The organism is Sphingobacterium micropteri (assembly GCF_014692515.1).
Classification (GTDB): Bacteria; Bacteroidota; Bacteroidia; order Sphingobacteriales; family Sphingobacteriaceae; genus Sphingobacterium; species Sphingobacterium micropteri.
Window position 1 is genome coordinate 1 of record NZ_JACOIK010000009.1, and the last position, 115343, is coordinate 115343.

Here is a 115343-nt window from a genome sequence, read left to right on the forward strand (position 1 = left end):
TCGCAGGACTATCCCGAGATCGGTTACAAGCGTGTACTGGGTGTTATCCAACTGCACCGTGCCTACGGTTCCCAGCGGCTCAACGATGCCTGTAAAAGGGCGCTGGATACGGATGCCTGCTCATACGGGCACATAAAGAATATCTTAAAGAACAATATGGATAAGGTTCCTCAGCCGGAACAGCATGCGCCCCACATCCCTTTCCATGACAATATACGAGGGGCCTCCACTTACAACTGATAACATATAAAGAGTATAGAAATGAACAATCAGACAATTGAAAAATTACGGAGCCTTCGCCTGGGTGCGATGGCCAGCTTACATCTACAGCACGTCCAGCAGAACAGCTTTGCGGAGATGACATGTGACGAATACCTATCCCTACTGACTGACCACCAATGGGAAGATAGGGAGAACGCCAAGATTGAGCGCCTGCTGAAACAGGCTGCTTTCAGGCAGCAGGCCAGTCTTGCCGACATTAGCTACTCGGGTGATCGGAACCTGGACAGAAATATGTTCGCCAGACTTGCCACACTGGACTTTATCTCCCGAAAGGAAAATATCATCATATGCGGAGCTTCCGGTACGGGAAAAAGCTACCTCTGTCAGGCATTAGGGCATCAGGCATGCATGATGGGAACAAGGACACTGTATACCGTTACTGCAAGGATATTCAAAAAGCTGAGATTGAGCAAAGTGGACGGCACATACATCAAGGAACTGGAGAAACTGACAAAAGTCGAACTGTTGATACTTGATGACTTTGGGCTACAGGCTTTTGATAATCAGGATAGGGAAACTTTGATGGATATTATAGACGACCGGCATGCCAATAGATCAACGATAATATCCTCTCAGATACCCGTATCGGCATGGTACGAGGTTATAGGTGGTGAAGGAACAATTGCAGATGCAATACTGGACAGGATTGTAAACTCCTCACACCGTATAGATCTGAAGGGACAATCGCTCAGAAAAGGCATATTGAAACAGGAATAATAACAACTTTTTTATATAATTGTATGATCTTTTATAGTGGCACGGTTTGACCGAAATCACTGGCATGGTCCCTCCGAAATATCCAAGAAATACCCGGTTGCACAACATAAATATTGAATTCAAGTTCACAATATCCTGATGTTATCATATTTAATAAGGTGTTCATTTCTTCATCCCCGCCAATTTCGTATCTACTTGTTTTTCCTTGGTTGATCCGTGAATTTTGACGTCTAACCATATGTTGCAGAAGCTCATAAGTGGTATGTCTCCAATGAAAGCTTCTTTGTGCTTGACCACAAACCTCATATAGATCCTTTAAGCGACCTCCACTTTGTGATTTTGATGAAAACTTACAATGGTACAAGTCTATTTTTATTCTGCTGTCGCCACCATCCCAAAATTTTATCGCTATAATATCACTCGCTTCATTGGCATCATCGTCGTCAAATATTATTTTATAATCAGGATTAGATTTTAGCTTTTCAATAATATGATATTGAATTGAGTCTGCTCTCTTTTCCTGTTTTTGTGATTCTTTTCGAATGTCTGTACCTGTCCATTCTAAAGTAAGTATTTTGGAGGTATCAAAAAGGTTGATTTTCCCTTTAAAAGGAAAGAAGATATTATTATACATTTTGGAATTGTCATGAAACCAAGTCACCGGAGGGAAATCATAAAATAATTCTGCTATATCTATTTCGTTTCCTTTGTAAGTAATTACAAAAGGCATAGTTCCAACCAATTCATATCTATAACCACGTCCAATCTTGGTATCTAATACCAGTTTATAGTCAATGGCATTCTGATTCGACTCAATCGAGAATTCAACATAATCACGGCCATAAGAGTTCAATTTGATATTAAAATCAACCACGGGAATGCCTCTGTGCAAGGTCATAGAGGTATAAGCATATAATTCTTCGTTCCATTTCATGGCTACAGGAACTTTATTTGCAGGGAGTTCTGTAATCAATTCTGGTTTCTGAATGAATTTAAAAATGTCTTGTGTATCGATAGAATCATCTAAGAGCTTGTTACCAAGACTATCACACCATTGGCAGAAATCGGGAATACTTTTCACCAATTTAGTCCAAACTCTACCTTTGGAGGAGCAACCAATTGTGACCTTATCTCCGTTCTCATAGCCGACTCCGAAAAGATTTGAACTGGATTTAGTATCCTTGTCCAATTCATCCAGACCACTCACTATAGAATTCCCTGCATACATAGTGAAACTGATGGGACCATCTAAAGTAGACTTTAAACCTAAATTAAATAGCTCTAATTGAAATACTCCATCCAGGCACTTATAAATATCAGCCTCATTAAACAAACTTTTATTGGGTCCTACAATGGCTTCGGCAAGTTTATCATGTGTTGTTCCATTGTTTGTGCTGTTTATATAGAGTAGTTTCTGTTCTTCGTTCAAGTATATTATATAGAGATCATATTGACAGTTTAGCAAATCTTCTATTTTCCCCCATTTTACAGGATCGCTTTTTTTGCAACAATAACGAGTAGATTTTTTTCTTCATGTTCTACTGATACTGTTTCATATTTTTCATCATTGAAACAAGATGTATAATTCTGTGGCTCCCATTCGATCTCATCATCAAATAACCTGAAGATAACTGTACTCATTGCAGGCGTTATATTTCGCAATGGAATTTTTGCGGGGATCTCAGCATCTGAAAAATTCTGAAAAAAGTCTTGTTCTTCTTTCACTGAGCCTATTATATCCTCATTCGCCATACTAATGATTTTATCCCAGTCTGAATCTTTTTGATATAATTTTTTCAAAGTCCCCTTTAGTTCAGGATCTGCGATATTGGCTACTATAGATGCATTGCCCAATTTTAATATTGATTCGCGCGTAAACCTTCCAAAGAACTGAAATGAGGTTGTGATGTTTTTATGCAAATCGTGCAATGCACAAATTTTTAACTGAGGAAGGTCAAATCCTTCTCCAAGCATATCTACACATACAATTATTTTATGTTTTCCCGCAATAATGTCTTCCAATATTTTCTTGCGGATTGTCTGTTTAATACCACTATGAATAAATATCGGATTGTACTTCTGATATGGTTTGTAGATTTTTTCAAACACCTCTTCAGCTTTAGACATTGTATCCACCCTTGCCATCAGTATATGGTTGTATTTTTCCTCTATATCTTTTTCCAAAATGGAAATTGCTTTCTCTGCAATAAGTTGATCAGATTTCAGAGGGTTAAATTCTAGAATAGGATGAAAAACAATTTGTTTGTAATAATTGTCTCTTTGGGCGAGTGAGAGGGGATAATCATAAATCACCTTACCTTGTAAACGTTTCTTGTCATTTCTAAATGGAGTCGCCGTGAATAACAAAATAGGTTTATTAAAAGTTTCAAATTGTACTTTAATGTTATTCCACTCTTTTGCCTGACTATGGTGTGCTTCATCCATAATTAAAAGATTGCACCAATTAAGGAACGCCCCCTTTATTTTCGTATCACCACTCAGTATCCCTGTAATTATTTGCGGAGTGGAAATAATTACATTTGATTCAAACAAAGTATTTGCATCGTCTATGCTTTTTATACCCGTTTTTAGGAAACCTACAATAGGGTTTTTGGCAGAAGAGGAAACAATCTGAAACCTTTTATCTTTGAGAACACCCAGAGATTTGAATTTATTGAAAATTTGGGTTCTCAATGAGGCCGAGGGAACGATTACCAATAAGCCCTGACACTTTTCTGCTATAGTTAAACATAGCATTGTTTCAGTCTTACCTGTTCCAGTAGGCATTACAACTACAGCAGGTTTGGTTGAAATACTCCAATGTGAGAGGATGGAATGTAATGCGCCGATTTGTGGAGGTCTAAGTCCAAATTGAGTAATATTACCAGTTTCATCTTTGACTTCCTTTTTGTAATTAAATTTCCCTTCCCAAGTCTGAAGGATATTTTTGTAATCAGGAAGTTTTATATACTCTGCTTTCTTTTTACATTTCGAAAGAATTGCAATGGTCAGTTTTTCATACTCTTCAAGCAATGTGAATACAGCATCATAATTTTGTGGGATCTGGCTTTTAATTGTTGAGATAAAATACTTTGAACCATTTTCGGAAAGAAATTCATATCCTGAAAACGTACTTCCATTAAATTTCCTTATAATGCCTTGTTCAACTCCAATATAATATTCTTTTTTATTGCCGTTGATACTTTTTATATATGTACAATTGAAAGTAATTTCAATTTTTTCCTCCGGAAATAGGCTGTTCATCATGACTTAAATTTAACATATTTACAAGTCAGATATCAACTATTATATTTTTCCTATGACCTTATGGGTTTATATTCTTCAATCGATCTAAATATACAGACTTTCAACAACTTGTATTACCTACAAATATATTAAAAAAAGAAATTGAGTAATTACGGAAAACCGTATTTACTCAATAATTTCAAGAGTTTAATTGCATAATTAATTTTCCATTAATACGCTCACGTTATTATTAGAAAATTATGTCAACAGCAATTATTTACATCCGTGTCAGCACAGACGAACAAGCACAAAAAGGATACTCTCAGCGTAGCCAAGAAGAAAAATTAAATAAATATTGTAGAGACAATCATATTGAAATTGTCCAGACCGTATTTGAAGACCATTCAGCTAAAAACTTCGAACGACCGGCTTGGATTACCATGATAAAACAATTTAATATTGACAGGACTGCAAGACCAAACCTTATTCTATTTACACGTTGGGATCGATTTAGCAGGAATACAGCAAATGCATATTATACAATAACCCAACTTCAAAAGCTTGGAATTGAACCCCAAGCTACAGATCAACCTTTGGATATGTCGGTACCTGAAAACAAAGTATTATTAGCAATGTATATCGTCACAGCAGAAGTAGAGAATGACCGAAGATCTTTAAACATTAAGCAAGGCATACACAAAGCCAAAAAGGAAGGAAGATATATGGGGCGAGCACCTATAGGTTATCTCAATATATCGTTACCAGACGGAACAAAAACAATAATTCCCCATGAGCCAGAGGCAACATTGATCAAAAAGGCATTTCGAGACTTCGATGAAAATATATCAGTTCGTTCTTACCACAAAACCGTTCTTAAAAGTGGGTTAAAATGTAGTTTAAATGCATTCTTCAATATACTTCAAAATCCAGTCTACTGTGGTAAAATAAGAGTTCCATCTTTAAATGGAAAAACTATAGTAGAGGTTCAAGGAATCCATAAGCCTTTAATTTCGATAGAACTTTTTGATGAAGTACAATCAAGAATTAAACGACGTAACAAAAAATACATTAAACAAAGTGCGAATAGTGAGCTTATGTTTAGAGGAATACTCAGTTGTCCTCTTTGTTCAAAAAAAATATCAGGAAGTGGTTCAAAGGGAAGGTCTAAAACGTACTTTTATTATCATTGCTCTTCTTCTTGTGGTTATCGAGTAAGGGCAGATCAAGTAAATGAAAACTTATTATCAGGGATTCGTTTGCTAAAACCAAATTTGGAATATACTCCAATTTTCGAAGATCTTATCAGAAAGATTTATAGCAAATTGTATGAACAAAAATCTATTGATAAAACCAATATCAATAGATCATTACATAAAATGATAGAACGAGTTGCTAATGCAAGGGAACTTTTAGTAAAAGGTACAATTGACGAAGAAGATTACCATTCAATAAAATCAGACTGCGAAAATAGAATTGGCATCTTAGGCACACAACTCAATGATGCTTATAAACTTGATGTACAGCAGAAGCAGAGTTTAAAAAAGCTTACGAAATGTTTCTTAAAACCCGCTCTTATTTTTCGTGGTACAGACAATTCCATAGAATTAAAAGTTGCTTCGTTGTTCTTGAATAAAGATTTTGTATATAGCGATGCCGACTTTACAAGTCACTTGAAAGATGAGGTTCGGATCGTTTATGTATCTCAGTACTCTAATACAAAAGAGAATTTTGAAGAAGCAGAGGTCATTAAAAACATTAGCAAAGAACAACAAGAGATAATCTCGAATATTATAGAAATTGAACTGATCAAAGGGAATAAAATATCAACTCAAAATGCCACCAAGGTTTTATCCTTCCTGTTAAAACTTGCAGAAATTTGTATTTCTATCAAAATCAAGATCGGTTGAAAAAAAGAAAATATTTAAAAATGTGGACATGGTTCGAATCCTTTCAACATATTCCCATATTCTTGCCTTTTGACTCAAAATAAGCTCAAAAATACTGATATGGTGATTCTTTAATTAAAGGGAATTTTTACAGGAAGCCTTGCTATAGTAATAAAAAAGGGATTAAAATGAAAAATGGCACCATTTGTCTTCCAATGGCACCATTTGTCGTTTCAGTCGGGGTGGCAGGATTCGAACCTACGACCTCCACATCCCAAATGTGGCGCGATACCGGGCTACGCTACACCCCGAAAGGCATCACCTTTTTTTCTGTGGCACAAATATACGGCATATTTTGTTACTGTCAAGACTTTTCTAACATTATTTTCTAACCCCCTCATTAATTGCACAATAATATCTTACATGATTTTATATCCTCAGGAACACTGCAGTTCATGTTGTCCACGCCAAAACACACATCAGCTTCTGACGCTAACCCAATATCTTCAAAAACATTACACATAATAGTGTTAATCATAATAATGATATTTTTTTCTTATCTTTGCATCCGCTTATCAAAAAGCGTTTATTAGGTTTTTAAAAAAGTATTTTTTTATTCAAAATAAAAGCTGTAATATTGCATTCCGATTTTTACAGGATATAAAATCGTTTAATAATTACTCGAAATCATGGATTTAGTAAAATTTGTAGAAGAACAAGCGGTAGTGAAAAATGAAATCCCCGCTTTCAAAGCCGGAGATACCATCAGCGTTCATTATAAAATTCGCGAGGGAAATAAAGAGCGTATTCAGGTGTACCAAGGTGTAGTTATCCAGTTAAACAGCGAAGGCGCTAACGCTACTTTTACCGTACGTAAAATCTCTAACGGCGTAGGTGTTGAACGTATCTTCCCTGTAAATTCACCTAACATTCAAAAAATAGAAGTGAATAGTGTTGGTAAAGTCCGTCGCGCGAAATTATTCTATTTACGTGGCCTTACTGGTAAAGCTGCACGTATCAAAGCAAAACGTGTATAATCACCACTTCAAAACATAGAAAAGCCTCATCAATGTGAGGCTTTTTTTATGCTTTAATTTCGGTTCGTATCGAAAAAAAACTTATCTTTGTATCCCGTACATAAAGCAGATTTAACGCCATATTTAGGTCTTAAAATAGCTGAAATTTCATTATTGCTATGAGTAAATATATCTTCGTTACGGGCGGCGTAACTTCGTCGTTAGGAAAAGGCATTATCGCTGCTTCCCTAGCTAAACTTCTACAGGCTCGGGGGCTTAAAGTCACCATCCAGAAATTCGACCCTTACATCAACATCGATCCAGGAACATTGAACCCTTATGAACATGGCGAATGTTATGTAACTGAAGATGGAGCAGAAACTGACCTGGACCTAGGCCATTACGAAAGGTTCTTAAATGTTTCCACCTCGCAAGCAAACAACGTTACAACGGGAAGAATATATCAACATGTTATTGACCAAGAACGTGCGGGTGCTTATTTAGGCAAAACGGTTCAAGTCGTACCCCATATTACCGATGAAATTAAGCGCCGGATGCAACTCTTGGGGCAAACAGGAGAATATGATATCGTTATCACAGAATTAGGCGGCACCGTGGGTGATATAGAATCACTTCCGTTTATTGAAGCAGTAAGACAATTACGTTGGGAACTGGGCAACAGTGATTCTTTAGTCATACACCTCACACTGGTACCTTATTTAGCTGCTGCGGGGGAATTAAAAACCAAACCCACCCAACATTCCGTAAAAACGCTTTTGGAATACGGTATACAACCCGATATTCTCGTGTGTCGTACAGAGCATAAGCTTACACACGATATTAGAAAAAAACTCGCCCAGTTTTGTAACGTCAACATCAATGCCGTAGTCGAATCCATCGATGCACCGACCATATACGATGTGCCGTTGAATATGCTTAAAGAACAATTGGATAAAACAGCTTTAGCAAAATTGAAATTATCCAACAAGAACGAACCGGATTTAGAAAATTGGAAAACATTTCTGGGCAAGCTCAAAAATCCAACCAATGAAGTATGTATAGGGTTAGTTGGAAAATACGTGGAACTTCCCGATGCCTATAAATCAATTACGGAGGCTTTTATCCACGCAGGCGCTATCAATGAGACCAAGGTAAAAGTAAAGTATATCGCAGCAGAAAGCATAAACGAAGAAAACGTAACCGAAAAATTAAAAGATCTTGACGGTGTTTTAGTTGCCCCAGGTTTCGGCGAACGTGGATTAGACGGAAAACTGGTTGCTATTAAATTCGTACGGGAGAATAAGATTCCGTTCTTTGGTATTTGTTTGGGTATGCAATGCTCTGTTATTGAATTCGGGAGAAATGTACTTGGATTAAAAAAGGCAAACAGCTTTGAGATGGACGAAAAAACACCTGATCCTGTCATTAACTTGATGGAAGAACAAAAATCCATTACCAATATGGGAGGTACCATGCGTTTGGGAGCCTACGCCTGCGAGATCAAAAAAGGGACAAAAGCCCATTCGATTTATGGCAAAACCAAAATATCGGAACGCCATAGACACCGCTACGAATTTAACAACGCATATCTAAAACAATATGAAGAAGCGGGTATGGTTGCCTCGGGAAAAAATCCAGAAACAGGATTGGTAGAGATTGTCGAATTAAAAAATCATCCATTCTTTGTTGCAGGCCAATTCCATCCCGAATTGAAATCGACCGTAGCAAATCCTCACCCACTTTTTGTTAGCTTTGTAGCCGCTGCCATCGCCCATAAAAAAGGTTAAGGAATAGATGTAATATATCACTAAAAAATTAAAAAATTAAAAATGGATAGAAATACCCTCATTGGATTGGTGCTGATTTTCGGAATCCTAGCAGGCTCTTTTTATTTAATGAAACCCACGGAGCAAGAGCTTAAACAAGAACAAAGACTCCAAGATTCGTTGAAAAGAGTTAGAGATGGCCTACCTCCTATTGCAGATACATTAAGCGCTAATTCGCAAACCACCGTAGACACTGCTGAAATATCCAATAAACCATTTGGTCTTGCTCGCCTAGGGGATGAGCAGATTGTCACATTGGAAAACGAATTAATTATCGCCAAAATAAGCTCTAAGGGTGGACAAGTCAGATCTGTTCAATTAAAGAACGAAACAAATTATGATGGCAAACCACTTATGATTATTGATGAAGGCCAAAACCAGTTTGGTTTCGTTTTCAAAGCAAACGGCGAGAACATCAATACCAGTGACTTGAACTTTACGCCACAAAGTGGGAACATTTCAGTTACAGATGAATCCACGCAATCAATAGCCTTCAGATTGGACTATAGTGAAACCCAATATTTGGAGTATACCTATACTATTAAAGGCAACGATTATAACGTAGGTCTTGAGGTAAAAGCCGTAGGCATCCAAAACCTCATGGACATTAAGACCAGCTCCATTGGATTGAACTGGGAGACAACCTTGCTAAGAAAAGAAAGGAATGCAAAATCCGAACGCGAACGGTCCACGATATTTTATAAAGAACTTGCTGGAAATGTAGACAACCTTTCCGAAACGAGTGACGACAAAGAGAAAATCGAGGACAAACTAAGCTGGATTGCGTTCAAACAGCACTTCTTTTCTGCCGCGATAACGTCAATTCAACCGCTAAACAACACAGAGCTTACTGTAGCTTTTGACTCAAACGACGGTATTATAAAACACTACAAAGCATCGGCAGATTTAGACTTCTCTGCACAAAAAGACAACCATTACACCTTCAATTTCTTTTTCGGCCCTAACCAATATAAAATACTAAAAGCACATGGAGATGATTTCGAAAAAATCATCAAGATGGGTTGGGGGCCTATGGGTTGGATAAATAAGTTCATCACTGTACCTATTTTTGATGTTCTCGACGGTCTTCATCTGAGTTACGGTATTATTATATTAATATTGACACTTATTTTAAAAGGTGTATTGTTCCCATTGACCTACAAATCATACCAGTCCATGGCGAAGATGCGTGTATTGAAACCACAAATCGACGAAATTAAGGAGAAAGTAGGTGATGACAATCCAATGCTTCTCCAACAAGAGACGATGAAACTATATAAGCAGGCGGGTGTAAATCCGTTAGGCGGATGTCTGCCACTTGTATTGCAGATGCCTTTCACACTCGCTTTCTTCTTCTTCTTCCCCAATTTATTTGAGTTACGGGGCGAAAGTTTCCTTTGGGTAAAAGATTTGTCCACATATGATGCGCCTATTACTTTTTCTCCGATTTTCGGAATTGGACACATCTCTTTTATGTGTGTGCTCATGACGTTGACAACACTATTGACTACGTGGTATAACAATGCTACATCGGGAGCTGCTGCCAACAACCAGATGAAATACATCGGTTACTTTATGCCTTTGATTTTCTTCTTCGTGCTGAACAGCTTCCCTGCGGGATTAAACTACTACTATTTCTTGTCAGCAGTCTTGACACTCCTAACACAGTTTATTATCCGTCAGTTTATCGACGATGATAAAATATTAGCTAAAATTGAGGAGCACAAGAAAAATCCGAAAGCGGCGAAAAAATCATCGTTCCAACAAAAAATGGAAGAAATGATGCGCCAACAAAAAGCACAACAACAGCAAAATAAAAAGAAATAAATCATAGAGCCCGAGCAAATACTCGGGCTTTATTTATATATCAGTATTTGTGTATCCGTATTTGTACTTTACACAAATGCACTTATTCCCGTAATGCTGCGTCCAACAATAAGGGAATTAATTTCCTTTGTACCTTCATATGAATAAATAGCTTCCGCATCAGCCAAAAAGCGAGCAACATTGTATTCTAATAAAATTCCATTCCCTCCCATTACTTCACGTGCTCTTGACACAATATCTCGTGTACGCAATGTACAAAAGACTTTAGCTAAGGAAGCATGCTCATCTTTCAATTTCCCTTCATCTTGCAACTCTGACAATCGGAAAACAAGCGTCTGCATAGCCGTTAAATTAGAAAGCATTTCTACTAAATGATTTTGGATCAACTGAAAGGAAGCGATGGGTTTCCCGAATTGCTTACGTTTTAACGTATAATCCAGTGCGTTTTCATAAGCGCCACGAGCACAGCCAACGGCCATCCAAGCCACGCCGGCACGCGTCATCTGCAACACTTTGGCCGTGTCTTTAAAACTATTCGCGAGGGGTAAGCGGTCAGATTCCTGCACCAAACAATCTGTTAACGTTATCAATCCGTTTTGTACAATGCGCAATGCCATTTTACCTTTGATCTTCTCTACCATAAAACCTGGGTTATCTTTCCGGACGATAAATCCTTTCACTTGATTGTCATCCAGATCCCGCGCCCAAATGATCGTGATATCGGAGAACGTAGAATTGCCAATCCACTTCTTTTGTCCGTTCAACACCCAGCCTTCCGCTGTCTTCCGACAAGTAGTGGTCAAACCTCCTGCCGTTCCCGATCCTACATCCGGTTCTGTCAATCCAAATGCACCAATTTTTTCCAGTCGCTGCATTTTAGGTAACCATTCCTGTTTTTGCGCTTCAGAACCACACATATAAATGGAGCCCATCGCCAGTCCACTTTGAACGCCCAGAAATGTCGCAATTGAAGGATCTATTCGTCCAAATTCTGCCGCTATGATACCATCCATCAACGACGTCCCCCCTGCACAACCATATCCCTCATAAACATATCCGCATACGTTCAATTCAGCTAATTTGGGAATAATTTCAAAAGGGAATTCGTCGTGTAGCCAATACTTATTTACTATCGGCTTAATCTCCCGTTCTAAAAAATCCCTCACTTTCAACTGTAAGGTTTGGTCATCAGTAGATAGCTTAGCCTCTATACCATAAAAATCTGCATCAATCGCCGGTGCTTCCCGTTTTTTTGCGTTACCCGTTAATAGCTTAGCCATACCTTTCAACTGCTCCTCACTCATTTTGGACATTCCCGTCATAAGCGTTGGAATATCGACTTTCTTAGACAGTGCATCCAGCTGCTCTAAATCTACATGCTTCAGTAGTTGAAGTATATTTTTCAGTTTTTTTATCATGTTCAGTTATTTGGATTATCCCCCTCAATTGTAACACTTTTTTTATGAAAAATGTTTTTTATTGTTGTTTTTCAGTAAAACACTATTATCTTTGCGCCTGCTTTATAAAAGTTCTTTATTTCGATAGGATTAATTTTTATTTATTCTTTTGTAAAAAAATGGGTTACCTTTTATAATCGCTGGTATTAAAATGTAATAAACAAATTTGTTTCAATTAAAAATAGAAAATTAAAAATGAAAAATTTATTCAAATTCGGATTTTTAGGTTTAGCTTTAACAATTGCATTCGCTTCTTGTGGCGGTCAGCAAACTCAAACTGAAGAAACTGCTGATTCTTTAGCGGAAGGTATCGAAAACCAAACTGAGCAAGTTGCTGATTCATTGGAAAACGTAGCTGATTCAGTTAGAGCTGAAGGTGATTCTATCGCTGATTCTTTAGAGAACGTACAGTAATCCGAGCAGTATTAAAAAAATACATCAAAACCCACACAGTTGTGTGGGTTTTCTTGTTTCTGAAAGTGCTTCTTTTCGAGTTTTTCTTATTTTTGTCCTGTAGTCTCAGCCTGCCTCAAAAGGCAGCTGTTTAATTTTAACTTTTATTTTTCGTGATCATGAGCTTATCATCTTTAACTGCTGTCTCTCCTATCGACGGACGTTACCATAACAACACTAAAGAACTCGCTAATTATTTCTCCGAATTTGCTTTAATTAAATACCGTGTTCTAGTGGAAGTAGAATATTTCATCGCTTTGTGTGGATCGGGGATTCCACAATTAGCTCATTTTGATGGTTCTCTGAACGAACGCCTTCGTCAGATCTACGAAAACTTTTCGTTAGAAAACGCGCAGTGGGTTAAAGACACCGAGAAAGTCACTAACCACGACGTTAAGGCTGTGGAATACTTCTTAAAGAACGAATTTGAAAAACTAGGGTTGCACGACTCACTCGAATTCATCCATTTCGGATTGACCTCACAAGACATAAACAATACCGCTATCCCTTATTCTTGGAAGGAAGCGCTAGGCCAAACCTACCTTCCGAACATCCAGGAATTAGTAGGAGAATTGAAATCACTTGCTGACGAATGGCAAGACGTACCCATGTTGGCCAGAACACATGGACAACCTGCTTCTCCTACTCGTTTAGGAAAAGAAGTTAAGGTTTTCATTGAACGGATAGAAAAACAACTCGAGTTACTACAACAGATACCCCTATCGGCAAAATTCGGCGGCGCCACAGGTAATTTTAACGCTCACCACGTCGCCTATCCGAAGAAGGATTGGGTAGCCTTCGGCAATAAATTTGTGAATGAAAACCTTGGTCTGTCCCGTTCACAAACGACGACCCAAATTGAACATTATGACAATTTTGCAGCAAGTTGTGATGCCTTCAAACGCGTTAACAATATCCTCATCGACTTATGCCGGGATATGTGGACTTATATCTCCATGGAATATTTCAAACAGAAAATAACCGCAGGACAAATCGGGTCATCGGCTATGCCACACAAAGTAAATCCCATAGATTTTGAAAATGCAGAAGGCAATTTGGGTATCGCCAATGCGCTGTTTGAACATCTGGCGGCAAAGCTCCCTATTTCACGCTTACAGCGTGATTTGACCGATTCGACAGTTCTACGCAATATAGGCGTGCCTTTTGCACATACCCTTATCGCCATTAAGTCTACCCTAAAGGGGTTGCGAAAACTCATTCTTAATAAATCTGCCCTCCAAGCAGATTTAGAAAACAATTGGGCTGTGGTAGCGGAAGCTATTCAAACAATATTACGAAGAGAGGGATATCCAAAACCTTATGAGGCACTGAAAGACTTAACCCGTACCAACACACATGTAACCCAGGAAACAATCGCAACTTTCGTTGACGGATTAAATGTAAGTGAGGAAATTAAAGAAGAAATCAAAGCTATTTCTCCCAACAATTATACCGGCATCATACGATAAGCTTTGACGTCAAAATGACCTGTATTGGTACATTTTTGACGTATATTTGTCCAATATCATAGATTACACGAAATATGGCAACTATTAACGTATATACAGAAACGACGCCCAATCCTTCCACGATGAAGTTTTTGGTCAATAAGTTATTAATCAACGGTAGTTTGGATTACCCCGACCGGGAAAAGGCCCAAGCATCCGAATTTGCCAGGGAACTGTTTAAGTTCAACTTTGTAGAAGGTGTTTTTTTTGCGAGTAATTTCGTTACCATCACAAAAACTGACGGAGTAGAATGGCCTGATATCGAGCCTTTATTAAAAGATTTTGTAAAAGGGGCCGTCGAATCGGAATTAGCGGTTAAACCTATCGAACACTCCGAGGAGATAAATTTTGAGGGAACAGAGGTAGAAGTAAAAATCCAACAGGTTTTACACGATTACGTTCGCCCAGCCGTAGAACAAGATGGCGGTGCTATCGCTTATAGATCATTTGACAACGGCGTGGTCACCGTGGAACTACGTGGCTCTTGTAGCGGTTGTCCGTCTTCTACCATTACTTTGAAAGCTGGTATAGAGGGCTTATTGAAAAGAATGGTTCCAGAAGTTGAAGAAGTCGTTGCGGAAGCACTATAACCCCAAATAAAACACAGAAAAGGGAAGATTGTACGATCTTCCCTTTTTTAGTTACGCTTTTTAGCGGCTACTCTGCTAAAAATCATTAACTTTACAGCCAAAATAACCGAAACATTATATTTCAAAAATGAGTGCAGATATCAACAAACTAGAACAGATCGCTTCACAAGTAAGACGTGACATCGTTCGTATGGTGCATGCTTGCCAATCGGGTCACCCGGGCGGTTCGCTTGGTTGTACGGACTATTTTGTAGCGTTGTACTTCTATGCGATGAAACATGACCCTTCTTTTAATATGGACGGCGTCGGAGAAGATTTATTTTTCTTATCAAACGGACACATTTCTCCCGTTTTCTATAGTACTTTAGCGCATGCGGGATATTTCCCTCCGAGTGAACTTAGTACGTTTAGAAAAATCGACTCCCGTATACAAGGCCACCCAACCACACACGAAGGATTACCGGGTATCCGCATCGCCTCAGGTTCGTTGGGACAAGGACTATCCGTGGCTATCGGTGCTGCACAAGCTAAAAAATTAAACAAAGACAACAGTTTGGTATATGTGTTGATGGGCGATGGAGAACTCCAGGAAGGACAGGTATGGGAAGCGGCGATGTACGCTCCACACAACAAAATGGATAATATTATTGCCGCAGTAGATTATAACGGTGCGCAGATCGACGGCTCTACCGAACAGGTGCTATCGCTCGGAAATCTTCGTGCAAAATGGGAAGCTTTCGGCTGGGATGTGCTGGAAATAGAAAGAGGAAATGATATGGCGTCGGTCATCCAAGGTTTGGACGAAGCTAAATCGCGCGCTGGAAAAGGCAGACCTGTTATGATACTACTACACACAGAAATGGGGAATGGGGTTGATTTTATGATGGGATCGCACAAATGGCACGGTATTGCCCCTAACGACGAACAGCTGGCTGCTGCATTGGCACAGAATGCGGAAACTTTGGGAGACTATTAATAGATAGGAAGATACTAAGAAATGAAGAAATACACCTATACAGAATCAAAAGATACCCGTTCCGGCTTCGGTGCGGGCCTACTGGAAGCAGGAAGACAGAATGAGAACGTGGTGGCACTTTGTGCCGATTTGATCGGATCGCTAAAGATGAACGATTTCATCAAAGAGTTTCCGGAACGCTTCTTCCAGATCGGAATCGCAGAAGCAAATATGATGGGGATTGCAGCAGGCCTGACCATCGGCGGTAAAATACCTTTTACCGGTACGTTTGCCAACTTTTCAACAGGCCGTGTATACGACCAGATTAGGCAGTCCATCGCCTACTCAGACAAAAATGTAAAAATATGTGCTTCACATGCCGGGTTAACGTTAGGAGAAGACGGTGCCACACACCAAATTCTGGAGGATATCGGATTGATGAAGATGCTCCCGGGAATGACGGTAATCAACCCCTGTGATTTTAACCAGACCAAAGCGGCAACCCTCGCATTGGTTAACCATGAAGGCCCGGCTTATTTACGTTTTGGACGTCCGGTTGTACCGAACTTTACGCCATCCGACCAGGTATTTGAAATCGGTAAAGCCGTCATGTTAAACGAAGGTGCCGACGTAACCATTATCGCTACCGGACATTTGGTCTGGGAAGCTATCCAAGCAGGTGAGGAATTAGAAAAGCTGGGCATCGACGCCGAGATTATTAATATCCACACGATTAAACCACTGGATGAGGAAGCGGTCTTGAAATCCGTGACCAAAACAGGCTGTGTCGTTACGGCGGAAGAACATAATCGTCTAGGAGGACTTGGAGACAGCGTTGCACAGCTTTTGGCAACCAAGAGGCCTACTCCACAAGAATTTGTTGCGGTAAATGATAGCTTTGGTGAATCGGGAAAACCGGCACAATTGATGGAGAAATACGGCCTTAATGCCGATTCTATCGTAGCAGCAGCAAGAAAAGTGATTACCAGAAAATAGTGACGAAGAACAAATGGAAGACGCCTTAATTATATCAAAATTTGCTGATGAACGCACACGCGAAGAGGCGTTTGGCTATTTGCTCCAAAAATACCAACAAAAAATATATTGGCACGTTCGCCGGATGGTCATTGACCATGACGATGCAGATGATGTCGTACAAGATATATTCATCAAAGTATGGCGAAACCTTGAAAAATTCCGGGAAGACTCCCAGCTTTATACTTGGTTATATCGTATAGCCACGAATGAATGTATCACTTTTCTAAATAGAAAAAAACAAAAGCAGAGCATGTCGTTAGACGACGACAGCTCTGCTTATCTCGCAGAAACATTAGCGGAGGGAAGTTATTTTAATGGTGATCAGGCACAAATGAAATTACAACAGGCGCTATTGACTCTTCCCGACAAACAACGGTTGGTATTTAACATGAAATATTTTGAGGATCTCAAATACGACGAAATATCGGAGATTCTAGGTACCAGCGTTGGCGCATTAAAAGCTTCTTATCATTTGGCCGTAAAAAAAATAGAGCACTTTTTCACATCACACGATTAAACCCTAGGGGATTTTTCGACTCTAAACAAGTGACTATGAAGGAAGACAATACATATTACGATGGAATGGATGGTTTAAACCTACCGGGATCATTACGTATAAATCCCTTTGTAGTGCCTGAAAATTACTTTGACCAACTCTCTTCTTCAGTCTTGTCTCAAGCACGTTTAGATCGTTTGCCAATTGCCGAAAGAATAGGCTTCACCATACCAGAATCCTACTTTTCTCAATTAACAAGCAACATACAACTCCACATAAAGGTGGAGCAGTATAAAGATGCTGCACATAGAGAATGGGATGTCCCTAAAGGTTACTTTGAAGATCTATCAGACAAGATTCTTTCGCAAACGAAAATAGAAGCTGTAGCAAAACAAGAAGAGTTCGAAGTCCCGGCAGGTTACTTTGAAAGCCTGTCAGCACACATTCAAACAAAAATAGTTGAAGATAAGCTAAAAACGCACGTAGCTGATGATGGCTTTACAATTCCAGAAGACTATACTGGAATACTGAAAGATAAAATTGTTGCCCAAACTATAGGGAAAGAAAAACAGAAAACGATTGTACGAAAGCTAAATTTCAACAAATGGGTTTCCTATGTGGCTGCAGCTTGCGTTGCTGTTGTAATTGGAGTTGTTTCCTATAACAGCATAAACAATCGAACACAAGGAAGTATCAGCGAATCACATCTGGCGTCCATTCCCGATGACGAAATTATTAATTATCTGAGTGCGCTGAATGATAGTCATGACATTCTTTATATCATGGAATGTATTGACCATTCTCATGATTCTGAAGGGATTTGTACGCATGTAAAGGAAAATGATATTGAAGACTATTTAAATTACGCGTTATAATGTTACGTTTTAAACATTTGTTTGTTACGATAGGTGTAGTCATACTCTGTATATTATCTGCGAGTGCACAGCCACGGGATTCCAAACGATTTGCAGCGATTGAGAACGAAAAAATTGCCTATATTACGAAAGAGCTGAGCTTAACACCTGCTGAAGCCCAGCGTTTCTTCCCGATATACAATCAATATAGCCAAGAAATATGGGCTATTCGATCGAAGAAGAAAGAAAGTACCTCAACGACCCCTTCTCCAAGGGGAGTAAATGCTTTCAATAGATCGAATAAATCTGAAAAACAGGATGTACTCTCTTATGATGCAAAAGAATTGGAAATTAAGAGAGACTATCGAAAAAAGTTCACGGAAGTGATTGGTTCAGCTAGGGCGTCTCAGTTTTTCGAGGTTGAACAGAGCTTCCGGGAATTGCTCTACAAAGAATTACAAAGAAGAAATCGTTAAATAAAGTGACGACGTAATCAGTGACGAAGTAACAAAAAACCATTACTGATTACTCATCGCTGTTTACGGATTACTTGTCACTAAAAAATGATTAGCAACAGAGAACTTTTCCTTAAAAATACTGCTCAAACATCTTCGTCTCCTCGTCTATTCGAAATCGTAAAAGCCGAGGGAGTCTATCTATATGGACCTAACGGTGAACGTTATTTAGATTTGGTATCGGGTTTCAACGTTAGCAATATCGGACATCGACACCCCAACGTCATAGAGGCTATCCAACAACAATTGGAGAAATACCTCCATGTTACCGTATATGGGGAGTTCGTACAAGCACCGCAAGTAAAGTTTGCAACCGAATTACTCGCGAATCTTCCTTCTTCATTCGGATCTGTTTATCTCACGAACAGTGGAGCAGAGGCTGTCGAAGGGTCTATGAAAATCGCAAAGAAGTACACTGGACGTCGGCAGATTATTGCTGCTGAAAAAGCATACCATGGTAGCACACAGGGGGCTTTAAGTTTAATCGGCAACCCAGCTTATCAAGAAGCTTATGCTCCCCTACTTCCCGAAATAGAATTTATCCAATTCAATAACACAAGCAGTTTAGACATCATCACAAACCAAACCGCAGCGGTTATTGTGGAAGCTATTCAAGGTGAAGCGGGTGTACGTGTTCCGTCCTCGGAATTTATGCAAGCACTTCGGCAAAAATGTGACGAAACGGGCGCCATTCTGATTTTTGATGAAATACAAACAGGTTTCGGAAGAACAGGGAAGATGTTTGCCTTTGAACATTTTGGGATTGTACCGGATGTTTTGATGTTAGCAAAAGGTATTGGAGGCGGTATGCCACTCGGCGCATTTGTTGCACGAAAAGAAGTTATGGATGTCATCAAAGACAACCCTATGCTCGGTCATATCACTACTTTTGGCGGCCACCCGGTAAGTTGTGCGGCTGCCCTAGCTTCTTTGCAGGTGATTCAAAACGAAAAACTGCTAGATACAGTAGAAACAAAAGCAGCTTTGTTCCGAAAAGAGCTGAACCATCCTGCAATAAAAGAGATCAGGGGAATGGGACTAATGATGTGTCTACAATTAGAAACTTTTGAGCAAGTATATCAAGTAAGTAACTTTTGTGCAGAACACGGTGTGATGATTGATTGGTATTTGCATTGCGAAACAGCCCTACGCGTAGCCCCTCCACTGACGATATCAGAAACCGAAATAAAACATGCCTGCGAAATAATAAGACAAGGTATTGAAAAGTTCGTTTGAAAAAGCTAACTTGGTTTTCTTAAACCTTCATTTTATATGGAAACAAGAAGAAAATTCTTAGCGAAAAGTCTCCTCACTTTGGGAGCGGCCTCGATAGGCACAAAAACGTTATTTGCAACCGAAAACAACCGAGCAAAAAGTGGTAAGTTAGTTATACAACAGAACGATGTCATTCTATTTCAAGGTGATTCGATTACCGATGCAGGACGTAATCGGGATAATTTAAAACCAAACGACACCGGCGCTTTTGGTCATGGATATGCGCTGATGGCCGCAGCCACGCTACTAAATAAATATGCGGATAAAAACATACAGGTTTATAATCGGGGGATCAGCGGAAATAGAGTACCAGACCTTATCAGCAGATGGGATACCGATGCGCTTCAACTTCGTCCGACGATATTAAGCATTCTTATCGGCGTAAACGATTTTTGGCGCACGATCGATCGAGGTGCTCAAAACACGCCACAACAATATAAACAGCAATATCAACAATTGTTGGACACGACTTTAAAACAACTTCCACAAGTTAAATTGATTATCGGCGAACCATTCGGCGTGAAAGATGTAAAACATGTCACAGATGCTTGGTATCCCGACTTTCTGGGTTATCAACAAGTCGCGAAGGAAATAGCAAAAGAATATAATGCAACGTTTCTCCCTTATCAATCGGTATTCGATAAAGCGGCAAGCCGGGGTGGAGGCGATTATTGGACAACAGACGGTGTACATACTTCCTTAGCGGGTGCAAACCTCATGGCGGAAGCTTGGTTGGGACTAATCAAATAATTTTAGAGCAGGTTTCCCTGCTCTAAAAATCGCTATTCCAGCGATACATACCGTCTCGCAAGAGAATCTGCTCTCGATCCAGAAGCAATCGAATTACGTGCAACTTTATATCATCATCCCCGAGTGTTAGCTCGTCAACGAGCTCCTTCACATCTTTTTCGCCTGCCAGTAATACGTTTTTTATTTCTTCATGTAGTTTTTCCTGGATATCTGCACGATGCTGGCGCACCAGACACAAATCACAAACCCCACAAAATGTTTTCTCTTTTTCCCCAAAATAAGTCTGCAACGCGATACTTCGGCAGTCCTTCGTATCAAGATAAGTATAGATAGCTTTTATTTGTTGTTCTTTAATATTCTTTCTTTCCTCTATAAAGGAAGTATCGATAAAGAGATGTTTGTAATCCACACGTGCCTGACGAAATTCCAGTTGAGGGGCATCCGTTTTAGGAAGATAAGAAGCCACATCCAATTGTTGCAGTCCGCGCAACATATCCACTACCACGTCATGCGAAACGTTAAGCTTTTTTGCCAGTTCATACTCGTTCAATACGATATAAAAATCAAATGCGCCGCCTGTCGTCCGCAAAATCAATTTGATGAGCATATCATACTTCGCCGACTGTACCTGAAATTTATACAATTCCTGGTAATCGATTTCAAACTTAAATCGCGAGGGGATAAAAACAGCTTCGGATAAGGCAATCCACCCATCTTTTTCCAAAAACTTCAAAGCACTTAATGTGGGAAGAATATCAATCTTATAACGTCTACAGAAATCGACTACATCAAAATCAAAAAAAAGCCCTTTTCCAGCGCCATAAGCGATTTGAAAGTAGTTTCCTAAATGATGATAGATCTGTTGAATAAACGGTATCGGCGGAAAACCGGCTATAAAATTCTCCCACAATTTTTCACGATCCGCTTGTTGAAACATCAATACCGGGAATGCTTTTTTCCCATCGCGTCCCGCGCGACCTGCTTCTTGATAATAAGCTTCTAATGAATCAGGAATATCCAGATGTAGTACAAATCGCACGTCCGATTTATCAATCCCCATCCCAAATGCATTCGTCGCCACAATGACACGCACCCGATTTTCCATCCACCTATCTTGTTTTTGCGAACGGGTTTGTGGATCAAGCCCGGCATGGTAAAAATCCGCAGGTATACCGTGGTTAATTAAATACTGTGCCACTTCTTGTGTCTCCCGGCGATTACGGACGTATATCACCCCCGATCCGCCAATCTTATGGATCATCCGCAACATACGGCCCATTTTATCCTCCTCAGCCAATACCATATAGGCTAAGTTCTCCCTTCGGAAGCTTTTCTGAAACACTTGTCTTCCTACAAAACCTAACTTATCTTGGATATCTTCCACTACACGTGGCGTTGCCGTGGCCGTCAACGCCAAAAAAGGCGTGCTTGGATGAATCTCCCGCAACTTCGCCAGTTCTAAATAAGCGGGACGAAAATCATACCCCCATTGTGAAATACAATGTGCTTCGTCAATGGCAAAAAGACTCACTTTCATGTAGCGTATCCGTTCTTTTACCAAATCATTATAAAGACGTTCCGGGGCAAGATAAAGAAATTTAATTTTCCCGTACACACAATTATCCAATGCAATATCCACCTCCCTATGGGACATACCAGAAAAAATGGCCACCGCTTCGATACCTTTTTTTCGTAAGTTTTGGACCTGATCTTTCATCAATGCAATAAGTGGACTCACGACAATACATATACCCGCCAACTGAAGTGCCGGCACTTGAAAACAGATAGATTTCCCTCCACCTGTGGGCATTAACGCCAGGGTGTCACGTCCCTGCAGCACAGCATTGATAATGTCTTCCTGCAATGGACGAAAGGCCTCATGCCCCCAATATTGTTTTAATATATCCAGGTTTTTATTTTCCATCACTTCCTCTCCCAAACATAAGCAAAATTATTTTTCAAGACGTAATAGCGTAGATCTAAAGAATCTGCCATTTTTATCATCGCTGGCAATCTCTCCGTTTTATTCGACCCATCAAATATCGCGAGAGCAACATGGCGGAAATCTTTATCATTTACCTTATCATAAGATGATATGTTGCGCCACAACAAAATATCACATACCATAGGTCCCATTTCTCCCTTACCGCCTTCTATAATACCCAACGTACCTATAGAAGTTTGAATTTTCACCCGATCTCCTCTTTTTAACTGCAGTGGGTAAAAAGCGATATCCGTCATCCGTATATAATGGTTAAGGTCTGGCAGCACCTGCCTCATTATATACGGATGTGCCACGCTATCTAACGTAGAAATAAGAGAAACCTTACCCTGATTAATTACGGCAATGGCAACCTCATGCCCCACATTATATATTTTTATGCCTTGATAAGAAGTATATTTTATAGAGGAGATGACAGCAGAGAACAACAATATTCCTGTAGCGATAAAGGTATACCATAAGAATTGTTTGCGCAGACTATACCAGGTAATAAGCAGAAAGATGATGACGAGCAGGAACAAAGCAAGTTGTACTCCCGAAAAATCAACACCTTGCACGGTAGCAAATGGTAATCCTTCGATAGCTTGCAAGCCCCATAAGAGGAAACGACACAAATAGGTTAATCCCAATGCCAAATACACGTTGACAAGCGGAAAAGGACATGTGGCTAGTGCTATACCCATATACATTAATGCCGTCGCAGGCAGTGATACAAATAAATTTCCAAGCAGAAAGTAATTGGGAAACTGCTGAAAGTAATACAAGGCTAGCGGTGTGGTAAAGAGCTGAGCACTGACAGAAACTAATACGGCTTGCCATGTCATACGTAGCCCCTTATTATTTATCAGCAATACCTTATTAAGCAATGGATAGAGCGTAAATAAACCCAAAACAGCCAAATAGGACAATTGGAAGCCCATGTCGAAGATCATAAACGGATCCAACAAAAGTAAACTGCATGCTGATGCAAAAAGCGAATTTAGATTTTGATTAGCTCGTTGGCTCCATCTGGCTACCAACAAAAAAGAAATCATCACGCCTGCCCGCAGGATAGAGGGAGCCATTCCCGTCAACAAAACATAGCCCCATATGGCTACTAGGATAAGCACGAAGCGAATAGGCCTACCATAGGGGAACCGGTCTAGAAAACCCAGTAAAAAATTCAGCAGGAAGAACACCATACCGACATGCAAACCTGACACACTCAAAACATGCACCGTACCTGTATTAATAAAAGCCGTTAATGTTTCCATCGGAAAATGGGCACGGTATCCTAAAATGAGAGCTGCGCAAATATCCAACGCATCCTTATTCGATATGAACCGGCTGAACTTATGCACAAAATAACGGCGTATCGCCAACGCATGTGCTATAACGGTATTTCCGTAGTTATTTCCGAGCAGCCGAATATCCGCAGGCTTTATATAGGCTTGATGATAAATATTTTTATGAGCCAGATATCGTTTATAATCAAATTGTTTAGGATTATACGGTTCACGGACGTCCATTACCTCATTACGGAACAACAACTTGTCCCCATAAGACAACGATAAATCAGATTCCTTGTTTTTACGCACAATACGCAGCATGATCTGCCCTGTTGCCGGGCTTACTTTTTCATCGCAGACAATATGACGAATTTCTAAAGGAAAGTGTATACTAGCCTCGCCATATACAGGTTCGTCCGTAACCACCCCTATCAAATAGTCCGCTTTTTCACCAACAAAATATTGTGATTGCTGTGCAGGAAGTTCTCGTCCTATCCATACCATACCCAACAAGAACAACCAACCATAAAAAATTGGTGGAAAGAAAATGCGGCGCCATTGTCGACCGTAAGCCTCCATTCCCACCAAAAACAGGAATATAATTATCATACATCCTACTATAATTCGAAACAGCAATATCGATAATGGTAAATAATAACCGCTCACTATACCTGTTCCAAAAAACAAGAAAACGCTGGCAAACGGTACTTTCCGCAAAGCCAGATAGAATGCCTGCCCTACCATCGGTATCGGAATTGAATTTTAATATCGGACCGACGTGGCCCCTCGCTTTGATCCAACCCAGAACCTACCGTTTTTACATCCAAATAGTGATTTACGCTATAACGAAGCCAAAAATCTGTTTTTCGACCTATACGATAACGCAGGTTAATATAGGAACGACCGCCTTTTCCATTATACATAGGGAAGGCACTCGCATATAACACATCATTTTCGTATGCATACAGCCTCGCATCATACGAATCAGTAGCAAATACAGCTAAACGTACATTTGCTTGTAATGGTAGACGAGCAGGTTTCCAGAATACATCCTGATAAGCCAACCAGCCAAAATCGATTCTCCCATCCTTTTCATACCGCACCCCCTCGGTTCTTGTCCGGATTTCCCACTGGTTAGAAAGTTTATACTGAAAGACGAAGCGCAACTGATCTTTCAACACATCCACCACAGATCTGTCTGGCGGTTGCGCACTATTGTTTTCTTGCTTTAGTCGATGGCGGTAACGCAACGAAATACGCCCTATCTTGTACCAAAGATACGTAAATTGGGATAGAACGTCCATTCCCGCACTAGGCTCGTCAACACGATAGCGTAACCAAGGGAAACGAAACACGTCAACATAATTCATCCATTCTATCTTTCTATTGGGATGGAACATCCATCCCGCATAGATTCCCTCTTCATTGACAACCGCACTCCCCTCCCCCAACGCTTGTGCAAAAACAGCATGGTAGTTAGGTTGGTAATTTCTATAGTTAACAAACGTTGATACTTTCGGATGCAAACTGGCGATCAGGCCATGGAGTGTAGCCCAACCTCGTCGATACTCGTGTGCCGTTTCACCAAAAAGATATACATTCTTATAGGTGTATTGGTAATTAACGCCGATATTGAGCAATCGCCCCCCTTCAAAAGAATAGGTCTGACGAGGCGAACCATCGTGTACAATTGTGCCATTATATTGCGTATAAACGCCCACAGCACCTAGCTTCAAACGCTTATATCGGTAAGTTATGTCTATTCCGATCGCATTTTGTTTGATCGTTCGACGATTACGGAGTTCATTAGGCGTTCGATGTAGTCCAGATGCTGAAATAGAACTGATCGTATAATTACCGTCTTCGGCGCCCGAACGATTACCGGATAGCTTTCGCCAAGAAACAAATGGTGTAATTTCCCAATTATCAAAAGATAACCGCGTAGCAAAACCGGAGAGATAATTGTGTTCATTCATGGATGTGTAGCTCCTCAACCCACCCCCTTGCCTAGCACTACTCGTCATCATCGCTCCTTTGCCAAAACTCAAACCATTCCACATCACCAATCCTTGTCCAGCTTGCAAAGCATAATTCCCCAATATCAATTCCTTAAATATACCGAGGTCTTTTGCATATAGACTAACGCCATAATGATCAAAACCATAGCGTTGCCTTTCCCGAAAGAAGGGCTCCCCGGCATCTTTTTCCATATTAATCGCCAAACGCAACCGATTACGAAAATTGAAACGGTAACGCAGCATATAACGGTTTGCATCTCCAAGATAACGAGAACGGGCACTATCGGTAATCAAATAACCTCGTTGTTTCTGAAAGATAGTACCATAACGTAACATAAGCTGCTGCTCGCTATCATCATAAAGCTTCCGCCAAGTTAATCCTTCCAAGCTCGATACGGATGAGACCGTAACAAAAGGGTTCAATCGTTCAATAGTCGGCAGATCAAAATGAGCAATTCCTTGCAGTTCCAGAACGGAGATAAACTTTCCAGTCTGTTCGCGATGTGCTAAAAGGCTAGCAATTTGCAAAGGTGATAGAAATGAAAGGTTGGCCAACTCCTGCTCATTCGTCTTATTTAAATCAATAGGTCGTGTACGGTAGTGACGAAGAAGTTCTAGAACTTCATCAACATCGACTTCCTCCTCTAATTCTTCGACAAGTTGTTCTACAATTTGCTCCGCTACCGAGCTTTCGCCCCATGTTTGGCTTTTTACCAGCGTACTATACCCCAGTAAGAACACAGCTGTCATAATTCGTACACTGGCAAAACGCATAGACTGTGAGCATTTGAAATAAACAGATAGGATTTGCTGGTACAGGTAGTGTTGTCTGCCAGACTATCTGGCAGCAAAAAGCTCCTTTTAAACGTTAACGCATCATTTTTCCTCCAATATGAAAAGGATAAATAAAAGTGCTGAACGGATAAATAGAGCGTTACAACGGTTAGTAGTAATCTTCTTTTCATCACAATTCATTATAATTGATACGTTGAAAGTACAGAATATTAGAACATTATCCAATTCTGGTGGTTAATCTTTTTAAAAAAGAAGATTTCGTTTTGGTTTAAGCACAAAAAACGCTATCTTTGTGTCACCAAAAAATTGCGGGGTGGAGCAGTTGGTAGCTCGTCGGGCTCATAACCCGAAGGTCATCAGTTCGAGTCTGATCCCCGCTACTAAATAAAAGAGCAAAGCGCGAGGCTGAGCTTAAAAAAAATAAAGAAACATTGCGGGGTGGAGCAGTTGGTAGCTCGTCGGGCTCATAACCCGAAGGTCATCAGTTCGAGTCTGATCCCCGCTACTAAACAAAAGCGCTAAGGAAACTTGGCGCTTTTTTATTTCCATCATACGAGGTCGCAAAAAAGGCGACACTTAGGCCGCCTCTACTCTTTAACTAAATGTTATCGTTATTTAATATCAAACAGATCCGAAATTGACCCGTGTTCATTCACATTCTTAATCGCGCCGGCAAATAGGTCAGCCGTAGATAATACTTTAATTTTACTACAACTTCTTTGCTTCTCCGGATTTAACTGGATAGTATCCGTGACAATCATTTCTGTTAACACCGAATTTTCGATTGTATCATAAGCCTTGCCCGATAAGACTGCATGCGTACAGACTGCCCTTACCGAACGGGCGCCGTTTTCCATAATCAGTGCCGCAGCTTTTGACAGCGTACCTGCCGTATCACAGATATCATCTATTAAAACCACATCTTGATCCTTCACTTCTCCAATGATAGACATAGATTCGATCTCATTGGCACGTTTACGACGTTTGTCACAGATGATAACCTCCGCATTGAAGAATTTAGCAAATGTACGGGCGCGGTATGATCCTCCCATATCTGGAGACGCGATGGTAAGGTTGGGCAAATTCAACGATTTGATATAGGGAACGAATATAATCGAACCATCCAAGTGATCTACTGGAATATCAAAGAATCCTTGTATCTGGGCAGCATGCAAATCCATGGTCATGATACGGTGTGCACCAGCAGCCATAATGAGGTTTGCAATTAATTTTGCACCAATCGCAACACGTGGCTTATCTTTTCTGTCTTGACGGGCATAACCAAAATAAGGAACGACCACCGTGATATAATGAGCAGAAGCGCGCTTCGCCGCATCGATCATCAATAAAAGCTCTAAAAGATTGTCGGTTGGTTGGTTTGTGGATTGGATTAAGAATATGTCGCTTCCGCGTACTGATTCATTGTAAAAAGGCTGAATTTCCCCATCGCTGAACTTGGATAAGGTCATATCGCCAAGCGGCTTTCCATAGGATGTGGAGATTTTTTCCGCTAATTCCACTGTTCCAGACCCTGCGAACAGCTTCACCGTGTTAAATTGCAAAGGCATTTCTTATGCGTGTTTTATATGTTGGATTTATTTAATATTCCAATTAGAAGAAAACAAAATTAAAAAAGTTGTCCGACCTGGATTCGAACCAAGACTAAATGAACCAAAATCACTTGTACTACCCTTATACTATCGGACAAACTCCAAGATTAACTTAGTTTTGCGACAAAGTTAGCCAAATGTTTCTTAAAACAAAAGCTAAATTACTTTCTGCTATAGCCGATAAATGGAAAACACCGGAAACCGTGTAACCATCTAAATATTAGTAAATAAAATTTGCTTAATCAAAAAAATACGGTATTTTTGCACCTCAAATTTAGATAATTAAGAAATGAAACCGACCCCAGTCTCGGGGGAGCTCTCATCAACAATTAAAAATTAAAAAACAAATTAGATGAAATCAATTGCTATTAGCGGTTCTGCTAGACAGAACGTAGGGAAAAGAGATGCAAAAGAATTGCGTTACGAAGGAAAGATTCCTGCAGTTCTTTATGGTGGTAAAGAACAAACCCACCTTGCTGTATCCGCAGCTGATTTGAAATCCGTTCTTTATACTGCTGACGTGGTATTTGTAGAACTGGATATCGACGGCAAAAAAACACGTGCTATTGTTCAAGATACACAATTCCACCCACTTACCGACTTGGTAACGCATGTGGATTTCTTAGAATTGTTTGATGACAAGCAAGTTTCTGTAAACATCCCTATCAAATTAACGGGAGATTCTCCAGGTGTTAAAATGGGGGGTAAGCTTGTTCAGAAACTACGTAACCTTCGTGTGAAAGCATTGCCAAATGATCTTCCTCAGGAAATCACAGTTCCTATGGAATCTTTAGAGGTTGGCAAATCTTACCGTGTTGGACAAGTATCCTTAGAAAATGCCAAAGTTCTTAATAATGCAGACGACACCATCGTATCGGTAGTAATGTCTCGTGCATTGCGTCAAGCAGAGCAAGAAGCAGCTAAAGCAGCTAAAGGCGGCAAGAAATAATACCGAGGTATTTAGACAAATAAAAAAGCATCGCAACATGTTGCGATGCTTTTTTATTTGTCTAACATCTAATTCCTATATTTGCGACCATGAATTATTTAATTGTCGGACTAGGCAATATTGGCAAGGAATACGCAGATACACGCCATAACATCGGCTTTATGGTGGTGGATGAAGCAGCAAACCAAGCCGGATCAACCTGGTCATTACTAAAGCTCGCCTACTACACGGAATTTAAACTTAAAGGCAGAAACGTATACATGATTAAGCCTACTACTTTTATGAATTTAAGTGGGAAGGCCGTCAACTATTGGATGCAAGAGCTAAAAGTTCCGATACAAAATGTACTGATCGTGGTAGACGATCTTGCTATTCCATTTGGTTCACTGCGAATCAAGCCGAAAGGTTCCGCTGCAGGCCATAACGGACTACGCTCCATAGAGGCTACTTGTGGCGGACAAAACTATCCTCGCCTACGCTTTGGCATCGGCGATAATTTCCCCAAAGGACGCCAAGTGGATTATGTATTGAGCCCTTTTGATCGCGATGAACAGAAAGAACTACCTGCGTTAATAGATCACTCCGTAAAAATGATACAAAGCTTTGTTCACATTGGTATCGAATTGACGATGACGAATTTGAATACGAAGTAAAGTTACCGGGTGGGGCGTCTAAACACCCCACCGATATCTATTTCGTTTCTATCAAAACCAGTCCATCATGCTCCCCTAAATCAATATTCCTATAAAACTTCAGATAATTTTTAGCATCCTCGTTTGACAATGTAGCAATACTCTTTTTCTCACTTTCCTTTATCTTGGAATATGCTTCTTTTGACATGACTTCACCATCGACCATATAAATAGGATTTCTCAAGGACACGGGCAGTTTCGTTGATGGTGTCCATTTTCGTGTAGCATCTTTTGTTTTTGTAGTAATAATAATCACCCCGTCCTTCCCATTCTCGCCATAAGCCAATCGAGCGTTATCATCTTTCAAAACAGTCATAGACTCTATTGTATTCGGATCTATGGCGTCCAATTTTCCTTTCGGTTGCACGACCCCGTCAATAACATACAGCGGATGGGTGTCACCACTTATCCCCTGACCTCTTATCCTAATCCTCGGGCGTTCTGTTGTATCCGATTCCGTCGACTTGTTGCGGGCCCCATAACCTACTACCACAACTTCATCATCCTTACCTTTTGAAAGGTCTCCTTTTACACCTACACGCCCGTCATTTTCTTTTTTTGTTGTTATCTTGATCACACCGTGTTTCGCATTTTCACCATAGATCGATTGGGCAGAAGCATCTTTTAAAACCTCGACGGATTCTATTGTGTTTGGATCTAAAACGTCCAATGCTGCTCTTCCCTCTTTCTGCACCACCCCGTCAATCACATATAAAATTTTCTTCATGTCTTCCTGTCGCCTATCATATCCTTCTTTTGACAATGCAGAAACTACCCCTTCTTTATTTGGGGAGTTGGGGAATTGCAGTTGCATCCATCTTACTGAACCAAGCCGTAGGTCATACAATTCACTATTGTCTTTTTGAAGAAACTCTGCTTTCGATATCACCTGGTTATCATACACATACAAATAGTCCTTACGTTGATCGATATCCGCTCTACTGTCCAATTTCCTTAGATGATCTTCCACATCTCCCGTTCCGCCAACAATTTGTATCCGTGGTGTTGTGTCTGTTACACGTTCTTCCTCCACTGTATCCGTCGCAACAATAGTCCTTTCCAAAATTTTTCCCCTGTCTTCCGGCTTTCCCTCTCTATTATCCGGTTTAAAAACATCCAGCTTAAAGTCCCGAGCCACTTCTACAGCTTCGGCTATCCGGCTGTCTGCCTTACTGATCGTAAATGCTCCTGCCGTGAAAATAACGATCGGCAACAGAAAAGCATATTTGCTCAATTCAAGTTTCGACGATTTTTTCTTGTTCATCATCATAATGCGCTTTTTTAAAAATTTAAAATTAAACTGATTGCTGAGGCCGATCGAAGCGCCCTGCTTCGACACCTGCAGCAACGAATACTGATAGGTTTGCCGGTCCACACCCTTATTCAGCACTTGTTGATCAGTCAAGTATTCCAAATTTTGACGTACGGCTCTGCGCATGAACCAAACGAAGGGATTATACCAACAAACTATCCGTAAAATTTCAAACATTAATATATCCATACTGTGAAGGCCTTTCACGTGGATATCCTCATGTTCAAAAATATCATAGAGTTCTGGTTCCTGATGTTGTTCTTTATGAAGGTAAATCTTGTTTAAAAAAGAAAAAGGAACAATAGGAAATAATACATCCTGATACCAGTATGTTTTCCATATAGCTTTCCTCGAGTAAAGATGAATACGCAATAAACTCAGCAGTTGTATACAGAATCGTATAGCAAACCACAATCCGACGACTGCGACACTGCTATATATTGCATTTTCTAACGTATAAACAGATTCCTCTACTTGTTGCATATAAAAATCAGGTAAATACGTCATCCATTCACCTACAGGCTCTATATGTTGCCGAACAAGGGTTTTAATATCCAAAAAAGGGTACGCAAATGCGAAAACAACTCCTACAAGAAAATACCCTCTATTCAGACGATAGAATGTCAATTTTCTTAGCAATACGTAATATCCGATGTACACAATAATCAACAGAATATTGACTTGGGCGATATAGGCAAGTAAAGAATACATAATCTAAGATTGTTTTTTCTGTATCATATCCATGATTTCTTTCAATTCCGTTGCAGAAAGCTTCTCTTCTTTCACAAAGAAAGAAACCATTTCTTTATAGGAGTTTTTAAAATAATCACCTACGAATCCATGCATAAACCTCCCTTTATATTCCTCTTCAGAAATAATAGATTCATAGCGCTTAGCATTAGCATATTTGACAGCTTTCACATAGCCTTTGCGTTCCAAGTTTCTAATAGTCGATGCTAATGTGGTATAAGGCGGCTTCTCTCCTTTTAAATTATCCAATATTTCTTTCACAAATCCGCCATCTAATTGCCAAATGGACAACATGGCTTCTTCTTCTTGAATGGTTAACTTTTCCATAATCAATACTAATCTTTCACAATACTACGAAAATTTCGTAAATACCACAAATATTTAACAGAAAAGATTACTAGATTAAAAATGAATAGTGACAGTTCTTTGTCATTTAAATTGCATCGTTATTAGATTTTATCACCGATTTTTTTACATTTGTAAAATAAGAGATTATTTATATTACTAACATATGTCGGATAAAGCAACAATAAATTTAGGCGGAAAATCATACGAATTGCCAGTTGTTATTGGTACTGAAAACGAAAAAGCAATTGACATCTCCAAATTAAGAGGTGAATCGGGATATATTACACTAGATCCGGGATTTAAAAATACAGGATCCACGGAAAGTGCCATTACTTTTCTTGATGGCGAACAAGGTATTTTACATTATAGAGGCTACCCTATCGAGCAATTAGCGGAGAAATCAACTTTTTTAGAAGTGGCCTACCTTTTGATATATGGGGAACTTCCGACAAAAGAGGTGCTAGAACAATTCCGTTCCGCGATTAGAAAACAGATGATGATCCACGAGGATATGAAGAATTTCTTCGTAGGCTTCCCGTCCAAATCCCACCCTATGGGGCAATTATCTTGTTTAGTTGGCGCATTGTCTGCATTCTACCCAGAATCGTTGAATCCCAACGCTACAGAAGAGGAAGATAATAAAACCATCATCAATCTATTAGCCAAGATGCCTACAATCGTGTCCTGGATTCAGAAAAAATCATTAGGACAGCCGGTCGTGTACCCTAAAAATAATTACGGTTATATTGAGAACTTCTTGAATATGATTTTTGGAGAAGTGACGGGCGAAACAACATTTGATCCAGTTGTCATCAGTGCTATGCATAAATTATTGATCTTACATGCAGACCACGAACAAAACTGTTCGACATCGACCGTTCGCATCGTAGGTTCATCTAATGCTAATTTATACGCTTCCATTTCGGCTGGCATCAATGCATTGTGGGGTCCACTACATGGCGGAGCCAACCAAGCCGTTATCGAAATGTTAGAAGCCATTAAAAATGATGGTGGCGACGCTGATAAATACCTTGCGAAAGCAAAAGACAAAAACGATCCATTCCGCTTGATGGGCTTTGGACACCGTGTATACAAGAATTTCGATCCCCGGGCAAAAATTATCAAAAAAGCGTGTGATGATATCTTAGAAAAATTAGGCGTAAACGATCCGGTATTGGACATTGCAAAAAAATTAGAAGAAGCAGCATTAAACGATCAGTATTTCGTTGACAGAAAATTATATCCGAACGTGGATTTCTATTCCGGCATCATTTACCGCGCTTTAGGATTTGAATCGGACATGTTTACGGTATTATTTGCATTAGGACGCCTTCCAGGATGGATTGCACAATGGAAAGAAATGCGGGACAATAAAGAGCCAATCGGCCGTCCGCGTCAAGTTTATGTCGGAGAAACAAAACGTGACTACGTTGACTTCGATAAGCGATAATAAAAAAACGCGATGAAAACTAAATTCATCGCGTTTTTTTATGGCTTATTTTTTATTCCAACGCATGACGACAATATCATCCATCATCATCGTCAACACGCTATCTTGTACATCAAAACTGGTAACGCGCTCGATATTTTTTAAAAACACTTGTTCTCCATTTCCTGGACACGCCATTTTTGTCGACATCAGTGGTCCAAATGAAATCGCATGTCCATCGATTTTTACATTCCCGGAAAAGTTGTTACAGCTACTGTTGCCATTCACCTTCTTTTCTGCCATATCAAATATAATGGTCGGCTTCCGTGAAGAATACAACGTATTAAAATCGTCTGCTTCCATGATATAATCTAATTCCCATGTACCAGCCAGTTTATCAGATTGATCCGAGACCAAGGTAAATTTAGCTAATGCCGCTCCATTTTTTCCTTTTGATAAGATCAGTGTATTTTCATCAACGGTATAGGTATCCGCCTCTTCAAATAAAGTACGTAACCCATTTTCAACACGCATATCTGCACAGGCCATCATCGTAGACATACCACGAGAAAAAGTAATGCCATTGTTCTTTTGCAACGTATATTCTCCGCCAATGCCATTACAGCCTCCACTGGCACTATAACGACCCTTTTCTTCGTCCAATTTCAAAAATGGCATTTTGCCGTTTACTTTTGCAGGTACAGCTTCACCCTGCAATTCTACCAATTGCCATTGCTTCCCCACTAAAACGCCTACATGATGGCCAGATGGTTTCCGTACCGCACAACTGGCCAACAACATCACAAAGACAGCTAAATAAATAAAATTATATTTCTTCATATCCTAAATTATTCGTTGTTTATCTATTATAACACCTTTTCAAACGAAAGGTTTAAGCGCTATGCTACAAGATTATGGCAGATGATCAAAAATAAAATCTACTATTCTAGTATATTTTCTTCAAATATTATGGCGTTTTGCTACGTTTTCCGTATGTTTGCATCCAATTAAGAACTATTCTAAAAAGACAAATTGGCCGATCTTATTGTCCATATTATTGTACCAGTCGCAATCTTCGCTTTCATCGCGGGGTTCACGCTATTTGCCGTCTACGCAGAGCGTAAGATCGCTGGTTTTGTACAAGATCGTTTAGGCCCAATGGAAACCGGAAAATATGGACTAATTCAAACATTGGCCGATATTTTAAAACTTTTACAGAAAGAGTTTATCACGCCCTCAGCGGCAGATAGAATTTTGTTCGCCGCGGCTCCTATTGTCATATTTGTAGCTGTCTTTATTGGCTTTAGTGTGGTGCCATGGGCACCTGACTTTATACCAGCAAATACAAATACGGGGCTCTTTTTTATTATGGCAGTTGTTTCCATTGACGCCATCGGTATTTTAATGGCCGGTTGGGGATCCAACAATAAATATTCCCTACTGGGCGCTATTCGCGCTATAGCGCAGATGGTTTCTTACGAACTACCTGTGGGACTTTCGCTGATTGCAGCCGTCATGATCACACAGACGTTGAACCTTAACGATATAGCTTATCTACAGGGGATTGCTTCACCCGAGCAGATCTATTTTATGGGATTTTGGGATGTAACCGATATCGGTGGGATTTTCGCTTGGCACATCTTTCAAGCCCCGCATCTTCTCATCGTTTATGCTATTTTCTTTATCGCTTCGCTTGCCGAATGTAATCGTGCCCCTTTTGATATCCCGGAAGCTGAATCGGAGCTTATCGGTGGCTTTCACACCGAATATGGCGGAATTAAATTTGCTTTTTTATTTCTCGCTGAATATGCCATGATGTTTCTGGTCGCGATATTGGGTGTGGTTATTTTCTTAGGCGGATGGAACAGTCCATTACCCAACATTGGCAGTTTACGTCTTGCCGACTGGACAACCGGATTGGGATGGGGAATTACGTGGACACTATTAAAATCACTGACAATTGTCGGTATACAGATGTGGATTCGCTGGACACTACCCCGTTTTCGGGCCGACCAACTGTTGACACTATGTTGGAAAGTTTTAATCCCATTAGCGTTTGTTTGTCTCGCTATATCGGGATTATGGAGAATATTGGTTATGTTGTAAATGTAAGATCGCATTGGTAATAAAAACAACCATACAAGGATTTATAACGGCTGTTAAAGGTTTATTTTTAACGGTCAGGCACCTGTTTGGCGCGAGGAAATCACGCAATATACGAGACATTCGTAACGAAAATTACTTCCAGCAACAACAAGGTGTTACGACGGTGCAATACCCAAAAGAAAAGATGCCTATCCCGGAAGTGGCACGTTATCAATTGCAGGTTGATATTGAGGACTGTATAGTCTGTGATCTATGTGCAAAAGCATGTCCGGTAGATTGTATAGACATCCAATCCATCAAATCCGTAGGTGTTATTGGCAAAACATCGGATGGCAGCGTAAAACGATTATATCCGGAGAAGTTTGATATCGATATGGCGAAATGTATGTATTGTGGGCTATGTACCGTGGTATGTCCTACGGAATGTATCACGATGACCGACCAATACGACCGCAGCACGACGAAACTGACAGATCTGATCTACGGCTTTTCCGATATGACAGATGAAGAAATAGTAAAACGAAAAGAAGAATGGACACGTTTTCAAGCTGATAAGGAGGCGGCAAAGAAAAAATAATGACGATGGAATCTTTATTATTCTATGCTTTTGCCGGCATGGCTATCGTTTCTGCCCTGCTATTGGTCAATATACGTAATACCGCCCGGGCGCTGTTTCTACTTTTCATAGTCCTTTTTGCAATGGCCGGACTATACCTTTTCGCACTGGCAGACTTTATCGCGATTACACAGATTTTAGTCTATGTCGGCGGGGTACTTATTCTGTTGATTTTTGCCTTCATGCTGTCCAACAAAGAATTGCTCGATGACCTGCAATCTACATCAAAGCGTTTTATTTCGTTGCCTAACTGGCAAGCTTTGGTTTTAGCGTTTGTTTTCTTGAGTATTATGATATATAGTTATATCAGTTGGTCTGAACATATCCCCCAATGGATCCAGCAAGCAGAAGCCAAAGGAAAAATGATTTTGTCAACAGACAATAACATCAAAGCGCTGGGTTTCAAATTCATGACGCAATATGTATTACCGTTCGAAATTATATCCGTCTTCCTCATGATGGCGCTTATCGGAGCTGCACATTTATCACGAAAGGAGGACAATAAATGATAACGCTCACCCATTTTTTAGTTGTTAGCGCATGTATTTTTTGTATTGGCTTGTACGCCGTGCTGGCTAAGCGGAGCGCGATCATGATCCTTGTCGGTATCGAACTCATGATTAATGCTGCGATATTGAATTTTGTAGCTTTCGGAAAGTACGACAAACTAAATTACGGAGGCCAAGTTTTTGCGCTATTTGCCATCGTTCTTGCCGCGGCGGCTGTTGCGGTAGGGCTAGCAATTATATTAAATGTATATCGGAATTTCAAAACCATTAATCCCGAAAATATCCACGAATTGAAAGACTGAGCGTGAACATCTTTCTCCACATATCGCCCGTTACTGCTAGCATTCTTGTGATGTTGTGTCCATTGTTGGCTTTCCTTGTCCAGGCCTTATTGGGTAAAAAATCAATTTCCGGCAACATCGCATTAGTTGCTATTTTAGCAAGCACCCTGATAAGTCTATTTGGTGTATTCCTACCGATATGGAACGAAACAACTATTCTGCAAAAATGGGCATGGTTCACCATTGGACAGCATACACTTCATGTAGGGATACTTATTAATAACCTAACCGCATTAATGCAATTGATCGTTTGTATTATTGCGTTGCCCGTACATATTTATTCCCGAGCCTATATGAAAGGCGATAGCGGCATACACCGCTACTGGATGTATCTAAGCCTGTTCTGCTTTGCGATGTTAGGATTAACCGTTTCCCTAAACCTGTTACAATTATATATCTTTTGGGAATTGGTAGGTTTTGCTTCTTACTTGTTAATTGGCTTTTGGTTTACCAAAGAGACTGCTGCGCAAGCCAATAAAAAAGCGTTTCTGATCAACAGAATCGGAGACATCGGTTTTCTCATTGGGATAGCCCTTGTTTATGCAAATTGTGGCACATTAGACCTGTCCACTTTGTTTGGCAAAACAAGCGTCCTATCATCTATGGATAAGAATATGTCTTGGGTTACCTTCGCAGGACTGGCGTTTTTCTTGGGCGCTATGGCAAAATCGGCTCAGTTTCCATTGCATGTATGGCTACCCGATGCGATGGAGGGACCTACTGCTGTATCATCCCTTATCCATGCTGCCACGATGGTTGCGGCAGGTGTGTTCCTACTATGCACCGTTTTTCCGCTATTTAATGAGACGGTTCTCTTCGTTATCACTATTATTGGTACACTTACTGCACTGTCCGCTGCTATTTTCGCGTTAGGGCAATATGATATTAAAAAAGTACTTGCCTTTTCGACTATCTCCCAGCTGGGTTTTATGATGGTAGGTGTGGGCATTGGTGCATGGAATGCCGCGATGTTTCACCTCACCACACATGCCTTTTTTAAATGTTTACTGTTCCTCTCAGCAGGTGCAGTTATCCACGAAATGGCACATTTGAAAGCAAAAGCACAATTAACTATTGATCCACAGGATTTACGTCATATGGGCGGCTTAAGACATTTTATGCCGAAGACCTTTGTTTGTATGGTTATCGCTTCGTTATCCCTTGCGGGGTTCCCACTCACGTCGGGTTATCTTTCTAAGGATAGTATTGTGATCACCGCATACGAATGGGCGAGTCATCTCGGTACGGCTTATATGTTAATCCCTGTATTGTTGATTATTGTTAGCTTACTTACAGCCTTCTATATCGGTCGGCTTATTTTCAAGACATTTTTCGGTTCTTTTAAATACCGTTCTCTTACCGGAGCAGGTATCTCGTTCCATGAGGCACCCAAAGCTATGCTTATTCCGATGATTTTCCTTGCTGCGGGCAGTTTATTCCCATTTTTCGGAATATCGTTAACCGATTATCATAGCGCATGGATTATGCATACATTGGAAACGGAAAGCAGCTACCCCACCCTTGCACAGGCTCATTTATTCATTCCTGCGCTTTTAACGGGGGGAGCAATCTTGGCCTGGCTTATTGGATGGAATTGGTATGTCAAACAGAAATACCCCTTATCGGAAAACAACGTATGGGTACATTTTGCCCATAAGCAAAGTTATATAAATGAGTTTAACGAACGCGTGTTCGTCAATGGAACCATAGGACTAAGCCGTATACTATATACTTTCGATCGCTATGTGGTAGATGGACTCACCAAATTTTTCTCTTGGTTTGTACGTCAGCTTTCCGTGGTTGTTTATTGGTTTGACAAGCATATTGTCGATGGATTGGTCAATTTAGTCGCTAACGCGACGTATTATATCGGTCATCTTGTTCGGCATGTTCAAAATGGACAGTTACAAACGTATTTGGGTTTTGCACTAACCATAGTTGTTTTGGGAATACTTTATCTGATAATTAAATAGAAAATGGGCTTGTTATCCATATTGATATTTTTACCACTTGTTGCTACGTTGCTGATTTTGGTCTTGCCAACATCAGCCAAAGCAACCTATAAATACATCGCATTAGGTTTCACCTTTCTGCAATTTGGGCTTTCACTTTATCTCTACGGAAATTTTGAAGCATCATTGGGCGGTATTCAACAGCTAGAGGCCTACCAATTTGTGGAACAGCTGTCGTGGATACGCATGGACTTAGGTGCCATCGGAAAACTAGAGATAGACTATCTCGTCGGTGTAGACGGGATTTCGCTACCTCTTATCGTGCTAAGCACACTGGTTATGCTGATGGGCGTAGGTGCTTCGTGGAACATAGATAAAAGTCCGAAGGGGTATTTTGCCTTATTAATGATACTGAATACGGCCGTGATGGGTATTTTCTCTGCGCTGGACTTCTTCCTGTTCTATGTGTTTTACGAAGTGATGCTGCTCCCGCTTTATTTCCTCATCGGGATATGGGGAGGAGAACGACGCGAATATGCTGCTATCAAGTTCTTTATCTATACCTTGCTGGGGTCGGTACTCATGCTTTTGATTATCGTCGGACTTTATTTCTCGGTCATCAACCCGGTAACAGGAGCGCATACATTCAATATGCTGCACATGATGAATCCCGCCAACTATGTGGACGGTTCTTTCTTTGCTTATATTGCCAACTATCATGATGTCTTCGGCATACCCGCTCGTCTGATCGGATTTATTGTCTTATTTTTTGCCTTTGCCATTAAAGTGCCGATTGTTCCATTACACACTTGGCTACCTGATGCACACGTAGAAGCCCCTACGCCGGTCTCTATTATCCTTGCCGGTATATTGTTGAAAATAGGCGGATACGGGATTATCCGGGTCTGTTACAGCATTTTTCCCGATATCGCGGCTACTACTAATTGGTGGCTCGCCTTGATCGGCGTCGTATCCATATTATATGGCGCACTCAATGCATTGGCACAAAAAGATCTAAAACGCATGATTGCGTATTCTTCGGTATCACACATGGGATTCGTACTACTGGGAATCGCGTCCTTAACCGCAGAGGGACTAGCCGGTGCTATGTTCCAAATGGTTTCCCACGGATTCCTCAGTGCAGCGCTATTTTTTCTGGTCGGCGTCCTATACGATCGCGTACACGACCGTTATATTTATAATTTCCGCGGACTCGCTTCACTTATGCCCAAATATACCGCTTATGTGGCTATCGCATTTTTTGCTTCCTTGGGGCTGCCCGGTTTCTCTGCTTTCATTGGAGAGGCCTTCGTCATTATTGGGGCGTTCAATGCAGAAAGCATGACAACAGGTGTACCTCGTTGGATGGCGATAGGTGGTTCTATTGGTATACTATTAAGTGCAGCATACTTCTTATGGACATTACAACGCATGTTTTTCGGACAGACACGCCTACAAGGTGGACAAGTATGGAAAGAAGCCCTCACTGATTTAAACACCCGCGAACAAGTAATCTTGTTTCCGGCACTTGCCCTGGCATTACTATTAGGCATTATGCCTTCCCTTGTATTTAGCAACCTCAATGCTTCGGTACTGCAACTTATTGATTTAATAAAACCCTACTTGTAAAGTTAAGCATAACGTGAACGTATCCATACCCAACATACTCGACCAGATTATCGCTTCCGTTCCACTTTTTAAACCGGAACTAGCACTAATTATCGGTTTTATTGTGTGCATCTTCATAGCCCTTTTCTTGGAGAAACGTTGGAGGAACAGTACGTTTATCGGCTGTATAGTTACACTGGGGTTTTCATTGTACTATCTCATCGGACAATTATCTACAACCGCAACAGGCTTTTCCGGCATGTGGTTGGTCGATACCTGGAGCACATACGCCCGCCTTATAGTCGTATGTAGCACCGTCATTATCGCTATATTCTTGCAACAACAGCATTCAAAAAACAATGGTGATGTGTATAGCATACTGATAGCCGCCACCTTAGGCATGCATGTATTAAGTAGCACAAGCCATTGGTTAATGGGATTCATCGGGATAGAAATGGTTTCTATTGCTTCCTATATATTGGTGGGTTATTTTTCCCACAATAAGACACAGTCCGAAGCTGCAATGAAGTATGTCCTTTTCGGATCGGTATGTGCTGCGGTGATGCTCTATGGTCTTTCACTTATATACGGATTGACGGGCAATCTAGATTTTCAGTCGGCCGAGCACCTACAAGGATTGATGGATGCCCCGGAGGCGATTATTACGTTGGCTTTACTTTTTGTGTTTGCAGGTATCGGGTTTAAACTCAGCTTTGTCCCTTTTCATGTATGGAGCCCGGACGTCTATCAAGGTGCACCTACAGCCATTACCGCTTTTCTATCCACTATCCCTAAAATAGGCGCTATCATATTATTTGCCCGTCTCTACCAATCATGGTCATCCACGGCATTTTACTTTTCCGAATTAAGCACTTGGTTTATGACCATCGTGGCCATCGTCACGATGCTTGTGGGCAATCTCGCTGCGCTTCGACAGCAGGACGTCAAACGGATGATGGCTTATTCGTCCATCGGGCATACGGGCTTGTTACTTATGGCCGTATTTGCCTATCAAGATTTGAACAGCTATCTGCTATTCTACATCGTAGCCTATGTATTGATGAATCTAGCCACTTTTATCTTTATCGATCAAATAGAACAACAGACAGGGTCTACGTCCCTTCTTTCTTACACAGGTCTGGGCAAGAAGATGCCGATATTGTTTACGGCGTTTACGTTAGTTGCGATCTCGCTTATTGGCATACCGCCAACTGTAGGGTTTGTAGCAAAACTAATGGTGTTTACCTCCACCTTTTCCGTCTTTCAATCTTCCGGCGATACCGGTGCGCTTCTTTTGCTTATCATCGGTGCACTTACATCAGCTATCTCGCTGTTTTTCTATTTCAAGATTCCATTATATGCATTTCTGCGCAGTAGTGACCAACCTGTAATACTTAAGAAACAGTTTGGTGTGCTGCTAGTGATAGCCTATATCTTAACGGCATTGGTTATTTTGTTTGGAATATTCCCGAACTGGGTGATGCAGGTACTAGCGTAAAAAGAACAAAAGAAAATCTTATCTTTGCTGTTATGATTAGCGCAATTGCCAACAAGATATTTCAACGTGCCATCGAGGATTATCATCGTCATGATGATATTGACCATCCTATAGAGAATCCATACAATAGCCTGTCGTTAGAACATTTACTGTATCTTAAATGCTGGATAGACACCGTACAGTGGCACATGGAAGATGTCGTTCGCAATCCGGATATTACTCCAGAAGAAGGATTGAACTGGAAACGGCGTATCGACAAGCAAAATCAGATACGTACGGATACGGTCGAATATATCGATAGTTATTATTTACAGGAGTACAGTGATGTCCGGGCAAAAGAGCATGCACATATCAATACCGAGAGCCCCGCCTGGGCTATCGATAGGCTGTCCATTTTGGCATTGAAGATATACCACATGAATCTGGAAGCCAATCGTATCGATGCGGATCAAGCGCATATTGCTTCCTGTAAGTCAAAATTAGACGTCTTACTAGAACAACGTAAAGACCTATCACAAAGTATCGATGAATTACTTACCGATATCGCCGCTGGAAATAAATACATGAAAGTATACAAACAGATGAAAATGTATAACGATCCATCGCTGAACCCGGTCCTTTACAAAAAAACACCATAGGGAAAATGAAGAAAGCCCGAGTCTTGGTTGTACGTTTCTCGGCAATGGGAGATGTGGCTATGGTAGCTTCTGTCTTGCGAGAGCTTAGCGCTCAACATAAGCAGATAGAACTCATCATGGTAAGCCGTCCGCAGTTTGCTGCATTTTTTGACGGTATTCCCAATCTTATCTTCCACCCGATCTTTCCCGATCAGCAACACAAAGGTCCCAAAGGGCTATGGCGACTTTTTAACGAGCTCAAAAAATACGACATTGACTATGTAGCCGATCTGCATAACAATATCCGTTCGCGCATTCTCACGCTATTTTTTAAAACGGCCGGCTATCATCTGGCGATACTCGATAAAGCACGCCATCGAAAAAAAGAGCTGACCAAAAAAAGGCATAAGATTTTCAAACCATTACGTGCTACGGTGGAGCGCTATGCTGATGTATTCCGGACACTCGGATTTTCATTGAAATTAAACCACCACCTACAGCGAGAAGAACGCCCCGTACCCGAGGATTACCATACTTCATTGACATCTGAAACCATCAAAATCGGTATCGCCCCCTTTGCCCAGCATCCTTACAAAGTATGGAAACTAAATCATTGGGATACGATTTTCAAAACGTTTTCGGCTTCTGCCTATACTTTTTTCATCTTCGGTGGTGGAAAACAGGAACTGGAGACCGCGGCAGCCTGGAGCGCCCGATATCCACATGTACACAACACCATTGGCCAATTGGGGTTAACGGGCGAGCTTGATCTCATCAGCCACTTAGACGTAATGATTAGTATGGATTCTTCCGGTATGCATATGGCCTCTTTAGTGGGCACACGCTGTATATCGATATGGGGGGCAACACATCCCTATGCAGGCTTCTTGGGTTATGGGCAATCGACAGCAGATTGCGTTCAGGTAGAACATCCCAATCGCCCTAGTTCGATATATGGAAACAAGTCCTGCATCTGTAACGGCGTAGAAGCCATTGAACTCGTAACACCCGAGATGGTTGTGGATAAGATTCGCAGCTTGTAAAGCACGGGGATCCTCAAGGTCTTTGTGCATATAAAAAGAAACTCTTCTTCTTTCCGAATGTATAAGCTAGCTGGGACACCAGGATTAATGGTGTGCGCTCTATTTTTCGGGATAACGACCGCCAATAATAAGCCAAATTCTTCTTTTTATTTCCCCAGGAATCCTCCCACCAGTGGATGGCCAGCGTATTTGGGGTGACACAACTTTCATGGAATGTTTCCATCCACGAAAAAGGATAAAAATAATCTTTCGTGAGGACAAGTACATCCGCTAATCGTTGGGTTTTATAGGTATCCACGCCATATTTATTCATCAACACTTCTGTCGAGACAACAGGGGCAGCCATAGGGTGATATTTCATACGCTGCAGTTTTTCGGTCTCTTGCAAGCAAAGTTCTATAAAGCTATTTCCTGGCTCACATCCGATAACAGCCGTATTAAACGGAAATTTCGACACGCCGATTTCTGTCTGAAACCCGATGAATGCTTTTTCGTTAAGCAAACTATCAAAGGTTTTTATCACCTCCACATCGGTATCGAAATAAATCCCCCCTCGTTTAAACAACGCATATAAACGCATATAATCAGCGATAAATGCCCATCGCTTCTGTTTGTACAAGATTTTCAGAAAAGGCATGCTGTCAAACGGTGTATTGGATTCATCCCATCTTATAATTTCATAATCCGGCAGAAGCGTTTCCCACGATTTAATGCACTTTTGAATGGTTTCACTATATGCCCCTCCCCCATACCAACAAAAATGAATTATTTTAGGAATCATCGTTTTACTTTCTAATTTATTTATCTTTGCCCACACGTAGACAAAATGCATAGCATTCACGGACCAACCGCATTGAGCTCATCCATGCTGTTAAAAACAAAGATAAATGAATACTATGAATAATGCCTAAAGAAAAAATTATCACGCGTAATTTAATAATATGGGGATAAGCGGACTGGTTATCACATTCAACGAAGAGAAGTACATCGAAAAATGTATAACAGGTTTACAGAAAGTCTGTGATGAGATCATCATTATAGATTCCAATAGTCAGGACAAAACTGTCGAAATCGCTACCTCTCTGGGAGCAACCGTTATTTCTCAGCCTTTTTTAGGAGACGGCCCACAACGAACCTTTGGACTTCAATTCTGCCAACACGATTGGATATTGAATGTGGATACAGACGAGTTTTTGGACAAGGACTGTTTTCCATTTTTTGAAAAAAAAGAATACCTCCAACTCCCTTATGATGCGTATAGTTTCAAAAGAAGGAACTTTCTAAAAGATAAAGAGATAAATTTTGCAGATTGGTATCCCGATTATGCTTGTCGTTTTTTTAATAAAAACACCGCCCATCCCTCTTCCCATCATGTACATCAGCGCGTCGTCGCCACTGATCTCTACAAATCCGACATGCATTTAATACATTATGCTTGGGATAGTTTCCATCAATTGATTGCCAAAAAAAACCAATACACCGATTGGCAAGTGGAAGAATTCATCAAAAAAGAAAAAAAAGTAAATACGTTTTCACCCGTTATACACGGTGCTACAGCGTTTTTTAAAGCCTATTTTTTAAAAAAAGGTATTTTTCATGGTATAGATGGTGTAACGTTTTCGTTAATTCAATCGTTTTTCTCTTATATGAAGTATGCGAAGATGCTGGAAGTGCAACGTCAACGCAAAATATAGGTGGCATATATTTTGTATGACACTACTTCATTTTTAAGAATTAGATTAAGATAGGGACTAAACATTACTAGATGACATATTCTTTACCTACGATTAAACAAAGTACGAAACCTGCAAAAAATAAAAGAGCTGTGGCGTTATGTGTGGATAATGCTTATTTACCTTATGCCTCTTTCGTTGCAAGCCAAATACTGAAAAAAGAGCAAGAACGTAATTTCGATATCGTGATCTGTCTACCTGACACAGAAAAAATCCCCGTATCGATCCATGAAGATATACGCTATTGTAGTGTTGACTTTTCTTCTATTAACGAACTTCCGGTTGGTCGCCTCTCGTCAGCAACCTATCACAAGATATTTTTACCCAGCCTTTTTAAAGATCAATATGAGCAGATATTGTATCTAGATGCCGATGTTTACATAAATGCACCTTGTATTTCACAAATTTTAGATGGTAATAAGGACGGAAAGGGGTTGATGATGGCCATCGATATATCGGAGATCGAACGCAAATCGGGCTTCAATTTCCACAATGCTTACCTAAATCGATATATAGCGCTAAAACATCAGTACAGAAATGCAGGCGTCATTTTATTTAATACGAAGCGTTTGCTCAAGATAGACTATTTAACGCAAATGATGGACTATGCGAAAAAGCATCGACATAAGCTTTTACGACATGACCAAACCTTGATCAACACCGTGCTTCATGACGAAATTGGGTCTCTATCTTTTTTATATAACTATCAGCTTATCGATACAACCATACCTTTATTAGAAGAATTTCAGCCTAAAATCCTGCATTTTGTTGGAGAGCTAAAACCATGGAATACAGAAGAAGGCTTTATCGGCTCATTCCATACAGAATATGAGCACTACATCGGACAACATTTCCCTGCTCACCAGATTGACTCCAAAACAGAATTTGAGTTGAAGTTTGAGAGCCGTAAGAAAAAACGTAAATACAAGAATGTTGTTCGTGAGCAGCTGTCGCTAGGCGTATTCATCGGTAAAGAAAAGCTAAAGCATGTACTTTCTTTCTTCGACGAGGAGTCTCCGGACAATGTGATGAATAACCCTAAAATACGCCGGATCCTGTCACGGTTCAGAAGTACGATTGACACCTCTATTTATGAGTGCGAAATAGGTGCTTCAAGGAGTGTTTTGTAATTGTCTGGTAGTTTGCCAAATAATATAGTATAGATGTTCAAAGATAAAACAATTATACTTGCAGTACATGAATACGCCGATTTTTCGACGACAATCAGAAAAAGTCTTGAACAGCTCGGCTTTACCGTAATAGAACTTGACACACATCAGCCTCTTTTTAAGTACAAAAATTTAACACAACGATTTCATAATTTTTTTCGTAAAACCTTTTTAAAGGATCGAAATTACAAGCATCAACTCAAACAAAAAGCTATCGAAGAACAGCTGTTGCAACAATTGGAATCCCATACACATGTGGATTACGCGTTGCTTATTCGAGCAGATATTTTACCTGAATCTGTCATTGACACGATCAGAAAAAAAACCGACCTCGTAGCAGCTTATCAGTGGGACGGATTGGATCGTTTCCCGATAATTTATGATTATATACCTAGATTTGATCGCTTTTTTGTATTTGATTCGAAAGACTTGTCTGTAGAAAAAGTGCGGCCAGCTACTAATTTTTATTTTGATTATCTCAAGGTGGAGGATAACCGTACCGAAGAGGTACACGCTTCGTTTGTAGGGAGTTATTTTGAATATAGGAACCAAATTCTGAAAGATATCGCACGGCAGCTGCTAAATATTGGAGTCAAAACTGACATTTCTATTTTTAGCCAACGCAATCATGAAATAGAGATAATACAGTCATTAGGTTTTGCTCATTTGGATACTACCATAAGTTACGAAGACAATTTAACGCGAACAATGTCTTCTGACATCCTTATAGATGTCCATGTAAATGATCATAAAGGTCTTTCCTTTAGGATATTAGAGGCTTTGGGATATGATAAGAAAATTATTACAACCAATACAGACGTCATGCGTTACGATTTTTATCAACCCGAGAACATTTTTGTTTGGACGACGGGGCATAGTACAGCAGAATTAAAAGCATTTATAGATGCTCCACCGAAAAAAATAGAACAATATATAAAACACAAATATAGCTTTACAAACTGGATTACGTATATTCTTAACAAACCACCCTACACGACAATACAATTGCCTAAATAGCCGCTTTCAAATGTTATTTTTTATCTTTGGAAAAAATTATCAGACATGCCAAAAAAGGTTTTACACTCTATTTTATATCAATACACGATACGCTTCAACAAACGCGTAGTAAAACAGCGAGAAAGCCCCAATAGCATTCCTGTTATCATTATCAACTTTAATCAACTTGATAGTCTTAAGAAGTTGATTGATTTTCTATTGGATAGAAAAATAGAGAATATAGTCATCATTGATAACCAATCGGACTATCCCCCTTTACTGGAGTATTATAAGAGCATTGAATCAAGGGTTAACATTGAGTTGATGGATAAGAATTATGGTCACATGGTTTTTTTTGAAAATAAAAGCCTCCAAAAGAAATACGGGCAGGGCTACTATATCGTTACGGATGCCGATATCCTGCCAAATCCCAATCTGCCAAAAGATTTTATCCAAACTATGATCCAAAAAATGGATAAGTACAAATGGAGAATTGTAAAGGTAGGATTTGCACTAGATACAGAAACAATACCTGATCACTATCCTTTGAAAGAAAGAGTTGTCAGCTGGGAAAGTAAGTATTGGGAAAAAGAGTTAGAAAAAGATGTATTTTCTGCTGATATAGATACCACGTTTGCTTTATATAAACCTTTTTACCCTACTAAATTCAAGGTGAGTAAGCTTAAATTTTATAGAGCTATCAGACTTGCTGGCGACTTTACGAGCAAACACATGGGCTGGTACATAAACCCTAGGAACATGACAGAGGAGCAGTCACACTATATGAAAACTTCCTCCGGTTCCAGTTCCTGGAAATTCGATGAAAACGGAAACCTACTTTCTTCGTCGTACTATTAAAAAAGGCCTATTTTATATTTAATATATGCTTTATCCAATAGGAAAAGCTGTACTTCAGCCGTATTGATTCGTCAATAGGTTTATAAGGGGTTCCAACAAATTTTAAAAGCTCTATTTCGTTCAGTGTATCGGAGCGTAGTACATAAAAATTATCCGGTGTATAAAAATCGTATTTAACAACATTTACGTTTGTAGTAATAACTTTCTTTCGGTATTTAAGTCCTTCAAAAATCCGAAATGAAAGTCCTGTATGGTCACTGATCACGAAATCTACAATAACTTTTGCTTTTTCCACTCGCTCTAAATATTCTTCAAACGGCACCAGATCTGTCAAACATTCGATTCCCCGTTGTCCATAAGCAGGCATGTGATGGAGATTTTCCGGTTGAAATCTGATCTCAAACCTCACCCTTCCCAAACACCCTTTTGCCATCTCGAAAAAGTCCAATAATAATTTCTCTCTACTTTTCGCGTAGTACCCTAAAAAGTAGATATCATACGATGTATCTATTTGTTGAACGTTGTAGTAATCAAAATAAAAATTGTGAGAAAGGTAAGTTTTAAACTTTCCGTCAGCCTGTACATCATCTTTATCGAATACAAAGAAACTATCAAATAATGGAATTCGTTCATATATGGATGGATTACGTTTTAATCCATCATAATGATAGGCAACCATATAATTTGATTTCTCTTTCGCTTTGACCAAGACATCACGATGAAAATAATCTGCCCGGAGAACTAAACAATAATCAAATTTCTCATATTCGTCAATTCTTTTTGCTAAGTTCTCCGCAACATGAGCTCGCTTTAATTCTAACTTATAGTTAGAATTACCGTCAACTACTTTTCTATATAAATTAAAAAGACGCTGAAAAATACTTTCGTATTTAAACTTAACAGAATCGCGAAGAACTGTGGTAACTTCAAAATCAAGAAATTCCAAATTCTTTTGTACTAATTTATACAAATTATAATCATCAGGAGCTATAAATAGGATTCTCTTTTTCATGGATGATATTATATACTATTGTCATTAGAAGTTAAACATACCAAAAAATATCTTGAAAACATAGCTGGAGCGAGGTTTAGCAAAGCTAAAAGGCTATCTTTATGCACGTCTAGTCCTGCTGTTTTTGATATAACTTTTTTTTAAAAAAATAATCAACAGGACTTACTTTGTTTGCAATACCGAGTTTCAATTTTTATCGGCTTGTATGTAATCGGAAAATTAAATGTAAGTTTGTATCTAGGTCGGATGTTAACATTTAAATTTGATATAACAAATATGCATTATCCTTTAGTATCTATAATAATACCGTGTTATAATCAAGCTCCTTTTTTAGAAAAAACCTTACGCTCTGTATCGAATCAATTATACAATAATTGGGAATGCTTAATAGTAAATGACGGTTCAACAGATGATTCCGCTCGTATAGCTGAAAAATTATGTGGCACAGATTTAAGATTTAAGCTACTCAGTAAAAAAAATGGTGGGTTAAGCAGTGCTCGAAACTACGGCTTAAAGCATGCTAAAGGTGATTTTATACAATTTTTGGACGGCGATGATCTTCTTTATGAAGAAAAACTAAGTGAATCATTAATCGACATCGGCCAACATGATATTGTCATAACCTCTTTTAATCATCTTAAGAAAAATCAAATAATAGCCCCTTTTTGCAGGCTTGATCCCGCATACTTTACATATCAAAATATATTGCTAGAATGGGATTCATCCTTTTCTATACCTATTCATTGTGGTCTATTCAAGTCCAGTCTGCTAAAGGACTTTCGATTTAACGAAGATATTCAAGCCGGCGAAGACTGGTTATTTTGGTTATCGATCTACAAAAGGAAGGTCTTAACGAAATATATCGATCGCGAACTAGTCTGTTATAGACTACATGACCGGAGTATGACCCAAGATGCTGAGTACATGGCGCAAAACAAACAAAAAGTTCATTTGATTATTTATAATGAACTTAACAACGAATATAAACTTTCTTTCTTTGAACGGTTCTCATTAGAGGCACTTACAAGACGTCAAGAGGTAATAAATTCATACATTAAAAGAGAAAAACGCCTAAAGAATAGGATAAAATCTTATATCAAAAGACTCACCGACAAACCTTACATTAGCCAATAGCTAAGCTAATTATTAAGTATTAACAACAAACAACATAAATTAACGTTAACATGTTGTACCCAACAATTTACATCTTTATTCTGATTTACTATTGTAATTTATTATCGTTTTATTCTTAAACAAAATTTGTAGCATCTAACAAGTAATATCATATATTTTAAAAGTGAAAAATACTGCCGACATGTTGTCATTCGAAAAAATGAGGAACAAAAAATGAAAACGATCAAAGTAGGTATATTATATATTTGTACAGGAAGATATTCCGTATTCTGGGATCGATTTTATCATTCAGCTGAAGAATTCTTACTCACGGAAAACGATATAGAGAAGCATTATTTTATATTTACCGATTCAGAACAAGCTGAAAAAGGATATAGAATTCACCGTTATTTCAAGAATTCAGAAGGGTTCCCGTCCGACTCTATCAAACGTTTTGAAATGTTTCTGTCCATTCAAGAAGATCTGAAATATATGGACTACGTTTATTTTCTGAATGCCAACATGAATTTCGTACAGAAAGTAGGAAAGGAAATACTTCCCGTAGGTTTTAAATCCGGATTAGTTGGCGTATTGCATCCTGGATATTTTCAATCAGGCAAAGAAGAACTGCCTTATGAGCGAAATCCCGATTCCAAAGCATTTATTCCAAATATAGAAGGACATAGCTACCATTATTTTATGGGCGGCTTTAACGGCGGTAAAACCGATGATTTTTTGACCATGTGTCTCACATGTAGTAACAATATTCGAGAAGATGCCAAGAACAACATAGTTGCTTGCTTCCACGACGAATCCCATATCAATGCTTATTTCCTAACAAAAAATATTTTAATCTTATCTCCGGAATATGGCTTTCCCGAAGATCTCGAAGCGCCTTTTACACCAAAAGTAATTATATTAAATAAGGCAAAACATTACGGAGGTTATTTCATCAAAGAATACGCTAATCCATTTCTGCTTCCCTCTCCTTTTAAAAAGAAAAATGGCTTTGGGAAGATCAAATCAAAAATAAAAAAGATTATATCTAAGATACGTAAATACCTAAATCCATGATCGTGACGAAATTACAGGGAGGCCTAGGAAATCAAATGTTTCAGTATGCTGCCGCTTATGCTAACTCCGATCAGATTTATCTAGACCTAGATTTTCTGCATCATCACCAGACATCAAACAAAACATTTACTCGTAGATATTATGAGCTTTCTCTTTTCCCAAATCTATTATATGAGACAGTAAGCCGCTATCAGAAAAAAATTTTTTTTTCCAAAAGTCTTTTTTACAAATTGCTACGAAAGTTAATCGGCACGGACGTAATTATACAACAAGAAAATGAGCTAGTCAGTTTCAGTGCTGAAAAACATTATGTTTATTTAGATGGTTATTTTCAGTCTGAGCATTATTTTGCACATGCCCGGGAACGCATCTTACATGCTTTTAGTTTCCCAAGACTGGATCCGATAAATCAGGTATTGATTGACGAAATATCATCGCACGAAAACAGTGTATCCTTGCATATCCGACGAGGGGATTATCTAAAACCAGAGGTTATCAAATATCATGGGCTTCTCTCCCTTTTTTATTATCATGAAGCTTTACAGTTACTTCAGCGCCAATTCCGAGATATAAAAATCTTTATTTTCTCTGATGACCCCGCTTTTGCCAGAGAAAATTTTGGGCACTTTTCTTACGTTACGATCGTCGAGGGCAATGAGAAAGATGCATGGAAAGATATGGCTTTAATGGCTGCTTGCAGACACCATATTATCGCAAATAGTTCGTTTAGCTGGTGGGGGGCCTGGCTTTCCACAAAACAAGGTGTTAAGATCGCGCCTAAAAGATGGTTTAATCCAGAGGTAGCTTCTTTTGATATTAGTGATATTATCCCAAAAAATTGGTTAACAATATAAAATGAAAAAACCTAAAATAAGCATCGTCATAGCGAATTATAATAATGGCTTTTTTTTTCCGGATTGCTATAACAGTTTGGTTAACCAGACCTCGAGGGATTGGGAAGCGATTGTTCTGGACGACTGCTCGACAGATAACTCAGAGGACATAATACTACGATTGATAAAAGATGACCCCCGGTTTCACTTTCATCGGAACGAAAAGAATATCGGTTATCAAAGAACACTTTTAAAAGGCATCGCATTGTCTCGATCATCTATATTCGCTAGGTTAGACCCCGACGATGCGCTGGCGTTACATGCGATACAGGTTTCTTTAAAGGCTCATGAAGATCATCCCGAAGCGGGCCTAGTATATTCTAATTTTGTTTTCTGCAACGAGGAATTGCATCCTAGAGAAGTGCATCAAGGTCAACAGATTACTGACCTTGATAATAAATACCTAAACTTTCTGGGAGAGATATCGCATTTTGCGAGTTTTAAGAAAAATTTTTATGACCTCACTACTGGCATTGATCCATTTATAAAAAGAGCGGAAGATAAAGACATTTACATGAAAATGTGTGAGGTGGCACCTGTCAAATACATTGATGAGGATATTTATCTTTATCGCGTGCATCAAAGAGGTGTTTCAGGCGGCGATAATCAAGAAAAAGCCTTATTCTGGCATTGGGTTGCAATAATTAAGATGGCCCAACGGCGGGGTATTGATATTGAAGATTTGTTTGTCGAAAACTACGTACCTCGCAGCGTAATGGAAAATAAACTAAATCGAATAAAAAGATCTAAATGGGCAAAACTAGGTGCCAAACTCGGATTGTTTAAGGCTTATCGCAATATATAGTAGAACGAATCGTTGACGTGCCTATACTCTTGACAAAATTAGTAGTCAAAAGGCTGTAAAATAAATGTTTCCCAGATTTGGGTTAATCTTTTTCGACTAACAAAGGTCGAGCAAGAAAACTATAAATCAAAAATATATGTGTAAATTATTCACATATACTGCTGCAGGTCTACCCTTTTTCTTAGCATCCTGCGCCGCGCTGAGACATGGCGATATGAGTTTGATCAGTTTGGGCGTGTCCAAAGAAGCCGTTATAAAATGTATCGGAAAGCCCACTATGGTAGTAGCTGCTTACCTTACCCTACCGAAGAAGGCCCGTTAGAAGTATACGAATATTTACCCGTCGAACGAAGCTCATACACGGACAGCTTTGAGAACAGGCCTGTATGGGTCTATCTCCTTAACGGAGAAGTGGTGGAATGGGATCCAGGAAAGGACTGGCAGATCGATAAAGCGCTCACCAAACGCATGCTGGAAAGATTCCGTGAACACAAAAAACAGACGCTAAATTAACTTGGAATTAAATAACAATATCGTTCACAGGTTCTGAACAGCAAAAATAGCTTTCCAAAAACTCACCACGGTAACTTTTGGAAGTCAAAGTTTGTTTTTGGAAAGTGACCACGGTCGTTCGTACAAAACAAACTTTCTTTTTTAAAAATCAAACATTCGTTTTTTAGATGACCGCGGTCATTTTGAGGAATCTGAACACAAAAAAGCCGGCATCCTAAGATACCGGCCTACCTGATTAAACTACAGAACGAAACTATTCGCTTTTCCTGAAAGTTAAATCCGTTATCGCCTTTTTGATACGCGCACCGTTATGAAACAGTATCCGTTTCTGCTGGATATTGGCAGCGGTTACTTCTTCTGCCGTCTCACTGCCGACGCTACTAGTCCCTAAACGGAAAGAGCCCAGCCCTCCCAAACGGACGATATAGCCCTGTGAGATATTGCGCGGGATTTCCCGCACTAGACTGTACAATACCGCCATCACATCCGCCTCGTTAATCGAAGATGCATGGGATATATCCGAAGCTAGATCCTCTAATGTAATCTCGCCGCTGCTTACCGGACGTGCGTAGAACTTCTTAGGGGCAGCCGCATCCTGCGGGTTGCCGATTTCCTGAACATTGAATTTAATTGCCATAATACTTAAATTTAAAAGTTTGAAAAATTTGTTTGTCGGCTTCGGTCTACTCCTTCATCGGCGAGCTCTTTCCTTTTTAGGGGTTTCCCGTTACCTTATTCTCGTTGTTCAACTCATCGCGAATGAATGAACAGCACAAACCTATAGATGGCACTCCCAAAAATTAAATTTTGATAGGATTTGATAGAAATTGATAAGATTTGATAAAAATTCTATCCCTATTTTGTGCTACTATTGATATGTACGATCTACCCCTCGCGAAATAATCGAACAACACAAACTTAGGATATCGTCAGAATTGCTTGATCAAAATGACCACAAATGGGCACAAATGGGTTCAAATGAGCACAAATGACGACGGCAATAACGTCACTTGAGTTAATTTGTATTTTATATAAACTGACTAAAACAGTATTTTTACCCTAGCAAATGTAGACCATAGGGAGAGCTCATGCAAGCTTCATGGCCATTAAAAAAACCAATTTATTCTAATGAAAATTGTCAAATTTTTAGGCGGACTTGGAAACCAAATGTTCCAATATGCATTTTATTTTGCCGTGCAGAAAAAGTTTAAAAAAGTCAAAGCCGATCTAAGCGATTTCGAAACGTATCGACTTCATAATTGATTCGAGCTGAACAACATTTTCAATATGAATCTGAATACCGTGTCCAAATTTGATTTAAATCTCTACCTTCCGTTATCGCGTTTTTGATACGCGTACCGTTGGAATTGAAAAATAACATCGTTACAATTTATAACGCAAGAAAGCCGAACAAAATAAAATGTTCGGCTTTCTTTATTATTAATCTTTTAGCAGAGGTTATTTCAGCTTCTCAACTTGTTCAACGGTAAGCCCTAAATCTTCCGCTATATCCTCTACTGAAAGCCCCCTCTTTTTTAAATTCAACGCAGATTTGAGTTTTTCCGTCTCGGCTTTGGCACGTTCTTCCAAACGACCTTTTTGCAATCCTTTTTGCATTCCCTTTTGCAATCCATCCTGTAACCCCTGATCACGAGCTTTCTCTTTTTCTAAGACAGCAGCTTGGCGGATCGATTCTGCATCCCATTTACGTTTTAAGCTAACATCGTACATTTTGCGTTCCTCCTTATTCAATTTACTGTATTCAGCGATTTCAAATAATTTCTTGAAGATAGGTTTCTTTAGATAAGTCGATAATTTGTTCATGGATGACATATTCTTCAACACGTACATCCATTGCTCCAAATCGTTCTCCAATTCTACCTCTTCTTTTTCAAAATTAATCAATTCTATGTAAATAAAACCTAAATATTCATAGAATATTTTCCCTGTATCCCTGTTACACAGGCAAATATCATGCAGAAAATCTCTACTATCATCTCCTTCAGGCATTGCAAAACCATCCATCAAGACGACGACATATACTTCCGTTATGGCATAGTTCCACTCTTTGCGGTTACCTTTTGGGGCTTGGTCGGCTATGAGTTTGCTCCCGTAGTAAAGCATCCGACGTTTAAGATTGACCTGGGAACTCCGTTGAACTTCGATAATAAATTGTTCTCCATTATCCGCTGTGCAGGTAAGGTCAAAAATAACCGTGCCGGTTTCCTCGGCTTCGCCGACGTGTTCGTTTTTGTTGTATACCAAATCCGCTATGATCTTCCTATCCCGGAACAAGTCATTTAGCAAAGCAATGAGAAAGCCCTTGTTCACCTCTGTTCCAAAAAGCCGCTTAAAGCCATAATCCGTTGTCGGGTCTATGTATTTTGAGTGTTGCATGGTATCGTTATTTTGGTCTATGACCTAAAGATAGGAAAATAATCGAAAATAAACTAATTTTTTTAGCAAAAATCACACCATAGATAGCATCAAATATTGGAAAGAAAACCACTATACTCTATTAAAGATAATATAACACGACCCAAAACCATAAATGTAGGGCGACCACTAAGCCGATAAACACAAGCAATAATGACAGGCTAATATCAATTTTTCTTTTTTAAACTGACAAAATGAATCGTTTTTATTATCTTCAAGGCGAATCATAACGAATGGAATATGGTTTGTAGAGAAAAGATAAATAGCGAAAGAATTAAAAAGAAATAAAAACTATGTATTGGATTATATTTATTGGGATTGCGGTTATCAGTTGGATTGTGCAGTCGAGGTTTAAGAACAAGTTTAAAAAATATTCAGAATTCCCATTGAGTTCGGGGCTTTCAGGGGCGGAAATTGCACAAAAAATGCTTCATGAAAATGGCATCTATGACGTAAAAGTTCTCGTTGCGAATGAGGGCGGATTGTCCGACCACTATAATCCGGCAAATAAGACCGTAAACTTAAGTAACGAAGTATACTATGGCCGTAGTGTGGCTGCTGCAGCTGTTGCGGCACACGAATGTGGCCACGCCGTACAGCATGCTACCGCTTATTCTTGGCTACAGTTCCGTTCGGCCATGGTACCTGTTGTGAGCATAGCTTCCAGATTGACATCTTGGGTATTAATAGGTGGTGTATTACTGATGGCTTTTAGCGGGAACCCCTGGGTACTCGCGGTCGGTGTCGGTGCATTGTTCTTGACAACGTTATTCGCTTTTGTGACATTACCGGTGGAATTTGATGCGTCTGGTAGAGCATTGAAATGGCTGGAAACAGCGAATGTAACACACAGCCGGGATGAACATGACGGTGCAAAAGACGCATTGAAATGGGCTGCGATGACGTACGTTGTAGCAGCATTATCAGCACTGGTAACGCTATTATATTATGCTTATATTCTTTTCGGAAGAAGAGATTAATTACCGGAGGTGTATCTTACACTTCTATAAAACAAAAAATGCGACATATCCAGTCGCATTTTTTGTTTTATCGCGGATTCGCATGGTTTGATGAAATAAAATTCGACACTATTTTGTAACTTTGGCACTTAGCACATTTTAAGACGAGAGATAAACATGTTTCAGAATTTACAGGATAAACTGGATAGGGCCTTTAAGGTATTAAAAGGGCAAGGAAGTATCACTGAAATAAACGTCGCAGAGACGATGAAAGAAATTCGCAAGGCATTATTGGATGCCGACGTGAATTATAAAACGGCCAAAACATTCACCGATGAGGTAAAGCAAAAAGCTTTGGGTCAGAATGTACTCACCAGCATTTCTCCTGGGCAATTGCTGACTAAAATCATGAACGATGAACTGACCTCCCTTATGGGCGGAACAGTCACTGATCTGGATATAACACATAACCCTACGGTCATCTTGATAGCTGGTTTGAACGGGGCAGGTAAAACTACATTCTCTGGCAAGCTGGCAAACTATCTCCGTGATAAAAAAGGCAAGAAGCCGTTATTAGTTGCTGGGGATGTTTACCGTCCTGCTGCGATAGATCAATTGCAGGTATTGGGCGAGCAGGTAAATGTACCTGTCTACGTTAACCGCGAATCAACCGATCCTATTGCTATTGCGCAAGAAGGCGTAGCCGAGGCCAAACGCAATGGAAACAATATCGTCATCATCGATACGGCTGGCCGACTTGCCATTGACGAAGCCTTGATGACCGAGATAACCGCCGTAAAAGAAGTGACACAACCGCACGAAATCCTATTTGTCGTCGATGCGATGACAGGTCAAGATGCTGTTAATACCGCTAAAGCGTTCAACGACCGTTTGGATTTCACGGGTGTAGTTCTCACAAAGTTAGATGGTGACACACGTGGTGGTGCCGCGCTTTCGATTAAATCCGTCGTTAACAAACCGATCAAGTTTATCGGTACAGGCGAGAAGATGGAAGCGCTCGATGTATTCCATCCCGACCGTATGGCATCCCGTATCTTAGGGATGGGTGATGTGGTTTCGTTGGTAGAACGTGCCCAACAACAGTTTGACGAGAAAGAAGCTGCGGAATTACAAAAGAAAATCCGTAAAAATAAATTCGACTTTAACGATTTTAAATCCCAGATTCAACAGATTAAGAAAATGGGAAATATGAAAGACTTGATGGGAATGATTCCTGGAGTAGGAAAAGCCATTAAAGATGTTGAAATAGATGATAATGCTTTTAAACCGATTGAAGCTATTATTGACTCCATGACACCTTACGAACGTGAAAATCCAGATGCGATTGACACGAAACGACGCATGCGTATCGCGAAAGGTTCTGGAACAGATATCAACGAGGTAAACAAGCTTATGAAACAATTTGCAGATATGCGTAAAGTTATGAAGCAAATGTCTAATCCAGGCATGGCCGCTAAGATGATGCGCAATATGCCTAAAATGCCCGGCAAACCTTTTTAAATAATATTTTTTGTAATTTTGTACTATGGATGACCCCGCGCAGCTGTCAGAATACGGAAAGATACTATTAATCGCAATAGTAGGTATCCTCTTGGTGTGCGTAACCATTTTGTTAGCCAGAATACTATCGCCGAAAAAACCGAATCCCGAAAAACTAAGCACATACGAATGTGGGGAGGAAGCCATTGGTAGCGCTTGGATACAGATAAATCCACGATTTTATGTCATTGCTTTGGTCTTCCTATTATTTGATGTGGAATTGATTTTTGTATTTCCTTGGGCTACGGTTTTTGGAAACAAGGAATTTATCGCCGCCGATGGGCGTTGGGGCTGGTTCACATTGGTGGAAATGGGCATGTTTTTAGGTATTCTGATCGTTGGATTGATATATGTATGGAAGCGAGGTGATATTTCATGGATCAAACCTGCACATATACGACCTCGCGTTTCGGTCGGTATCCCAGCCATGGCCTATGAACAATTGAATAGCAAAAAATATCATGTCCGTGACTACAAGGAAACAGCGTCTTCGGAAACGGACAACACCGATACAAAAGTGGCTCGCAGCAGCGGATTAGGATTTCGACCAAAATTCAAGAAGTCAAACTGATTAAAACATGGAGGCAGCACAAAATCAAGCACAAAGTGGGGGCGTAATCATTGCAAAAATGGATGATTTACTGAATTGGGCAAGGTTATCGTCTATGTGGCCCGTCAGTTTTGGAATCGCTTGCTGTGCCATTGAAATGATGGGCGCCATGGCGTCGACATACGACCTAGATCGTTTGGGCGTGTTCCCACGCCCCTCCCCCAGACAATCGGATGTGATGATCATTGCCGGCACGGTAACCTTTAAAATGGCGGATAGGATAAAAAAACTTTACGAACAGATGCCTGAACCCAAATACGTCATATCGATGGGCTCCTGCTCCAATTGTGGGGGGCCGTATTGGCAACATGGTTATCATGTGGTAAAAGGGGTCGATAGGGTTATTCCTGTAGATGTATATGTACAGGGTTGTCCACCTAGACCAGAGGCATTAATAGGCGCATTTTTAGAACTTCAAAAGAAAATAGAAACAGAGAATATATTACAAGATCAATATTTTTCTGAACAAGCTTAATATATTTTTTTAAACACTATGGCAAAAGATTTTTATGGCGAGTTGCAATTAGGTATTCTTGGCGGTGGCCAGTTAGGCCGTATGCTTATTCAAGAAGCCATCAATTACAACGTAAACGTGCATATATTAGATCCTGATAAAAATGCACCCTGCCGTAAATTATGTAACCGCTTTGAATGCGGTTCGTTAAGTGATTTCGAAACCGTCTATAACTTTGGTAAGGGTTTGGATATGATCACCATCGAAATCGAGAAAGTGAATGTAGATGCCTTAGAGAAATTAGAGAACGAAGGCGTCGTGGTATATCCGCAGTCCCGAATCATCCGGTTAATTCAAGATAAAGGTCTGCAAAAACAATTTTTTAAACAAAACGATATTCCCACAGCTGCTTTTCAACTTATCTCCACGAAGGAGAATCTATATGAGACAGCGATACCACTCCCCTATATACAAAAACTTCGCAAGGATGGATATGATGGTAAGGGCGTAAAAAAAATCAATAGTACGACAGAAATAGAGCAGGCTTTTGAAAGTCCTTCTTTAGTGGAAGAATTGGTAGATTTCGAGAAAGAAATTGCCGTGATCGTGGCCCGAAATGACAAAGGTGATGTATCTACTTTTCCGCTAGTGGAAATGGAGTTTAATCCGGAGGCCAATTTGGTGGAATTTCTGATATCACCTTCAACATTGCCTTTTGAGGTACAAACCCGGGCTGATGAAATCGCGAAGAAGATTGCGGAGGACTTACAAATTGTCGGTCTCCTGGCGGTGGAAATGTTTCTCACAAAAGAAGGTGAAATTTTGGTAAATGAACTCGCTCCCCGTCCGCACAACAGTGGTCATCATACCATCGAGGGCAATATAACATCACAATTTGCACAGCATTTGCGTGCTATTTTCAATTTGCCTTTAGGTGCTACAACAGCCCGAACAAATGCCGTAATGATAAATCTGTTGGGCGAACCGCGGTATGAGGGTCTCGCCAAATATGAAGGTGTAGAGGACGTACTTGCCGTAGAAGGCGTATTTGTCCATCTATATGGAAAAAAATACACCAAGCCTTTCCGTAAAATGGGTCATATATGTATTGTAAACGATGACCGGGAATTGGCCATAAAAAATGCACGTTGGGTACAAGAGATATTAAAGGTAAAAGCTTAGAAATGAATCAAGAAAATATTGCACAAGTAGGTATAATCATGGGAAGCAAATCTGATCTTCCCATTATGCAAGATGCCATTGAAGTATTAAAAAATTTAGGGGTGACTTTCGAAGTATCTATTGTGTCGGCACATCGCACACCAGAGCGAATGTATGAATATGCGAAATCAGCTGCAACACGTGGGTTGAAAGTCATTATTGCGGGTGCCGGCGGGGCTGCTCATCTTCCCGGTATGGTCGCTTCTATTACGCATTTACCTGTAATTGGTGTTCCGGTAAAGTCCTCTAACTCTATTGATGGTTGGGATTCCGTACTTTCTATATTACAAATGCCTAATGGAATTCCAGTAGCAACAGTCGCGCTAAATGCCGCAAAAAATGCGGGAATTTTAGCAGCTCAGATTTTAGCAACTTCTTCGGAAGAATTAGCAAAATCTGTTTTAGCTTTTAAAGCAGATTTGAAAGCCAAAGTAGAAGAAACAGCTGCTGAAGTGGAGAATATGGGATTTTAACCCATATTCAATAACATATTGTGCTCCTCAATCATTTTACGCAAATTATTGAGCGCATAACGCATACGTCCTAATGCTGTATTGATACTTACATCCGTAATTTCGGCAATTTCTTTAAAGCTCATATCACAAAAGTGGCGCATAATCAGTACCTCTTTTTGATCATCAGGTAACTTTTGAATAATCTTCCGTAGATCCACGTCACGTTGATTAGTCATTAATTTGGATTCCGCATTATCGTCCGCAAATTCCAATACACCAAAAATATCATATCCCTCACTGCTCACCACTGTCGGGCTCCGTTTTTCTTTCCGAAAATGGTCAATCACCATATTTTGAGCAATACGAACGACCCATGGAAGAAACTTTCCTTCCTCATTATATCGTCCAGATTTTAATGTTTTGATTACCTTTATAAAGGTTTCTTGAAAGATATCTTCGGCGAGATATTCATCTTTCACCTGCAGATAGATGGATGTATATATTTTTGATTTATATCTATTCAGTAATACCTCTATCCCCGTTTCATCTCCCGCCACGTAGGCCTGAATCAATTCAAGGTCACTCTTTTCTTTTAACGTTTTCATAGTAAATCCCCAGATTTATGTTTGAATTTATTTTAAAGAGTAAAGTGTTTTATAGGCGTCCTTTCGTTTGTATAAACATATTTCAAAGCAAATGAAAAATAACGAAGATTCAAATTAAACGATTATTTTTTAACATTTATTCACACATCTTTCGCATTTCTGAATATAACAAATAAGCACCTATTATGGTTTAGTATATTTATATTTTTTTACGGTAAACATGCAAAAAAGGTGAGCAAAAAATTGCCCACCTTCTTTTACTAATGCTAATGTTATGCTATTATTATTTATATAACGGAAATTGTGCCATCAAGGCTTTCACTTTTCCATGAATGGCATCCAAAGCACTTTCATTCGCTCGATTTGCCAGCGCTTCATCGATCAGTTCACCAATTTGTATAATTTCGTCCTCTTTAATACCACGGGTGGTAACAGCTGCTGTACCAAAACGCACTCCCGACGTAACGAATGGTGAGCGTGTATCAAAAGGAACCATGTTTTTATTCGTCGTAATACCAGCTTTGCCTAATACCGCTTCAGCCTCTTTTCCGGAAATATCCTTGTTACGCAAATCAACCAACATCAAATGGTTGTCTGTACCTCCGGAAATGATCTTATAATCACGGTCAACAAAGAATTGCGCTAAAGTCTGTGCATTTTTACGCACTTGTTTAGCATATTCCAAGTATTCATCGCTCAGTGCTTCACCATATGCAATTGCTTTCGCCGCAATGGTATGTTCCAAAGGTCCTCCCTGTGTACCAGGGAATACTGCCAAGTCCAATAATTGCGTTATGGTACGGGTTTCTCCTTTCGGTGTTTTAATACCCCAAGTATTTTCAAAATCCTGGCCAACCATAATCATACCGCCACGAGGACCACGCAATGTTTTGTGTGTCGTTGTGGTTACGATATGACAATGTGGAAGCGGATCGTTCAACAAACCTTTTGCAATCAATCCCGCAGGATGAGAGATATCTGCTAATACAAGTGCTCCAATTTCATCAGCTACCTTACGGATACGCGCGTAATCCCAATCGCGTGAATACGCGGAAGCACCACATATGATCATTTTAGGCTTTTCGCGCAAAGCAGTCTCTTCTAATTGCTCATAATCGATAAGCCCCGTATCTTCTTTTACTCCATAAAATAACGGTTGGTATATTTTACCAGAAAGATTCGCAGGCGAACCGTGTGTTAAATGCCCGCCATGAGATAGATCAAGTCCTAAAATTTTATCACCAGGTTGAATCGTCGCTAAGAAAACCGCAGCATTTGCTTGTGCTCCGGAGTGAGGCTGCACATTTACCCATGAAGCGCCAAATAATTTTTTTGCCCGGTCAATAGCAATCGCTTCAATTTCGTCAACCACTTCACAACCACCGTAGTAACGCTTTCCGGGTAAGCCTTCCGCATATTTGTTCGTTAAGACCGAACCGGCTGCTTCCATTACTTGTTTACTTACAAAGTTTTCTGAAGCGATCAATTCGATGCCTTCTTCTTGACGCTTTAGCTCATCGGCGATGAGGTTAAAAATGACCTGATCTCTTTCCATTATGTTATTGTTAAGGAGTATTATAAAAAACTTCTATATTTTGGCGCAAATATACGATAAATCCATAAAAAAATTAGGAATGTTTTATTATTGTCAAAAATAGACAGTTTCCAAAAGCTTCTTTAAAAGAAAGATGTAAATTTGTAACGACGGAATAAATAAAACAACGCGTAATGAGTACAGAAACAACAACAAATACTGCCCCCGTAACCCTAACTGAAGGTGCAGTTTCGGAACTGAAAAAGTTGATTGACCAACAGGAAATTAGCGCAGATTTCGGCTTACGTATTGGCGTTGAAGGAGGAGGCTGTTCGGGCATGAGCTACATACTAGGTTTCGACCAAAAGAAAGACGGTGACACGGAATATATCATAAAAGGTATCCGCGTTTTTATGAATAAGGCACACGGACTCTATTTAGCGGGTATGGAAATCGATTTCAAAAGTGGCCTAGACGCCCGTGGCTTTACGTTCAACAATCCGAACGCTACGAGCACTTGCGGCTGTGGAAGTTCGTTCTCGGCATAGCGATAACTTAATAACCAACCCAACGAGCAAGTTGATTTAGCTTAGCTTATCTTCTGTGAAAGGCCATCCTTATAACCGTCTTTGGTGCATGATTCCATTCCTCAGCTTTAATATCGACAAATCGCTTTTTATCGATACCCTCCTTCTTTGGTATGGTAATCTGGTACGGATAATTGCTCCTTTGTGCTTTTACTTCCGACAAGCACACGAAGACAAACGTACTTATTGCCATAGCGCTAAATTTTATGCATCTCTCCATAACAAGGAATCTTTGCAAACATGATGTTATGAATCATTCAATTCCATAACAAAACATGACATTTTCTGTCTTCTTTCTTAAATTTAAAATCACTAAATTAGCGACCTTTAAAAAACAATCGCAATTTCGGATGTACAAGGAATATAAGCAGTTAAACCTGCCTGAAATAGGTAGAGAAATACTAGAACGGTGGGAATCGAACAATATCTTTGAAAAAAGTATATCAAATCGTCCGGCCAACAAACCCTATACGTTTTATGAGGGGCCTCCATCCGCCAATGGTATGCCAGGCATCCACCACGTGATGGCGCGCTCGATTAAAGATATTTTCTGTCGCTATAAGACCTTGAAAGGATTTCAAGTGAAGCGCAAAGGAGGATGGGACACACACGGGTTGCCTATTGAGCTGGCTGTCGAAAAAACATTGGGTATTACGAAAGAAGATATCGGTAAAAAAATCAGTGTTGAAGCTTATAATGATGCGTGCCGAAAAGAGGTAATGAAATATACCGATGTGTGGAATGACCTTACCCAGAAAATGGGCTATTGGGTTGATCTTAGCGATCCGTATATCACCTATCAGAATGAATACATCGAAACCTTATGGTATTTGCTGAAAGAGCTTTACAAGAAAGGGCTTTTATACAAAGGTTATACCATACAACCTTATTCTCCCGCGGCTGGAACGGGTTTGAGTTCACACGAGCTGAATCAGCCGGGAACATACAAAGATGTAAAAGATACCACGATTGTTGCCGAATTCCGGTTAGACAAAACACAGGTACATCCGCTCCTGACCACTTTGGTGGAATCTGAAGATGAAGACGTGGCGTTTATCGCGTGGACAACAACCCCGTGGACATTGCCGAGCAACACCGCGTTGGTTGTTGGGAAAAACATAGACTACGTTAAGGTAAAAACATTTAACCAGTACACTGGGCTACCGGTATCTGTCATCCTAGCGAAGAACCTTATTGCGAAACATTTCAAAACAGAAGGTCAGCAAGCTTCTTTCCAGGAATATAAAACGGGAGACAAAGTGATCCCATGGGAAATTGCAGCAGAGTTTAAAGGCGAAGCATTGATAGGCTTGCGTTACCATCAACTCTTGCCTTATATCACGAGCGAAGAGTTAGTAGAAAAAGCTTTCCGTGTCGTGGCAGGTGATTTTGTGACCACAGAAGATGGTACAGGTATTGTACATGCTGCACCAACATACGGGGCAGATGACTTTCGGGTTTGTAAGGAGAATGGTGTTCCAGCCATTTTAGTGCGTGATGAGCATGGCAAAGATGTACCAACAGTAGACCGTACCGGTCGTTTTATAAAAGAAATAAGTGATTTCGCAGGCCGTTTCGTCAAAGAAGAATACTATTCGGCAGAAGAACGTGCGGATAAAGATTTTCGTCCTACCGATGTCTTGATTGCCATCAAATTAAAGGAAGAAAACAAGGCGTTTGACGTCAAAAAATATGAACACACCTACCCCCATTGCTGGCGGACGGACAAACCGGTATTATACTACCCATTAGACAGTTGGTTTATCCGTACAACAGCGGTCAAAGAAAAACTGGTGGCATTAAACCAAACGATCAACTGGAAACCGGAAGCTACGGGCTCTGGCCGTTTCGGCAACTGGCTGGAAAATCTCGTAGATTGGAACCTCTCCCGCTCCCGTTATTGGGGGACACCACTTCCCATATGGCGTTCGGCAGATGAGAATGAAGAGATATGTATAGGCTCCTTACCGGAGCTGAAAACTCGGTTGGAACAGGCAATACAGTCGGATGTGTTAAGTGCAGAAGAGAAATCTGTAAACCAGTCTTATCTGGATAAATTTGGAACAGATACATTAGACTTACATCGCCCTTATGTGGACGATATTGTTTTAGTTTCTGAAAACGGCCAAAAGATGTTCCGCGAGCCTGATCTAATCGACGTATGGTTTGATTCAGGCGCAATGCCTTACGCACAATGGGGGATCGATCATACCAAATTAGCTCGTGGAGACGAATATCCTTTCAAGGACGGATACGAAGATGCTTTTCCGGCAGATTTTATTGCAGAGGGGGTAGATCAAACCCGTGGTTGGTTTTTTACACTTCATGCGATTTCTACCATGATCCGCGGATCGGTAGCCTTTAAAAACGTGGTATCTAACGGTTTGGTATTAGATAAGAACGGCAACAAAATGTCTAAGCGTTTAGGCAACGCCGTTGATCCGTTTGTTACCATTGATAAATATAGTGCGGATGCCACCCGTTGGTATATGATCAGCAACGCAGCACCGTGGGATAACCTTAAATTTAACGAAGAGGGGCTAGACGAGATTCGCCGTAAATTCTTCGGCACCCTGTATAATACCTACGCTTTCTTTGCACTATATGCCAATATTGATAATTTCAGCTATAGCGAGCCGGATATTACCACCGAAAAGCGCCCGGAGATTGATCGTTGGATTATTTCCCTATTAAACAGCCTAACCAAAGAAGTGGATGCATATTATGCCGACTTTGAACCTACCAAAGCAGCACGAGCTATCCAGAACTTTGTAGACGAACATTTAAGCAACTGGTATGTGCGTTTATGCCGCCGCCGTTTTTGGAAAGGTGATTATACGGAAGATAAAATATCGGCATACCAAACACTTTACAGCTGTTTGGATACGATAGCTAAACTAATGGCACCTATTTCACCATTCTTCGCGGATCGTTTATATCTCGATTTGAATGCGGGCTCCAATAAAGAAAGATATGAATCCGTACACTTAGCTGATTTCCCAATCTATCATAGCGAACTCGTAGACAAAGATTTGGAAGAACGCATGGCGTTGGCACAAGAAATCTCATCGCTGACATTGTCCTTGCGGAAGAAAACAGGCATTAATGTTCGTCAACCGCTAAACAAAATTTTAGTTCCGGTATTAGACAATGCTTTCCAGGAAAAAGTGGAAAAAGTCAAAGAACTTATTTTATCGGAAACAAATATCAAGGAGGTATCATTCATTACAGATACGGCAGGAATAATCAAAAAGAAAATAAAGCCAAACTTTAAAGTTCTAGGTGCAAAAGTAGGAAAGGACATGAAAACGGTAGCTGCGGCCATCCAGTCCTTGAACGATGAACAAATTAGTTTATTAGAACACGAAGGATCGTTAAAGCTAGAAGGTACCCTATATACTATCCAACCGGAAGACGTAGAAATTATCGCAGAAGATGTTGCCGGATGGCAGGTCGCCAATCTGGGGAAATTAACCGTTGCTTTGGACATTAACATTACCGATGAACTGAAAAAAGAAGGGTTGTCCAGGGAGTTGATTAACCGTATCCAGAATCTCCGCAAAGAGAAAGGTTTTGAGGTTACAGATAGAATTAAAGTGACAATAACGCATAATACTGAAATACAAGAAGCTGTAGAGAATAATTTATCGTATATTTGCACCGAAATTCTAGCAAACGCTATTGATTTTGTAGAAGCATCGTTGGAGTCTGGAGACACTATCGAGATCGATGGTAAGGAGTTAAGAGTAATTGTTGATAAAATTTAATTATGGAAATGAGTACAGAAAAAACACGCTACAGTGATGCCGAACTTCAAGAATTTAAAGAAATTATTCTTGCAAAACTTCGCGTAGCAAAAGAGGAACTGGCGGCTTTGACATCTTCGTTAAGTAGCAGCAACGCTAATGGGACAGATGATACAGCTGGAACATATAAGACATTAGAAGATGGTTCAGCGACGTTGGAGAAGGAACAAACAAACCAGCTTGCAGCTCGCCAGAAAAAATTCATTGACAATCTAGAAGCTGCTTTGGTACGTATTGAAAACAAAACGTACGGTATCTGTCGCGAAACCGGTAAGCTGATCCAAAAGGAACGTTTAAAAGCTGTCCCACATACCACGTTAAGCATTGAAGCGAAAAACAAACAGTATTAACAATTAATAGGAGATAGAATGGAGATGTTCAAAATATAACGTTTAAGCATCTCCATTTTTTATATATTTATGAAAGGCTATAACCGACCACTCTTACTGATCGCCATTATCTTGTTCATTGACCAAGTATCAAAATTTTGGGTAAAACTCAACATGACTATTGGACAGGATTTTAATATCATAGGCAATAAGTTTCTCATCCATTTTATTGAGAACAATGGAATGGCCTATGGTATGGAATTTGGCGGAGAGTTCGGAAAACTTTTTCTCACCCTGTTTCGGATCGTTGCTGTAATCGGTATAGGATATGGATTACATTATATGGTTAAAAACAAATATCATCGTGGTTTTATACTCAATGTGGCACTAATTTTTGCAGGTGCACTGGGAAATATCATTGATTCCACTTTTTACGGTGTTATTTTTAGCGAGAGTACATTCTACAACACAGCCACCTTATTTCCGGAAGGCGGAGGCTATTCGTCGTTATTTCACGGGAAAGTCGTGGACATGCTTTATTTCCCCTTGATCGAGGGTAATTTCCCCGATTGGTTCCCAATTTGGGGAGGAGAACATTTCCTATTTTTCCGCCCCGTATTCAATATTGCTGACTCGGCCATTTCTGTAGGTGTATTCCTTATTTTGATTTTTCAGAAACGTTATTTCAAAGAGGAGCACGTGGAAAAAGAAAGCGTGAACAGCGAAGTTTTGGAAGATTAAGTATATTTCCTCTGTTAGAATGTTTTCAATGGTAGAGGAGAGCGAAATTAAACCACGCAGTGCTCATGAGTACCTTTAAGACATATGCTTACGAATAATTCATTTTATATGTATATAGATTATATTGCATATAAAAATGAATTACTCATAATAGTTTTTCTTTTAGGAATTCGTGAATGCAAAGCATTTTATTTAGGTTTGGGGCATGAAAACTAAAGCCCCATTTTCTTTTTATATAATAGCGCTACATTTTCTATTATTTATACCCTTTCAATCTGTTTTAGCACAGATTAATCAAGAAAACCTTAAAAAACACATCTATTATTTGGCTGACGACAAGATGCAAGGTCGTGGCACAGGTTCCAAACAGGTCAAAAAAGCGGCAAAATATATTGAAAAGCATTTCAAGAAGTACGGATTAGCTCCCAAAGGGGAACAAGGCTACCGCCAGTCCTTCGAAGCGCGGGTACGCCGTGTCGTCGTAAAAGACAGTATTCGCCAAGCAGACAATATTATCGGTTACATTGATAACGATGCCGCGTATACCATCGTTGTCGGTGCACATTATGACCATTTGGGAGACGGGCGTCAAGGAGGCTCAAGGGATTCTCTCGGGGTAGGCGAAATTCATAATGGTGCAGATGACAATGCATCTGGTGTTGCCGGGCTATTGGAGCTTGCCCGCCATTACAGCGGCAATGATATCAAAGAATCCTTCAATTTATTGTTTCTTGCTTTCGGAGCGGAAGAACTTGGATTGGTAGGCTCTCGATATTTTACGGAGAATCCTACGATTCCACTGGAAAACATCCATTGGATGTTGAATATGGATATGATTGGCCGCTATAATCCCGATAATGGTTTGGCTGTTATCGGCTACGGAACGAGTTCCAAATTCCCGACAATTTTTGAAAATATAACAAGCGATATTAAATTTAACCTCAGTCGTGACGGAAATGGTGGTTCTGACCAAACTTCCTTTTATAGAAAAGATATTCCCGTTTTGTTTTTCCATACCGGGGGGCATGATGACTATCATAAACCGGGAGATGATCCAGAAAAAATTGACTATAACGCATTAGAATCTATCTTAAAGCTGGAAATTGATGTCATCGACAATTCCATGAAACAGGACAAAATGGATTTTCAATGGACGAACTAAAACGAACGATTCTTATTACGGGTGCGAACGGGTTTCTCGGGCAGAAGCTCATTGAAAAGTTAATCGATAAATCGCAATACCATATAGTCGCTACTTCTAAAAGTGAAAACCGAAATTTTATCCGCGAGGGCTATACTTACCGACCTTGTAACTTTACCGATAGTGCTGCTCTCCAATCGCTATTGGAAGAAGTCCATCCCGATCATATCATCCATACCGCAGCTATGAGTAGTGTGGAAGCGTGCGAAAATGATCCTACGTTATGTGAAAAGGTAAATGTGGAAACCGTTTATCAATTGGGACAGTATTGTGTGCAGCATGACAAGCACCTTGTCCACCTATCGACCGATTTTGTATTTGATGGAAAAGAGGGCCCCTATAAGGAAAGTGATACGATGAACCCTTGTAATGCATATGGAGAAAGTAAAGTGGCGTCTGAAACACGTTTGTTGTCCACAGACTGTCGTACTGCTATCCTAAGGACTATTTTAGTATATGGTGTAAACGGGGATCCGAAACGTTCCAATTTGGTTCTTTGGGCGAAGAAACAATTGGAAGATAATAACCGCATCAACGTCGTAAGCGATCAGTGGCGCATGCCTACTTTCGTAGATGATTTAGCGGATGCCTGTATCCTTGCAATAGAAAAAGAAGCGTCCGGTATATATCATATCTCCGGCGACGAAATGATGTCAGTATTGGATGCCGTTTACCATATTGCAGATTTTTGGCAGTTGGATAGGTCACTTATCAATCCAATCCGTGCCGTTGATATCGGACAGGAAAACAACCGTCCGAGAAAAACCGGCTTCATCCTCGACAAGGCAAAAACGGATTTAGGATACGCCCCTACTCCGTTTATAGAATCACTAAAGGAAATAGAACAGCAGTTTAGTTTTTATAACCGATAGACAAAACGTTTATTTACCTTTGCGATAATGCATAATAACGTCAACAAACGCATGAACAAAAAATTCGCAAAAGAATCCTACACGGAAATGAACGAACTCGTACTTCCCAACGATACCAACACCTTTGGCAATCTAATGGGCGGACGATTATTATACTGGATGGACATTTGTTCGGCTATGGCCGCCCAAAAGCACTCCAATAGTCCTGTAGTCACCGTATCGGTGGATAATGTTTCGTTTAAACGCTCCATCAAACTAGGCGAAGTGGTTACTATACAGGCAAAGGTTTCCCGCGCTTTTAGTTCGTCGATGGAAGTACGCATGGAGATTTTTGCCCATAACCTGCCGGAAGGAACCCGTATAAAATCAAATGAAGCGTACTATACATTTGTGGCTATTGATGAAAACACGAAACCTCGAAAAGTCGCCGAACTGATTCCGGAATCGGAGGAGGAAATAAAGCTCTTCGACGAAGCTTTACAGCGTCGCGAACTACGATTGATCCTAGCCGGTAAAATGGAAGTCAAAGATGCGAAAAGTATCAAGTCATTGATCAGCGCCATGAAGACCGTATAATTTTAGCCCTTTAAAGACCGGCCTTTCAGGGACTGTATATCACTTCTTCGCTCCAATCGCTTTCCATCTCGTCCTGGTCGACACAGGCGACATAATAGAGATAGTTATTTCCTTGTTTGATGTCTGTGTCTTCGATAGCGGTTAAGTTCCCATCAAGTGTTTTGTATAATACGGGTGGGTCCGTGTTGACGACACGGTAAATATGATATTTCTCTATTTGTGTTTCGCTCCCATCCCAAGTCAGATACACTTTCCCCTTGTTTTCCATGACTCTTACCTTTAGTGGCGGCAGCAACTTGTCGGGGATACGTTCAATACTGATCGCTGTGCTCAATGCGCTTTGGTTTTCATGGATAGAGACCGACTGTACCGCGTAATCATACATATCGTTTGCCCGCAAGGTATCCACAAATTCATTGATTTCGACGGTGGCAACCGGTTCTTTAGGAAACTCCGCACTATCTTTAAGTTTTCGATAGACATTGTAGTGGTCGATGCTTCCCTCCCACCTATCCATATCCCGCCAAGTGATAGACACGCGGTTTCTGTCCATCCAGATAGCTTGTAATCTATCGGGAGCAGACATCCTATGATTCTTGCTCTCGGGAATACTGATAGCGATTAGTTCGGACATCGGGCTTAAGGACTGGGTCTTGGATACGGCTGTGATGCCGTAGTAGAATACTTCGCCGGCATCCGTTGCTGTACTGTCCAGAAAGGTCGTAACGCTATCCTTTTCGTAGGGAATCATGTTGCTCACCTGTTGTAATTCTCCGTTACGGCCTACAGCACGGTATACATAGTAACCATCTACATGGAGGCTGTCCTGGTGCATCCAACTCAAGCCGGGCTTACCGTCGATGATTTCACCCCGTACGGAATGGGGTGGAACGAGATTGACTACTCCTTGGTATAAACCCGACGTACGTGCGGAGGCGAACGACATATTAGATTCACCTTGAATCAATACCTGATAATAATAATCTGTTCCACCGATGACATCATAATCGATATATTCCGTATCCGTTACGGGCAATTTTGCCAGCAACGCATAACCGGTATCGTAGTCCGCACTTTTGTAGATGACGATGTTTTGGAGAGAAAAACGCTGATCCAGTGAATCCCAGGTAATGCGAATGCCTCGGTCTACGGCGGCCGTATTGATATTAAAGCCTGCATTGACATTACGATTCCCCCCTACCTGCAACGATACGGTATCGGATGCGATACCGAGATTGCCCATGAGGTCTTTACCTCGGATAAAATAATCGTATCGCACGCTTTGGAGGACGGTCGTATCCTGCGTAAAATAGATGACAGAATCCTGGGTTTCATTAAGGACCATTCCTTTGGTCGTATGGATCTTTTCAAAATCGTCAAATCCACCACTTACCTTTCGGTATACTTCAAAGCTGGGTGCTCCGTTTACAATGGATGAATGAAACCGAAGTTCGGGATAGCCCTCACCCGGATCGACATCAAAGCTCCGCATCGCCGTGAAATCAATCGTGTCTAGCCGGTGGACAACAGAACCGTTGTACCGATCACCGTCTTCGTTTTCGATAATATAATCATAGCTTTTACCCAACGCTACTGACGTATCGAGAAATGCTAGCCCAACGTACAATTTGAGGTGGGGAGCCGGCGCCGTCACAAACTCGATCTGCGTCTCCGGATTATGCCAGTAGCTCCAAAGCATATTGACCGTGGAATCCGAGAGTGGTGAGGATTCGGGCATATAGAACAGCAGATCATTGATCCGCTTACCCAGTTCCTTGGCCGAGCGAACCGGATCGTGCTGCAAGACCGGTTGGTATTCAGCTTGCTGATTTTCCTTCCGTAGTACGACATAGCTTTTGTTGCCAAAGTCAATATTGTTCAGGTCAGCGTAGATGCCATTCGGCGTGCTAACCATGTTGATAGCGGTGACCTGCTCTTGCCCGGACAAGCTATTTGTATAAAGCAAAATAACACTAAAAAAATAAACTATATTTTTCATCTGTATAAATTTAATAATCAAAAGCATCACTATTACTACAGCTTCCGGATCCTTTGGTAAATTCGAAATCAACTCCTTTGGTACACCCACCACCGACACACAAGGTCAATAGTCCCATGACATCCATATCAAAGCCTTTCGAAAAAAGTGTACAATCGAGTTCCGCAGCTACCGCTGCGGAGAAACATCCCTTGGCATCGAGTGAAAAACCGTTGTCGCTACTGTTGGTAAACGTCGCTTTTACACCCACTTCGGCACGGACATCACCACTTATGCTACAGCCGATGCTGGTAACTTTAGCATAAGCATGGGCAAACAACATGGCACCTACGGATATCTGTTGGTGTCGGGCCGCAAAATTCCCGTAGATACGGGCATCAAGCCCTACAGATGCGCCTACTTCCACATTAGGGATACCCAATGCAAAGGCCGCAAAATCCCCTGCACCAAACTTAATTTTAAACTCCGGGAGAAAATCCCGTCTACCGGTGATTAAGAAGCCTCTTAACCCGTTCGTATGGAACGTCGACGGCAATTTCTTAACATACGATCTGCTGGTCATCTGCTGTTCGATCTGTGGCGTCAACTCAGGATAGTAACCTATGCCGATCCCTACATCCACCGGGAATATGATCGGAACCGGGGCTGTTACTTTTGCTCCGGCAAAGAAGTACCAGCCTTTGGGTTCAAACAACATTTCAATCTGTATGTTGTTTAATGTAACTACACCAGCTGTCAATAAGGGCATACTGAGACTTCCCGTAACACGACCGCTCTTGAAGTCAAAGTCGAACTTACTTCCCGAGAATCCACCGTTGCCTCCTGCCAATCCATCGGCAAGGTTGTCAACCGGTAGTTCCTCCATAACGGCTTTCACCGTTTGCATCGCGACTTGCTTTACTTTCTGCTCTGCGGCATCTTTCACATTGATTCCGGTAACGCCTTCGATCAAGCCGTTGAGCTGCATCATACTACCGATTGGATTGCCGTCAATCAGCGAATTGACTACGCCAAGACCTTGACCGGCAAGCCGCATACGTCCCGCCAAGTCAGTTAACAGCTGCGAACCTGATTCCGCCATCACCATCGCCTGACCATAGGTGCTCTGTCCTTGATCCAAAAAGCCGATAATCTCATCACGCATACCCGAGATTGCCGGATCGTTCAAGACCTCATCGACCATGTTGGCCGCAAAGTTCTCGGCTTCGCTCTTAAAATTTCCTAGGAGTATCTCTGTTTGCTTTTTGACTTCGGCAGCGACTCGACCTGTCACTTCATCCGTCACCATACTGACCAGATGGGTGTATATTTTCTGGTCAGATTTTGGCAAGGTGATGACTCCGGCAATACCCAATCCCTGCGCGTTAAACAGCTGGTCGTTTTTGCCCTTGCTGATTGTTCGGAATTCCGTTCCACCATCGCCGATAAAGGAAAAATCCAGATGTGACAGCACCATTCTGTTTTTACCTCCATCTCCGGCATAATAGCTTAACGTCGTGTTGATATTGTCCGGCGCCTTGGGTATGTGTAGGTTGGTGCTACCTGTAAACACCACCCGGTCGGTCGTGCTGAAAAAGGAAACCGGACTGAACGATGCTTGATTGTACAAGGTAATCGGCGCAGCATTCTTTTTGAAACTCGTCAGTTCCTCATCATTACTCAATATAGATACATACGCAAATATAATTTTGTCACTCGATCTGGTCATGCCTTCCAGTCCGCTAACATAAGCCGCTTCGCCGCTTCTGTTCGTTAGTGTAAATTTAAAGTGTCCTTTACCGGCAACCCGACCTACATCCGGATCGTAGATTAATACCGCTTCGGTACCGGACATCATGTTCAATTTTACTTTAGCCGTACCACCCAGATATAATTTATCCCGGAGATCATTGGGATCGGCATCGTGAAATATCAATTCACCGGGGATAATGGAGATTTTCCGTAGTGCGATATCCGCACGCCCGGTGAACAGCGTACTGTTGTTCAAGACGATACCTCCGGAATTTGGCGCCAGATTCCAGGACTTGCTGACAATTTTCCATTTGTCCAGATTGATCGTTACTTCCCCCATTCCGGTAAGCGGTCGGATGCCATCGTGGGTAATCTGTGCCTTGCCGGCTTCCATACGGATCGTGAGGCCACCCTGTATCTTCGGGTTGAGCGTGAGGAAGAGATGTGCTCCTTCTTTATCCATAAAGGATTCCCGATCATCTTTGGTATCACTGACACCGTCAAAACCGAGGTACTTAAACGAGATAGCTTCCCCCCGATCTCTGCTGATGGAATACTTGCCGGAAAGTGCTTCGTTTCCTGTACGGAATACGTCCAAAACCATTTTTTTGGTCAGATCCCTATCGCCGTAGTTCCCCAAGTAGAAGTCCGTCTTTTCGATGGTCATGTAGCTTGTCGGGAAGTTGAACGAATTGTCTACCAGACGAACCTTTCCCTGTATGGTACCGGAACTATCAGACGATAACCGGCTAAGCACGATACCGGATGATTCGCCAATCAATTCGGCATTGTAGTGTTCAAAGGCGCGAATCTGTGTCTTTTGGTTGACAAATGTAATCTGTTCGGTTACAGGTACAGCAATCGGTATATTGTCCGCATTGTGCAGACTTGATTTGCGAACTTTTAGATTGGACACTTTGAGTGCCAATCGTCTGTCAGCCAATGCCCGTAGGGCAAAATTGTCGTTTTCGGTTACCTGGATGACTTCGCCCGAGACCGTGTATTCCTCGCCGTTCTGCTCATATTTTTCCAATCGGAAATCAAAACCGTACAGCTTGCTGATATCGATGTCCGACAACTCGGTGATATCAAAATCTATATTGTCTATGGCATTATTATCCGCAATCGCATGCACTTGCCGTTCAGCCCCCACATAGGTTTTTGCATCCTCGTGATAGCTGACCTTTACGTTGGCGTAAGCTAAATCCATGGTACCTGTACCGCCATCCCAATAGGTATATTTGGGTACCAACAGTTCATATCTACCATTGACATTGGTATAGGCCTGGCTTTCGGAATTGGAGCCCTGCCCGAGATCGAGATACACCAACGCACCTTCGACAGGCGTATCACTGCCGGCAAAGCGTACGCTGCCGGTGATTTTGATGGCCGGCATGACCGTAATGTCGACGACCGTTTCTTGCAAATCATCCTCGCTGTGTACATTGTTTTTGCTGGTCGGTATAAACGGAATGGCATTGAACACCATCATATACATCCCGTTTGCCGTTATTTCTACACCACGGTTTTTGACATAGATATTGAAGTTGCTCTTCGAATTGTTGACAAATTCGAATCGGGCCTCTCCACTGCCATTGGTGTTGACGTATTCTTCCCCTGCTCCCTCGATATATACACTGGCATTTGGCACCGTTCGTCCGTCGCTGGTTTTGACGCGCACCTTAATTTTATGCTTCCGTTTTTGCAGTTTGAAGTCTCCGATAAATGCGCCCGGTCCCGAAGGGTTGACTGCCGCCGTGAGTGTCATATATGCGGGATCGTAAGGCATGATGATGATAGAATCCGGACGGGTGGGCAGGTCTATAATAAATTTTTGCCGACCGATGGCTATGAGTTGGTTGCCGACCATAACGGTCTCATTTAACGCAGTGCTTAGGTTTGGAGTACCTGTTGTACTGAACATATGTTGGTTTACCGGCTGGTTGGTAGCCGCATTGATGATTTGGAGATTTCCGTTTTGGTAACTTGGCGAGTTGAACGCACTTTGTATCACGTACTTGTTGCCTGCGTTCATATCAACCTTAAACACCGTAGAAGTACCTGTTTTACTTTGTCCCTGCGTGGCGGTTGTAGTCTGTAGGCTACCGTATTTCCCGATAGTTATAGCCTTGTCGGGATTCGCTTTGGTATCCACAATGGTATTTTCAAAATTCTGAGCTGCAAATGTGGCGGCATGGCCCGTAAAGACGATTCCTGTATGCGTACTACCACCCTGTTCGGCAAAAGTATCCACCCATTTGCCATTGACTTTCATCTTTACTCTCGCCGTGACCCCCTTATTGGTTTCCGCGTCCATCACGTAGCCGTAGGCATCCATGCCCATTGGTTTCAATGAAAAATCGATCGGTATCTGTTGCCCTGTTAGACCATGGGCAATGACAGGTAGTTTTGCCGTTTGCTTTTCGTATCCTGGGGCTGACAAGATGGAGACATTATTTTCACATCCATAACAAACACGTCCTGTATTAATCACTTCGGGGTTAAAAGACTCCAATCTCTTTGCCAATGATTCAAAGCTATAATACCCATGTTCGTCCGTAGTTGCCCAATCTTCGAGCAGAAAATTTTCTCGTTGATTTTGATAGGTCTTGCCGTTGACCATGACTTGTGCCTTTACCTGCACGCCTTTTATACCCAAGGTAGTACTATTGTCAATCACCCTTCCCCGGATAATAGTTGGCTTAGGTACAAGCCTTAAGGAAAAGTTAAGTGTTTCATTCGGGTCAAATTCATGGTTAAATACAATTTCCTGATCACTTATCTGATAGCCAAACGGGGGGAGAATAGCTTTCTTTTCGTTCTCTAATGCCATATTCATGGGATGAGAACGGTGATCCACCTTGTGAATCAGTCCTTCGAATGCCACGATGTCTGTCCTTCCCTTGTTGTCGGCATGGAAAACATAGCTATCCTTATAACCAGGTTTATTGGCGGGGAGCGTCACCACATTTTCAAAAAGAACATAGCTATTGTTGGATGTCTCGGTACTGTATACCATGTCCCTGACTTTCGTATAACTATACAGCGCGGACAGCGCATTGTTGGTTATATTTTCTACCATTCCATTATGGATCGCCATACCTGTAAATGTCGCATTGACATTAGGAGTGTACACGGCTGTGATTGCAGCGATATTGTTCTTTCCGGTCGAGGCTTGGCTCTTGGTGCCTATCGGCTTGTTCAGCTCACGATCACCCGATAGGTTTGGTCCTTTGATGCAAGGGACTGACAGACTTGCGAATTGACCCGCGTTTGTCCAAGGAGCAGGGTCGGACGTGGTCACGCCTTGCACAAAGGTAACACCGCTATTCGGCAATCCCGAATGGGGACTGACGCCACTTTGATTGAGATCTAGGCCAGGAATGGTTGGTAACGCGGCCTTTGCTTTGGCATCTATATCCCGATAGAGGGCAACGGGCACATGAGGAAACGCCGTTGCGCTTGTCGGATTGACGGCTTTATCCACCTTAGACACATTGACCCTTAGGTTGTACGTCCGGACAAAAGATACAAGCGTACCCATGTCTTTGCTTTCCCACGGCTGTAAGATCACATTCTCATCGAGCGCGCAGTAATACGGCTCATCCGGAACGATGCGGTAAACCCGTCGGAATGTGACATCACTAGCGCCATACAAATCTCCGCTCATGTCATTTGTGAGCACGCCACTTTCATACGTTCCGTTTAGATCACTGTTTGGGAAATCAAATTCAAAATTACCCTGCGCATCGGTCGTAACCGTTTGCAGCACTTTACCATTATCTGCTACGTCCTTACCATTAATAAATACCGTGTTGCCCGTTGCGAGTTTGGCAGGTGTTCCATTAAGGTTGACCATAGCGGATAATGTATAGAAATTGGTTGCACCGGCCGCAACATGCGTCGTCATGTTATTGTTTGTATTAGACGTATTTTGTTTCTGGTATTCATAGAAGACCATCAGCTTGACTTTCATATTCGCATAAGGCTGATCGGGTACGCCTTTCATATTCTTAAAGGCGTAGTTAAGCTTTCCGGTTACCTTAGTTCGCGGTGGCGTGTGTAGTTCCTTTTTCAAGGTCAGGTAAGCTATTTCGGGCTGATCACGATACCCATAGTTCGTCCACTTGCTGGTGGTATAATTGCTGGGAGTCTCTGGGCGCCCGTACAGCGATCCTAGGGCGGATTTGGTCGGGATGCTGTTCAATCCTCCCGTGTTGAGCGTCTGTACAGCTTTTGGGCTTTTGTTACCGCTTTCTACCGCTCCCTGGATCAGCTTATTCATATCGAAGGAGACTTCGGGTGCTTTTTGAATACCTGATAGCGTGCTGAGGTTGTTTGTACCCGTCTTTGCACCAGTACCAGTCGTATTGGTATCACCGATTTTGCTTACCGCATTGACGACTGTCGAAAAGTCCATTTCCCGGGCCACGATACTACCATCGACCAATTCTATTTTGTATTGATAAGCATCGGCGGGAAGGTTCTTAAATAGATTATTAAAAACGATCCTTGTCTCTTCAGCAGATTTTTTGTTGGTCAGCTCCGGTGTGGTGCGCTCCGCAATCAGTACCTTGTCGTCAGACAGTGCCGATAGCAGGGTCGATTCATTGGTATTATCACCCTCATAAAGCGGTATACCGTAGGTTTTGTCTTCTTTGAACCGGCGTTCACGATAAAGACGTATTTTGGCACCGGACACATAATCTCCTTCAAGACCATTGAATACTTCCCGCACATTAATGGACAGCGAGTAGCTATTGGCATCGATCATGACATCATCCAAATCCCTGACCGCTCCGGGTTGAATCTGCAGGTATTCCTGACTTTGGAGAAAGTGAGGATTATTGACCTTTACTTTATAGTAAACCCCTAATTGTCCTTTCAGCTTTCCAATCTCTTGGTTTTGCCTCATCATCAGGCCGTGCATGACTTGATTCCTTCCGAGGTTGACATTTTCTTCCCATTTCTCCGTGGGGATAACCCCTGCGCTGTCAAGAGACGACATATAAATTTTGAGCTCAAAATTACCATCTGCATCCGTCATAACAGATTCGCCGTTCATCATATCCTCTCTTTGCAATGCCTGGGTCACCACCATCGAAGGATCGGCAATGCTGCTGATACCGTATTCATCGGTATGGGCAATCCCGTAGACTTTGGATAGGTATACTTCTTGGTTGGCTATCGGATAGGTTGCACCTAATGGGTCTCCTTTGAATCGATACACCAACCTTCCGCGGATGGTCGTCTCTTGCTTGCCGGCGGTATCCAGATGTGCCAATTCAGCACCATATCTAAAATCAACCGGACGACTTTGCCCTTCATCGACAAACATAGCCGACCCATCGGGTGACGTAGCGGTAACTTGCACACGATAGCGCCTCCCTTTTGTCAGTGCAGGCATCGTTACCGGATCGTACGTAAGCTGTTGCGCATTGGCGACCGTGGAAGTTATCAACGGCTGCGCCGATATAGCTTGCCCCGCGGAATCTGCCATTTCGAACAGTCGGACAGTGTACCGGGTGTTAGGTGGGGTTTCAAAATCTGCATTCCAATCGAACCGGAGCTGTTGGGCACCGGTAAATTCACTGTTGTGGCTCGGATTCATAATAACCGGTGCTTTGATGGGATCGCCATAGGTAAAGGCAATAGCCTCACTCATCCCCTTGTTCCGGAAAAATGACATACCACTGGGATCAACAGCCTGCACAGTCATAGCATATTGGCGACCACGAATCAGCGGTGGATGTGCCGGTCCGTATAGCAGGCTATTGCCATTGACCGTTTCTTCGTAAATCGGTGGCGTGGACTGGATAGCATCGTTGGGATCTCTCGGCACAACCATTTCCACAATTTTCACCTTGTATTGGATGTGAGGCGAAGAGCCCGGAGGAGTAGCCCAGGTAATAGGCATGGCTTGCACTCCCCTCGTGCTGACCGTCTGCTGATGCATCGGCATCAGAATGCGCGGCGGTTCCAGATCGGAGATCCTGAACATAGTACAGCCAATCGGTTCATTGGGGCTCACGGGCTGCATGGTCTGGTAATCCAACGCCCGGATACAAAGCGTGTAATTACCCTCCAATAGCCCCAGTCCACGCGTCATATCTGATCGGCTGATACCGGTATATTCGATGGTGTTGACATCAAAAAGAAAGGCGATATCGCTTCCGTTCAAGCTCGCCGTTTGATTAGGGCCCAGTACGATCGGATTGGGGCTACGGTAACCCGGTTTGACCCAAGCCGAGATACCGTTGTCACCGGTGATCTTCGCCGTCAGTTGTATATGCAGCTGTTGTGTGGTTGTGTTGGTCAACGTCACTAACATGAGCTCGGGACGAGACACGTAATCTGCAATCCTGCTCTGATATGGCGGGAGTACGTGCGTCGTAATCTGTACTTGTGCCAACAATGCTTCAGCCCACAATAACATAGGGGCGAGCATCACGAATATCTTGTATATGCTGTGTGCTTTCATAGTCCAAAATTGAATTGGTAAGCTAGTTCTCCGCGGGTTTCCGAAAAAGAGGGACTTCCTCCGGTGATGGCGCTTCCGGGATTGTTCTTGGTGAAATACATCATCGCACGCAGTGATTGCCATTTATTGATCGTGTATCCGATATTGGCTGACCCGTTGAAGATCAAGCTTTTGTTTCCTTGGCTTTTCCCCTGCATGATGCTGCTATTTATCCCCGTGGTCAACTTGTTGTTTGCAAAGGCGTAATTTGTGCCAAGGGTAATTCCTCGATAGCTGTTGGTCATCGCTTCACTGTTGAGATTCGTGTAGCTGAGTGAAGAGCTGAGCGAGAGTCTCTTTTGCGGGAATGAAATAGTATAGTTGAGCAGGTATTGACTGGTTGTAATGTCCCTACTCGGAACATCCGGGTTGTTGTCAAAGTAGCTGTTGTAATCGTTCATGCTGCTGATATTAGCCGAGAGCAGCAAGATCTGTATCTTGTCTGTCTGCTGTATGGTATAGCGTGGCATGATGCCGATCGTCCGGGTTGTCTGTACAATTTTGAGCGAATCGGCAAAGCGCAGCGTATTCGGACGTTGGTTGTTAGAGAAATTATTGAAATTGATATCTAGTCCCAGCTGTGGCGTTAGTTCGCTCGATAGTAATCCAGATGCTATCACCCTACGGGAAGTGGCTTCTTTCTGTAGGCGGACATTATCTTGTTCCAGACCGAAGCTCACATTAGCCCGAAACTTTCCACTCGGGTGATTATACGAGGGGTTGATGGTCAGGTTTTCGATATCATTATTGAAAAAATAAGCACCCATGGAAGTGAATCCCGGTTCGATGCGCCGGTAATTGGTCTTGATGGCGTAGTTTTTACCTTGATAGCCGACTCCCGCATGGAATGCCAGAAACCATTCGGAACTACCATTGATATCGAGCAGTCCAGCGAGATTGCGTAAGGTCTTGTCGGGAATGGAATCCAGTGTCAATGTCGAATTGAGGTCGCGGGTCAGTAGACTAATCGCCCCATCGCTTTCCACAAAAAACCGCTTAAACAACGTGAATTTTGTCGTATAAGCCACTACAGAGTTGGCTGCAGGTTTGATCTGGTTTTCAAAGACAGCCAAATCTCCCGGCATGCTCGTGCTATCGTCCCGGGCGTGCAGAAAGCTGAGGTCGATGTAGTTGGCTGCGGATCCATAACCTATTTTTGCGGCTAAGCCTTTTCGGCTGAAGGAATAGGGGACTAAAGACATAGAAGTCGTATCGATCACGGTAGCGCGATTGAGCCGACCATACATCATACCGATACGTAATTTCCCTGGATTGATCTCGAATCCACCCCCCAGAATGGTATGTCCGGCCAAGGTATAGGGCGAAAAGGTTACGTTGCGATACCCCGCGTGCAGGGTCACCCACTTATAGGTGGGGCTTAGTCCATATTGGTTAAAAGGTTGCTGGAAATTGCGCTCCTGCTTGCTGAAAGTGAAGCTCGTCGGGATCGTCCAGCCATATATCGACAGTGTAGGCGATCCACTCAGCACATAATTGTACGGATCCATCCGGTTGGGAATCCCACTAGCATTATAGTACAATCCCCTTAAGCTGACATTCCCGCTAAAAGCAATAGGTTTTTGCTGCGCAATGTGGGTAAAGTCCTGGGCTACGAGGAGCCCGGGACTTACCGCTAACCAAACAAAAAATATTCCTATATGAACTAATCTCTTCATAACAAATTGGTTAACTAGGTCATTCATTTTTTTAATCAGGAATATGGAACATCGTCTTCACTTGATTAAAATCACGGAGATCTACGTTTTTACTGGCCAAAACACTTCCCGGAATCAGGACATAACGGACGGCATGATACCCATCAATAACTAACGTACCGTGATAATAAATAAAGATATTTCCCGGTTGAACAAAATACCAAACGGATGCACCACTTACCTCTCCGCCAAGTTGTTCCACGTAGTCAACTTTACCGTTATTATATCTCCTGTAGACCAAAATCTGTCCACGATCCATAATGGCTTGGGTAAGTTGTGGTGCAGCAATCCCATAACCTTGCTGTATATAGGTATCAATCACATACCAATTACTGTATATTACATTAGCTGTACCAGGTTCACCATCCTTGCCAGGAGGTCCCTCCGGACCTTGCGGACCTCGGAGGTTCATGACCGGACTACCCCATCCGGATGCAGTCTTGGGGCCGTAGAGATTGGCCGTGCCGGTATGGATATAATAGTCTCCGACAGCGCCGATGCTTGTGGTAGGTGTGGAAGCTCCACTCCATATCTTCGATCCGGGCGTACCGGCGGGACCTTGTGGACCAGTGGCCCCATTTAGATTGGTGGGTGTACCCCAGCTTGAAGCTGTTTTTGGACCGTAAAAATCGGACGTGGTCGTGCGGAAATAAAAATCGCCAACAACGCCTAATGAAGTTGCCGGAACCGTTGTTCCACTGTATATTCTAGAACCATCCTCGCCTTTTACGCCTTTGAGATTAATAGGTGTTCCCCAGCTTGTGGCCGTCTTGGGTCCGTAGAAATCACCGGTTGTGGTGCGGAAGTAAAAGTCGCCGACAGCGCCTGTTCCTGTCGTAGGAACAGCTGTGCCGCTCAGAATCTTGGAACCGGCTGCTCCGGCTGGACCTTGTGGTCCCTGTGGTCCCGGTGCACCGGTAGCTCCACGCAGGTTCGTAGCTGTTCCCCATCCGGCATCGGATTTAGGTCCGTAGAAATCGCTGTTGCTGGTACGGAAATAAAAATCGCCGATGTCTCCGATGTCAGCGGTAGGTGCTGCACTACCGGTGTAGATACGTGTGCCGTCCTCGCCGTCTACACCATGCACACCGTCTTCACCACGAGGGCCTACATCGCCCTCTTTGGTGCAAGAGACCGTAAATCCGATGCATAGGATTATAAGTCCTGTGATAAATATTCTACTATGTCTTTTCATTATATTATAGGATTATATTGTTATTTCTGAAATTCCTTTATAGCTTGATCAACAGCCAGGGGATCTTTAAAGTCAACACCTCTTCTGGTCATACCAACATAAAAGTTGGACGGAATAATCATAAATCGGTATCTAATCAAACTCGAGAGCGGTATTATAGCTCCTCCGTCATAAGCCAAACGCGTAATTACTATTTCACGCGCTTTAAGCTTATACGATATCGTGCTTATTCTTCCTAATGGCCTACTGGTGTAAGGCAGAGGGAACACGCCTCCTCCATAATCCAAATAAACCAAAACAACAGCGCTTGATTCCACCGAAGGAGTAATGTGTGGCGAATAGATGTGTGCGATGTGCATCGTTGTATTATCCATAATACTGTCTTTAAAACGGACAGCATATTGCCATCCTGAATACATCACTCTCGCTTCTGCCTTCAGATTTGTTCCGATTCCCCACCCGGCGGCCGATTTTGGACCATAAAGTATCATTTGGGATGTATTAAAATAGAAATCTCCAACAGATCCCAAATTTGCAGCTGGAATGGCTATACCTGATAAAAATTGAGAGCCGTTTTTACCATTGGTTCCATTTTTTCCATCCGCTCCTTTTATTTTTGTAGGCGTTCCCCATCCGGCAGCAACCTTAGGGCCATATAAATCACCGGTGCTCGTGCGAAAATAATAATCGCCCAATTTTCCTAGAGAGGCAGCCGGCACGTTAGTACCACTAAGAATAGAGGAACCATCCGCTCCTTTAATACCTTGTTCACCCTGTGATCCTCCCGGGCCCTCTGGCCCGATATCGCCTTTTTTGCAAGAAGTAACTATAAATAGCATACAGGCCATCCCGACGAATAGTAATTTGCTGATGTTTATGTTAAACGTTTTCATAATTGATGTTTTTGATTATCCGAATATTATCTATATCCATTATCTTTCTACTAAATTAAATTTCACCGTATCCCGATACTATAGTCTATAGATAAACGACATTTTTAATAGACGAACGACATCTTTTTAATTATAAACACTATATTTATCCACCTGTAAACCTTATCTTTATACGGAATAATTGTTATGAAGCCCTTCAATTGTATAGTTGTAGATGATGATGAGATAGATCGTCTGATGATCGTTTCCTTTGTAAAGCGATATGGGCAATTATGCCTTGTAGGCGTATTCGAAAATGCGGAAGAAGCTTTGTCTAATGTTGATTTCAACCAAATAGATGTTGTTTTTCTAGATATTGATATGAATGGAATGGACGGAATTTCGTTTCGCAGGATAATCCAGGAGGTTCCAGTTTGTATTTTCGTTACCTCACATCCTGAATATGCCGTGGACAGCTTTTCGGTAGACACCTTGGATTTTATAATAAAACCTATCTCATTACAGCGATTTGATGAAAGTATAGTGCGGTTACAAACCTTTTTAAGTATCCAACAGAAAGCACACCTATACGAAAATATGCTTGGAACCGATCATGTCTTTATACGCGAAGGACACCGAGAGACCAAAGTTGCTCTGCACGATGTGTTGTATCTGGAGGGACTGAAAGATTACACCCTTCTGGTAACCGAAGACAAGAAACATTGCGTATTGTCTAGTATAGGCAATCTATTAAAAGAACTGCATTTCAATCATTTTGTGCGCATCCATCGAAGCTTTGCCGTCAGAAAGGACCTTATTAAATCGGTTTCTGCCAAAGAGGTATTGTTGGCCAACGACATCAATATCCCGATAGGTCGGAGTTTTAAGGATAATATCAAATCATTGTTGATTACTGTATTATTTTTTCTCTCTTTCAGTTGTCTTTACGCACAAAAGCAGGGACAGGAGCGGATTGATTCGCTTCTTTTGGAACTGGAAAAAGTAAACGTCGATACGGCAAAAGTTCGTCTACGCAATGAGCTTTTTGTAGCTTACAGGACGATGTCAAATCTTGATTTAGCCTATCAACATGCCCAAGAAGCTGGGGTAATCGCTGAAAGAGCAGGTTATAAAGAGGGAATGGCGGCATCCCACAACAACATAGCCATTGTTTACGCCTTGCGCGGGGATTTTGACAAGGCTGTAGAGCACTTTAATAACGCGTTGAAGATCCGGGAAGAAATGGGCGATCATATACAAGCCGCAAAGCTGGCATTAAATATCGGCATGACCCAAGGTCGTCGTGGAAAATACCCGGACGCATTGCGCAATTTTCTGTTTGCCAAAAACATTTTTGAAAAACAAAGAGATTCCTATTTATTGGCACACGCCTACTTAAACATTGGTAACATTTATTATTTCACACAGGAGTACAGCAAAGCTGAAGAAAATTTTCTGAAAGCCATCGATTATTTCCAGATCACCGGAAGCCCGCGGGATTTAGCTCCTGTGTATGCTAATCTGGCCCCGGTTTACAGTGATTTAAAGGAATACCCTAAATCCTTGGATTATTACCGAAAAGCCTTTGATATTGCCGACAGTCTTAATCTTGTCTCACTAAAAATATTGGTGGTTGACAACATGGGGTTGATCTATGAGCACCGGGGAGAATACGACAAAGCGCTCCGTAATTATAATGAGGTCTTGACCCTAACCGAAAACAGCGGGGATCCATTACGGATAGGATTGACACAGTTCAAATTGGGTAGGCTCTATAATAAGCTAAATCAACCGCAGGAGGCAATACCTAATTTAGAAAAATCGCTGGAAACGGCAAAAAGAGCCGAAGATCTCAAAAATATCAGGGAAAACTATGAATCGCTGTCTGAAGCATATTCATTGATAGGCAATCATAAAATGGCTTTTGAAAATTATAAACTTTATACCAAATATAAAGACAGCCTATTCAACGAGGAAAACACCAAAGAACTTACCCGTCTAGAAGTCCAGTATGAAGCGGATAAGCAACAAGACTCGTTGCGCTTTGCAGCCGAACAGGAGCAATTAGCTCTCCAAAAGGAAATGCAATTAGTGGCACTACACCACGAATACGAACGGAAACAGGCAGCAGCAAAGAACGAAGAAGAACGGCGCCAGCTGATGATCGAAGAGGAAATAAAACGGCAACAAATCGAGAACGAGCACGTTATAGCCCAGGCAGAAAGCAAGCGCAAAGAAGCCGAAATGTTAGCCGACCAACAGAAAAAGGACGCCGAGGCACTGGTAAATATTGAAAGAGAAAAAGGTTTTCGCAATGTTTCACTTGCCGGGCTTGCCCTAATCGCGGGAATAGGGGGGCTGTTGTTCTATCAGAATCGATCCCGCAAGAAACACAACGAAAAACTCCGTGTATTGAATACCGAACTCAAACAAGCCAACCGCATCAAAACCCGATTTTTCAGTATATTGAACCACGACCTCCGTAGTCCGGTGGCCAATCTCATCCACTTCTTACACTTACAAAACGAAAACCCTGAACTGCTGGACAAAGAAACAAAAGAACGTTTGCAAGGCAAGACCATATCGGGAGCAGAGAACCTGCTCTCTTCGATGGAAGATCTATTGCTATGGAGCAAAGGACAAATGGAAAACTTTAAACCCGAACCAAAAAAAATCCAAATACAACAACTGTTCGAGGATAACAAAAAAGTTTTTTCTGGGTATCAAAATATCCACTTTGGATATCATAACCCGGATAACCTGGAAGTATTTACCGACCTGAATTATCTAAAGACCATCGTCAGAAACCTGACCAGCAACGCCATAAACGTATTTACAACGACAGAAAACCCTACTATAATATGGGAAGCCCGGCAGGAAAATGGACGGGTACTACTCTCCGTGACGGATAATGGTCCTGGTGCGGACAGCAAAAAATTCCGCGCCTTGTACGATGAAAAAGAAGTTGTCGGTATAAAAACCGGGTTGGGTTTACACCTCATACGAGACCTTGCCAAGGCGATTGGTTGTGTCATCGAAGTGGAATCCACGATTGGTAACGGAACAACCATACGGTTGCTGTTTTAATTCTACGCGTTCCCCAATTCCACGATACGGTCAAATTCTTCTGCTTTCAGTGGCATCACCGACAGCCGCCCCTGACGTACCAATGCAATATCTTGCAAGAGTGGGTCTGCTTTTACCATTTCTAACGTTACCGGTGTTTTGAATGTCTCGACAGGCGCTAAATCTACTACTACCCAACGTTCATCGTCCGTCGTGGGGTCTTGATAGAATTCTTTAATAACCTTAGCGATGCCCACGACTTCCTTGCCTTCGTTACTATGATAGAACAACACCAGATCACCCTTTTTCATTGCTTTGAGATTGTTCCGTGCTTGATAATTGCGCACACCATCCCAAAACGTTTCTCCGTCTTTATTGAATTGCTCCCAGCTATATTTAAATGGTTCAGATTTTACCAAGAAATAGTTCATTTTTCCTCCTCCAATACTTCCATTTTTTCCGCAAAATGTGCGCAGTAATCCCGCAAATCACCAATGACCTTATCCGCCATAGGATCGCCACCCGATGCCCGTAGAAAAGAATCGCCTAAGGTCTGAAGCGTTTCATAAAAGAACCGTTTCATTTCATCGTAAGGCATATCCTTTGTCCAAAGGTCGATACGCATAGAATTCTTATATTGCGCGTCCCATAGCGCTAAGAACATCGCCTTTGACGGCATTTCTTCGGAAGTTTCCCCGTCCGTCGACGACCAATCGATACGCTCCGGAATGTTTTGTTCGTCTAACGTGACGTTTAGTTTTATTTCTGCTTGTTTCATGTATTCAAATTAAATTTACATCACCCGAATAGCGACCATCAATATCCCAACGACTACTACAAACGCGATCTGGGCATACCACAATTTTTTCAAATCTTTAAAAATCATACGAAATCCCAAATCTACCAGCGACAAAATTACACATAGTGTAATTAACCAGCCCCATGAGAATGTCATTTCGCTGTCCAAATTCATTTCTGAAATAACCCAGACCAGCACACAGGCCAATGTGATATTTAATGGTGTAAGCTTCACTAATCGTTACTTTTTTCGGAATTTAGTTGATTTCCCTTTAGAACTTGATGCTTTTCCTCTTGATGGCTTTTTTGCGCCAAAATTACCTTTCGGTGCGTGTTTCTTCTCATGGAAAGCGCCTTTAAAATCCGGGTCTTCTTTTCTTTTCTGATTGTCTATTTCACGTGCAATATCTTGTCCCTCCTTAAACTCCGTTTTTTCGACAAACACCTCTTCGGGAATAGCATATACGGGTATTCTCTGTCGGATAAGCTTCTCAATTTTATGGACATAATATTTTTCCGCCGGGTTACAAAATGTAATCGCATCACCGTTATTAAATGCCCGCCCTGTTCGACCAATCCGATGCACGTAATCTTCGATAACAATAGGCACATCAAAATTGAACACATGACTCACATTAGAAACATCCAAACCACGTGCAGCGACATCTGTAGCTACCAAAATACGTATATTCCCTTCCTTAAAGGCATTGATCGAGTTTATACGCGTGTTCTGCCCCTTATTAGCATGAATAACCCGCACTTGCTCCGCTCCGTATTTTCGTTCCAGATAATGGAAAACATTATCCGCAACCGTTTTTGTTTTACAGAAAACAATAATCCGATGAAACGATTCATCATCTTTTAAAAGATGTTGTAGGAGATTGAGTTTAGTCTTTAGATTGGGTACTTCATAAAGTGTCTGGGTCACCGTCTGCGCAGGGGTTGCCTGTTCTGTTACTTCTACGATCGTCGGAAAGGCGAGAAAGTCCCCTGCTATCTTACGTACCAGTTCACTCATCGTAGCAGAGAAAAGAAGATTCTGTCGTTTTCGGGGTACAACTTCTAATATCCGATGTATTTTACCGATAAAGCCCATATCCATCATTTTATCGGCTTCGTCCATCACGAGGAATTTCAACGATTTGGTGTTAATATCGCCCTCCAAATACAGGTCGAGAAAACGTCCCGGGGTCGCCACAATAATATCACATCCTTTTGCTAATTGCTCCTTTTGCGTCTTGGGCCCTAGACCACCATATAACAACACGGTACGCAAATCGAGATAAGTGGAAAACAAACGGATATGTTCTTCTATTTGCATGGCCAGCTCGCGCGTGGGTGATAATATCAAAGCACGGGGGTCATTCCCCTGCGCATATTTCAATTTCATAAGCATCGGCAATACGAAAGCGGCTGTTTTTCCCGTACCTGTTTGTGCAATCCCCATCACATCCTGCCCCGCAAGAATAGGTGTGATTGCTTTTTGTTGAATTTCCGTAGGGACCGTGTAGCCCGCTTCTGTAATCGCATTTTGCAATTGTTTATTGAGCTCGAAATCTTCAAATGATGCCATTGAACAAAGATAAGGAAAAGCACTATTATTTTGATTTAATACGGAATTAAATCAAATTTGCATATCAAAATTGGTTGAATATGAAGAAAATTTGGATTTTTATACTCCTTACCACAGTGAGTATGACCACTTTCGCCGATGAGGGGATGTGGTTTTTAATGCATTTAAAACGCTTGAATGAAGCGGACATGCAGAAAAAAGGGCTGAAATTGACAGCCGAGGAAATTTACAGCATTAATAATTCCTCTCTTAAAGATGCTATCGTACAGTTTGCTGGTGGGTGTACGGCAGAGATTGTTTCGGGGAAAGGATTGGTGTTCACGAATCATCACTGCGGTTATGGTGCCATTGCCGAGCTTTCCTCACCCGAAAACGACTATTTAACAAATGGATTCTGGGCAAAGTCGTTGGAAGAAGAGCTAAAGCCCAAATCATTATCTGTTCGTTTTTTTGTAAGAATGGACAATGTCTCCGAGCGCATAATCAGTTTGGTAAACGATAATATGAGCGAAAAAGAGCGGGAACAAATCGTAAACCAAGAGATTGCTAAAATCGAACAGGAGCATAGCGAAAACGGCAAATACATTGTTTCGGTAAAATCATTTTACAACGGAAACGAATATTACTATTTCGTTTATCAAGATTACACCGATGTACGCTTAGTAGGAACTCCCCCCAATAGCATCGGAAAATTCGGCGGTGATACCGACAACTGGGAATGGCCTAGACATACCGGCGACTTCTCCGTTTTCCGCGTATATGCAGACAAAGATGGTAACCCGGCTCCTTACTCGAAGGATAATGTTCCGTTAACCCCTAAGCACTTCTTACCGATCAGTATTAAAGGCTTTCAAGAGGGGGATTTCTCGATGATTTTAGGTTATCCCGGACGTACAAACCGCTGGATGCCTGCTGCTGGCATTGATCAAAATGTGGATTATGCGTACCCAGCATGGGTAGAGGCCTCTAAAGTAGGGATGGACGCCATGAAGAAGCATATGGACAACGACCAAGCGGTAAAATTAAATTATGCATCTACCTATTCCGGTGTTGCTAATTATTGGAAGAACCGTCAAGGAATGATCGACGCGCTGACGAAACACCGCACGGCTGCAACGAAGCGCAAGCAAGAAAAGAAATTTCAAAAATGGGCAAATAAAAAGAATAATCGAGCAAAATACGCGGATGTACTTTCTGATATCAACGCCTATTATGCTGCAACGAATGAAAAGGCAAGACACGACAACTATCTTATCGGCATGCTTCGTTCTTCGACATTTGCCCCACTGCCATACAGCTTGGGAAATGCATTAAAACAATATGCCGCTGCTGACGAGAAAGATCGCGCAAATAGACGTCCAGGCCTGGAAAACGGCATTGCGGAGACATTTGAGGATGTCTATCTCCCATTGGAAATTGACGTCCTATCGGACGAGCTAAACCTATATGCTGCAAAAGCGGGTAATATTGCGCCTTACATACAAGAACTTGCCTCGAAAAATAACGGTAATTTTAAAACAGACATTCAGACAGCTTTCGACCAAAGTATTTTTTCTTCGGTTGATAAATTGCATTCATTTTTGTCCAATCCATCAATAGAAACGATTGATCGCGACCCACTCTATTTGATTTCCACTTCTTTGATGGATAAATATCGCGAAAGAACACCAGAAACCGAAGCTTTGGATGACACGTTCCAGTCGGCTTACCGTAAATACATTGCGGGTACGTTGGAGGCCAATCCCAAAGGAAAGTATTATCCAGATGCGAATTCTACCTTACGGTTGACCTATGGAACCATCCGCGCTTTACCCAAAGATCCACGTAATGATGCAAAAACAAACAACTATACAACGTTAAAAGGTACGATCGCGAAATATCAACCTGGCGACGAGGAATTTGATTTGCCGCAACGTCTAATGGATTTGTATGAAGCGAAAGATTACGGCCGTTATGCCGATAGAGCCGGACATATGTCGGTGAATTTCCTAAGCGATCAGGATATTACTGGTGGTAACTCGGGGTCTCCGGTATTAAATGGAAACGGCGAACTGATTGGATTGGCTTTTGATGGAAATATAGAAGCTATGGCGGGCGACGTGATTTTTGATCCTGTTTTACAGCGTACCATATCGGTCGACATCCGTTATGTATTATTTATCATCGATAAATTTGCAGGGGCGCAAAATATCATTGATGAGCTAAAAATTGTCGAATAATAGCGTCAAACGAAATTTATTTTTCAATTTTAATACAAAAATTGCACTTTAAAACGTTGTTTTTGTATATTTAGCTTGTATTTATAATCAGCTTAAAATATAATATTCATAAAAACTAAATTTATTTTTAAAAAAATGGAAAACTACAACAAATTAAAAGACTTAGTAGCATCAATCGAAGCTGATGCAGACAAGTTCTTCAACAATGGTAATTCTGCAGCAGGAACACGTGTACGTAAAGGTTTACAAGAAATCAAAACCTTAGCTCAGGAACTTCGTAACGAAGTGACGGCGAAGAAAAATTCCGAGAAATAGTCTTTTGACTTTTCGCTTATAAAAAGCCCGATTGTGTGTACAATCGGGCTTTTTTTCATCATATTCGTTTCTCCTATAGAAACATGGCTGCGAACAGCAGATTAAGCTGTTGATCGCTCATCCAGCGACCTAAAATGTCTTTTAGCCTGCCACGCGCTTCTTGGCGTGTCATCGGGTCATCTCTTTTTCGACCTGCCACAGTTTTTATAGCTGGGGAGCCAAATTTTACATCTGTGGCGTAGATATTGAAATGCTGCTCCGGCACGACCAACCCTAAAATCATTCCAGGTAGCCCATGTACCGTGCCGGGGCCGGCAGACAATGGGATCTGATCGGTATAGAAAGCTACCACATATACAGAATCTAGGGTTACCCCGTTTGCTCTTCGACAATCGTATCCTGCAATATTACGGTACTCATTCGTGATTTTCCATTTTACGTGAAGCAACGAGTCCTGAATGAGTACTGGCGAGCCGCCGATTTCAAAGGTTGATTTGGAAACGGATTTCGAAAGATCTTGATATAGCGTCTGCTGATAATCCAGCAAACCAGATCTTAAAAGATTGGAAACGATAGGATCATATGTTTCTTTTACACTTTCCAAGCTCATTTCTTCTCCCCGGAACGAAACTTTCTTTTTTAATACAGCTGTTTCGGAAACCCTATCCATCAATTCCTGATAATATTTCTGACTGAAATTGTCATCTTTTAGGGTGGAGATATGTCTTTTCAACAGGTTCTTAACATGTACGGTTTTATCGTAAAGAATAGTACCTTCCGTAGGGAAGTAAGCGTGTTGTGCTTTTACTGTTCCTGCGACAAAAACAGTCAGCACAATTACCATCATATAGGTTATCTTTTTCATTATTCTTTTCCTCCTTTCATGGATGTAAAATCCCAGCTGACTTTCAGCATAAAATAGCGTGATATCGTGTTGTACGTATTTTGTGAAATCATACTGCCCGATTGAAATCTTCGGAATCCTTTATTCTGGTTAAAAATATCATTTACGTATACATCCACGGCAAGACTTTCGTCTTTTAAAAATTTCTTTGATATCCCCGGTTTGAACAACAAAAGTTCAAATTTCTCGTTAAGCGCTTTTGTTGGTGCCTCATAATTATAGGTCATATCTCCATAAAAACTTAACTTCCACGGCAATTTCCAAGAATACCACACGTTGGTGCGATAAACAAAACCCGAGCTGTTTAACTCCGGTTGCAAGGAGGTCTCCATCAACCGCCATCCGGGGTAGAAGCCGACATTGAAATCGATATTCTTGGTTGTGTTCTTATATAGATTCACGCCAAAAGAATAATCATAGTTTGTGTTCTCGTTCAACTGTGAATTGATATAATTATAATAATTATTGTAACTTCCGTTTCCCGAAATGCGCGCTTTCAACTGTATTTTTTTGCTGACGTCGAACCCTCCACCTAGCCATATCCGCCCGTTATTTGTGACGTATCCGTCCAAGTTTTCATAAAATAACGTCCGTACACCGTTTTCAATCATTACATTCTGCTGAATGGCATTTCTTGTTTGCCGCCACTCCATATCGACATATAAATTCGTACCCTTCATCATATTGTAATTGCTGTAATACATATTATATCGGTCGTTACGTGCCGGAGTCAGATCCTCATTTCCGACAACAATATTTAAAGGATCCTGATTCTGTCGAAGTGGCTGGATCTGGGAAAGCGAGGGCAGTGTATTCGAATGATTGTAGTGAAAACCGATCCTTTTATTGCTACTTAAATTATAGCGCAATCTTGCAGAAGGATTATACGTAAAAAAGTCACGGCTCGCGTTAAGGTCTTCATAATTATTTTGCTGGAACATATCATCGTTCCTAAAATTATTTGTAAAATTCGCCTCGAATTTTTCCAGTTTGTAATTGAAAGCCACATTCACCGCATTTCTTACCGTATTGAAATTAAAATCACTACTAAATTCTTCATCAAAGTCAGTGTACCCACCATTACCGTCGTTGTTGTAGGAGGTATTAATAGCATGCGTTCTAGACATATTATATTCATACCCAACGGAAGAGTTCAATTTGGAGGTAATCGGTTCCGTATACGTTAAAGAACTAGATATACTGTTTGCTTGGCGGTTCATTTCTTTCTGTTGATCAATAGGGTCCGTCAGCATATTCCCATCTTCATCGTAAGTGTTAAGGGTTGAATTCAAAAAACCTGATCCTTTGTTATCGCTGACATTACCACCAAACCGAAAGGAGGCCGAACGTCCCGTTTTTTTAAACCGTCGCGTAAGATAACCTCGATAGTTAAAATCCGTATTATCGGATATGGAGCTTTCCGTCCGTTCGTTGTCGTTTATCGCCTCGCCATCCTGATTCCATGACTCGGCCCGGGTATAACTATTCGATTCGGATCGACCTTTTGATGCGGATAGATTGAGCGTAAGTGTGGTCAACGAATCTATTTTCAAATCGTATTTCGTATTAAAACGATGTCTGCGCGCATCGGTTTCCCGATTGGATGTACTGGATGTATTCAACTCCTCATTATCCGGCAAACTATTTCTGGATATAGAACTCTCTCCCACCTCATTTTGAATCATGCCGTATTTATAGCTCCCATTTAATTTATGCTTGTTTTCTTTCCAAGCGTCTAGAAAACTGATGCCGGTACTTAGTGCTTGAGGTCTACCCTTACCATCCCAATAATCGAAACCGTCGCCTGATGAGTAAAAATACATGTTGCCGTCGTCCGACATCTCCGTCTCCATAGTCGACATCCCAAATTTCTCCGCTTCCTGCCAATTTAAACTTAGATTACCGTCATTAGCGCCCATCAGGTAAGCTCCAATCTTCTGACTACCGTTAAATTTGTTGAGGGCTAGCTTTCCCAAATAAAAATCATCCGTTCCTCCGGCTCCTTCAACTTTCCCAAACATGCCTTTTTTTGCATCCTCCTTCAATTTTACGTTGATAGTCTGTATACGCTCTCCATCGTCCACGCCGGTCCGCTCGGCTTCTTCTGATTTCTTCTCGTATAGCTGAACTTTGTCCACCATATCCGAACGGATGTTTCGCGTCACGAGTGTCGGATCATCACCAAAAAATTCCTCACCATCTACCAGAACTTTTTCTACCGTTTTTCCCTGTGCGGTTATTTTTCCATCGGCGTCTACCGAAATACCTGGTAGTACCTTTAATAAATCTTCTACTTTCGCATTTTTTTCAACGACAAAACTCGATGCGTCATATTCCGTTGTATCTCCTTTTATCACGACGGGGATTCTACCTGTCACGATAACTTCTTCAAGGAGATGACTTATACTGGTCAATTTGACATCTCCTAAATGCACATCCCCATCGTCCGCTATAGACTTAAAATAATCGCCATATTTAGGGTAGCTCACAATAAGCAAATAGGGAATGGTATCGGGCTTAATCAACTTAAACCCACCATTTTCTCCGGCTCTGGTGTGTGCCACCAGAATAGAGTCTTTGGCTTGCAACAACATAATTGTCGCATTCGTAAGCGAGGTTTGGTCATTCTCATCCAATACCTTACCGGTGATTTCCGTTTGTGCCTGTAAATGATTAAAACATAAGAGAAGGGAGAATACAAAAAGTATGGCAGGTAGTCTTTTCATTAAATTGGTAGCTAAAATTCACAAACTAAAGTTTATGCGAAAATATATATAATTATATCACAATTCATACTTTTTCGAAATCTTTTGCATTTTTTAACATCTGCCGATTACCTCTTCCGTTTCGAAAAAATCGGTAACTTTGTAAAAACACAACATTATGCTGACAGTAAAAGAATATGTCCAATCCAATAAGGATAGATTTTTAGAAGAATTATTTGCATTACTACGATTCCCATCCATAAGTGCCGATTCCAAATACAAAGAAGACATTGTGAAAACGGCTACCTTTGTCGCGGATAAATTGAAAGAGGCCGGCGCGGATAAAGTGGAAGTTTGCCCAACGGCAGGAAACCCAATCGTTTACGGCGAAAAAATTGTAGACCCATCTCTTCCTACAGTTTTGGTATACGGGCATTACGACGTGCAACCTGCTGACCCGTTAGAGCTGTGGGACACCCCACCGTTTGAACCTACTGTCCGCGACGGAAAAATATACGCCAGAGGTGCTGCCGATGACAAGGGACAGTTCTATATGCATGTCAAGGCATTTGAATACATGATGAAAAATAACGCCTTGACCTGTAACATCAAATTTATGATCGAAGGCGAAGAAGAAGTGGGTTCCGCCAATTTAGGAACTTTTGTCAAAGAAAATAAAGCGCGTTTAAAGAATGATGTCATCGTCATTTCCGACACATCGATGATCAGCTTGGAACAACCTTCTTTGGAAACAGGGTTACGAGGGCTTTCTTATGTAGAAGTAGAAGTAACCGGACCGAACCGCGACCTACATTCGGGAGTCTACGGCGGCGCTGTCGCCAACCCGGCAACCGTCCTTGCCCAGCTGATCGCATCTTTGCACGATGAAAATAATCATATTGCCATTCCCGGATTTTATGATGATGTGGTAGAATTAAGTCAAGAAGAAAGGGAAGCATTGAACAAAGCTCCGTTCGACATTGACGAATACAAAGCGGATCTAGGTGTTGAGGAACTCTGGGGAGAAAAGGGCTACACCCCGATTGAACACACAGGGATCCGTCCGACATTAGAAGTAAATGGTATTTGGGGCGGTTATATCGGAGAAGGAGCGAAAACTGTATTGCCCGCTAAAGCTTACGCTAAAATATCCATGCGATTGGTTCCCAATCAAAATTCCGAAAGAATTACCAATCTGTTCAAAAAACATTTTGAAGCCATTGCTCCTGCTTATGTAAAAGTAAAAGTGACACCGCATCACGGAGGTGAACCAGTTGTAACACCGACCGATAGCATAGCTTATCAGGCAGCCGAGAAAGCACTGGAAGAAGCATTCCACAAAAAGCCTATTCCAACCCGGGGCGGAGGTTCCATCCCCATCGTCGCGTTATTTGAAAAAGAACTTCATGTAAAGACCGTATTATTAGGTTTCGGGCTTGACAGTGACAATCTGCATTCACCAAACGAAAAGTACGGTATAGAGAACTATCTGAAAGGTATCGAAACAATTCCATTATTCTTCAAATATTATGCGGAATTAAATAAATAATAGATTATAATTGTAGAGACGCAATATATTGCGTCTCTACCTTTTAAATATGACCAGACCCTTAAGAAAGATACATCTTTATGCCTATTTTGCTGCTGTTCTATTCTTCTTTTCCCTAGGCTATCCGTTTTTATTTTATTATGCCCGAAATCCCCAAAAGAATTATAAAAAATTAGTATCTTTTCGGAGATGGATAAGTTTAGCGGGAATGTATGCCGTTGGCATCCGAATCCACGTAGAATATGAAACACCTATCGACTGGTCCAAAAATTATGTCCTTTGTGCCAACCATACTTCGTTTCTCGACATCACCATTTTAAATTATCTGTGTCAATCCCCTTTTTCCTTTATGGGAAAAATAGAACTTCTAAAAAATCCGGTCACGCGTATATTCTTTCAGACGATCGATATACCTGTCAAAAGGGACAGTAAAATATCAGCCTTTAAAGCCTATAAGAGGGCGCTGGAACTCCTTCAAGAGGGAAAATCATTGGCTATCTTCCCAGAGGGTAGAATTGACGACGATTACCCTCCACTTTTACACCGTTTTAAGTCCGGTGCTTTCCGAATGGCCTCTGAAAATCAAACCCCTATTCTTCCTGTTGTTATTCAAGATGCGTGGCAGATATTATGGGATGATGGGAAAACATACGGGGCAAAACCGGGCGTCATCCATGTTAAAGTACTCGCTCCCATTGCTCCGAATGCGGAAGGCGGTGAGGCCTTCAGTTCGTTGGAAGCTGAGGTCTATTACAAAATGAAGGAAGCATGGAACACCTGTAATAAATAAATTTTGTATCTTATCCCCACTTTAACGCAAAAGGTATGGAAGAGCATTACTTAATTCAGATAGAGGATATAGGAAGAGAATACGTCATCGGAGCAGAAAGGATACATGCGCTAAAGTCTGTATCCCTAAATATAAAAAAGGGAGAATTTGTTGCGCTTATGGGACCATCTGGTTCAGGCAAATCTACCTTGATGAATATTTTGGGCTGCCTCGATACACCGACTAAAGGGCAGTATATCCTGAACAACATTAACGTCTCCGAGATGAGTGAGAACGAACTGGCAGAAGTTCGTAACAAAGAAATTGGTTTTGTTTTTCAAACATTCAACCTTTTGCCAAAAAATTCGGCCTTGGAAAACGTAGCACTCCCCTTAATTTATGCTGGCTACAGTAAAAAAATTCGGGAGGAAAAAGCATTACAGGCACTGGAAAACGTCGGGTTGGGAAATCGTGTAGATCATAAACCCAACGAGCTATCCGGCGGTCAACGACAGCGTGTGGCCGTAGCGCGCGCGCTCATTAATGATCCTTCCATTATTTTAGCAGACGAACCTACTGGAAATCTAGACACAAAAACATCCATTGAAATCATGGGATTGATGGAAGATATACATTCGAGAGGTAATACTATTATATTGGTCACCCACGAAGAAGATATTGCACAACATGCCCATCGAATCGTGCGTATGCGCGACGGATTAATCGAGGATGACTACCCCAATCCCGATATCAAATCTGTACACCCCAGACTTGATGCACTTAAAGAAAAAGGCTCTGATTTTGAAAACATATAATTTTATAAATCTGTAACACAACAGATTACATCAAAACAAATTTAATAACAATCGTCTGACTTGATTTAGTGGATAATAATGTTATTTTTGCGAAAAAAAGGATTTCACTAAAATAGTAGATATATGTATTGGACACTAGAACTTGCTTCACATTTGGAAGACGCACCATGGCCAGCAACTAAGGATGAGTTAATTGACTATGGTATTCGTTCGGGGGCTCCAGTTGAGGTTATTGAAAACCTGCAAGCGCTGGAGGATGATGGAGAGCCTTACGAAAACATCGAGGAGATTTGGCCAGACTATCCAACAAAAGACGATTTCTTCTTTAACGAAGACGAATATTAAAAAAGAGAAGGTATTAATCCTTCTCTTTGAAAAGCTGTCTTATTTCCATAAAGTAAGCTTTTTATGTTAAAAATATTATCAAGTTTTCTTCTCTTCTGTTCCGTCGTACACGTTACAGCACAAACCACTGAAACGTCCACGCAAGATGATATTAAACGTATTAAAGATTTTATAGCGGACGTAGCGGACGAAACACTACGCCCGGACATCATCCTGAGCAGACATGTATTGTTGGAGCAGACAGAAACAGATGAAGAATACGACTATCTGGAAGCTAGTATAGAAGAAATACGCATCAATCTCCAACCCAAAAACCTTGATGAAATAACCTATATTCCTTTCCAAGCATTATCTAGGCGAGAAACTCGTGATATCGACCCCGAGGGAAAACCAACAGCTAAAATGTATTTTTTACATTACCGCAACCGTCAAATGCTCGCCGTTTATATCGCACAGGATAAAATCGCATCGTTTACCCTCGTATCTAAAGGCGATAAAGCACACTTTGTCACGTATTAAAGGAGCCTATAGCATCTTTTCAGATAATTTTCATAATTTTTCTTGCATTTGATTAACAAATATTAGACATTTGCTATTGTATAGTAACAAAAATGAAACTGAACAATGTAAATAGAGCTTGGTGGTGGCACAACAGTTAATGTTGTGGCAAAAACCTATTGCTTGAAATTTTTACATCAAAAAATAGTGGGCTTGCCTAAAGATTAGGCAAGCCCTTTTTTATAGACTTTGTTTTGCATGATATGAAAGAAATACTAGCTCATTTATTTGAGTATAAAACATTCACAACGGAAGAAGCATATACTATTCTTACGAATATCGCAACTGGAAAATATGACTCCCATCAAATAGCGGCCTTTATGACGACCTATGGTATGCGCAGTATTCGGGTAGAGGAGCTTAGCGGCTTTCGAAACGCGATGTATGATCTTTGTCTTAAGGTAGAATTCCCAGGGTATGACTTGATCGATTTATGTGGTACCGGCGGAGACGGCAAAAACACGTTTAACATTTCTACATTAGCGTCCTTTGTTGTCGCGGGAGCGGGTTATCACGTGGCAAAGCACGGCAATGTCGGCGTTTCTTCGGGATGTGGCTCGTCCAATGTAATGGAATATCTGGGTTATACATTCACCAACAACCGTGATGAATTACAACGCCAATTGGATGAAGCTGGTATCTGTTTTTTACATGCCCCTCTTTTTCACCCGGCAATGAAAACTGTCGCACCGATTAGACGGGCCCTAGGCGTTAAAACATTCTTCAATATGTTGGGGCCACTTACCAATCCTACCAACCCCAAGTTCCAGGCTGTAGGTGTGTTTAGTCTAGAGCTCGCCCGATTATATAATTATCTTTATCAAAAAACATCCAAACAATATAGCGTTATCCATGCATTGGATGGCTACGACGAAATATCGCTCACAGGCGATTTCAAAATTATCGATAATCAAGGGGAGAAATACGTGAAGGTAGAAGACCTTGGTTTTTCGCTGATAGCTCCTGCTGATCTAGCTGGTGGAGACACCGTGGAAGAAGCGGCAGCTATCTTCCGTCGTATAATCAGCGGAGAGGGCAATGATAAACAGCATAATGTAGTGCTGACTAACGCTGCCTTTGCTATTAAAACCATACATCCCGAAAAAACATTTGGCGATTGTTATTACGAAGCGGAATCATCCTTGTTGGGAAAAAAAGCATTACAAAGTTTTCAAAAACTGGTCTCTGCATAACATGAATCATTTAAAAATAAAAGTATGTGGTATGCGCGAACCAGCAAACATTCAAGCGCTCGCGTTGCTTCCCATCGATTATATGGGATTCATCTTTTATGAAAAATCCGCTCGTTATACGCCGAATCTTCCAAACGCCTCTATTCCTGCTTCCATTAAAAAAACAGGGGTATTTGTGAATGCAGAACAGGCCGTGATCCACAACAAAATCGCCCAGGGGCTGCAAGCGGTCCAGCTACACGGGCAAGAATCCCCTATGTACTGCGAACAAGTAAAAAGCCAACGTATAGAAATCATCAAAGCGTTTGGAGTTGATGCCAGCACATCATGGGAAAGCCTCGCTCCTTATGTGGGAATTGTCGACTATTTTCTATTTGACACCAGTAGCCCCCAGCATGGCGGCACAGGTCGCTCTTTCAACTGGGAATTGCTAAAGACCTATCCATATGACGTTCCCTATTTTTTAAGTGGTGGACTCGACCTCGTTAACATTCCAAATGCACTAGCGATTAAAGACGAACGTTTGATCGGTTTAGACATCAATTCGAAATTTGAAGTAGAGCCAGGATTAAAAGATATCGACAAATTACAGAAAGCATTGAAAATAATCAGACATGAGTAAATATCAAGTAAACGAAAAAGGATATTATGGCCCATTTGGAGGTGCTTACATCCCGGAGATGTTGTATCCAAATGTAGAGGAGCTCCAAAAAAAATATCTGGAGATCATGCAAGAGGAGAGCTTTCAGCAAGAATTTCAGGAATTGTTGAAAGACTACGTAGGACGCCCCTCCCCTTTGTATCTAGCCAAACGTTTATCCGCACGGTATGGCGCAAACATTTTTCTTAAACGGGAAGACCTCAATCACACCGGCGCACATAAAATCAATAATACGATCGGACAGATTCTCCTCGCCGAACGTCTGGGTAAAAAACGGATCATCGCAGAAACCGGCGCAGGTCAACACGGCGTCGCTACGGCCACCGTGTGTGCACTAAAGGGATTAGAATGCGTTGTGTATATGGGCGAAATCGACATCCAACGGCAAGCACCTAATGTGGCACGTATGAAAATGATGGGTGCCACCGTCGTTGCTGCTCAATCGGGGAGCAAAACCTTGAAAGATGCCACCAATGAGGCTTTACGTGACTGGATAAATAATCCAGTAGATACGCATTATATTATTGGTTCGGTAGTGGGACCACATCCCTACCCCGATTTAGTTGCCCGCTTTCAGTCCATTATATCTGAAGAAACAAAAAAACAGCTTGCAGAAAAAACAGGCAGTAGTCTACCCGACTATGTGCTCGCCTGCGTAGGTGGAGGCTCGAATGCAGCGGGGATGTTCTACCATTTTCTAGCGGATGAACAGGTACAACTTATCGCAGTGGAAGCTGCTGGACATGGTGTACATAGTGGTGAATCAGCGGCTACAACGGCTTTAGGAAAAGAGGGCGTGTTGCACGGAAGCCGCTCTATTCTTATGCAAACGGAAGACGGACAAGTCATTGAACCTTATTCTATATCCGCAGGATTAGATTATCCCGGTATTGGACCTCAACACGCTTGGCTGTATAAAAGTGGACGCGGAAAGTATGTCAGCATTACCGATGATGAAGCCATGGAAGCTGGGTTATTGCTCACCAAACTAGAAGGAATCATACCGGCGATAGAAAGCTCACATGCCTTAGCTTATCTGGAAAAGATGAAGTTTCAAGGAAATGAGAATGTCGTGATCTGTTTATCGGGTCGTGGCGACAAGGATTTGGACAACTATATGAAATATTTTGGATTTTAAACATCATGCAAGTACAAGATATATTTAAAAAAGATACGTCAAAAGAACTGCTATCCATCTATTATACGGCAGGATATCCGCATTTAGACAGTACGATTGCTATTGCCGAAAAACTAGAACAGGCAGGGGCAGACTTTCTGGAGATTGGCTTTCCCTATTCCGATCCGGTAGCAGACGGGCCTGTTATTCAACACAGTTCGGAGGTAGCGCTAAAAAACGGCATGACACTCCCGCTGCTCTTTCAACAATTGGCAGCATTAAGATCACGGGTGTCCATCCCTATTTTCCTGATGGGATACTTTAATACGGTCTTACAATACGGTGTGGAAAACTTCTGTAAATCTTGCCAGGAAGTAGGTGTGAACGGCGCTATTATACCCGATTTGCCTATGTACGAATATGAAGAGCTTTATCAAGAGGTATTTGCGCAATACGGCATTAGTAATATCTTTTTGGTTACACCACAAACCTCCGCGGAACGGATACGAAAAATAGACGCACTCTCCAATAGCTTTATTTACCTGCTATCGTCTAATGCAACGACAGGTAAAAACTTGGAAGTCGGTGAACAAGCGGAACAATATTTTCAACGCTTGAAAGACATGAACTTAACCAATCCATTGGTAATAGGTTTTGGAATTTCGGATAAGGGTACTTTTCAGAAAGCTACAAACTACGCCAAAGGAGCCATTATTGGAAGTGCATTTGTCCGCTTATTGGCAGACGATAACTACATAGACAAAATAAACCCTTTTATCAAAAGTATAAAAACCTCATAAGAGGTGTTTGTCTTTACGCCTGTCCTTATTTCACTGTTCGGACAGGCATAAAGATGAAATTTCTTACAGCTCTTTCACATACCTAGAGTATACCTTAAAGATACCAACAGCTATGATCAAGAGTGATACTGCTAAAGAAAGAAGAACCCTAGGTTCGGACAGTAATTGCTCCATATCGATTAGTTTTATGATGTGATAAATTTAATATCTTCTTTACTTAAATACAATATCTTACAAAGATTTTTTTCCACACAACTTTTCAGAGATAAAATATCTTTTCTATCTTTGTTTGACATGAGAGCATTCTTATCGAGCATTATATTATTCTTTTACACCCTTACGTGTACAGGAATGACTGTGTATATGCACCAATGCCATGGTGGCTCGTTCGTTATGCTTCAAGATAATGTGGAAAAACACCATCAAAGTTGCCCCGTTTGTCTGGATCAGAAGCATGAAACAGCGTCAAAATCGTCTCACGCCTGTGATATGGAAAGCGACGATTGCTGCAAAGACATCAAAATTGATTTAAAGAAAGGGCAAGAAGAAGTTGAAAGTACGCCTTCTTCTCTTAATTTCATGACATTATCACCTGCTACACTCTCTATTATATGGATAGTGGTTCTTCAACCACATTTCGATACACAAAAAATAAATGTAGGGCCTGATCCCTTTCTCCTGACAAAACAGTCTACCCCTACCTATCTTCTCCATTGCAATTTTCGCGTCTGATTTCGCTGTAACAGCTTAATAACAACATTTCACTTGGCACCACCTATAGGAAACAAAGGAAATGTAAGTATCATGTATTTAACAGTAATCAAATAACGAAATATAATGAACGGACTATATAAAGGACTTATTACCTTACTTTTTATTAGTATATATACCATCGGTTTTGCACAGCAAGATAGCACCATTACTTTCGAAGTAGCGGGAAATTGTGCCCTGTGCAAGCAACGAATTGAGAAAGCAGCGAAAATCAAGGGTGTTTCCCAAGCGACGTGGAATACACAAAGCGGCATGGCGACTGTTGTCTTCAACCCAAGCACCACCTCCTCTAAAAACATTAAGCAGTCTATTGCTGATGTCGGTCATGACACCGATGAGATACGCGCAAAACAAGAGGTCTATGAAGAACTCCATCAGTGTTGTTTGTACGATCGTCTCGGCGAAGAAAAAGATAAGGAGGATCACGACGATGATCATTTTAACCACGACCATGACCATATTGTACGAGGTGTTGTTGTTCAAGAAAACAACCGCGGTGATTTAACACCTATTGCTGGTGTCAACGTGCATTGGCTGGGCGATCAGTCCACACAAAAGCAGAGTAACGGCGAGGGGGTATTTGAACTTCTCCATAAAAAAGAGTCCAGACATCTCGTTGTCAGCTACGTGGGCATGCAGTCCGATACCATCGAAGTAAAGAATCTACACGAGATATTGGTTATCCACGCGAAGGATAACGTTTTAGGGGAAGTGGTCGTTTCCAGAAGACAGCGCACGGCTTATGTAGATAAATTGAACGCTAACCGTGTGGAGACAATTACGGCAAGGGAACTGTTTAAGGCTGCTTGCTGTGATCTGAGCGAAAGTTTCGAGACAAATGCCTCTGTGGACGTCGTTTCCAGTGATGCAGTAACAGGCGCGAAGCAAGTACAATTATTGGGCTTGAGCGGTATCTACACACAATTAACGGTGGAGAACCTCCCCGGTCCACGCGGGTTTGCATCTCCACTGGGGTTAAATAGTATGGCGGGGCCGTGGATAGAAGCCATACACATCAGTAAAGGGATGGGATCCGTAGCAAACGGATTCGAAAGCATGTCGGGACAAATCAATGTTGAATTAAAAAAACCCCATGACACCGATCGTCTCTATTTTAATGCTTATGCCAACAACATGGGGCGTACGGATGTCAATCTAAACCTGGCCCAAAAACTAAATAACAAATGGTCTGTAGGCTTATTGCTGCATGATAATTTTATGTACAACAAAAGCATGAACTTTAGCCATAACGGTTTTAGGGATATGCCTGTGGGCAACACGTTTTCGGGTATAAACAGATGGCATTATGAAGATGGCAAGGGTTTGATCGCACAATTTGGCATCAAATATTTAAGTGATGACCGTACAGGAGGGGAAATTGATTTTGATAAACGTACCGACAAATTGACCACTAATCGTTACGGACTGGGATTCGATATCGACCGCGTGGAAGGTTTTGCGAAGATTGGCTACGTTTTCCCAAGCAACAAACTCCGCAGCATAGGCTTACAGCTCTCGGGGTCACATTTCCGTCAAAACAGCTTTTTTGGGTTAACCACTTATGATAACGAGCAAAATAGTGGATATGCTAATCTCCTCTACCAAGATGTCATCGGCTCGGTAAATCATAAATACAGAGTTGGAGCCTCCGTATCATACGATAAATACAACGAAAATATCCTCCAATATGATTTTAACAGAACGGAAACCGTCTCGGGAGCATTTCTAGAATACACCTATACGCCAAGTGAGAAATTTGATGCCGTATTGGGCCTTCGCCAAGACTACAATACGATTTACGGTTGGTTTACAACCCCGAGAGCAGTGCTTCGTTATGCGCCCACCAATATGACCACGTTCCGCTTAAGTACTGGAAGAGGACAACGTACAGCGAATATCTTTGCGGAAAACCTAGGCATATTTGCTTCTAGTCGGGCGATAAACTACGGACAGCTTGCCAACCAAAATGGTACGGCCTACGGATTAAAACCGGAAGTATCCTGGAACACAGGATTCACTTTTGATCAAGATTTTCGATTGTTCGGTAGAGAATCGGGTATATCCCTCGAACTTTTCCACAACAATTTCACCAATCAGGTGGTGATAGACTGGGAGGATCCCAGAACGGTATCTTTCTACAACCTGGATGGCAAATCATACGCCAATAGTTTACAAGCTGAATTTAGGTTTATGCCTACTCAACATTTCGAAACAAGAATGGCCTATAGATTATTGGACGTACAAACAGACTATCGAGCTGGACGTTTACAAAAACCATTGACCGCCAAACACCGAGGTTTTTTGAATATGGCTTATAACCTTCATAGCGGATGGAGTTTCGATTACACGTTAAATGTGGTAGGCAAAAAACGTCTACCCTCTACCGTAAACAATCCTGTTGAATACCAATTGGCAGCCTATTCGGATGCCTATGTTACGATGAATGCGCAGATCAGTAAAAGCTTCGGTGCAGACAAAAACTTCACGATATATCTTGGTGGAGAGAATTTGACAAACTTTTATCAAAAAGATCCTATTTTAGCGTTTGAAGAGCCTTTCGGCAGTCATTTTGACACCAACTTGCTGTGGGGTCCGATAACAGGCCGGATGTTCTACACCGGCGTGCGATATACTATTAAATAGCGGCATACTATTAAATAATAATAAGATATAGGGGCAATTTTTTGCCCCTATAATTTTTTCATTTCCTGATATAGTCGTGCCGTTGGCAACCCCACCACATTCTCATAACTCCCCGTAATAGATTTTATCCCGACAAAGCCAATCCATTCCTGAATACCGTACGAACCAGCTTTATCAAACGGACGGTAATTTTCCAGATAAAAAAGAATTTCTGCTTCTGATAACGGATCAAACGTTACCTGCGTCTCCTCTATGAAAGAATGGAGCTTTCCTTGGTACTGCAAGGCCACAGCCGTCAATACGACGTGACTATCCCCTTGCAGTTTATACAACATCTGAAACGCTTCTTTTTCATCACGAGGTTTCCCTAACACTTCATCGTTATAGACAACGATGGTATCTGCCGTGATAATCAGTGTATCATGGAATAGTCTCCTGTCAAAACCGAGCATTTTATGGATAGCAATATGTTCTACGATCTCGTGTGGTGACTGTTGCACATCAAAACGCTCATCGGTTTCCTTGACGACAACTTGAAAATCAAACCCCATCTTTTGTAGGAGTTCTTTCCGCCGAGGTGATTGCGACCCCAGGATGATGGAGATATTTTTGAATTTATTTAGTAACATTATATTGTCTGAACCAGGATTCATGTGATTAATTAAATACTCTTTACGTTATCATTATCGTACCATTTCTTTTGTAGCTTCAGGATCTTTTCGATGACATCGCGAACACAGCCCTCCCCTCCTTTCTGCGGAGAGACATAATGTGCAACAGCTTTTATCTCCTCCACCGCATCTTGCGGACAAATGGGTAACCCCACCTGTTTTAAGCAGGCCAGATCCGGTATATCGTCTCCCATAAAAGCTACTTCCGTTAACGCAACATTATAGCGGAGAATAATGTCATGCATTACGGTCAATTTATCGCCTACACCAAGAAAAACATCTTCCACACCAAGCCCACGTAGGCGTTGTAACACACCTTGCGATTTCCCGCCACTGATTACCGCGATACGAAGTCCACGCTTTATCGCCAATTGTATGGCATAACCATCTTTAATAGAAAAACGCCTTAGCTGCTCACCTTGTTCTGTAACAAGTACGGAACCATCTGTAAGAACCCCGTCGACATCCAAAAAAAGAACGTTAATGTTGGCGAATGCTTGCAACACCATAAAATAGCTAATTAATAAAAGTCAAAATTTTATCTAAAAACGTCATATCATCAAAAGTTTGTCACATATTGATTGCAAACGCAACTATACACCCAATAGGCTTGACAAATATTATTTTTCGACGTACTTTTGTATTGTAATCGATGAGCAAATATAAGATTACAGCATTAAAATTGTCTTTTCATAATTTAGGTTTATAATTGGTTAGTAGCAAACCCTGGCGCCCATCGCCAGGGTTTTGTTTTAAGAACAACTTTATCACCTTATTCTTTTATGATTTTCCTTTTCCACCCGATGTTGGCTTAGAAATCGAAGAACGCATTTCGGTATCAGCCTGTACATTCTGTATTTTATAGTAATCCATGACACCCAAATTTCCGCTGCGGAAGGCCTCGGCCATCGCTAATGGAACTTGTGATTCTGCTTCGATGACTTTTGCTTTTGCTTCTTGTGCCTTCGCACGCATTTCCTGTTCAGTAGCCACAGCCATCGCACGACGTTCCTCTGCCCGGGCATTTGCCACTTTCAGATCCGCCTCTGCCTGATCTGTTTGTAATTTCGCGCCCACATTTTCGCCGATATCGATATCTGCGATATCAATAGATAAGATCTCAAATGCCGTTCCCGAATCCAAACCTTTTGACAAGACTGTTTTGGATATATTATCTGGATTTTCCAAGACCTCTTTATGGTCTATAGCAGAACCTATCGTTGTGACAATCCCCTCACCTACCCGAGCTAATATCGTTTCTTCTCCGGCACCTCCTACCAACTGGTTAATGTTCGCACGCACCGTTACTCTTGCTTTCGCAATAAGCTGTATACCGTCCTTTGCAACGGCTGCAACTGGCGGCGTATTGATGACCTGTGGATTCACCGATAACTGTACGGCATCAAAGACATCCCGCCCTGCGAGATCGATAGCTGTGGCCAATTTAAAATCCAGTGGTATATTCGCTTTATCTGCCGAAATAAGTGCTTTAATAACTTTATTCACATTGCCTCCGGCAAGATAATGGGTTTCGATTTCATTTGTTGAAATACGTAAACCAGCTTTTGTGGACGTTATCATCGCATTGGTCACCAAGGAAGGCGGCACTTTCCGCAAACGCATCAACACCAAATTTAAAAGACTGATTTTTACATTGGAAAGTTGCGCCGTAAACCAAAGATTCACCGGCAATAAATAGATTAACACAAAAAAGGCTACAACTCCTCCTACAATAATTAAAACTAAGCTAATTTCAGGTTCCATACGATATATTCATTTAAGTAACTCCTTAAAGATATTATTTATTTTGCGTTTTCAGCAAGTCAATTACTATTTTTGTATCCAAGGTCGTTTATTCTAAAAATATAACATGGTTATAATCATCAAGATTAGCCTTTAATATACCATAGGGACAACAAGCGGTATATCGTTAGATATGATGTCAACAATAATTTATTAAGATGAAAAAAAACGTAAGCCTTCAATGGCAATTGTTCATTGGGATAACCATGACCTATATCTTAATTATAGGCGCTGCTATATATTTTTTCTATGGAATTGACAAACAAATCAAGAGATTCAAGGAAATTAGCTCCGAGATAGAAAATCAAGCAAGCTCCCTAAATGAACTTCATCTTATCGTTGATGAATTCAGTCAATCTGCTGATGCTCTAAAAACGAGAACCTACATATTAATCGGCTTCTTGATGATCATCCTGCTTTACATCATTAACAGGATCTTAAAAGCCATGCGTGAACTAGGTCAACGTTCGAAAGAGATGCATTTATTAAACAAGGAAATTAAAACTGCCCAAAAGCATATTGAAGATACGAATTGGATCCTTACCGAATCCAGCAAACTTAATGAACAGATTAGCGGCATTGATGATGAGAACCAGATTGCCCAAATTGCTTTTGAGAAAATCTTAGAAACGTTAGACCCACCCGCTGCAGCCTTCTATATTCAAAAGGCAAATTCTTCCACATACATCTTAAAGCAACACATTGGTGTAAATAGTGCAGACGCGCTACCCGAAACTTTTCTTGCTGGGGAGGGTTTGATGGGCCACGTTGCAAAAAGTAGAAAATTGAGGATTATCCATGAAAATGCAGAAGAGCTATTTAGCTCCTCCAGCGCCCTCAGTTCAAACCAGGTACAAACTATCGTTTTAGCACCTTGTGTAGTGGACGGTCGCACATGGGGTATACTCGAAATAGGTGGCCATTATACGGAAGAGGTTTTACCTAGGATTACAGGTTATTTAGAGCGTATTGCCCGTATTTTAGCCATCACGATAAAGAGCGGGCAGGCACATATTCTGGTAGAGAATCTATTGGTGGAAACGCAGCAACAAACGGAAGAACTAGAAGCGCAACAGGAAGAACTCCGTATTACCAATGAGGAGTTGATCTACAAAACGAATTTATTAGAAGCCTCGGAAGAAGAGCTACGTGTGCAACAAGAGGAATTGCAGCAAACCAATACCGAATTGGAAGAAAAAGCGAAACAATTGGCCTCCCGTAATGAAGAATTAAATACGGCGCAGCAAACCGTGGAAGAAAAAATTCGGGAAGTGGAGCTTGCCAGCAGGTACAAATCAGAGTTTATGGCGAATATGAGCCACGAACTCCGAACGCCATTAAACAGCATCTTGATTTTAGCGAAGTTGTTGCATGATAATAAAGCAAATAATCTCAACACCGACCAAGTTAAGTACGCGAGTGTTATCCACAGTGCGGGGAGCGATCTACTGCAGCTTATCAACGAGTTGTTAGACCTCGCCAAGATAGAAGCAGGGAAAGTCGAGCTCAACCAAGACATCATCCGCACACCGGAATTTGCCAACAATATCGAAAGCCTGTTTGCAACCATTGCCCAGAAGAAAGACATACAGTTTGATATCCACATCCAGAAAGATGTCCCCTCAACTTTTGTCTGCGATGAGTACAGACTGGAGCAAGTCCTCAAAAATTTCCTTTCGAACGCATTTAAATTCACGGGCGACAACGGAAAGATCCAATTAACCATTACCCGTGAAAAAGAATACTTGAAATTTGCCGTCTCCGATACGGGCAAAGGTATATCCGAGGAAAAACAGGAGTTAATCTTCGAAGCGTTTCGTCAAGAGGATGGCTCGACAAGTCGAAAATACGGCGGAACAGGATTAGGGCTATCTATTAGTCGGGAAATTGCTATATTATTGGGTGGACAGATCACCTTAACCAGTGAAATCGATAAAGGAAGTACATTTACCTTGACTATTCCGTATCGAGCGAACGAAAAAAACGCGGTACCGGATGAGCAACCCTTGGTGGCGAATCCCATTGCTGCCGAAGAGGTAGTGGATATCCCCGCCCCCCTCCCTACACCGGCCCCTGTAACTGCGGAGAATATAGAAGAAGGAGAGACAGGTCGTACACTCCTGATCGTGGAGGATGACATTAATTTTGCGGAAATTCTCCGGGAGTTTGCAGAGTTAAATGGCTTTCAGGTTCTGTTAGCACACAACGGTGATGATGGTATAAAAAAAGCACAGCAATTTAAACCACAAGCTATGATATTAGACGTCATGTTGCCTATATCTGATGGCTGGGAGGTATTGCGCACGTTAAAGGCAGATCCTGAAACAAAGCACATTCCTGTCCATATGATGTCTGCGGCTTCGTTCAATCAACGTGATTTCATTGAAAAAGGGGCTATTGGCTTTCTCTCCAAACCAGTTTCTGAAGATGCGCTAAAAAAAGCTTTTGAAAATATTCAACTCAATATCAAAAAAGGCATCAAAAAAGTACTATTAGTCGAGGATCAGGAATTTCAGAGTGATATTATTAAATCGGCATTTGCCGAGCATCATATTAACGTTATACAGGCATTCTCCGCACAATCTGCCCTCCTTAAACTCAAAGAAGAAGAACATATTGATTGTGTCATATTAGACATCAAACTCCCAGATGCGAATGGATTAGATTTACTAGATCAGATTAAGTCTATGCCGGCTTATGTCAAAACGCCTGTTATCGTCAATACCGCTTATGATCTTTCTACAGAACAGATCGAGCACATTAGATTACACACAAAGGCAATGGTGCTTAAATCGGGCAAAAGCAATAGCCGATTGATAGACGAAGTGACCTTATTCCTTAACAAAATTAGCACTGACGATTATACCCCTATAAAAAACATCGAGAAGCTTAAAAAGAATAATCTACAGGCGGGTAGTCTGGAGGGGAAAAAAGTGTTGATTGCCGATGACGATATGCGCAATGTCTTTGCATTGACGACTACGCTTCAGGAGTACCATATGGAAATTGAAATTGCGAACAACGGTGTAGAGGCTGTAGAGATTGCTAATAACAACATCGGAAAGATTGATATCGTGCTGATGGATATTATGATGCCCGAAATGGATGGATACGAAGCGATCAAAAAAATAAGAGCGCATAAACAAAATGCAAACCTCCCTATAATTGCCGTGACGGCCAAAGCAATGCAAGGAGACCGGGAAAAATCTATAGAGATTGGTGCAAGTGATTATATTAGTAAACCGATCGACATTGACAAATTAATATCGTTGATGCGTGTATGGCTAAGTTAACATCATCCCATATCAGTTTTCAAGAGCTGGAAGATATTATCGAATTATTAGGAAAAGTTTCTGGCTTTAATCTCGTGGGATATAGCAAATCTTCGCTAAAACGCCGTGTACAGCGCGTGCTGGATTTGGAGCGAATGGATATCGTTGATTTAAAGAATGCCATTGTCAATGTAGAAGGTTTCCGTACGTATTTGATGAATGAGATCACGGTCAACGTCACGGAAATGTTTCGGGATCCGTTTTATTATGCCGCCTTAAGAACGGACGTCTTTCCCTATCTTGAAACCTTTCCCCGTCTAAAATTTTGGAGTGCCGGATGTTCTAGCGGAGAAGAAGTCTACTCATTAGCGATCATGTTAACCGAAGCGCGTTTATATAACCGTAGTTTTATCTACGGCACAGATGTAAACAGCCATGTATTAGAAGTTGCCAAAAAAGCGATTTATCCGCTTAAAAATTTCAAACTATATACAGAGA

The 115343-nt window shown here is 41.2% G+C and carries 96 protein-coding genes, 3 tRNA genes and 1 pseudogene (1 of these 100 running past the window's edge); 68 read left to right on the forward strand and 32 right to left on the reverse strand.

The annotated features are described in order from the left end of the window. Together H8B06_RS13090 and istB are read left to right on the forward strand one after the other, a co-directional pair. Positions 1 to 240: pseudogene (locus H8B06_RS13090) on the forward strand (IS21 family transposase); the annotation flags it as partial. 21 nt (positions 241 to 261) lie between these two features. After that, positions 262 to 999 carry an IS21-like element helper ATPase IstB gene (gene istB, locus H8B06_RS13095; RefSeq protein WP_190994732.1) on the forward strand — a complete coding sequence of 246 codons (738 nt, stop codon included), beginning with the start codon at positions 262 to 264 and terminating at the stop codon, positions 997 to 999. A 31-nt stretch (positions 1000 to 1030) separates the two neighbouring features. Here istB and H8B06_RS13100 read toward each other — a convergent pair whose 3' ends face one another. Together H8B06_RS13100 and H8B06_RS13105 are read right to left on the reverse strand one after the other, a co-directional pair. Next, a complete protein-coding gene (locus tag H8B06_RS13100) occupies positions 1031 to 2428 on the reverse strand; it encodes a PH domain-containing protein (RefSeq protein ID WP_190994733.1) in 1398 nt (465 codons plus the stop codon). 56 nt (positions 2429 to 2484) lie between these two features. After that, on the reverse strand, positions 2485 to 4266 hold the full coding sequence (locus tag H8B06_RS13105) for a DEAD/DEAH box helicase (protein ID WP_190994734.1): 1782 nt from the start codon (positions 4264 to 4266) through the stop codon (positions 2485 to 2487). A 239-nt stretch (positions 4267 to 4505) separates the two neighbouring features. Between H8B06_RS13105 and H8B06_RS13110 the strand changes: the two genes are divergently transcribed. Then, on the forward strand, positions 4506 to 6152 hold the full coding sequence (locus tag H8B06_RS13110; protein ID WP_190994735.1) for a recombinase family protein: 1647 nt from the start codon (positions 4506 to 4508) through the stop codon (positions 6150 to 6152). 216 nt (positions 6153 to 6368) lie between these two features. Here H8B06_RS13110 and H8B06_RS13115 read toward each other — a convergent pair. Continuing rightward, positions 6369 to 6442 (reverse strand) — tRNA-Pro (locus H8B06_RS13115). A gap of 378 nt (positions 6443 to 6820) precedes the next feature. On the opposite strand from H8B06_RS13115, the gene rplS reads away from it, so the two are divergent. The 3 genes from rplS (at position 6821) to yidC (ending at position 10800) form a co-directional block, all read left to right on the forward strand. Next, positions 6821 to 7168 carry a 50S ribosomal protein L19 gene (gene rplS, locus H8B06_RS13120; RefSeq protein WP_130141442.1) on the forward strand — a complete coding sequence of 116 codons (348 nt, stop codon included), beginning with the start codon at positions 6821 to 6823 and terminating at the stop codon, positions 7166 to 7168. A gap of 158 nt (positions 7169 to 7326) precedes the next feature. Beyond that, positions 7327 to 8934 carry a CTP synthase gene (locus H8B06_RS13125; protein WP_223857669.1) on the forward strand — a complete coding sequence of 536 codons (1608 nt, stop codon included), beginning with the start codon at positions 7327 to 7329 and terminating at the stop codon, positions 8932 to 8934. Between the two features lie 42 nt (positions 8935 to 8976). Continuing rightward, positions 8977 to 10800, forward strand: coding sequence for a membrane protein insertase YidC (gene yidC, locus H8B06_RS13130; protein WP_190994736.1), 1824 nt, complete (start codon positions 8977 to 8979; stop codon positions 10798 to 10800). 68 nt (positions 10801 to 10868) lie between these two features. On the opposite strand, the gene H8B06_RS13135 is transcribed toward yidC, so the two are convergent. Beyond that, entirely contained in the window at positions 10869 to 12218 is a 1350-nt protein-coding gene (locus H8B06_RS13135; protein ID WP_190994737.1) for an acyl-CoA dehydrogenase family protein, read from the reverse strand. A gap of 234 nt (positions 12219 to 12452) precedes the next feature. Here H8B06_RS13135 and H8B06_RS13140 point away from each other — a divergent pair, with 234 nt between their 5' ends. The 10 genes from H8B06_RS13140 (at position 12453) to H8B06_RS13185 (ending at position 20691) form a co-directional block, all read left to right on the forward strand. Continuing rightward, positions 12453 to 12671, forward strand: coding sequence for a hypothetical protein (locus tag H8B06_RS13140; protein ID WP_130141447.1), 219 nt, complete (start codon positions 12453 to 12455; stop codon positions 12669 to 12671). A 158-nt stretch (positions 12672 to 12829) separates the two neighbouring features. Continuing rightward, positions 12830 to 14179: an adenylosuccinate lyase gene (purB, locus tag H8B06_RS13145; RefSeq protein WP_190994738.1), complete on the forward strand. Its 1350-nt coding sequence runs from the start codon at positions 12830 to 12832 to the stop codon at positions 14177 to 14179. A gap of 74 nt (positions 14180 to 14253) precedes the next feature. Further along, complete coding sequence (locus H8B06_RS13150; RefSeq protein WP_190994739.1) at positions 14254 to 14808, forward strand: NifU family protein; 555 nt, start codon at positions 14254 to 14256, stop codon at positions 14806 to 14808. A gap of 127 nt (positions 14809 to 14935) precedes the next feature. Beyond that, the gene (locus tag H8B06_RS13155; protein ID WP_190994740.1) at positions 14936 to 15784 is read left to right on the forward strand and encodes a transketolase; all 849 of its coding nucleotides are present in this window, start codon (positions 14936 to 14938) and stop codon (positions 15782 to 15784) included. A gap of 21 nt (positions 15785 to 15805) precedes the next feature. Then, entirely contained in the window at positions 15806 to 16759 is a 954-nt protein-coding gene (locus H8B06_RS13160; RefSeq protein WP_190994741.1) for a transketolase family protein, read from the forward strand. A gap of 13 nt (positions 16760 to 16772) precedes the next feature. Next, positions 16773 to 17318: an RNA polymerase sigma factor gene (locus tag H8B06_RS13165; protein ID WP_190994742.1), complete on the forward strand. Its 546-nt coding sequence runs from the start codon at positions 16773 to 16775 to the stop codon at positions 17316 to 17318. A 35-nt stretch (positions 17319 to 17353) separates the two neighbouring features. Continuing rightward, on the forward strand, positions 17354 to 18172 hold the full coding sequence (locus tag H8B06_RS13170; RefSeq protein WP_190994743.1) for a hypothetical protein: 819 nt from the start codon (positions 17354 to 17356) through the stop codon (positions 18170 to 18172). Further along, on the forward strand, positions 18172 to 18627 hold the full coding sequence (locus H8B06_RS13175) for a hypothetical protein (protein ID WP_190994744.1): 456 nt from the start codon (positions 18172 to 18174) through the stop codon (positions 18625 to 18627). The genes H8B06_RS13170 and H8B06_RS13175 overlap by 1 nt, the downstream gene beginning before the upstream one ends. Positions 18628 to 18714: 87 nt before the next feature. Next, entirely contained in the window at positions 18715 to 19902 is a 1188-nt protein-coding gene (locus H8B06_RS13180; RefSeq protein ID WP_190994745.1) for an aspartate aminotransferase family protein, read from the forward strand. A 36-nt stretch (positions 19903 to 19938) separates the two neighbouring features. After that, positions 19939 to 20691: an SGNH/GDSL hydrolase family protein gene (locus H8B06_RS13185; RefSeq protein ID WP_190994746.1), complete on the forward strand. Its 753-nt coding sequence runs from the start codon at positions 19939 to 19941 to the stop codon at positions 20689 to 20691. A 22-nt stretch (positions 20692 to 20713) separates the two neighbouring features. On the opposite strand, the gene H8B06_RS13190 is transcribed toward H8B06_RS13185, so the two are convergent. The 3 genes from H8B06_RS13190 to H8B06_RS13200 are packed head-to-tail and all read right to left on the reverse strand — an operon-like array spanning position 20714 to position 26753. Beyond that, complete coding sequence (locus tag H8B06_RS13190; protein WP_190994747.1) at positions 20714 to 22615, reverse strand: RecQ family ATP-dependent DNA helicase; 1902 nt, start codon at positions 22613 to 22615, stop codon at positions 20714 to 20716. Then, on the reverse strand, positions 22615 to 24705 hold the full coding sequence (locus tag H8B06_RS13195) for a ComEC/Rec2 family competence protein (RefSeq protein WP_223857670.1): 2091 nt from the start codon (positions 24703 to 24705) through the stop codon (positions 22615 to 22617). Before H8B06_RS13195 ends, H8B06_RS13190 begins: the two co-directional genes overlap by 1 nt. Beyond that, positions 24699 to 26753 (reverse strand): helix-hairpin-helix domain-containing protein, encoded by a 2055-nt coding sequence (locus H8B06_RS13200; RefSeq protein ID WP_223857671.1) that lies wholly within the window; start codon positions 26751 to 26753, stop codon positions 24699 to 24701. The genes H8B06_RS13195 and H8B06_RS13200 overlap by 7 nt, the downstream gene beginning before the upstream one ends. A 328-nt stretch (positions 26754 to 27081) precedes the next feature. On the opposite strand from H8B06_RS13200, the gene H8B06_RS13205 reads away from it, so the two are divergent. Both H8B06_RS13205 and H8B06_RS13210 read left to right on the forward strand, forming a co-directional pair. After that, positions 27082 to 27154 (forward strand) — tRNA-Met (locus H8B06_RS13205). A gap of 52 nt (positions 27155 to 27206) precedes the next feature. Continuing rightward, positions 27207 to 27279, forward strand: a tRNA-Met gene (locus H8B06_RS13210). A 106-nt stretch (positions 27280 to 27385) separates the two neighbouring features. Here the strand turns inward: H8B06_RS13210 and H8B06_RS13215 are convergent. Beyond that, a complete protein-coding gene (locus H8B06_RS13215) occupies positions 27386 to 28342 on the reverse strand; it encodes a ribose-phosphate pyrophosphokinase (RefSeq protein WP_190994750.1) in 957 nt (318 codons plus the stop codon). Between the two features lie 394 nt (positions 28343 to 28736). On the opposite strand from H8B06_RS13215, the gene H8B06_RS13220 reads away from it, so the two are divergent. Both H8B06_RS13220 and pth read left to right on the forward strand, forming a co-directional pair. Beyond that, a complete protein-coding gene (locus tag H8B06_RS13220; protein WP_190994751.1) occupies positions 28737 to 29333 on the forward strand; it encodes a 50S ribosomal protein L25/general stress protein Ctc in 597 nt (198 codons plus the stop codon). An 89-nt stretch (positions 29334 to 29422) separates the two neighbouring features. Beyond that, positions 29423 to 29986 (forward strand): aminoacyl-tRNA hydrolase, encoded by a 564-nt coding sequence (pth, locus tag H8B06_RS13225; protein WP_190994752.1) that lies wholly within the window; start codon positions 29423 to 29425, stop codon positions 29984 to 29986. Between the two features lie 37 nt (positions 29987 to 30023). On the opposite strand, the gene H8B06_RS13230 is transcribed toward pth, so the two are convergent. Next, positions 30024 to 32048, reverse strand: coding sequence for a M56 family metallopeptidase (locus H8B06_RS13230; protein WP_190994753.1), 2025 nt, complete (start codon positions 32046 to 32048; stop codon positions 30024 to 30026). A 3-nt stretch (positions 32049 to 32051) separates the two neighbouring features. After that, positions 32052 to 32414 (reverse strand): BlaI/MecI/CopY family transcriptional regulator, encoded by a 363-nt coding sequence (locus H8B06_RS13235; RefSeq protein ID WP_190994754.1) that lies wholly within the window; start codon positions 32412 to 32414, stop codon positions 32052 to 32054. A 184-nt stretch (positions 32415 to 32598) separates the two neighbouring features. Here H8B06_RS13235 and H8B06_RS13240 point away from each other — a divergent pair, with 184 nt between their 5' ends. After that, the gene (locus H8B06_RS13240; RefSeq protein WP_130141465.1) at positions 32599 to 33885 is read left to right on the forward strand and encodes a citrate synthase; all 1287 of its coding nucleotides are present in this window, start codon (positions 32599 to 32601) and stop codon (positions 33883 to 33885) included. 45 nt (positions 33886 to 33930) lie between these two features. Here the strand turns inward: H8B06_RS13240 and H8B06_RS13245 are convergent, their stop codons facing one another. Then, positions 33931 to 34704 carry an META domain-containing protein gene (locus H8B06_RS13245; RefSeq protein ID WP_190994755.1) on the reverse strand — a complete coding sequence of 258 codons (774 nt, stop codon included), beginning with the start codon at positions 34702 to 34704 and terminating at the stop codon, positions 33931 to 33933. Between the two features lie 192 nt (positions 34705 to 34896). Here H8B06_RS13245 and nuoH point away from each other — a divergent pair, with 192 nt between their 5' ends. Genes nuoH through H8B06_RS13290 form a run of 9 tightly spaced genes read left to right on the forward strand, consistent with a single transcriptional unit; the run spans position 34897 to position 44154 of the window. Beyond that, complete coding sequence (nuoH, locus tag H8B06_RS13250; RefSeq protein ID WP_190994756.1) at positions 34897 to 35970, forward strand: NADH-quinone oxidoreductase subunit NuoH; 1074 nt, start codon at positions 34897 to 34899, stop codon at positions 35968 to 35970. A gap of 13 nt (positions 35971 to 35983) precedes the next feature. After that, positions 35984 to 36547 carry a 4Fe-4S binding protein gene (locus H8B06_RS13255; RefSeq protein WP_190994757.1) on the forward strand — a complete coding sequence of 188 codons (564 nt, stop codon included), beginning with the start codon at positions 35984 to 35986 and terminating at the stop codon, positions 36545 to 36547. A gap of 5 nt (positions 36548 to 36552) precedes the next feature. After that, positions 36553 to 37095, forward strand: coding sequence for an NADH-quinone oxidoreductase subunit J family protein (locus H8B06_RS13260; RefSeq protein ID WP_223857672.1), 543 nt, complete (start codon positions 36553 to 36555; stop codon positions 37093 to 37095). Beyond that, entirely contained in the window at positions 37092 to 37397 is a 306-nt protein-coding gene (gene nuoK / locus H8B06_RS13265; protein WP_190994759.1) for an NADH-quinone oxidoreductase subunit NuoK, read from the forward strand. The genes H8B06_RS13260 and nuoK overlap by 4 nt, the downstream gene beginning before the upstream one ends. Before the next feature lie 2 nt (positions 37398 to 37399). Next, the gene (locus tag H8B06_RS13270; protein ID WP_190994760.1) at positions 37400 to 39409 is read left to right on the forward strand and encodes an NADH-quinone oxidoreductase subunit 5 family protein; all 2010 of its coding nucleotides are present in this window, start codon (positions 37400 to 37402) and stop codon (positions 39407 to 39409) included. Between the two features lie 3 nt (positions 39410 to 39412). Beyond that, positions 39413 to 41017 carry a complex I subunit 4 family protein gene (locus H8B06_RS13275; RefSeq protein WP_190994761.1) on the forward strand — a complete coding sequence of 535 codons (1605 nt, stop codon included), beginning with the start codon at positions 39413 to 39415 and terminating at the stop codon, positions 41015 to 41017. 13 nt (positions 41018 to 41030) lie between these two features. Continuing rightward, entirely contained in the window at positions 41031 to 42494 is a 1464-nt protein-coding gene (locus H8B06_RS13280) for an NADH-quinone oxidoreductase subunit N (protein WP_190994762.1), read from the forward strand. Between the two features lie 32 nt (positions 42495 to 42526). After that, positions 42527 to 43132, forward strand: coding sequence for a DUF4254 domain-containing protein (locus H8B06_RS13285; RefSeq protein WP_190994763.1), 606 nt, complete (start codon positions 42527 to 42529; stop codon positions 43130 to 43132). Between the two features lie 5 nt (positions 43133 to 43137). Continuing rightward, a complete protein-coding gene (locus H8B06_RS13290; protein WP_190994764.1) occupies positions 43138 to 44154 on the forward strand; it encodes a glycosyltransferase family 9 protein in 1017 nt (338 codons plus the stop codon). A 13-nt stretch (positions 44155 to 44167) separates the two neighbouring features. Here H8B06_RS13290 and H8B06_RS13295 read toward each other — a convergent pair whose 3' ends face one another. Next, positions 44168 to 44935: a glycosyltransferase family 32 protein gene (locus H8B06_RS13295; RefSeq protein WP_190994765.1), complete on the reverse strand. Its 768-nt coding sequence runs from the start codon at positions 44933 to 44935 to the stop codon at positions 44168 to 44170. 160 nt (positions 44936 to 45095) lie between these two features. Between H8B06_RS13295 and H8B06_RS13300 the strand changes: the two genes are divergently transcribed. The 4 genes from H8B06_RS13300 to H8B06_RS13315 all read left to right on the forward strand — a co-directional run bounded on the left by H8B06_RS13300 (position 45096) and on the right by H8B06_RS13315 (position 48910). Next, positions 45096 to 45848 (forward strand): glycosyltransferase family 2 protein, encoded by a 753-nt coding sequence (locus H8B06_RS13300; protein ID WP_190994766.1) that lies wholly within the window; start codon positions 45096 to 45098, stop codon positions 45846 to 45848. Positions 45849 to 45919: 71 nt separating this feature from the next. Then, positions 45920 to 47017: a glycosyltransferase family 8 protein gene (locus tag H8B06_RS13305; RefSeq protein ID WP_190994767.1), complete on the forward strand. Its 1098-nt coding sequence runs from the start codon at positions 45920 to 45922 to the stop codon at positions 47015 to 47017. Positions 47018 to 47050: 33 nt separating this feature from the next. Next, entirely contained in the window at positions 47051 to 48073 is a 1023-nt protein-coding gene (locus tag H8B06_RS13310; RefSeq protein WP_190994768.1) for a CgeB family protein, read from the forward strand. 45 nt (positions 48074 to 48118) lie between these two features. Beyond that, entirely contained in the window at positions 48119 to 48910 is a 792-nt protein-coding gene (locus H8B06_RS13315; protein ID WP_190994769.1) for a glycosyltransferase, read from the forward strand. 7 nt (positions 48911 to 48917) lie between these two features. Here H8B06_RS13315 and H8B06_RS13320 read toward each other — a convergent pair whose 3' ends face one another. Beyond that, on the reverse strand, positions 48918 to 49922 hold the full coding sequence (locus tag H8B06_RS13320) for a hypothetical protein (RefSeq protein ID WP_190994770.1): 1005 nt from the start codon (positions 49920 to 49922) through the stop codon (positions 48918 to 48920). A gap of 246 nt (positions 49923 to 50168) precedes the next feature. On the opposite strand from H8B06_RS13320, the gene H8B06_RS13325 reads away from it, so the two are divergent. The 5 genes from H8B06_RS13325 (at position 50169) to H8B06_RS13345 (ending at position 54320) form a co-directional block, all read left to right on the forward strand. Then, positions 50169 to 51056, forward strand: coding sequence for a glycosyltransferase family 2 protein (locus tag H8B06_RS13325; RefSeq protein WP_190994771.1), 888 nt, complete (start codon positions 50169 to 50171; stop codon positions 51054 to 51056). Between the two features lie 213 nt (positions 51057 to 51269). Then, complete coding sequence (locus H8B06_RS13330) at positions 51270 to 52109, forward strand: family 6 glucosyltransferase (protein ID WP_190994772.1); 840 nt, start codon at positions 51270 to 51272, stop codon at positions 52107 to 52109. Beyond that, positions 52106 to 52963, forward strand: a complete 858-nt coding sequence (locus H8B06_RS13335; protein ID WP_190994773.1) for an alpha-1,2-fucosyltransferase — start codon at positions 52106 to 52108, stop codon at positions 52961 to 52963. The genes H8B06_RS13330 and H8B06_RS13335 overlap by 4 nt, the downstream gene beginning before the upstream one ends. Before the next feature lies 1 nt (position 52964). Beyond that, positions 52965 to 53807 (forward strand): glycosyltransferase family 2 protein, encoded by an 843-nt coding sequence (locus H8B06_RS13340; RefSeq protein ID WP_190994774.1) that lies wholly within the window; start codon positions 52965 to 52967, stop codon positions 53805 to 53807. Between the two features lie 258 nt (positions 53808 to 54065). Continuing rightward, positions 54066 to 54320, forward strand: a complete 255-nt coding sequence (locus tag H8B06_RS13345) for a hypothetical protein (RefSeq protein WP_190994775.1) — start codon at positions 54066 to 54068, stop codon at positions 54318 to 54320. A 253-nt stretch (positions 54321 to 54573) separates the two neighbouring features. On the opposite strand, the gene H8B06_RS13350 is transcribed toward H8B06_RS13345, so the two are convergent. Together H8B06_RS13350 and H8B06_RS13355 are read right to left on the reverse strand one after the other, a co-directional pair. Then, entirely contained in the window at positions 54574 to 54957 is a 384-nt protein-coding gene (locus tag H8B06_RS13350; protein WP_190994776.1) for an HU family DNA-binding protein, read from the reverse strand. A gap of 821 nt (positions 54958 to 55778) precedes the next feature. Continuing rightward, positions 55779 to 56717: an Rpn family recombination-promoting nuclease/putative transposase gene (locus H8B06_RS13355; protein ID WP_190994777.1), complete on the reverse strand. Its 939-nt coding sequence runs from the start codon at positions 56715 to 56717 to the stop codon at positions 55779 to 55781. 332 nt (positions 56718 to 57049) lie between these two features. On the opposite strand from H8B06_RS13355, the gene H8B06_RS13360 reads away from it, so the two are divergent. The 6 genes from H8B06_RS13360 to purE all read left to right on the forward strand — a co-directional run bounded on the left by H8B06_RS13360 (position 57050) and on the right by purE (position 62033). After that, positions 57050 to 57736: a zinc metallopeptidase gene (locus H8B06_RS13360; RefSeq protein ID WP_190994778.1), complete on the forward strand. Its 687-nt coding sequence runs from the start codon at positions 57050 to 57052 to the stop codon at positions 57734 to 57736. A gap of 156 nt (positions 57737 to 57892) precedes the next feature. Further along, positions 57893 to 59236: a signal recognition particle protein gene (gene ffh / locus H8B06_RS13365; RefSeq protein ID WP_190994779.1), complete on the forward strand. Its 1344-nt coding sequence runs from the start codon at positions 57893 to 57895 to the stop codon at positions 59234 to 59236. A gap of 25 nt (positions 59237 to 59261) precedes the next feature. Then, positions 59262 to 59846 carry an NADH-quinone oxidoreductase subunit A gene (locus H8B06_RS13370; protein WP_190994780.1) on the forward strand — a complete coding sequence of 195 codons (585 nt, stop codon included), beginning with the start codon at positions 59262 to 59264 and terminating at the stop codon, positions 59844 to 59846. A 7-nt stretch (positions 59847 to 59853) separates the two neighbouring features. Beyond that, on the forward strand, positions 59854 to 60360 hold the full coding sequence (locus H8B06_RS13375) for an NADH-quinone oxidoreductase subunit B (protein WP_190994781.1): 507 nt from the start codon (positions 59854 to 59856) through the stop codon (positions 60358 to 60360). A gap of 18 nt (positions 60361 to 60378) precedes the next feature. Continuing rightward, positions 60379 to 61521 carry a 5-(carboxyamino)imidazole ribonucleotide synthase gene (locus tag H8B06_RS13380; protein WP_190994782.1) on the forward strand — a complete coding sequence of 381 codons (1143 nt, stop codon included), beginning with the start codon at positions 60379 to 60381 and terminating at the stop codon, positions 61519 to 61521. 2 nt (positions 61522 to 61523) lie between these two features. Next, entirely contained in the window at positions 61524 to 62033 is a 510-nt protein-coding gene (gene purE, locus H8B06_RS13385; RefSeq protein WP_190994933.1) for a 5-(carboxyamino)imidazole ribonucleotide mutase, read from the forward strand. Here purE and H8B06_RS13390 read toward each other — a convergent pair. Next, positions 62030 to 62620 (reverse strand): RNA polymerase sigma factor, encoded by a 591-nt coding sequence (locus H8B06_RS13390; protein ID WP_190994783.1) that lies wholly within the window; start codon positions 62618 to 62620, stop codon positions 62030 to 62032. The two genes, purE and H8B06_RS13390, sit on opposite strands and share 4 nt — an antisense overlap. A gap of 283 nt (positions 62621 to 62903) precedes the next feature. Then, the gene (glyA, locus tag H8B06_RS13395) at positions 62904 to 64175 is read right to left on the reverse strand and encodes a serine hydroxymethyltransferase (protein WP_190994784.1); all 1272 of its coding nucleotides are present in this window, start codon (positions 64173 to 64175) and stop codon (positions 62904 to 62906) included. Between the two features lie 173 nt (positions 64176 to 64348). Between glyA and H8B06_RS13400 the strand changes: the two genes are divergently transcribed. Then, complete coding sequence (locus H8B06_RS13400; RefSeq protein ID WP_190994785.1) at positions 64349 to 64702, forward strand: HesB/IscA family protein; 354 nt, start codon at positions 64349 to 64351, stop codon at positions 64700 to 64702. A 46-nt stretch (positions 64703 to 64748) separates the two neighbouring features. Here the strand turns inward: H8B06_RS13400 and H8B06_RS13405 are convergent, their stop codons facing one another. Then, the gene (locus H8B06_RS13405; protein WP_190994786.1) at positions 64749 to 64934 is read right to left on the reverse strand and encodes a hypothetical protein; all 186 of its coding nucleotides are present in this window, start codon (positions 64932 to 64934) and stop codon (positions 64749 to 64751) included. Between the two features lie 157 nt (positions 64935 to 65091). Here H8B06_RS13405 and ileS point away from each other — a divergent pair, with 157 nt between their 5' ends. The 6 genes from ileS (at position 65092) to H8B06_RS13435 (ending at position 72266) form a co-directional block, all read left to right on the forward strand. Then, positions 65092 to 68508 carry an isoleucine--tRNA ligase gene (ileS, locus tag H8B06_RS13410; protein ID WP_190994787.1) on the forward strand — a complete coding sequence of 1139 codons (3417 nt, stop codon included), beginning with the start codon at positions 65092 to 65094 and terminating at the stop codon, positions 68506 to 68508. A 2-nt stretch (positions 68509 to 68510) separates the two neighbouring features. Next, entirely contained in the window at positions 68511 to 68897 is a 387-nt protein-coding gene (locus tag H8B06_RS13415; RefSeq protein WP_130141500.1) for a TraR/DksA family transcriptional regulator, read from the forward strand. Between the two features lie 69 nt (positions 68898 to 68966). Further along, a complete protein-coding gene (locus tag H8B06_RS13420; RefSeq protein WP_190994788.1) occupies positions 68967 to 69617 on the forward strand; it encodes a lipoprotein signal peptidase in 651 nt (216 codons plus the stop codon). Positions 69618 to 69822: 205 nt separating this feature from the next. Beyond that, entirely contained in the window at positions 69823 to 70779 is a 957-nt protein-coding gene (locus tag H8B06_RS13425; protein WP_190994789.1) for a M20/M25/M40 family metallo-hydrolase, read from the forward strand. After that, complete coding sequence (locus H8B06_RS13430) at positions 70767 to 71690, forward strand: SDR family oxidoreductase (protein WP_190994790.1); 924 nt, start codon at positions 70767 to 70769, stop codon at positions 71688 to 71690. Before H8B06_RS13425 ends, H8B06_RS13430 begins: the two co-directional genes overlap by 13 nt. Positions 71691 to 71741: 51 nt before the next feature. Next, positions 71742 to 72266 carry an acyl-CoA thioesterase gene (locus H8B06_RS13435; RefSeq protein WP_190994791.1) on the forward strand — a complete coding sequence of 175 codons (525 nt, stop codon included), beginning with the start codon at positions 71742 to 71744 and terminating at the stop codon, positions 72264 to 72266. 25 nt (positions 72267 to 72291) lie between these two features. On the opposite strand, the gene H8B06_RS21020 is transcribed toward H8B06_RS13435, so the two are convergent. Genes H8B06_RS21020 through H8B06_RS13460 form a run of 5 tightly spaced genes read right to left on the reverse strand, consistent with a single transcriptional unit; the run spans position 72292 to position 86319 of the window. Next, positions 72292 to 74265, reverse strand: a complete 1974-nt coding sequence (locus H8B06_RS21020; protein ID WP_237225579.1) for a fibronectin type III domain-containing protein — start codon at positions 74263 to 74265, stop codon at positions 72292 to 72294. Positions 74266 to 74275: 10 nt separating this feature from the next. Then, on the reverse strand, positions 74276 to 82477 hold the full coding sequence (locus H8B06_RS13445; RefSeq protein WP_190994792.1) for a hypothetical protein: 8202 nt from the start codon (positions 82475 to 82477) through the stop codon (positions 74276 to 74278). Continuing rightward, positions 82474 to 84192, reverse strand: coding sequence for a hypothetical protein (locus tag H8B06_RS13450; protein WP_190994793.1), 1719 nt, complete (start codon positions 84190 to 84192; stop codon positions 82474 to 82476). Before H8B06_RS13450 ends, H8B06_RS13445 begins: the two co-directional genes overlap by 4 nt. 31 nt (positions 84193 to 84223) lie before the next feature. Further along, on the reverse strand, positions 84224 to 85426 hold the full coding sequence (locus H8B06_RS13455) for a collagen-like domain-containing protein (protein WP_190994794.1): 1203 nt from the start codon (positions 85424 to 85426) through the stop codon (positions 84224 to 84226). Positions 85427 to 85446: 20 nt separating this feature from the next. Then, positions 85447 to 86319, reverse strand: coding sequence for a hypothetical protein (locus H8B06_RS13460; protein ID WP_190994795.1), 873 nt, complete (start codon positions 86317 to 86319; stop codon positions 85447 to 85449). A gap of 186 nt (positions 86320 to 86505) precedes the next feature. Here H8B06_RS13460 and H8B06_RS13465 point away from each other — a divergent pair, with 186 nt between their 5' ends. Further along, the gene (locus H8B06_RS13465) at positions 86506 to 89385 is read left to right on the forward strand and encodes a tetratricopeptide repeat protein (protein ID WP_190994796.1); all 2880 of its coding nucleotides are present in this window, start codon (positions 86506 to 86508) and stop codon (positions 89383 to 89385) included. A 2-nt stretch (positions 89386 to 89387) separates the two neighbouring features. Here H8B06_RS13465 and H8B06_RS13470 read toward each other — a convergent pair whose 3' ends face one another. The 4 genes from H8B06_RS13470 to H8B06_RS13485 are packed head-to-tail and all read right to left on the reverse strand — an operon-like array spanning position 89388 to position 91735. Next, the gene (locus H8B06_RS13470) at positions 89388 to 89795 is read right to left on the reverse strand and encodes an EVE domain-containing protein (protein WP_190994797.1); all 408 of its coding nucleotides are present in this window, start codon (positions 89793 to 89795) and stop codon (positions 89388 to 89390) included. After that, a complete protein-coding gene (gldC, locus tag H8B06_RS13475; RefSeq protein ID WP_190994798.1) occupies positions 89792 to 90142 on the reverse strand; it encodes a gliding motility protein GldC in 351 nt (116 codons plus the stop codon). The genes H8B06_RS13470 and gldC overlap by 4 nt, the downstream gene beginning before the upstream one ends. Before the next feature lie 15 nt (positions 90143 to 90157). Then, positions 90158 to 90397 carry a hypothetical protein gene (locus H8B06_RS13480; protein ID WP_190994799.1) on the reverse strand — a complete coding sequence of 80 codons (240 nt, stop codon included), beginning with the start codon at positions 90395 to 90397 and terminating at the stop codon, positions 90158 to 90160. Between the two features lie 6 nt (positions 90398 to 90403). Further along, a complete protein-coding gene (locus tag H8B06_RS13485; protein ID WP_190994800.1) occupies positions 90404 to 91735 on the reverse strand; it encodes a DEAD/DEAH box helicase in 1332 nt (443 codons plus the stop codon). 80 nt (positions 91736 to 91815) lie between these two features. On the opposite strand from H8B06_RS13485, the gene H8B06_RS13490 reads away from it, so the two are divergent. Further along, positions 91816 to 93954 carry a S46 family peptidase gene (locus H8B06_RS13490; protein WP_190994801.1) on the forward strand — a complete coding sequence of 713 codons (2139 nt, stop codon included), beginning with the start codon at positions 91816 to 91818 and terminating at the stop codon, positions 93952 to 93954. Positions 93955 to 94089: 135 nt separating this feature from the next. Further along, positions 94090 to 94269, forward strand: coding sequence for a histone H1 (locus H8B06_RS13495; protein WP_130141517.1), 180 nt, complete (start codon positions 94090 to 94092; stop codon positions 94267 to 94269). 73 nt (positions 94270 to 94342) lie between these two features. Here the strand turns inward: H8B06_RS13495 and H8B06_RS13500 are convergent, their stop codons facing one another. Both H8B06_RS13500 and H8B06_RS13505 read right to left on the reverse strand, forming a co-directional pair. Beyond that, positions 94343 to 95134 (reverse strand): GLPGLI family protein, encoded by a 792-nt coding sequence (locus tag H8B06_RS13500; protein ID WP_190994802.1) that lies wholly within the window; start codon positions 95132 to 95134, stop codon positions 94343 to 94345. Continuing rightward, a complete protein-coding gene (locus H8B06_RS13505; RefSeq protein WP_190994803.1) occupies positions 95134 to 97899 on the reverse strand; it encodes an outer membrane beta-barrel protein in 2766 nt (921 codons plus the stop codon). Before H8B06_RS13505 ends, H8B06_RS13500 begins: the two co-directional genes overlap by 1 nt. Before the next feature lie 157 nt (positions 97900 to 98056). Here H8B06_RS13505 and H8B06_RS13510 point away from each other — a divergent pair, with 157 nt between their 5' ends. The 11 genes from H8B06_RS13510 to H8B06_RS13560 all read left to right on the forward strand — a co-directional run bounded on the left by H8B06_RS13510 (position 98057) and on the right by H8B06_RS13560 (position 109099). Then, positions 98057 to 99427, forward strand: a complete 1371-nt coding sequence (locus H8B06_RS13510) for a dipeptidase (RefSeq protein WP_190994804.1) — start codon at positions 98057 to 98059, stop codon at positions 99425 to 99427. Between the two features lie 49 nt (positions 99428 to 99476). Continuing rightward, entirely contained in the window at positions 99477 to 100217 is a 741-nt protein-coding gene (locus H8B06_RS13515; protein WP_190994805.1) for a lysophospholipid acyltransferase family protein, read from the forward strand. Between the two features lie 35 nt (positions 100218 to 100252). After that, positions 100253 to 101011 carry an ABC transporter ATP-binding protein gene (locus H8B06_RS13520; protein ID WP_130141522.1) on the forward strand — a complete coding sequence of 253 codons (759 nt, stop codon included), beginning with the start codon at positions 100253 to 100255 and terminating at the stop codon, positions 101009 to 101011. 123 nt (positions 101012 to 101134) lie between these two features. Then, the gene (locus H8B06_RS13525) at positions 101135 to 101356 is read left to right on the forward strand and encodes a DUF2795 domain-containing protein (RefSeq protein WP_017258669.1); all 222 of its coding nucleotides are present in this window, start codon (positions 101135 to 101137) and stop codon (positions 101354 to 101356) included. Between the two features lie 63 nt (positions 101357 to 101419). Then, positions 101420 to 101875, forward strand: coding sequence for a hypothetical protein (locus H8B06_RS13530; RefSeq protein WP_190994806.1), 456 nt, complete (start codon positions 101420 to 101422; stop codon positions 101873 to 101875). Between the two features lie 242 nt (positions 101876 to 102117). Further along, positions 102118 to 103107, forward strand: a complete 990-nt coding sequence (trpD, locus tag H8B06_RS13535) for an anthranilate phosphoribosyltransferase (RefSeq protein WP_190994807.1) — start codon at positions 102118 to 102120, stop codon at positions 103105 to 103107. Position 103108: 1 nt separating this feature from the next. Continuing rightward, on the forward strand, positions 103109 to 103729 hold the full coding sequence (locus tag H8B06_RS13540; protein ID WP_190994808.1) for a phosphoribosylanthranilate isomerase: 621 nt from the start codon (positions 103109 to 103111) through the stop codon (positions 103727 to 103729). Next, positions 103722 to 104906: a tryptophan synthase subunit beta gene (gene trpB, locus H8B06_RS13545; RefSeq protein ID WP_190994809.1), complete on the forward strand. Its 1185-nt coding sequence runs from the start codon at positions 103722 to 103724 to the stop codon at positions 104904 to 104906. The genes H8B06_RS13540 and trpB overlap by 8 nt, the downstream gene beginning before the upstream one ends. Before the next feature lie 5 nt (positions 104907 to 104911). Further along, on the forward strand, positions 104912 to 105685 hold the full coding sequence (gene trpA, locus H8B06_RS13550) for a tryptophan synthase subunit alpha (RefSeq protein ID WP_223857674.1): 774 nt from the start codon (positions 104912 to 104914) through the stop codon (positions 105683 to 105685). Positions 105686 to 105979: 294 nt separating this feature from the next. Next, on the forward strand, positions 105980 to 106417 hold the full coding sequence (locus H8B06_RS13555; protein WP_223857675.1) for a hypothetical protein: 438 nt from the start codon (positions 105980 to 105982) through the stop codon (positions 106415 to 106417). Positions 106418 to 106522: 105 nt separating this feature from the next. After that, positions 106523 to 109099, forward strand: coding sequence for a TonB-dependent receptor domain-containing protein (locus H8B06_RS13560; protein ID WP_190994811.1), 2577 nt, complete (start codon positions 106523 to 106525; stop codon positions 109097 to 109099). A 47-nt stretch (positions 109100 to 109146) separates the two neighbouring features. On the opposite strand, the gene H8B06_RS13565 is transcribed toward H8B06_RS13560, so the two are convergent. The 3 genes from H8B06_RS13565 to floA all read right to left on the reverse strand — a co-directional run bounded on the left by H8B06_RS13565 (position 109147) and on the right by floA (position 111534). Beyond that, positions 109147 to 109728, reverse strand: a complete 582-nt coding sequence (locus H8B06_RS13565) for a Maf family nucleotide pyrophosphatase (protein WP_190994812.1) — start codon at positions 109726 to 109728, stop codon at positions 109147 to 109149. A 32-nt stretch (positions 109729 to 109760) separates the two neighbouring features. Continuing rightward, a complete protein-coding gene (locus H8B06_RS13570) occupies positions 109761 to 110279 on the reverse strand; it encodes a KdsC family phosphatase (RefSeq protein ID WP_190994813.1) in 519 nt (172 codons plus the stop codon). 271 nt (positions 110280 to 110550) lie between these two features. Further along, a complete protein-coding gene (gene floA, locus H8B06_RS13575) occupies positions 110551 to 111534 on the reverse strand; it encodes a flotillin-like protein FloA (RefSeq protein ID WP_190994814.1) in 984 nt (327 codons plus the stop codon). Between the two features lie 197 nt (positions 111535 to 111731). Between floA and H8B06_RS13580 the strand changes: the two genes are divergently transcribed. Both H8B06_RS13580 and H8B06_RS13585 read left to right on the forward strand, forming a co-directional pair. Beyond that, positions 111732 to 114866 carry a response regulator gene (locus H8B06_RS13580; protein WP_190994815.1) on the forward strand — a complete coding sequence of 1045 codons (3135 nt, stop codon included), beginning with the start codon at positions 111732 to 111734 and terminating at the stop codon, positions 114864 to 114866. Then, on the forward strand, positions 114854 to 115343 hold the 5' portion of the coding sequence (locus H8B06_RS13585) for a CheR family methyltransferase (RefSeq protein ID WP_190994816.1). Its footprint extends 341 nt past the window's final position; the window shows 490 of its 831 coding nt (coding positions 1–490); it begins with the start codon at positions 114854 to 114856; the stop codon falls past the right edge of the window. The genes H8B06_RS13580 and H8B06_RS13585 overlap by 13 nt, the downstream gene beginning before the upstream one ends.

Coding starts and splice junctions, on each gene's coding strand:
- H8B06_RS13530 (WP_190994806.1), top strand. CDS start 101,420: ATGTTAAAAATATTATCAAGTTTTCTTCTCTTCTGTTCCGTCGTACAC.
- H8B06_RS13445 (WP_190994792.1), bottom strand. CDS start 82,477: ATGAAAGCACACAGCATATACAAGATATTCGTGATGCTCGCCCCTATG.
- H8B06_RS13160 (WP_190994741.1), top strand. CDS start 15,806: ATGAAGAAATACACCTATACAGAATCAAAAGATACCCGTTCCGGCTTC.
- H8B06_RS13200 (WP_223857671.1), bottom strand. CDS start 26,753: ATGCGTTTTGCCAGTGTACGAATTATGACAGCTGTGTTCTTACTGGGG.
- glyA (WP_190994784.1), bottom strand. CDS start 64,175: ATGGAAAGAGATCAGGTCATTTTTAACCTCATCGCCGATGAGCTAAAG.
- H8B06_RS13370 (WP_190994780.1), top strand. CDS start 59,262: ATGGATGACCCCGCGCAGCTGTCAGAATACGGAAAGATACTATTAATC.
- H8B06_RS13215 (WP_190994750.1), bottom strand. CDS start 28,342: ATGCCTTTGCAATTTAACACGGTGAAGCTGTTCGCAGGGTCTGGAACA.
- H8B06_RS13155 (WP_190994740.1), top strand. CDS start 14,936: ATGAGTGCAGATATCAACAAACTAGAACAGATCGCTTCACAAGTAAGA.
- H8B06_RS13165 (WP_190994742.1), top strand. CDS start 16,773: ATGGAAGACGCCTTAATTATATCAAAATTTGCTGATGAACGCACACGC.
- H8B06_RS13230 (WP_190994753.1), bottom strand. CDS start 32,048: ATGTATTCTTTACTTGCCTATATCGCCCAAGTCAATATTCTGTTGATT.
- H8B06_RS13515 (WP_190994805.1), top strand. CDS start 99,477: ATGACCAGACCCTTAAGAAAGATACATCTTTATGCCTATTTTGCTGCT.
- H8B06_RS13135 (WP_190994737.1), bottom strand. CDS start 12,218: ATGATAAAAAAACTGAAAAATATACTTCAACTACTGAAGCATGTAGAT.
- H8B06_RS13170 (WP_190994743.1), top strand. CDS start 17,354: ATGAAGGAAGACAATACATATTACGATGGAATGGATGGTTTAAACCTA.
- H8B06_RS13375 (WP_190994781.1), top strand. CDS start 59,854: ATGGAGGCAGCACAAAATCAAGCACAAAGTGGGGGCGTAATCATTGCA.
- H8B06_RS13285 (WP_190994763.1), top strand. CDS start 42,527: ATGATTAGCGCAATTGCCAACAAGATATTTCAACGTGCCATCGAGGAT.
- H8B06_RS13190 (WP_190994747.1), bottom strand. CDS start 22,615: ATGGAAAATAAAAACCTGGATATATTAAAACAATATTGGGGGCATGAG.
- H8B06_RS13520 (WP_130141522.1), top strand. CDS start 100,253: ATGGAAGAGCATTACTTAATTCAGATAGAGGATATAGGAAGAGAATAC.
- H8B06_RS13180 (WP_190994745.1), top strand. CDS start 18,715: ATGATTAGCAACAGAGAACTTTTCCTTAAAAATACTGCTCAAACATCT.
- ffh (WP_190994779.1), top strand. CDS start 57,893: ATGTTTCAGAATTTACAGGATAAACTGGATAGGGCCTTTAAGGTATTA.
- H8B06_RS13400 (WP_190994785.1), top strand. CDS start 64,349: ATGAGTACAGAAACAACAACAAATACTGCCCCCGTAACCCTAACTGAA.
- H8B06_RS13105 (WP_190994734.1), bottom strand. CDS start 4,266: ATGATGAACAGCCTATTTCCGGAGGAAAAAATTGAAATTACTTTCAAT.
- H8B06_RS13420 (WP_190994788.1), top strand. CDS start 68,967: ATGAAAGGCTATAACCGACCACTCTTACTGATCGCCATTATCTTGTTC.
- H8B06_RS13295 (WP_190994765.1), bottom strand. CDS start 44,935: ATGATTCCTAAAATAATTCATTTTTGTTGGTATGGGGGAGGGGCATAT.
- nuoK (WP_190994759.1), top strand. CDS start 37,092: ATGATAACGCTCACCCATTTTTTAGTTGTTAGCGCATGTATTTTTTGT.
- H8B06_RS13540 (WP_190994808.1), top strand. CDS start 103,109: ATGAATCATTTAAAAATAAAAGTATGTGGTATGCGCGAACCAGCAAAC.
- H8B06_RS13405 (WP_190994786.1), bottom strand. CDS start 64,934: ATGGCAATAAGTACGTTTGTCTTCGTGTGCTTGTCGGAAGTAAAAGCA.
- H8B06_RS13345 (WP_190994775.1), top strand. CDS start 54,066: ATGTATCGGAAAGCCCACTATGGTAGTAGCTGCTTACCTTACCCTACC.
- H8B06_RS13425 (WP_190994789.1), top strand. CDS start 69,823: ATGAAAACTAAAGCCCCATTTTCTTTTTATATAATAGCGCTACATTTT.
- H8B06_RS13380 (WP_190994782.1), top strand. CDS start 60,379: ATGGCAAAAGATTTTTATGGCGAGTTGCAATTAGGTATTCTTGGCGGT.
- H8B06_RS13325 (WP_190994771.1), top strand. CDS start 50,169: ATGTTAACATTTAAATTTGATATAACAAATATGCATTATCCTTTAGTA.
- H8B06_RS13555 (WP_223857675.1), top strand. CDS start 105,980: ATGAGAGCATTCTTATCGAGCATTATATTATTCTTTTACACCCTTACG.
- trpA (WP_223857674.1), top strand. CDS start 104,912: ATGCAAGTACAAGATATATTTAAAAAAGATACGTCAAAAGAACTGCTA.
- H8B06_RS13450 (WP_190994793.1), bottom strand. CDS start 84,192: ATGAAGAGATTAGTTCATATAGGAATATTTTTTGTTTGGTTAGCGGTA.
- pth (WP_190994752.1), top strand. CDS start 29,423: ATGAATTATTTAATTGTCGGACTAGGCAATATTGGCAAGGAATACGCA.
- H8B06_RS13240 (WP_130141465.1), top strand. CDS start 32,599: ATGTCGGATAAAGCAACAATAAATTTAGGCGGAAAATCATACGAATTG.
- H8B06_RS13140 (WP_130141447.1), top strand. CDS start 12,453: ATGAAAAATTTATTCAAATTCGGATTTTTAGGTTTAGCTTTAACAATT.
- istB (WP_190994732.1), top strand. CDS start 262: ATGAACAATCAGACAATTGAAAAATTACGGAGCCTTCGCCTGGGTGCG.
- H8B06_RS13245 (WP_190994755.1), bottom strand. CDS start 34,704: ATGAAGAAATATAATTTTATTTATTTAGCTGTCTTTGTGATGTTGTTG.
- trpD (WP_190994807.1), top strand. CDS start 102,118: ATGAAAGAAATACTAGCTCATTTATTTGAGTATAAAACATTCACAACG.
- H8B06_RS13505 (WP_190994803.1), bottom strand. CDS start 97,899: ATGAAAAGACTACCTGCCATACTTTTTGTATTCTCCCTTCTCTTATGT.
- H8B06_RS13510 (WP_190994804.1), top strand. CDS start 98,057: ATGCTGACAGTAAAAGAATATGTCCAATCCAATAAGGATAGATTTTTA.
- H8B06_RS13350 (WP_190994776.1), bottom strand. CDS start 54,957: ATGGCAATTAAATTCAATGTTCAGGAAATCGGCAACCCGCAGGATGCG.
- yidC (WP_190994736.1), top strand. CDS start 8,977: ATGGATAGAAATACCCTCATTGGATTGGTGCTGATTTTCGGAATCCTA.
- H8B06_RS13315 (WP_190994769.1), top strand. CDS start 48,119: ATGCCAAAAAAGGTTTTACACTCTATTTTATATCAATACACGATACGC.
- H8B06_RS13465 (WP_190994796.1), top strand. CDS start 86,506: ATGAAGCCCTTCAATTGTATAGTTGTAGATGATGATGAGATAGATCGT.
- H8B06_RS13560 (WP_190994811.1), top strand. CDS start 106,523: ATGAACGGACTATATAAAGGACTTATTACCTTACTTTTTATTAGTATA.
- H8B06_RS13565 (WP_190994812.1), bottom strand. CDS start 109,728: ATGTTACTAAATAAATTCAAAAATATCTCCATCATCCTGGGGTCGCAA.
- H8B06_RS13260 (WP_223857672.1), top strand. CDS start 36,553: ATGGAATCTTTATTATTCTATGCTTTTGCCGGCATGGCTATCGTTTCT.
- H8B06_RS13340 (WP_190994774.1), top strand. CDS start 52,965: ATGAAAAAACCTAAAATAAGCATCGTCATAGCGAATTATAATAATGGC.
- H8B06_RS13290 (WP_190994764.1), top strand. CDS start 43,138: ATGAAGAAAGCCCGAGTCTTGGTTGTACGTTTCTCGGCAATGGGAGAT.
- H8B06_RS13150 (WP_190994739.1), top strand. CDS start 14,254: ATGGCAACTATTAACGTATATACAGAAACGACGCCCAATCCTTCCACG.
- H8B06_RS13470 (WP_190994797.1), bottom strand. CDS start 89,795: ATGAACTATTTCTTGGTAAAATCTGAACCATTTAAATATAGCTGGGAG.
- H8B06_RS21020 (WP_237225579.1), bottom strand. CDS start 74,265: ATGAAAAATATAGTTTATTTTTTTAGTGTTATTTTGCTTTATACAAAT.
- H8B06_RS13320 (WP_190994770.1), bottom strand. CDS start 49,922: ATGAAAAAGAGAATCCTATTTATAGCTCCTGATGATTATAATTTGTAT.
- H8B06_RS13220 (WP_190994751.1), top strand. CDS start 28,737: ATGAAATCAATTGCTATTAGCGGTTCTGCTAGACAGAACGTAGGGAAA.
- H8B06_RS13300 (WP_190994766.1), top strand. CDS start 45,096: ATGGGGATAAGCGGACTGGTTATCACATTCAACGAAGAGAAGTACATC.
- H8B06_RS13175 (WP_190994744.1), top strand. CDS start 18,172: ATGTTACGTTTTAAACATTTGTTTGTTACGATAGGTGTAGTCATACTC.
- H8B06_RS13275 (WP_190994761.1), top strand. CDS start 39,413: ATGGGCTTGTTATCCATATTGATATTTTTACCACTTGTTGCTACGTTG.
- H8B06_RS13235 (WP_190994754.1), bottom strand. CDS start 32,414: ATGGAAAAGTTAACCATTCAAGAAGAAGAAGCCATGTTGTCCATTTGG.
- trpB (WP_190994809.1), top strand. CDS start 103,722: ATGAGTAAATATCAAGTAAACGAAAAAGGATATTATGGCCCATTTGGA.
- H8B06_RS13360 (WP_190994778.1), top strand. CDS start 57,050: ATGTATTGGATTATATTTATTGGGATTGCGGTTATCAGTTGGATTGTG.
- gldC (WP_190994798.1), bottom strand. CDS start 90,142: ATGAAACAAGCAGAAATAAAACTAAACGTCACGTTAGACGAACAAAAC.
- H8B06_RS13195 (WP_223857670.1), bottom strand. CDS start 24,705: ATGGTAGGGCAGGCATTCTATCTGGCTTTGCGGAAAGTACCGTTTGCC.
- H8B06_RS13570 (WP_190994813.1), bottom strand. CDS start 110,279: ATGGTGTTGCAAGCATTCGCCAACATTAACGTTCTTTTTTTGGATGTC.
- purE (WP_190994933.1), top strand. CDS start 61,524: ATGAATCAAGAAAATATTGCACAAGTAGGTATAATCATGGGAAGCAAA.
- H8B06_RS13430 (WP_190994790.1), top strand. CDS start 70,767: ATGGACGAACTAAAACGAACGATTCTTATTACGGGTGCGAACGGGTTT.
- H8B06_RS13460 (WP_190994795.1), bottom strand. CDS start 86,319: ATGAAAACGTTTAACATAAACATCAGCAAATTACTATTCGTCGGGATG.
- H8B06_RS13125 (WP_223857669.1), top strand. CDS start 7,327: ATGAGTAAATATATCTTCGTTACGGGCGGCGTAACTTCGTCGTTAGGA.
- H8B06_RS13455 (WP_190994794.1), bottom strand. CDS start 85,426: ATGAAAAGACATAGTAGAATATTTATCACAGGACTTATAATCCTATGC.
- H8B06_RS13355 (WP_190994777.1), bottom strand. CDS start 56,717: ATGCAACACTCAAAATACATAGACCCGACAACGGATTATGGCTTTAAG.
- H8B06_RS13580 (WP_190994815.1), top strand. CDS start 111,732: ATGAAAAAAAACGTAAGCCTTCAATGGCAATTGTTCATTGGGATAACC.
- H8B06_RS13485 (WP_190994800.1), bottom strand. CDS start 91,735: ATGGCATCATTTGAAGATTTCGAGCTCAATAAACAATTGCAAAATGCG.
- H8B06_RS13390 (WP_190994783.1), bottom strand. CDS start 62,620: ATGAAAACGTTAAAAGAAAAGAGTGACCTTGAATTGATTCAGGCCTAC.
- H8B06_RS13305 (WP_190994767.1), top strand. CDS start 45,920: ATGACATATTCTTTACCTACGATTAAACAAAGTACGAAACCTGCAAAA.
- H8B06_RS13185 (WP_190994746.1), top strand. CDS start 19,939: ATGGAAACAAGAAGAAAATTCTTAGCGAAAAGTCTCCTCACTTTGGGA.
- purB (WP_190994738.1), top strand. CDS start 12,830: ATGAGCTTATCATCTTTAACTGCTGTCTCTCCTATCGACGGACGTTAC.
- H8B06_RS13330 (WP_190994772.1), top strand. CDS start 51,270: ATGAAAACGATCAAAGTAGGTATATTATATATTTGTACAGGAAGATAT.
- floA (WP_190994814.1), bottom strand. CDS start 111,534: ATGGAACCTGAAATTAGCTTAGTTTTAATTATTGTAGGAGGAGTTGTA.
- H8B06_RS13500 (WP_190994802.1), bottom strand. CDS start 95,134: ATGAAAAAGATAACCTATATGATGGTAATTGTGCTGACTGTTTTTGTC.
- H8B06_RS13495 (WP_130141517.1), top strand. CDS start 94,090: ATGGAAAACTACAACAAATTAAAAGACTTAGTAGCATCAATCGAAGCT.
- H8B06_RS13335 (WP_190994773.1), top strand. CDS start 52,106: ATGATCGTGACGAAATTACAGGGAGGCCTAGGAAATCAAATGTTTCAG.
- H8B06_RS13525 (WP_017258669.1), top strand. CDS start 101,135: ATGTATTGGACACTAGAACTTGCTTCACATTTGGAAGACGCACCATGG.
- H8B06_RS13435 (WP_190994791.1), top strand. CDS start 71,742: ATGAACAAAAAATTCGCAAAAGAATCCTACACGGAAATGAACGAACTC.
- H8B06_RS13310 (WP_190994768.1), top strand. CDS start 47,051: ATGTTCAAAGATAAAACAATTATACTTGCAGTACATGAATACGCCGAT.
- H8B06_RS13110 (WP_190994735.1), top strand. CDS start 4,506: ATGTCAACAGCAATTATTTACATCCGTGTCAGCACAGACGAACAAGCA.
- ileS (WP_190994787.1), top strand. CDS start 65,092: ATGTACAAGGAATATAAGCAGTTAAACCTGCCTGAAATAGGTAGAGAA.
- H8B06_RS13415 (WP_130141500.1), top strand. CDS start 68,511: ATGGAAATGAGTACAGAAAAAACACGCTACAGTGATGCCGAACTTCAA.
- H8B06_RS13490 (WP_190994801.1), top strand. CDS start 91,816: ATGAAGAAAATTTGGATTTTTATACTCCTTACCACAGTGAGTATGACC.
- rplS (WP_130141442.1), top strand. CDS start 6,821: ATGGATTTAGTAAAATTTGTAGAAGAACAAGCGGTAGTGAAAAATGAA.